At 36.4% G+C, this 115,343-nt stretch carries 121 protein-coding genes, 1 tRNA gene and 3 other annotated features (1 of these 125 cut by a window edge); of the genes, 48 read left to right on the forward strand and 74 right to left on the reverse strand.

Annotated elements, in window-relative coordinates; all coding sequences use genetic code 11:
- The 6 genes from calY to ACUN28_RS23005 form a co-directional block, all read right to left on the reverse strand.
- A protein-coding gene (gene calY / locus ACUN28_RS22980; protein ID WP_016088817.1) for a biofilm matrix protein CalY crosses the window boundary here: on the reverse strand, window positions 1–396 show its 5' portion. It extends 198 nt beyond the left edge of the window; 396 of the gene's 594 nt are visible here — the first part of the coding sequence; the start codon lies at window positions 394–396; its stop codon lies off the left edge, out of view.
- Window positions 397–691: 295 nt separating this feature from the next.
- Window positions 692–1,492, reverse strand: coding sequence for a DUF4047 domain-containing protein (locus ACUN28_RS22985; RefSeq protein ID WP_016088818.1), 801 nt, complete (start codon window positions 1,490–1,492; stop codon window positions 692–694).
- A 134-nt stretch (window positions 1,493–1,626) separates the two neighbouring features.
- Complete coding sequence (locus ACUN28_RS22990) at window positions 1,627–2,214, reverse strand: CalY family protein (protein WP_016088819.1); 588 nt, start codon at window positions 2,212–2,214, stop codon at window positions 1,627–1,629.
- Between the two features lie 62 nt (window positions 2,215–2,276).
- Entirely contained in the window at window positions 2,277–2,846 is a 570-nt protein-coding gene (gene sipW, locus ACUN28_RS22995; protein WP_033659645.1) for a signal peptidase I SipW, read from the reverse strand.
- Window positions 2,847–3,048: 202 nt separating this feature from the next.
- Window positions 3,049–4,335, reverse strand: coding sequence for a D-alanyl-D-alanine carboxypeptidase family protein (locus tag ACUN28_RS23000; RefSeq protein ID WP_016088821.1), 1,287 nt, complete (start codon window positions 4,333–4,335; stop codon window positions 3,049–3,051).
- 155 nt (window positions 4,336–4,490) lie between these two features.
- On the reverse strand, window positions 4,491–4,718 hold the full coding sequence (locus tag ACUN28_RS23005; protein WP_000251865.1) for a hypothetical protein: 228 nt from the start codon (window positions 4,716–4,718) through the stop codon (window positions 4,491–4,493).
- A gap of 285 nt (window positions 4,719–5,003) precedes the next feature.
- On the opposite strand from ACUN28_RS23005, the gene ACUN28_RS23010 reads away from it, so the two are divergent.
- The 3 genes from ACUN28_RS23010 (at window position 5,004) to ACUN28_RS23020 (ending at window position 6,704) form a co-directional block, all read left to right on the forward strand.
- Window positions 5,004–5,228, forward strand: a complete 225-nt coding sequence (locus ACUN28_RS23010; protein ID WP_016088822.1) for a hypothetical protein — start codon at window positions 5,004–5,006, stop codon at window positions 5,226–5,228.
- Window positions 5,229–5,416: 188 nt separating this feature from the next.
- Window positions 5,417–5,489 (forward strand) — tRNA-Val (locus ACUN28_RS23015).
- A gap of 159 nt (window positions 5,490–5,648) precedes the next feature.
- Window positions 5,649–6,704 carry a tyrosine-type recombinase/integrase gene (locus ACUN28_RS23020; protein ID WP_016133930.1) on the forward strand — a complete coding sequence of 352 codons (1,056 nt, stop codon included), beginning with the start codon at window positions 5,649–5,651 and terminating at the stop codon, window positions 6,702–6,704.
- Here the strand turns inward: ACUN28_RS23020 and ACUN28_RS23025 are convergent.
- The gene (locus ACUN28_RS23025) at window positions 6,666–6,896 is read right to left on the reverse strand and encodes a hypothetical protein (protein WP_016088824.1); all 231 of its coding nucleotides are present in this window, start codon (window positions 6,894–6,896) and stop codon (window positions 6,666–6,668) included. The genes ACUN28_RS23020 and ACUN28_RS23025 overlap by 39 nt on opposite strands.
- Before the next feature lie 480 nt (window positions 6,897–7,376).
- Here ACUN28_RS23025 and ACUN28_RS23030 point away from each other — a divergent pair, with 480 nt between their 5' ends.
- Both ACUN28_RS23030 and ACUN28_RS23035 read left to right on the forward strand, forming a co-directional pair.
- Window positions 7,377–7,652 carry a TIGR04197 family type VII secretion effector gene (locus tag ACUN28_RS23030; protein ID WP_016088825.1) on the forward strand — a complete coding sequence of 92 codons (276 nt, stop codon included), beginning with the start codon at window positions 7,377–7,379 and terminating at the stop codon, window positions 7,650–7,652.
- 166 nt (window positions 7,653–7,818) lie between these two features.
- The gene (locus tag ACUN28_RS23035; protein WP_016079286.1) at window positions 7,819–8,121 is read left to right on the forward strand and encodes a contact-dependent growth inhibition system immunity protein; all 303 of its coding nucleotides are present in this window, start codon (window positions 7,819–7,821) and stop codon (window positions 8,119–8,121) included.
- A 353-nt stretch (window positions 8,122–8,474) separates the two neighbouring features.
- Here ACUN28_RS23035 and ACUN28_RS23040 read toward each other — a convergent pair whose 3' ends face one another.
- From ACUN28_RS23040 to ACUN28_RS23065, 6 genes are all read right to left on the reverse strand, one after another.
- Window positions 8,475–9,023, reverse strand: coding sequence for a tyrosine-type recombinase/integrase (locus ACUN28_RS23040; protein ID WP_033659644.1), 549 nt, complete (start codon window positions 9,021–9,023; stop codon window positions 8,475–8,477).
- A 338-nt stretch (window positions 9,024–9,361) separates the two neighbouring features.
- Window positions 9,362–9,631 (reverse strand): hypothetical protein, encoded by a 270-nt coding sequence (locus tag ACUN28_RS23045; RefSeq protein WP_001195374.1) that lies wholly within the window; start codon window positions 9,629–9,631, stop codon window positions 9,362–9,364.
- Between the two features lie 18 nt (window positions 9,632–9,649).
- Window positions 9,650–10,009 (reverse strand): hypothetical protein, encoded by a 360-nt coding sequence (locus ACUN28_RS23050; protein ID WP_016088827.1) that lies wholly within the window; start codon window positions 10,007–10,009, stop codon window positions 9,650–9,652.
- A 134-nt stretch (window positions 10,010–10,143) separates the two neighbouring features.
- Window positions 10,144–10,326 carry a DUF3976 domain-containing protein gene (locus ACUN28_RS23055; RefSeq protein ID WP_016088828.1) on the reverse strand — a complete coding sequence of 61 codons (183 nt, stop codon included), beginning with the start codon at window positions 10,324–10,326 and terminating at the stop codon, window positions 10,144–10,146.
- A gap of 28 nt (window positions 10,327–10,354) precedes the next feature.
- On the reverse strand, window positions 10,355–10,732 hold the full coding sequence (locus ACUN28_RS23060; RefSeq protein WP_016088829.1) for a hypothetical protein: 378 nt from the start codon (window positions 10,730–10,732) through the stop codon (window positions 10,355–10,357).
- A 2-nt stretch (window positions 10,733–10,734) separates the two neighbouring features.
- Window positions 10,735–10,944, reverse strand: a complete 210-nt coding sequence (locus tag ACUN28_RS23065; RefSeq protein ID WP_000428506.1) for a helix-turn-helix transcriptional regulator — start codon at window positions 10,942–10,944, stop codon at window positions 10,735–10,737.
- Window positions 10,945–11,766: 822 nt separating this feature from the next.
- Here ACUN28_RS23065 and odhA point away from each other — a divergent pair.
- The 6 genes from odhA (at window position 11,767) to ACUN28_RS23095 (ending at window position 22,259) form a co-directional block, all read left to right on the forward strand.
- The gene (gene odhA, locus ACUN28_RS23070) at window positions 11,767–14,634 is read left to right on the forward strand and encodes a 2-oxoglutarate dehydrogenase E1 component (RefSeq protein WP_016088830.1); all 2,868 of its coding nucleotides are present in this window, start codon (window positions 11,767–11,769) and stop codon (window positions 14,632–14,634) included.
- A 131-nt stretch (window positions 14,635–14,765) separates the two neighbouring features.
- Complete coding sequence (odhB, locus tag ACUN28_RS23075; protein WP_016088831.1) at window positions 14,766–16,028, forward strand: 2-oxoglutarate dehydrogenase complex dihydrolipoyllysine-residue succinyltransferase; 1,263 nt, start codon at window positions 14,766–14,768, stop codon at window positions 16,026–16,028.
- Between the two features lie 125 nt (window positions 16,029–16,153).
- Window positions 16,154–18,073 carry a putative thiazole-containing bacteriocin maturation protein gene (locus tag ACUN28_RS23080; RefSeq protein ID WP_016088832.1) on the forward strand — a complete coding sequence of 640 codons (1,920 nt, stop codon included), beginning with the start codon at window positions 16,154–16,156 and terminating at the stop codon, window positions 18,071–18,073.
- The gene (locus ACUN28_RS23085) at window positions 18,070–20,019 is read left to right on the forward strand and encodes a TOMM precursor leader peptide-binding protein (RefSeq protein ID WP_016088833.1); all 1,950 of its coding nucleotides are present in this window, start codon (window positions 18,070–18,072) and stop codon (window positions 20,017–20,019) included. The genes ACUN28_RS23080 and ACUN28_RS23085 overlap by 4 nt, the downstream gene beginning before the upstream one ends.
- Before the next feature lie 16 nt (window positions 20,020–20,035).
- On the forward strand, window positions 20,036–21,577 hold the full coding sequence (locus ACUN28_RS23090; protein ID WP_016088834.1) for a SagB family peptide dehydrogenase: 1,542 nt from the start codon (window positions 20,036–20,038) through the stop codon (window positions 21,575–21,577).
- A gap of 91 nt (window positions 21,578–21,668) precedes the next feature.
- Window positions 21,669–22,259: a class I SAM-dependent methyltransferase gene (locus tag ACUN28_RS23095; RefSeq protein WP_016088835.1), complete on the forward strand. Its 591-nt coding sequence runs from the start codon at window positions 21,669–21,671 to the stop codon at window positions 22,257–22,259.
- Window positions 22,260–22,291: 32 nt separating this feature from the next.
- On the opposite strand, the gene ACUN28_RS23100 is transcribed toward ACUN28_RS23095, so the two are convergent.
- The 3 genes from ACUN28_RS23100 to ACUN28_RS23110 form a co-directional block, all read right to left on the reverse strand.
- Window positions 22,292–22,702, reverse strand: a complete 411-nt coding sequence (locus ACUN28_RS23100) for a DUF3908 family protein (protein ID WP_016088836.1) — start codon at window positions 22,700–22,702, stop codon at window positions 22,292–22,294.
- Between the two features lie 238 nt (window positions 22,703–22,940).
- On the reverse strand, window positions 22,941–23,429 hold the full coding sequence (locus ACUN28_RS23105; RefSeq protein WP_016088837.1) for a GNAT family N-acetyltransferase: 489 nt from the start codon (window positions 23,427–23,429) through the stop codon (window positions 22,941–22,943).
- Window positions 23,430–23,531: 102 nt separating this feature from the next.
- Window positions 23,532–24,866 (reverse strand): FAD-dependent oxidoreductase, encoded by a 1,335-nt coding sequence (locus ACUN28_RS23110; protein WP_016088838.1) that lies wholly within the window; start codon window positions 24,864–24,866, stop codon window positions 23,532–23,534.
- 200 nt (window positions 24,867–25,066) lie between these two features.
- Here ACUN28_RS23110 and ACUN28_RS23115 point away from each other — a divergent pair, with 200 nt between their 5' ends.
- On the forward strand, window positions 25,067–25,495 hold the full coding sequence (locus ACUN28_RS23115; protein ID WP_016088839.1) for a hypothetical protein: 429 nt from the start codon (window positions 25,067–25,069) through the stop codon (window positions 25,493–25,495).
- A 37-nt stretch (window positions 25,496–25,532) separates the two neighbouring features.
- On the opposite strand, the gene ACUN28_RS23120 is transcribed toward ACUN28_RS23115, so the two are convergent.
- Together ACUN28_RS23120 and ACUN28_RS23125 are read right to left on the reverse strand one after the other, a co-directional pair.
- Complete coding sequence (locus tag ACUN28_RS23120) at window positions 25,533–26,768, reverse strand: TcaA 3rd/4th domain-containing protein (RefSeq protein ID WP_016088840.1); 1,236 nt, start codon at window positions 26,766–26,768, stop codon at window positions 25,533–25,535.
- A 19-nt stretch (window positions 26,769–26,787) separates the two neighbouring features.
- Entirely contained in the window at window positions 26,788–27,573 is a 786-nt protein-coding gene (locus ACUN28_RS23125) for a zinc ribbon domain-containing protein (RefSeq protein WP_016088841.1), read from the reverse strand.
- Window positions 27,574–27,769: 196 nt separating this feature from the next.
- Between ACUN28_RS23125 and ACUN28_RS23130 the strand changes: the two genes are divergently transcribed.
- Window positions 27,770–28,603: a hypothetical protein gene (locus ACUN28_RS23130; protein ID WP_016088842.1), complete on the forward strand. Its 834-nt coding sequence runs from the start codon at window positions 27,770–27,772 to the stop codon at window positions 28,601–28,603.
- Window positions 28,604–28,617: 14 nt separating this feature from the next.
- On the opposite strand, the gene ACUN28_RS23135 is transcribed toward ACUN28_RS23130, so the two are convergent.
- Window positions 28,618–29,301, reverse strand: coding sequence for a DUF2278 family protein (locus ACUN28_RS23135; RefSeq protein ID WP_016088843.1), 684 nt, complete (start codon window positions 29,299–29,301; stop codon window positions 28,618–28,620).
- Window positions 29,302–29,549: 248 nt separating this feature from the next.
- Here ACUN28_RS23135 and ACUN28_RS23140 point away from each other — a divergent pair, with 248 nt between their 5' ends.
- Window positions 29,550–30,665 (forward strand): RNA-guided endonuclease InsQ/TnpB family protein, encoded by a 1,116-nt coding sequence (locus tag ACUN28_RS23140; RefSeq protein WP_016088844.1) that lies wholly within the window; start codon window positions 29,550–29,552, stop codon window positions 30,663–30,665.
- 263 nt (window positions 30,666–30,928) lie between these two features.
- Here the strand turns inward: ACUN28_RS23140 and ACUN28_RS23145 are convergent, their stop codons facing one another.
- From ACUN28_RS23145 to trpE, 9 genes are all read right to left on the reverse strand, one after another.
- Window positions 30,929–32,428, reverse strand: coding sequence for an L-lactate permease (locus ACUN28_RS23145; RefSeq protein WP_016088845.1), 1,500 nt, complete (start codon window positions 32,426–32,428; stop codon window positions 30,929–30,931).
- Window positions 32,429–32,537: 109 nt separating this feature from the next.
- Window positions 32,538–32,897: a DUF4029 domain-containing protein gene (locus ACUN28_RS23150; protein ID WP_016088846.1), complete on the reverse strand. Its 360-nt coding sequence runs from the start codon at window positions 32,895–32,897 to the stop codon at window positions 32,538–32,540.
- A gap of 74 nt (window positions 32,898–32,971) precedes the next feature.
- The gene (gene trpA, locus ACUN28_RS23155; RefSeq protein ID WP_016088847.1) at window positions 32,972–33,748 is read right to left on the reverse strand and encodes a tryptophan synthase subunit alpha; all 777 of its coding nucleotides are present in this window, start codon (window positions 33,746–33,748) and stop codon (window positions 32,972–32,974) included.
- 3 nt (window positions 33,749–33,751) lie between these two features.
- Window positions 33,752–34,945 carry a tryptophan synthase subunit beta gene (gene trpB / locus ACUN28_RS23160; RefSeq protein ID WP_016088848.1) on the reverse strand — a complete coding sequence of 398 codons (1,194 nt, stop codon included), beginning with the start codon at window positions 34,943–34,945 and terminating at the stop codon, window positions 33,752–33,754.
- Window positions 34,942–35,556 carry a phosphoribosylanthranilate isomerase gene (locus ACUN28_RS23165; RefSeq protein WP_016088849.1) on the reverse strand — a complete coding sequence of 205 codons (615 nt, stop codon included), beginning with the start codon at window positions 35,554–35,556 and terminating at the stop codon, window positions 34,942–34,944. Before ACUN28_RS23165 ends, trpB begins: the two co-directional genes overlap by 4 nt.
- Window positions 35,553–36,314: an indole-3-glycerol phosphate synthase TrpC gene (gene trpC, locus ACUN28_RS23170; protein WP_016088850.1), complete on the reverse strand. Its 762-nt coding sequence runs from the start codon at window positions 36,312–36,314 to the stop codon at window positions 35,553–35,555. The genes ACUN28_RS23165 and trpC overlap by 4 nt, the downstream gene beginning before the upstream one ends.
- Before the next feature lies 1 nt (window position 36,315).
- Window positions 36,316–37,341: an anthranilate phosphoribosyltransferase gene (trpD, locus tag ACUN28_RS23175; RefSeq protein ID WP_016088851.1), complete on the reverse strand. Its 1,026-nt coding sequence runs from the start codon at window positions 37,339–37,341 to the stop codon at window positions 36,316–36,318.
- Window positions 37,338–37,925 (reverse strand): aminodeoxychorismate/anthranilate synthase component II, encoded by a 588-nt coding sequence (locus ACUN28_RS23180; protein WP_016088852.1) that lies wholly within the window; start codon window positions 37,923–37,925, stop codon window positions 37,338–37,340. The genes trpD and ACUN28_RS23180 overlap by 4 nt, the downstream gene beginning before the upstream one ends.
- Complete coding sequence (gene trpE, locus ACUN28_RS23185; protein ID WP_016088853.1) at window positions 37,922–39,340, reverse strand: anthranilate synthase component I; 1,419 nt, start codon at window positions 39,338–39,340, stop codon at window positions 37,922–37,924. Before trpE ends, ACUN28_RS23180 begins: the two co-directional genes overlap by 4 nt.
- A gap of 52 nt (window positions 39,341–39,392) precedes the next feature.
- Window positions 39,393–39,637, reverse strand: a binding site (T-box leader).
- Window positions 39,638–39,679: 42 nt separating this feature from the next.
- Window positions 39,680–39,917 (reverse strand) — a binding site (T-box leader).
- A gap of 307 nt (window positions 39,918–40,224) precedes the next feature.
- Here trpE and putP point away from each other — a divergent pair.
- Window positions 40,225–41,697: a sodium/proline symporter PutP gene (gene putP / locus ACUN28_RS23190; RefSeq protein ID WP_016088854.1), complete on the forward strand. Its 1,473-nt coding sequence runs from the start codon at window positions 40,225–40,227 to the stop codon at window positions 41,695–41,697.
- 161 nt (window positions 41,698–41,858) lie between these two features.
- Window positions 41,859–42,257 carry an Ig-like domain-containing protein gene (locus ACUN28_RS23195; protein WP_016088855.1) on the forward strand — a complete coding sequence of 133 codons (399 nt, stop codon included), beginning with the start codon at window positions 41,859–41,861 and terminating at the stop codon, window positions 42,255–42,257.
- Between the two features lie 24 nt (window positions 42,258–42,281).
- On the opposite strand, the gene ACUN28_RS23200 is transcribed toward ACUN28_RS23195, so the two are convergent.
- Window positions 42,282–42,665, reverse strand: coding sequence for a PH domain-containing protein (locus tag ACUN28_RS23200; protein ID WP_016088856.1), 384 nt, complete (start codon window positions 42,663–42,665; stop codon window positions 42,282–42,284).
- 87 nt (window positions 42,666–42,752) lie between these two features.
- On the opposite strand from ACUN28_RS23200, the gene ACUN28_RS23205 reads away from it, so the two are divergent.
- Window positions 42,753–43,424, forward strand: a complete 672-nt coding sequence (locus ACUN28_RS23205; protein ID WP_016088857.1) for a DUF4386 domain-containing protein — start codon at window positions 42,753–42,755, stop codon at window positions 43,422–43,424.
- Here the strand turns inward: ACUN28_RS23205 and ACUN28_RS23210 are convergent.
- Together ACUN28_RS23210 and ACUN28_RS23215 are read right to left on the reverse strand one after the other, a co-directional pair.
- Entirely contained in the window at window positions 43,414–43,989 is a 576-nt protein-coding gene (locus ACUN28_RS23210) for a Crp/Fnr family transcriptional regulator (protein ID WP_016088858.1), read from the reverse strand. The two genes, ACUN28_RS23205 and ACUN28_RS23210, sit on opposite strands and share 11 nt — an antisense overlap.
- A 180-nt stretch (window positions 43,990–44,169) precedes the next feature.
- The gene (locus tag ACUN28_RS23215) at window positions 44,170–45,081 is read right to left on the reverse strand and encodes a DMT family transporter (protein WP_016088859.1); all 912 of its coding nucleotides are present in this window, start codon (window positions 45,079–45,081) and stop codon (window positions 44,170–44,172) included.
- Window positions 45,082–45,284: 203 nt separating this feature from the next.
- On the opposite strand from ACUN28_RS23215, the gene ACUN28_RS23220 reads away from it, so the two are divergent.
- The 6 genes from ACUN28_RS23220 (at window position 45,285) to exsF (ending at window position 50,500) form a co-directional block, all read left to right on the forward strand.
- A complete protein-coding gene (locus ACUN28_RS23220) occupies window positions 45,285–46,016 on the forward strand; it encodes an alpha/beta hydrolase (protein WP_016088860.1) in 732 nt (243 codons plus the stop codon).
- Between the two features lie 92 nt (window positions 46,017–46,108).
- Window positions 46,109–46,627, forward strand: coding sequence for a YjcG family protein (locus ACUN28_RS23225; RefSeq protein ID WP_016088861.1), 519 nt, complete (start codon window positions 46,109–46,111; stop codon window positions 46,625–46,627).
- 1 nt (window position 46,628) lies between these two features.
- Complete coding sequence (locus ACUN28_RS23230; RefSeq protein ID WP_016088862.1) at window positions 46,629–47,051, forward strand: GNAT family N-acetyltransferase; 423 nt, start codon at window positions 46,629–46,631, stop codon at window positions 47,049–47,051.
- 99 nt (window positions 47,052–47,150) lie between these two features.
- Entirely contained in the window at window positions 47,151–49,217 is a 2,067-nt protein-coding gene (locus ACUN28_RS23235; RefSeq protein ID WP_016088863.1) for an ATP-dependent helicase, read from the forward strand.
- A 144-nt stretch (window positions 49,218–49,361) separates the two neighbouring features.
- Window positions 49,362–49,835 carry a spore coat protein CotY gene (gene cotY, locus ACUN28_RS23240; RefSeq protein ID WP_016088864.1) on the forward strand — a complete coding sequence of 158 codons (474 nt, stop codon included), beginning with the start codon at window positions 49,362–49,364 and terminating at the stop codon, window positions 49,833–49,835.
- Between the two features lie 161 nt (window positions 49,836–49,996).
- Complete coding sequence (gene exsF, locus ACUN28_RS23245) at window positions 49,997–50,500, forward strand: exosporium protein ExsF (protein WP_000492933.1); 504 nt, start codon at window positions 49,997–49,999, stop codon at window positions 50,498–50,500.
- 77 nt (window positions 50,501–50,577) lie between these two features.
- On the opposite strand, the gene ACUN28_RS23250 is transcribed toward exsF, so the two are convergent.
- Together ACUN28_RS23250 and ACUN28_RS23255 are read right to left on the reverse strand one after the other, a co-directional pair.
- Window positions 50,578–50,763: a hypothetical protein gene (locus tag ACUN28_RS23250; protein ID WP_033659643.1), complete on the reverse strand. Its 186-nt coding sequence runs from the start codon at window positions 50,761–50,763 to the stop codon at window positions 50,578–50,580.
- A gap of 101 nt (window positions 50,764–50,864) precedes the next feature.
- Window positions 50,865–51,224 carry a DUF1360 domain-containing protein gene (locus ACUN28_RS23255; RefSeq protein ID WP_016088865.1) on the reverse strand — a complete coding sequence of 120 codons (360 nt, stop codon included), beginning with the start codon at window positions 51,222–51,224 and terminating at the stop codon, window positions 50,865–50,867.
- A gap of 125 nt (window positions 51,225–51,349) precedes the next feature.
- Here ACUN28_RS23255 and exsY point away from each other — a divergent pair, with 125 nt between their 5' ends.
- A complete protein-coding gene (gene exsY / locus ACUN28_RS23260; RefSeq protein ID WP_016088866.1) occupies window positions 51,350–51,808 on the forward strand; it encodes an exosporium assembly protein ExsY in 459 nt (152 codons plus the stop codon).
- Window positions 51,809–51,868: 60 nt separating this feature from the next.
- On the opposite strand, the gene ACUN28_RS23265 is transcribed toward exsY, so the two are convergent.
- From ACUN28_RS23265 to ACUN28_RS23310, 10 genes are all read right to left on the reverse strand, one after another.
- Window positions 51,869–52,402, reverse strand: a complete 534-nt coding sequence (locus ACUN28_RS23265) for a CotO family spore coat protein (protein WP_080118053.1) — start codon at window positions 52,400–52,402, stop codon at window positions 51,869–51,871.
- 141 nt (window positions 52,403–52,543) lie between these two features.
- Window positions 52,544–53,314, reverse strand: coding sequence for an enoyl-ACP reductase FabI (gene fabI, locus ACUN28_RS23270; RefSeq protein WP_000421885.1), 771 nt, complete (start codon window positions 53,312–53,314; stop codon window positions 52,544–52,546).
- A 108-nt stretch (window positions 53,315–53,422) separates the two neighbouring features.
- On the reverse strand, window positions 53,423–54,277 hold the full coding sequence (gene rfbD / locus ACUN28_RS23275; RefSeq protein ID WP_016088868.1) for a dTDP-4-dehydrorhamnose reductase: 855 nt from the start codon (window positions 54,275–54,277) through the stop codon (window positions 53,423–53,425).
- 11 nt (window positions 54,278–54,288) lie between these two features.
- The gene (gene rfbB, locus ACUN28_RS23280; RefSeq protein WP_016088869.1) at window positions 54,289–55,260 is read right to left on the reverse strand and encodes a dTDP-glucose 4,6-dehydratase; all 972 of its coding nucleotides are present in this window, start codon (window positions 55,258–55,260) and stop codon (window positions 54,289–54,291) included.
- A gap of 15 nt (window positions 55,261–55,275) precedes the next feature.
- Window positions 55,276–55,821, reverse strand: a complete 546-nt coding sequence (gene rfbC, locus ACUN28_RS23285; RefSeq protein ID WP_016088870.1) for a dTDP-4-dehydrorhamnose 3,5-epimerase — start codon at window positions 55,819–55,821, stop codon at window positions 55,276–55,278.
- Window positions 55,822–55,829: 8 nt separating this feature from the next.
- The gene (locus ACUN28_RS23290) at window positions 55,830–56,567 is read right to left on the reverse strand and encodes a sugar phosphate nucleotidyltransferase (RefSeq protein WP_016088871.1); all 738 of its coding nucleotides are present in this window, start codon (window positions 56,565–56,567) and stop codon (window positions 55,830–55,832) included.
- Window positions 56,568–56,581: 14 nt separating this feature from the next.
- A complete protein-coding gene (locus tag ACUN28_RS23295; RefSeq protein WP_016088872.1) occupies window positions 56,582–57,262 on the reverse strand; it encodes a glycosyltransferase family protein in 681 nt (226 codons plus the stop codon).
- A 12-nt stretch (window positions 57,263–57,274) separates the two neighbouring features.
- Window positions 57,275–57,961 carry a glycosyltransferase family protein gene (locus tag ACUN28_RS23300; protein WP_016088873.1) on the reverse strand — a complete coding sequence of 229 codons (687 nt, stop codon included), beginning with the start codon at window positions 57,959–57,961 and terminating at the stop codon, window positions 57,275–57,277.
- Complete coding sequence (locus ACUN28_RS23305; RefSeq protein WP_016088874.1) at window positions 57,958–58,647, reverse strand: class I SAM-dependent methyltransferase; 690 nt, start codon at window positions 58,645–58,647, stop codon at window positions 57,958–57,960. Before ACUN28_RS23305 ends, ACUN28_RS23300 begins: the two co-directional genes overlap by 4 nt.
- A 139-nt stretch (window positions 58,648–58,786) precedes the next feature.
- A complete protein-coding gene (locus ACUN28_RS23310; RefSeq protein WP_016088875.1) occupies window positions 58,787–59,887 on the reverse strand; it encodes a glycosyltransferase in 1,101 nt (366 codons plus the stop codon).
- 165 nt (window positions 59,888–60,052) lie between these two features.
- Between ACUN28_RS23310 and ACUN28_RS23315 the strand changes: the two genes are divergently transcribed.
- The 7 genes from ACUN28_RS23315 to ACUN28_RS23345 all read left to right on the forward strand — a co-directional run bounded on the left by ACUN28_RS23315 (window position 60,053) and on the right by ACUN28_RS23345 (window position 67,413).
- Window positions 60,053–60,940 (forward strand): BclA C-terminal domain-containing protein, encoded by an 888-nt coding sequence (locus tag ACUN28_RS23315; RefSeq protein ID WP_016088876.1) that lies wholly within the window; start codon window positions 60,053–60,055, stop codon window positions 60,938–60,940.
- 122 nt (window positions 60,941–61,062) lie between these two features.
- On the forward strand, window positions 61,063–61,908 hold the full coding sequence (locus tag ACUN28_RS23320) for a TylF/MycF family methyltransferase (RefSeq protein ID WP_016088877.1): 846 nt from the start codon (window positions 61,063–61,065) through the stop codon (window positions 61,906–61,908).
- 138 nt (window positions 61,909–62,046) lie between these two features.
- Window positions 62,047–62,805, forward strand: coding sequence for a class I SAM-dependent methyltransferase (locus tag ACUN28_RS23325; protein WP_016088878.1), 759 nt, complete (start codon window positions 62,047–62,049; stop codon window positions 62,803–62,805).
- 6 nt (window positions 62,806–62,811) lie between these two features.
- Window positions 62,812–63,747 carry a glycosyltransferase family 2 protein gene (locus ACUN28_RS23330; RefSeq protein ID WP_016088879.1) on the forward strand — a complete coding sequence of 312 codons (936 nt, stop codon included), beginning with the start codon at window positions 62,812–62,814 and terminating at the stop codon, window positions 63,745–63,747.
- Window positions 63,748–63,893: 146 nt separating this feature from the next.
- Window positions 63,894–65,054 (forward strand): FtsW/RodA/SpoVE family cell cycle protein, encoded by a 1,161-nt coding sequence (locus ACUN28_RS23335; protein ID WP_016088880.1) that lies wholly within the window; start codon window positions 63,894–63,896, stop codon window positions 65,052–65,054.
- A 74-nt stretch (window positions 65,055–65,128) separates the two neighbouring features.
- On the forward strand, window positions 65,129–65,869 hold the full coding sequence (prpE, locus tag ACUN28_RS23340) for a bis(5'-nucleosyl)-tetraphosphatase PrpE (RefSeq protein WP_016088881.1): 741 nt from the start codon (window positions 65,129–65,131) through the stop codon (window positions 65,867–65,869).
- 155 nt (window positions 65,870–66,024) lie between these two features.
- A complete protein-coding gene (locus tag ACUN28_RS23345) occupies window positions 66,025–67,413 on the forward strand; it encodes a peptidase G2 autoproteolytic cleavage domain-containing protein (protein ID WP_016088882.1) in 1,389 nt (462 codons plus the stop codon).
- Between the two features lie 49 nt (window positions 67,414–67,462).
- Here ACUN28_RS23345 and ACUN28_RS23350 read toward each other — a convergent pair whose 3' ends face one another.
- The 4 genes from ACUN28_RS23350 to ACUN28_RS23365 are packed head-to-tail and all read right to left on the reverse strand — an operon-like array spanning window position 67,463 to window position 70,228.
- The gene (locus ACUN28_RS23350) at window positions 67,463–68,356 is read right to left on the reverse strand and encodes an RluA family pseudouridine synthase (RefSeq protein WP_016088883.1); all 894 of its coding nucleotides are present in this window, start codon (window positions 68,354–68,356) and stop codon (window positions 67,463–67,465) included.
- Window positions 68,357–68,371: 15 nt separating this feature from the next.
- Complete coding sequence (locus tag ACUN28_RS23355) at window positions 68,372–69,169, reverse strand: NAD kinase (RefSeq protein ID WP_016088884.1); 798 nt, start codon at window positions 69,167–69,169, stop codon at window positions 68,372–68,374.
- 18 nt (window positions 69,170–69,187) lie between these two features.
- Window positions 69,188–69,826, reverse strand: a complete 639-nt coding sequence (locus ACUN28_RS23360; protein WP_001081482.1) for a GTP pyrophosphokinase — start codon at window positions 69,824–69,826, stop codon at window positions 69,188–69,190.
- Between the two features lie 30 nt (window positions 69,827–69,856).
- Window positions 69,857–70,228: a UPF0738 family protein gene (locus ACUN28_RS23365; protein ID WP_016088885.1), complete on the reverse strand. Its 372-nt coding sequence runs from the start codon at window positions 70,226–70,228 to the stop codon at window positions 69,857–69,859.
- Between the two features lie 146 nt (window positions 70,229–70,374).
- Here ACUN28_RS23365 and ACUN28_RS23370 point away from each other — a divergent pair, with 146 nt between their 5' ends.
- The 4 genes from ACUN28_RS23370 (at window position 70,375) to ACUN28_RS23385 (ending at window position 72,829) form a co-directional block, all read left to right on the forward strand.
- A complete protein-coding gene (locus ACUN28_RS23370) occupies window positions 70,375–70,953 on the forward strand; it encodes a CYTH domain-containing protein (RefSeq protein ID WP_016088886.1) in 579 nt (192 codons plus the stop codon).
- A gap of 181 nt (window positions 70,954–71,134) precedes the next feature.
- Window positions 71,135–71,533 (forward strand): globin domain-containing protein, encoded by a 399-nt coding sequence (locus ACUN28_RS23375; RefSeq protein WP_000043382.1) that lies wholly within the window; start codon window positions 71,135–71,137, stop codon window positions 71,531–71,533.
- Window positions 71,533–72,426, forward strand: coding sequence for a ClpXP adapter SpxH family protein (locus ACUN28_RS23380; protein WP_016088887.1), 894 nt, complete (start codon window positions 71,533–71,535; stop codon window positions 72,424–72,426). Before ACUN28_RS23375 ends, ACUN28_RS23380 begins: the two co-directional genes overlap by 1 nt.
- A gap of 229 nt (window positions 72,427–72,655) precedes the next feature.
- On the forward strand, window positions 72,656–72,829 hold the full coding sequence (locus ACUN28_RS23385) for a hypothetical protein (protein WP_016088888.1): 174 nt from the start codon (window positions 72,656–72,658) through the stop codon (window positions 72,827–72,829).
- Between the two features lie 119 nt (window positions 72,830–72,948).
- Here the strand turns inward: ACUN28_RS23385 and pepF are convergent, their stop codons facing one another.
- The 4 genes from pepF to mecA all read right to left on the reverse strand — a co-directional run bounded on the left by pepF (window position 72,949) and on the right by mecA (window position 78,449).
- The gene (gene pepF / locus ACUN28_RS23390) at window positions 72,949–74,772 is read right to left on the reverse strand and encodes an oligoendopeptidase F (RefSeq protein ID WP_016088889.1); all 1,824 of its coding nucleotides are present in this window, start codon (window positions 74,770–74,772) and stop codon (window positions 72,949–72,951) included.
- A 50-nt stretch (window positions 74,773–74,822) separates the two neighbouring features.
- Window positions 74,823–76,067 (reverse strand): competence protein CoiA, encoded by a 1,245-nt coding sequence (locus tag ACUN28_RS23395; RefSeq protein ID WP_016088890.1) that lies wholly within the window; start codon window positions 76,065–76,067, stop codon window positions 74,823–74,825.
- 81 nt (window positions 76,068–76,148) lie between these two features.
- The gene (locus tag ACUN28_RS23400; protein ID WP_016088891.1) at window positions 76,149–77,693 is read right to left on the reverse strand and encodes a cardiolipin synthase; all 1,545 of its coding nucleotides are present in this window, start codon (window positions 77,691–77,693) and stop codon (window positions 76,149–76,151) included.
- A 72-nt stretch (window positions 77,694–77,765) separates the two neighbouring features.
- Entirely contained in the window at window positions 77,766–78,449 is a 684-nt protein-coding gene (mecA, locus tag ACUN28_RS23405; protein ID WP_000350711.1) for an adaptor protein MecA, read from the reverse strand.
- Between the two features lie 342 nt (window positions 78,450–78,791).
- Here mecA and ACUN28_RS23410 point away from each other — a divergent pair, with 342 nt between their 5' ends.
- Window positions 78,792–79,466 carry a TerC family protein gene (locus tag ACUN28_RS23410; RefSeq protein WP_016088892.1) on the forward strand — a complete coding sequence of 225 codons (675 nt, stop codon included), beginning with the start codon at window positions 78,792–78,794 and terminating at the stop codon, window positions 79,464–79,466.
- 49 nt (window positions 79,467–79,515) lie between these two features.
- On the opposite strand, the gene spx is transcribed toward ACUN28_RS23410, so the two are convergent.
- Complete coding sequence (gene spx, locus ACUN28_RS23415; protein WP_000258267.1) at window positions 79,516–79,911, reverse strand: transcriptional regulator Spx; 396 nt, start codon at window positions 79,909–79,911, stop codon at window positions 79,516–79,518.
- Window positions 79,912–80,504: 593 nt separating this feature from the next.
- Here spx and ACUN28_RS23420 point away from each other — a divergent pair.
- Complete coding sequence (locus ACUN28_RS23420; protein WP_000559978.1) at window positions 80,505–80,708, forward strand: hypothetical protein; 204 nt, start codon at window positions 80,505–80,507, stop codon at window positions 80,706–80,708.
- 27 nt (window positions 80,709–80,735) lie between these two features.
- Here ACUN28_RS23420 and ACUN28_RS23425 read toward each other — a convergent pair whose 3' ends face one another.
- The gene (locus ACUN28_RS23425) at window positions 80,736–82,382 is read right to left on the reverse strand and encodes a peptide ABC transporter substrate-binding protein (protein WP_000727246.1); all 1,647 of its coding nucleotides are present in this window, start codon (window positions 82,380–82,382) and stop codon (window positions 80,736–80,738) included.
- Window positions 82,383–82,733: 351 nt separating this feature from the next.
- Between ACUN28_RS23425 and ACUN28_RS23430 the strand changes: the two genes are divergently transcribed.
- Complete coding sequence (locus ACUN28_RS23430; RefSeq protein WP_002108704.1) at window positions 82,734–84,179, forward strand: MATE family efflux transporter; 1,446 nt, start codon at window positions 82,734–82,736, stop codon at window positions 84,177–84,179.
- Between the two features lie 145 nt (window positions 84,180–84,324).
- Here ACUN28_RS23430 and ACUN28_RS23435 read toward each other — a convergent pair whose 3' ends face one another.
- The 5 genes from ACUN28_RS23435 to ACUN28_RS23455 all read right to left on the reverse strand — a co-directional run bounded on the left by ACUN28_RS23435 (window position 84,325) and on the right by ACUN28_RS23455 (window position 90,016).
- Complete coding sequence (locus tag ACUN28_RS23435; protein WP_016088893.1) at window positions 84,325–85,260, reverse strand: ABC transporter ATP-binding protein; 936 nt, start codon at window positions 85,258–85,260, stop codon at window positions 84,325–84,327.
- Entirely contained in the window at window positions 85,253–86,296 is a 1,044-nt protein-coding gene (locus ACUN28_RS23440; protein ID WP_016136596.1) for an ABC transporter ATP-binding protein, read from the reverse strand. Before ACUN28_RS23440 ends, ACUN28_RS23435 begins: the two co-directional genes overlap by 8 nt.
- An 18-nt stretch (window positions 86,297–86,314) precedes the next feature.
- The gene (opp3C, locus tag ACUN28_RS23445; RefSeq protein WP_016088894.1) at window positions 86,315–87,331 is read right to left on the reverse strand and encodes an oligopeptide ABC transporter permease; all 1,017 of its coding nucleotides are present in this window, start codon (window positions 87,329–87,331) and stop codon (window positions 86,315–86,317) included.
- Complete coding sequence (opp3b, locus tag ACUN28_RS23450) at window positions 87,328–88,257, reverse strand: oligopeptide ABC transporter permease (RefSeq protein WP_000534165.1); 930 nt, start codon at window positions 88,255–88,257, stop codon at window positions 87,328–87,330. Before opp3b ends, opp3C begins: the two co-directional genes overlap by 4 nt.
- Before the next feature lie 127 nt (window positions 88,258–88,384).
- A complete protein-coding gene (locus ACUN28_RS23455; RefSeq protein WP_016088895.1) occupies window positions 88,385–90,016 on the reverse strand; it encodes a peptide ABC transporter substrate-binding protein in 1,632 nt (543 codons plus the stop codon).
- Between the two features lie 319 nt (window positions 90,017–90,335).
- Here ACUN28_RS23455 and ACUN28_RS23460 point away from each other — a divergent pair, with 319 nt between their 5' ends.
- Window positions 90,336–90,716: a DUF3899 domain-containing protein gene (locus ACUN28_RS23460; RefSeq protein ID WP_016088896.1), complete on the forward strand. Its 381-nt coding sequence runs from the start codon at window positions 90,336–90,338 to the stop codon at window positions 90,714–90,716.
- A gap of 105 nt (window positions 90,717–90,821) precedes the next feature.
- Window positions 90,822–91,038, forward strand: a binding site (T-box leader).
- Window positions 91,039–91,113: 75 nt separating this feature from the next.
- Window positions 91,114–92,103, forward strand: coding sequence for a tryptophan--tRNA ligase (gene trpS / locus ACUN28_RS23465; protein WP_016088897.1), 990 nt, complete (start codon window positions 91,114–91,116; stop codon window positions 92,101–92,103).
- A 279-nt stretch (window positions 92,104–92,382) separates the two neighbouring features.
- Here the strand turns inward: trpS and ACUN28_RS23470 are convergent, their stop codons facing one another.
- The 7 genes from ACUN28_RS23470 to ACUN28_RS23500 all read right to left on the reverse strand — a co-directional run bounded on the left by ACUN28_RS23470 (window position 92,383) and on the right by ACUN28_RS23500 (window position 98,471).
- On the reverse strand, window positions 92,383–93,129 hold the full coding sequence (locus ACUN28_RS23470) for a YjbA family protein (protein WP_016088898.1): 747 nt from the start codon (window positions 93,127–93,129) through the stop codon (window positions 92,383–92,385).
- Window positions 93,130–93,272: 143 nt separating this feature from the next.
- A complete protein-coding gene (locus tag ACUN28_RS23475; RefSeq protein WP_016088899.1) occupies window positions 93,273–94,061 on the reverse strand; it encodes a DUF2268 domain-containing protein in 789 nt (262 codons plus the stop codon).
- A gap of 106 nt (window positions 94,062–94,167) precedes the next feature.
- Entirely contained in the window at window positions 94,168–95,406 is a 1,239-nt protein-coding gene (gene fabF / locus ACUN28_RS23480) for a beta-ketoacyl-ACP synthase II (protein ID WP_016088900.1), read from the reverse strand.
- A gap of 31 nt (window positions 95,407–95,437) precedes the next feature.
- Window positions 95,438–96,370 carry a beta-ketoacyl-ACP synthase III gene (gene fabH / locus ACUN28_RS23485; RefSeq protein WP_001100533.1) on the reverse strand — a complete coding sequence of 311 codons (933 nt, stop codon included), beginning with the start codon at window positions 96,368–96,370 and terminating at the stop codon, window positions 95,438–95,440.
- A gap of 232 nt (window positions 96,371–96,602) precedes the next feature.
- The gene (locus tag ACUN28_RS23490) at window positions 96,603–96,779 is read right to left on the reverse strand and encodes a ComZ family protein (RefSeq protein WP_001986215.1); all 177 of its coding nucleotides are present in this window, start codon (window positions 96,777–96,779) and stop codon (window positions 96,603–96,605) included.
- A 55-nt stretch (window positions 96,780–96,834) separates the two neighbouring features.
- Entirely contained in the window at window positions 96,835–97,719 is an 885-nt protein-coding gene (locus ACUN28_RS23495; protein WP_116329241.1) for an NAD-dependent epimerase/dehydratase family protein, read from the reverse strand.
- A 17-nt stretch (window positions 97,720–97,736) separates the two neighbouring features.
- Window positions 97,737–98,471 (reverse strand): hydrolase, encoded by a 735-nt coding sequence (locus ACUN28_RS23500; RefSeq protein WP_016088902.1) that lies wholly within the window; start codon window positions 98,469–98,471, stop codon window positions 97,737–97,739.
- A 156-nt stretch (window positions 98,472–98,627) separates the two neighbouring features.
- Between ACUN28_RS23500 and ACUN28_RS23505 the strand changes: the two genes are divergently transcribed.
- Window positions 98,628–98,810 (forward strand): YjzD family protein, encoded by a 183-nt coding sequence (locus ACUN28_RS23505; protein ID WP_001211112.1) that lies wholly within the window; start codon window positions 98,628–98,630, stop codon window positions 98,808–98,810.
- A 33-nt stretch (window positions 98,811–98,843) separates the two neighbouring features.
- On the opposite strand, the gene clpB is transcribed toward ACUN28_RS23505, so the two are convergent.
- Window positions 98,844–101,444: an ATP-dependent chaperone ClpB gene (clpB, locus tag ACUN28_RS23510; RefSeq protein ID WP_016088903.1), complete on the reverse strand. Its 2,601-nt coding sequence runs from the start codon at window positions 101,442–101,444 to the stop codon at window positions 98,844–98,846.
- A gap of 211 nt (window positions 101,445–101,655) precedes the next feature.
- Window positions 101,656–101,835, reverse strand: a complete 180-nt coding sequence (locus tag ACUN28_RS23515) for a YjzC family protein (protein ID WP_002095847.1) — start codon at window positions 101,833–101,835, stop codon at window positions 101,656–101,658.
- Between the two features lie 492 nt (window positions 101,836–102,327).
- On the opposite strand from ACUN28_RS23515, the gene ACUN28_RS23520 reads away from it, so the two are divergent.
- The 3 genes from ACUN28_RS23520 (at window position 102,328) to ACUN28_RS23530 (ending at window position 103,581) form a co-directional block, all read left to right on the forward strand.
- A complete protein-coding gene (locus tag ACUN28_RS23520) occupies window positions 102,328–103,137 on the forward strand; it encodes a Cof-type HAD-IIB family hydrolase (RefSeq protein WP_016088904.1) in 810 nt (269 codons plus the stop codon).
- A gap of 105 nt (window positions 103,138–103,242) precedes the next feature.
- A complete protein-coding gene (locus tag ACUN28_RS23525; protein WP_016088905.1) occupies window positions 103,243–103,383 on the forward strand; it encodes a hypothetical protein in 141 nt (46 codons plus the stop codon).
- Window positions 103,384–103,581, forward strand: a complete 198-nt coding sequence (locus tag ACUN28_RS23530; protein ID WP_016088906.1) for a DUF3813 domain-containing protein — start codon at window positions 103,384–103,386, stop codon at window positions 103,579–103,581. It abuts the gene before it with no gap.
- Window positions 103,582–103,606: 25 nt separating this feature from the next.
- Here the strand turns inward: ACUN28_RS23530 and ACUN28_RS23535 are convergent, their stop codons facing one another.
- Window positions 103,607–104,464 (reverse strand): YitT family protein, encoded by an 858-nt coding sequence (locus tag ACUN28_RS23535; RefSeq protein ID WP_016088907.1) that lies wholly within the window; start codon window positions 104,462–104,464, stop codon window positions 103,607–103,609.
- A gap of 100 nt (window positions 104,465–104,564) precedes the next feature.
- On the opposite strand from ACUN28_RS23535, the gene ACUN28_RS23540 reads away from it, so the two are divergent.
- Both ACUN28_RS23540 and prsA read left to right on the forward strand, forming a co-directional pair.
- Entirely contained in the window at window positions 104,565–104,696 is a 132-nt protein-coding gene (locus tag ACUN28_RS23540; RefSeq protein ID WP_001120850.1) for a DUF3941 domain-containing protein, read from the forward strand.
- A 130-nt stretch (window positions 104,697–104,826) separates the two neighbouring features.
- A complete protein-coding gene (gene prsA / locus ACUN28_RS23545; protein WP_016088908.1) occupies window positions 104,827–105,684 on the forward strand; it encodes a peptidylprolyl isomerase PrsA in 858 nt (285 codons plus the stop codon).
- Window positions 105,685–105,735: 51 nt separating this feature from the next.
- Here prsA and ACUN28_RS23550 read toward each other — a convergent pair whose 3' ends face one another.
- A complete protein-coding gene (locus tag ACUN28_RS23550; RefSeq protein WP_016088909.1) occupies window positions 105,736–106,590 on the reverse strand; it encodes a CvfB family protein in 855 nt (284 codons plus the stop codon).
- A gap of 231 nt (window positions 106,591–106,821) precedes the next feature.
- On the opposite strand from ACUN28_RS23550, the gene ACUN28_RS23555 reads away from it, so the two are divergent.
- The gene (locus ACUN28_RS23555) at window positions 106,822–107,313 is read left to right on the forward strand and encodes a YajQ family cyclic di-GMP-binding protein (RefSeq protein WP_001040146.1); all 492 of its coding nucleotides are present in this window, start codon (window positions 106,822–106,824) and stop codon (window positions 107,311–107,313) included.
- 860 nt (window positions 107,314–108,173) lie between these two features.
- Here ACUN28_RS23555 and ACUN28_RS23560 read toward each other — a convergent pair.
- Together ACUN28_RS23560 and ACUN28_RS23565 are read right to left on the reverse strand one after the other, a co-directional pair.
- Window positions 108,174–109,058 (reverse strand): helix-turn-helix domain-containing protein, encoded by an 885-nt coding sequence (locus ACUN28_RS23560; RefSeq protein WP_016088910.1) that lies wholly within the window; start codon window positions 109,056–109,058, stop codon window positions 108,174–108,176.
- Window positions 109,059–109,492: 434 nt separating this feature from the next.
- Window positions 109,493–110,794, reverse strand: a complete 1,302-nt coding sequence (locus tag ACUN28_RS23565; protein ID WP_048894634.1) for an alpha-amylase family glycosyl hydrolase — start codon at window positions 110,792–110,794, stop codon at window positions 109,493–109,495.
- A 213-nt stretch (window positions 110,795–111,007) separates the two neighbouring features.
- Between ACUN28_RS23565 and ACUN28_RS23570 the strand changes: the two genes are divergently transcribed.
- Window positions 111,008–112,240, forward strand: a complete 1,233-nt coding sequence (locus ACUN28_RS23570; protein ID WP_016088912.1) for an ammonium transporter — start codon at window positions 111,008–111,010, stop codon at window positions 112,238–112,240.
- A 162-nt stretch (window positions 112,241–112,402) separates the two neighbouring features.
- On the opposite strand, the gene ACUN28_RS23575 is transcribed toward ACUN28_RS23570, so the two are convergent.
- The 3 genes from ACUN28_RS23575 to hemH form a co-directional block, all read right to left on the reverse strand.
- Window positions 112,403–112,708: a hypothetical protein gene (locus tag ACUN28_RS23575; protein WP_016088913.1), complete on the reverse strand. Its 306-nt coding sequence runs from the start codon at window positions 112,706–112,708 to the stop codon at window positions 112,403–112,405.
- A gap of 115 nt (window positions 112,709–112,823) precedes the next feature.
- Window positions 112,824–114,290, reverse strand: coding sequence for a catalase KatB (gene katB / locus ACUN28_RS23580; RefSeq protein WP_016088914.1), 1,467 nt, complete (start codon window positions 114,288–114,290; stop codon window positions 112,824–112,826).
- Between the two features lie 59 nt (window positions 114,291–114,349).
- Window positions 114,350–115,309, reverse strand: coding sequence for a ferrochelatase (gene hemH, locus ACUN28_RS23585; RefSeq protein WP_016133897.1), 960 nt, complete (start codon window positions 115,307–115,309; stop codon window positions 114,350–114,352).
- Window positions 115,310–115,343 lie beyond the last annotated feature (34 nt).

Below are 115,343 nucleotides of genomic sequence, written 5' to 3' on the forward strand. Positions count from 1 at the left end.
AGCATTTTGTAAATCAGCTAAAGTTGTTTCATATACAGGCTCACTTTGTTTATCCCAGTTCCAAAGGAATTTCACTTTAACGTGCTTACCAAAGTCTTCACCAGCATTATCGCCTTTTGCATCTTTCACAGTATACTTTGTCGCTAGTTTAACGTCTTTAATTGTTAATGAACCGCTATTCTTTAATAAGAACTCTTTCTTAATAGAATCCCCTGGTTTTAAATCTTTAATATCTACAAGCGTTTTAGGGTCTAATGTAAGATCTAACGTCCCAGCTGCAAATGTATTGTTTGATACTTCTTTATCGCTAAAGAATGCAAATGTTCCTCCACCAATTAAAGATAACCCCAATGCCGCTGATGCAACTCCCATACCTAATTTCTTTTTCAGACTCACAATCAATTCCCCCTAGCTGTTTTTTATATTTATTTTTCAATAAGAGACATAAAGAAAACTATATTAGCTTAGCTAATGTTCGTTCTCTTTTAAAAACCTTAAGTTCATTATAACGAACAAGCTTGTGTAAATACAACAAATATTTATTAGTATTTTCAATTATTTTTATTTCTCAATATTATTTAGATTTTTCTGAATTTAGATGTTTTTATTTTAAGAACAGCAATAAGTGCGAGGGCAAATACTCCCTCACACTCGTTTACATCATTCTTTTTCATAACGATTAATCGTCAGTTTATTCTGATGCCTTCTCTAACTCTACAAGATTATGATTATTGGCAGTAGCATTTTCATGAGTTCCTTGCTCAGGTTTTTTAGCTGTCTCTACTTGTTTCTGATTTTCTACTTTCTTCTGATCTTCTACCTTTTTCTGATCTTCTACCTTTTTCTGATCTTCTACTTTCTTCTGATCTTCTACCTTTTTCTGATCTTCTACTTTCTTCTGATCTTCTACTTTTTTCTCCTCCTCTGCCTTCATTTGAACTTCCGCCTCTATCGCATCATTTAATTGTTGGTGAAGAATCTGAATTTGTTCATCAATCGCTTGCAAACTAACTTCTTTCGCAATATAATCGTGCTTCTCTTTTATACTATGAAAACCTTCATTCACATATAGAGCTACTTGTTGAATCGATTCACTTTTATTCACTTTTAATTCTTCTTGTATTTGATTATAAGGAGCTTCGATTGTAGTATATACATTTTGCAGCGCTTCCTCCTCAGAAGCAATTTTCTCACGTCCTTGTTGCCACACTACAATTGCCTGTTCAATTTCTTCTATAGAAGTTACTGCTAATTTCTCCTTCATCGCCCCATACTCATGTTCAATAAACTGTTTATGTTGCTCAGCCTGCTCTTTAAACGTATTTACTGTTTTCGGAAATATAATCGCTGTAGAAAGAGCGGCTTCCACTTTCGTTTCATGAATAAATGCAGCTTCTGTATACGTCATTATTTGAGAGCCTAAATAAAACGTAATGGAGCACATACAAGGCAATATAAGCATCTTTTTTAATTTGCGAGGTGTTTTCAGCATCTTAATCTCTCCCATCGAACAATATGTTCTCTATACAGAACGTTAACTTTATTATAATAAAGAACGATACAAAATGATAGCTGTATACTAGAAAAATAGAAAAAGGGCTATCCATATGATAGCCCTTTTTAATATTATCTTGCTTCACCTTCTGTTTGTTGTGCATCAAACGTCCAAGTTAAATTTAGTTTATCGCCTTGGAATTCATTTTGGTCTTTTTTATTATCAACAAACTCGAATTTCACTGTGAATTTATCAGACTTACCTGCAGAAATACCTTTTTCATCCCAGAACCAAGCAGCTAAATCATTATCTACCGCTGTAAGTGTGTCACCCTTCAATTTATCTAGCGTTGTTTCTTTTACGATTGTTTCATGCTTGTCTACATTTTTTAAGAATGTTACTTTAATATGTTTACCAAAATCATCTTTATTGTCGCCCTTCGCATCTTCTACCTTATAATCTGTTTTTAATAGAACCTTTTTAATATCTAAAGATCCTTTATTTTCTAGTTTAAAATCTCTTTTAATTGTATCGCCAGGTTTTAAATTCGATACATTAACAACTGTTGATGGATTTAATGCTAAATCCAGTGTACCAGCCGCAAATGTATTGTTTGACACTTCTTTATCACTGAAAAATGCAAATGTTCCTCCGCCAACTAATGCAGCTCCTAATACAGCTGATGCGATACCCATTCCTAATTTTTTCTTTAAAGTCATGTCCATATCCCCTTAATCTATATATTTGTTAACTTCCTAAACGGAAAGTATAACCAAACGAACTAGACGGATTGTTCTACTTTTTTCTCTTTCTTTTCTCCGTCAATGCTGCGAATCGCACCAAAAATAGAAATCGCAGAATAGCCTAATAAAAAGACTCCTGGAATAATAAGAAGCAATGCAGCTCCAGCCTTTGAACTAGCATAATTTAATGCATATCCTGCATAAGGAACTGTAATATCTGCATATTTTCCAATTACATTCTCCGCGCGTACTGGTTCTAAATCAGGACCGTTGTTGTTATCACCTTTTGTTTCATACATTACTTTTCCATTTGTATCTTTCACACCGATAATACGGTGAGTGATAATTTTTTCATCTTTCTCTTTAAAGGTAATCACATCACCTTTTTGATATTTAGAACCATCTTTCGTCGGTTCTATCGCAATGATTGATCCTGTTAAAAACGTCGGTTCCATTGATCCTGATAGCACTGATTTAAATTGATATCCCATCACTGTTGGATCTCCGCCACTCGCTTTTGACGAAATAACTACAAAAGCTAAAAAAACCATTAATGCAAATAAAACAAATGAGATAACGTTGCTAATAATCTTCCAAACGAATTTCATCATCTCTCTCCCTCTCCGTTGTTTTATATTATTTGAAGTATATAATACCCACTTCGTTCTTTAACAAGAACACAACTAAATAATATAACGAACAAAAAATAAATGCAATAATAAAATTTACAATTATTAGTTATTTATCAGCGAATAGATGAAAACAAAAAAGACTGTGACAAAATCTATTCACAGTCTTTATACTAATAATTTATTTTTCTTCTGATTTCATTCCTTGTGTATTTCGGCGTATCACTACATATAAAATGAAGCCAAATAATACAATGGCACCTATCCCAATACTTATCATTTTCACATTTGATTCTTTTACTTCTGGCTCAACCGTATCTTTTTTAGGCATCGCAAAAGTAACATCTTCTTTAGAAAGAACATTTACCGTCGCAATTGTTTGATTATTTTTTGTAATATCAACTGCACCAACTACCTCACCACGATGAATTCCTTTATGATACAAAGAATTTTTATCTAATGAAGCCGCACGGAAAATCGTCCTCACATTTTTCCCTTCATCTTTCTTAAGCATAAGTTCTGCACTTTGTTCCAGTTCGCTATCAATATCTTTATTTAAATATGTTGTCTTTTGGTGCCAACTATGTTTATCTAGTACAGTTTGCTTCACAAATTGACCAAAAGAATATTCCGCCATCTGCTTCAAATCTTCATAAATTTCAGGTCTTTGAGAAGCCATTACTACATTTATAATACGATTTCCATCCTTCTCATTTAATAAAACGAGTGTATTGCGGGCTTCATTTGTAAAACCCGTCTTACCACCAATGCTATATGGATTTTCAAAATAAGTAGACTTATTAAAAATAGAAACCGTCTGGCTAGATGTCGTAACCGTCGTCCTTTTCGTATTCATCGCTTGTAAAATCTCAGGATACTTTTGTACACCTCTCGTAATCATAGCCATATCATACGGCGTCGTATAATGGTTTGGATCATGCAATCCGTTTGGCGTTACAAAGTGGCTATCTGTAGCCCCTAATTGCTTTGCTTTCTCATTCATCATATGAGCGAACTTCTCAACATTTCCGCCAATACGCTCCGCAATCGCATACGACACATCATTCGCACTCAGCACCATTAGAATCATAAGCGCAGTATTTCTATTAATCGTCTCACCAGGTTGAAACTCAATTTGATAATTACTCTTCTCCTGATCTAATGCTAATTGTGAAAACGTAAATTGATCCTCTGGCTTCGTATGCTCCATAAGTAAAATCGCTGTTAATACTTTCGTCATACTAGCCGGAAATGCACGATGATGTGCGTTTTTGTCATACAAAACATCACCAGTTTTCCCATCAATCGTAGCTGCAAACTGACTAAAAACATTTGGTCCTTCCGCAGGTGGTGGTGCCACTTGTTCTGGATTCACTCCAATATTCGTCTCAGCACGTAACGTCATAGGTGTCAAAAAAAATAAACAAATAACGGTAATAAAAGCCAAAATTTTCTTAAAATTTACCATATGACTCTCCCTTTTCACTATACTCTCACAGTTAAAAAACTGAATCTACCAATCTATATGTAATTTGTATTAAATTGGAAGAATATTCACTGTTTTTTACTATATCATACTTTTACGATGAAGAACATAAATATACAATAAAAAATAAGAAGGAATTACTCTTTCTTATCCTTCTCATCAATCAATGAATCTATTAAATTTTGACTAGCTTCTTCAGGCGTGATCTCATCTGTCATCCCCATAAACGACCAACCTTTAGAATCGACCCACTCAACAAACTCTTGTAAAAACTCATCATGCGTAACATCCACATCAAGAATTGAGCCATTAATCGAAATCGTTCTATTTCTAGATACGCGCATCTTGAACGTTTTTCTTACCATTACAATTATTCTCCCTCTACTTCTGAATATTTATGAAATAATCTTGTATCTCTGTTATACATGATTTTAAGTAAATTGTAAAAAGGATATATTGGCCAATTTGCATATTAAAACTGAAAACCTATCACCCTGCAAAAAAATCAAACGATATGTAAATGATCATAAATGCCCTAATAGATCCACATAAAAATAAAACAAATTACATTTTATCACACAAAATACAAATGACTTTCGTACAATGAAATGGAATATACTAGAAGAAACCTTAAAATGAGGAGGAACCCCATGGCGCGTTGTACATATTGTAAAACGAAGTGGACAATAAAAGATGTATGGTCGATACTCGTGACATTCGAAAAAGATTGCCCGTATTGTCTCAGAAGAAAATATCTATCAAAGAAAACATTGAACGCTATGCCAGAACTTATAAGCTTACCTTTACATTTCTTATTTTCTTTTCTAGTTGATTTGAGTGATGAGGGGCCTTTGGATTGGTATCGGAAGTCATAACACCTCAGTATCTTCTATTTATTACATATAAAAACATACATACTAATACACCTCTAAAATAAAAACTATTTTCTATTACACTACCTCTTTAAAAACTTACTACACAAAAATATTGTAAATTTTCAGTTAATTATGTATAATTGCTTTAACATAATGATTAAAATTGCAAATACATAATTATTTTTGAAGATCCCGTAGCTCAGCAGGGAGAGCGCCACCTTGACAGGGTGGAGGTCGTGAGTTCGAGCCTCTCCGGGGTCATAAAATACGATGAAATGACGTTCTATCAACGGATAGAGCGTTATTTTTATGCGATGATTTACTCATTGATTTAGCCGACAGGGTTACGGTACACCGCCAAACTGTATGTCGGTATGGAAACCTCCTATTTCGTTATAAAACGGAAAGGGGTTTTTTTGTTTGTCTTCTAATCGTTTGAAAGGTAAACGTATAAAACAAACGCGTACTACTCGTCGTACCTTAGACGATTTACACGTTCTATTTACAACATTCACTCACGTAAAAGAAGCCGAAGGACAAGCGCCTGGTACCTTACGTCAATACCGTGAAAACTTTCATTATTTTATCGAGTATTTAAACGAAAAAGATATAGCGCATAATTTAGTCGCTCTTGATACAGATATAATCCGAAACTATGTCCTTTATATGCGAAATGAAAAAGTTAAATTCGAGGGGCATCGTTTTAAGAAAGAGAAATATATGACGGTTGGTTTGTCGGAATCTACCGTTAATACTAGACTAAAAACTTTACGAGCATTTAGCCGGTATTTATATGAAGAACGAATAATAGACGTAAATCCTTTGCTAAAAGTTAAAAATCTTTACGAACCTTTGGAGGAAACCGAAACGTTATCTTTAGTTGAAGTAAAACAACTACTAAACGCACCTGACAAAAGAAAATTTAGCGATTTTAGGGACTTCGTATTAATGAACGTTTTACTAGATGGAATGCTACGGATTAGCGAGGCTTTAACGTTAACTATTAACGATATCGATTTTGAGAATAACGTTATACATGTAAGAGGACGGAATGCAAAGAGTAGAAAATATCGGATAGTCCCAATACAGAAACAGACGAGCAAACTTATTATCGAGTTGATAACGGAGAATAAAGTTGATTTCGATAGTGAGTATATATTCTTAACCAACTACGGCGAACCAATCGATAAGGACCACTTTAATAAGCGTTTAAAGTCATTCGCTAAGAGAGCGGGAATAAAGAAAAACGTACACCCGCACTTATTCAGACATACGAGTGCTACCGCTGCATTAGAGTCAGGCATGGATTTACGCCATTTACAACTCATATTAGGTCACAGTGATTTACGGATGGTTATGCGATACACTCATCTATCAAAACAATCGCTAGTAGATCAGCAGAATCAACATTGGATAATTAAACAGGTCGTTGCACCTTTAAATAGAAATCGGAAAACTAATAGAACTCATTTTTAAGACAAAAAAATAGAGCATCCGCCAAGACCGCATATAAGCATACAAACCCACAACATCGGAATTAAATTCAGGTAATAACGTGTATAGTCTCACCAGCGAATTCGATACACGTGAAAAACCGGTAGGATCGCCGAAATGTTTTTTAAGTGTATCTTCCGCTAGGATATCTGCATCTTCAGTTTCTTTTTCCATACAAACGTCCTCCTTCGTAATTTTTACCGCCTATACTTATTAGGACGCGGGCGGGTCCTTCGTCGCGCATTTTCCGATTAAATAAACGTAAAAAAGAACGTGTGTAGGCCGCACGCTCTTTACTCGTTCTATATATAAAATTGCCGTCATCGTTTTCGTCTTACCTTGCCCGAGTTTGTTTTCCGACCAGTTGCCGCTGGTTTAATTCTGTCTCTCTAGTACCTCTTCAATAAATTCTGCGGCGCTCATTTCGTGTATATTTACGATTGTCGCTCTGCAATAAATTTTGACTGTTCTATAACTATCCGTATCATAAATCGTTAAATCTTTTTTACCGCGTTCGCACAAAGGTATTTCTCGGAATTATTGCCTTTTAGACTCTAAAAAAAATTCCCCAACAAAGGTTCTCTATCAATACGGAATTTTATACTAATATGGTATAATTTTCATTGTTTATTAAGTATAGAAAGGATTCAAGTAATGGGAAAATTCCAAAGTAATTTACAAACAGCAACACAAATTGCTACGAAAATGGGATTAGCCTCTGACAGGCTTCAAAGTGCAACAAGTCGTTCTATAACAAAGGCGACGCGTACAACACTATCTGTTAATTCCAAAGCACAAGAAGCGAATCAACAGGTTTTAGATTTAACGAAACAATTTTCTGCTGCTTTTCAACAAGCGATTGATAATATTCATTCGGTAGCTAACGATTTTGAGAGAATGGATAACGAACTTCAAAATATTTTTCGCTAATGTAATAACCTACGTAAAGTAAAACGGTAATAGTATACTTGGACGATATGTCGAAAGAGGATCAAATGGTGCTTTAGATGTGGAAAATGCTGTGATTGTTTTGAAAAAAGATAACCAAGGAAGTTTTATTATTACAGGATATCCAGAAAAGTAGAGGAGAATTTGTATGGAAAATAAATATAGCCATTATGAAGAATTAGGTGATTTCTTAGCAGGAACATTTCACCAAGATATTGAATCACCTGAGGAAGCTCTTAATGAATTTATAATGGAAGTTACTAAAATATGTATCGAAAATACTAAAAATGATATACTTTTGTTTTTAAACAGTAATCTAACTGATAGTGAAAAAGAGGAATTTATTAAATATAATGCTTACATTTATTTCCCTGCATTAAACTTAACAGCTATAGAATGGTTACAGCAGACCCTTGAAATACTAAAAGAAGCTATAAAAAGTAAAGAATAAAAACTAAACAAAGCCGACTCAGCTTGATATGAGTCGGCTTTACTATTACTTCACACTCACATACGCATCACTAGCCGTAATGTAGTACGTAGTTCCTTTCAAATTACTAATTAGAGTCGGTATTTTACGTTTTAAAGCCGTTTTCCCTAGAGAATTGTCTAGGAATTTAGCGGTATGTATTCGGAATAGTAGTAATACATAAGAAAGGTTTATAGTCCGTAAAACGTAGAGTATTATCTAGTGATTTAGACCCGAAGTTTTAAATTCTGCACGGATTTTGCGGGCACCTGGCAAAACTTTTTTATTTTTGATAGCCCCGGGGGGTAAAAAAGAAGCCGGTATTATTTTACCGACTATAATTTAAACGTTTTTAATTTGCCTTCAATTTGTTCTTCCGTAATTCCAATGTAATGTAACGTTATCGAAGGATGACTATGATTTAATATCTTTTGCAACTCCGCTACATCTTTGTGTTGTTTATAGTACCAATATCCGAATGATTTCCTTAGCGAATGATTGCCTACGCTTTCTACTCCTGCAAAATCTGCCGCTTTATTTAACTGACGATATGCTTGTGTCGGTGAGATTGCTTTGTCTCCTTTGCGTGATGGAAACAACCACTCACTATCTAACGTGGCTATGTACTCTTGTACCTCATCGTATACTGAATCTAGGTAGATAGTACGTTTCTTTTGCGTCTTACCTTCTTTAACGATAGCTTTTCGTTTCTCCTTTACGTCCAATACCTTTAGCTTTAGTAGATCACCTACACGTAATCCCGTATTAATACCGATCAAGAATAGTATGTAATCTCTTTCGCTACAGTGCCTACGTAATGCCCACTTCATGTTATCGATTTGTTCTAAATCTCGAATCGGTTGTACGTCCTTCAATTGATTCATACCAAGTACCCCTTTCACGAAGACAGTAATATCAGCATTTTGAATGTACGATTTTTTAGATGAATCTATTTTACCGATGATATCTCGAAACGTCAATAGAATAAATGAAATGAATGTACGTTTTTATCTAGAATATCTCCCTCTTCACACAGTTGTAAAATTTGATTGTATACTTTGTCATCTAGTTCCAATTCTCTTTACCTCCAATTATTTTTTAGTTGGTGGCAAATATCTCTCACCTAATTTAGCACCTGCTGATCTATTTAAACTAAAATGAGATAATTCTCTATCTCCATATAAATAGCAAAAGAAAAACCAGCAACTTTAAAATTACTGGCTTATCTCTTATTCATATTCGAAAAAACAATTACAATTGCTCCAAGTACATAATGCCCCGCTACCATCCACATACTCCGATCAAAGATCATAAGCGATAACCAAAGCGATATATTAATAGCAGCAAATAATACATATAAAATGAAGTCTCTTTTTTGTAGCGCCTCTCTATTCATCAAAATATAAATTGCACCGATAGGAGGCAGGATGAAGCAAAGGAAAAAAACAAACATTTTTCTTAACGACCATGGATATGAAGTTACTGTCTGCATATGAGTCTCCTTTTCACTTTATAGTACATGTAACATCGGTCTTACTATTCTATATTCGTCACTATAAGGCTCCTTTATGATTAAAGGGGAGTGAGGACCTTTTTCTTCTTCTATCACTGTGAATAGTTCTGTTTTTTCTTGTAATATATTGGATTCACTATTTTTAGTAGGTTTTTTACTTGTTTCAAGTTTCTTTGTTACTTCTCCGAGCCTTTGCCCAACTTCTTCTGCTTTGGCAGGTTCATTCGTTACGTAGTATTTCTGGCCCTCCCATACTAACATAGGTGGCACTTGTTCTCGTTTGTTACATATTATATAAGTAATACTAGCTATAAGTAGTAGGCATGTTAATAAAAAGAAGATAGTTTTTTTATTCATATACTATTCTCCCTATCTATCATTTTATTAAATTATATAATATCGATTATATGTAGTAAATGGATTATATGGGAAATTTCGGATTTTAAACCAAAAAGAAAAACCTTACTACAGTAAGGTTCCATTTTTAAATTCTATAGTGACTGATTTATTAAAACGATCATTACGATAATCGCTATAAACATAACAACTAAACAGCCGATCATTTTATAAAAGCCTCTTTTCGTTAACGTCCCACCTTGAACGTCTTTACGAATAAATAAGAATACGGCTAAAAATAATACAAGCCCCATTCCAAAAGCATACAACATTTGCATATGTTAATCTTCCTTTCTCTCTTCCATCTTAATATCTTTTCGCTAAAACAACAAATGAGATAAAAACTGTACTCATCGTAAGTGCCATTAGTATATTCAATAATTCAGTAGCAGATAGTGTAAGTATTTTTAAGTTTAGACCGATAGAGAAAAGAAGATAATATGCTGTTAATGCAAAAAAGGTCACGAACATTCCTTTATAACGAATGAGCTTCATTCGCTCGTCTTTTTCTTTAAATTGTGGGTGCAAGTAACTTAGACAGAAACTCATAATCATCATCCCAATCAATGGATACGTTATAGCTGGCGGTGCAGAATGCGTCATTATGCCTGTTAATATCATAAATCCACCCATAAACAGAAAAATAATTCCCATAATAACGAAATACTTTTGTGAATAGTTCATTTTTACTCCCCCTCTTCTTTTCCTTCATAAATAAATACATGTTCTATCGTTGTCTGAAATGTTTTCGCTATTTCAAATGCTAACGGAAGTGATGGATCGTATTTTCCTTTTTCAATTGAAATGATAGTTTGTCTGGAAACTCCAAGTTTCTCAGCCAATTTTTCTTGAGATAGTCCAAATTTTTTTCGGTATTCGACCATTTTATTTTCCAAGGAAATTTCCCCCTCCTCCCATATACTGAGTATATATGTAAAGGAAACTTTACGTCAAGTTTCCTTTACGTATGTTTTAGTTTGTTCCACTCCATTTATATAGAAGAAACTTTTTCAATTTCAGCACGTCTATTTTGTAATGAAACATGGGACAATGTATATATCCGTTACTATATCTCTTCCCCGTTTCTGTGAAAATTTAATATCCCCCTATTTGTTTTATCCTTTTAAAATATTTCATTTTCATCTTTATTCAGCAAAATCCATTGTTTGTTTTGCGGTGTTTTTCGGCATATTTATAGAAACTAACTGTTTATGAAGCATTTTTTATGTTTAACCACTTTTTTTGTAGAAATCCTTCACTTTCCTTTCAATATTTAACACTATCTAAATAAAGTTTACGATAAATTCATAATTTTTTATTTTTTATACTATATTCCGTTATATTGTTGTATAATATCAATGAAAGCGCTTATTATTTCAATATACATAATTCGAACTTATTTTTATCGAAACATTCTTACTATTATACTTATATTTACATGCAACAATTTTAGTTATTCGTATAGGTATACCAAATATATCCACCCCATTTTTCTGTAAAATTACTTTATAACATGAAAGATTAACTTGGGTGATAAGTTATTGTGAATGTTTTTTTACAAAACAGATAAGTAATAGTGTTTGGTATTATGTAAATTATTGTAATAACATAAGAGTAAAGAAAACATTTACATTGATTATTGATTCATCAATTATTGAAAAGAGCAAAATGCACCTTTTGTAAGGAAAAGGATTATATGCATTGGGAGGTTTAAACAAATGACGAGGAAGAATACAACGACAAACCCTTGGGCCAAGTTCCACGGTCCGAACCTTGGTTATGTGATTGAACAGTATGATCTTTACGTAACTGGAGCAGGTTCTGTTGATCCGGAATTACAAGAGCTTTTTGAAATTTTTGGAGCTCCTTCGTTTCAAGATGATGTCGTAACAGGGGACAACACAGCAACACATTTTTCTCCTCAAAACACAGGGAACATTGAAAAAATTCTTAAAGTCGTTCAACTTGTGGAACAGATTCGTTCTTTCGGGCATACGTTGGCTCACATCAACCCGATGGAAGATGCTGCAAATGGACAATCTCTTCTTGAGAAAGCAATGAACGAACTGAGCGATGCTGATTTGAAAGCAATTCCAGCTAAAACAGTATGGCAAGATGCACCAGAAGGTATTCACACTGCACTTGATGTAATTCATAGATTAAAAGACGTTTATACAAAATCTTTAGCTTATGAATTTTCTCATATACAAGATAGTGAAGAACGCGCGTGGTTGCATCAAATGGTGGAATCAAATTCATTGCGTCAACCACTATCAAATAAAAAACGAACTGCTCTTTTAAAACGTTTAACAGCTGTTGAAGGTTTCGAGCAATTCTTGCATAAAACATTCGTTGGGCAAAAGCGTTTCTCTATCGAGGGCGTTGATATGCTTGTACCCGTTCTAGATGAAATTGTTCTAGAAGGTGCCAAGGGCGGCGTTGAAGATGTCATGATTGGTATGGCTCACCGCGGTCGTCTAAGCGTACTTGCACACGTATTAGAAAAACCATATAGTCACATGTTTGCTGAGTTCAAACATGCAAAAATAGAAGGCGCAGTGGCAAACTCTGGCTGGACTGGCGACGTAAAATACCACTTAGGTAGAGAACAAGTCGTTAGTAACGAAGAAGTTAGCACTCGCGTTACATTAGCAAATAACCCGAGTCACCTTGAGTTCGTTAACCCTGTTGTGGAAGGTTTCGCACGTGCGGCTCAAGAGAATCGTAAAAAATCTGGTCTTCCAGAACAAGATACTTCAAAATCATTCGTAATTTTAGTTCATGGTGATGCTGCATTCCCTGGTCAAGGTATTGTATCTGAAACATTGAACTTAAGCAGATTGAACGCGTACCAAACAGGCGGAACAATCCATGTTATCGCTAACAATGCAGTTGGTTTTACGACTGATAGCTATGATTCTCGTTCTACAAAATATTCAAGTGACCTTGCAAAAGGTTTCGATATTCCGATCGTTCACGTGAACGCTGATGATCCGGAAGCTTGTCTTGCTGCTGCTAACTTGGCTATCCAATATCGCATGTTGTTCAAAAAAGATTTCTTAATCGATTTAATTGGTTACCGCCGCTACGGTCATAATGAAATGGATGACCCAGCAGTTACACAACCACAAGTATACAAAAAGATTAAAAATCACCCAACTGTAAGAGCAATTTATGCAGATCAATTACAAGCTGCTGGCGTTCTAAATGCAGATGAGGTTGAAACAATTACACAGTTTATACAAGAGCAATTAAAATCTGACTATGCACAAGTACCGCCAGCTGATACGAGCGATGCAACAATTCACGTTAAAGTGCCAGATGTTGTTGCAAAAGGCATTCAACCAATTGATACTGGTGTTGAGATTGACTCACTTCGTGCAATTAATGAAGGTTTACTATCTTGGCCAGAAGGCTTTAACGTATATCCGAAAGTGAAGAAAATTCTTGAACGCCGTAAAGATGCTCTTGAAGAGAACGGTAAAATTGAATGGGCACTTGCTGAGTCATTAGCATTCGCTTCTATTTTACAAGAAGGTACGCCAATTCGTTTAACTGGTCAAGATTCACAGCGTGGTACATTCGCACACCGTCATATCGTATTACACGATACTGATACAAATGAAACATATTCACCATTACATCGCTTACCGAACATTAATGCTTCATTCTCTGTTCATAACAGTCCGTTATCAGAAGCTGCTGTTGTTGGTTACGAGTATGGTTATAACGTATTCGCTCCAGAAACTCTTGTTATGTGGGAAGCGCAATATGGTGACTTCTCAAATACTGCGCAAGCATTATTTGATCAATATGTTTCAGCAGGAAGAGCAAAATGGGGTCAAAAATCTGGTTTAGTTCTTCTATTACCACACGGTTATGAAGGTCAAGGACCAGAGCACTCTAGTGCACGTCCAGAGCGTTTCTTACAGTTAGCTGCTGAGAATAACTGGACAGTTGCAAACTTAACGAGTGCGGCACAATACTTCCATATTTTACGTCGTCAAGCATCTATCTTAGGAACAGAAGCTGTTCGACCATTAGTATTGATGACGCCGAAGAGTTTATTACGTCACCCACTTACGCTTTCAACTGCTAGTCAGTTAAGCGAAGGACGTTTCCAACCTGCTCTAGAACAAGAAAACCTTGGTACAAAACCAACTAAAGTAAAACGTCTTGTTTTAAGCACAGGTAAAATGGCGATTGACTTAGCAGCAGAAATTGAGTCTGGTAAACATGAGTACAACTTAGATGAAGTTCATGTCGTTCGTATTGAACAGCTGTACCCATTCCCTGCTGAGAAAGTTCAATCTATTATTAAACGCTTTAAAAACTTAGAAGAAATTATTTGGGTTCAAGAGGAACCTCGTAATATGGGCGCATGGCATTATATGGCTCCAATTCTGTTTGAACTTGCTGGAGATAAAGTGAAGACAGGTTACATTGGACGCCCAGATCGCTCTAGTCCATCTGGCGGCGATCCATTCGCTCACAAAGCTGAGCAAGAACTAATTGTTGCACACGCTTTAGATGTGAAGTATAACTTCCGTCAAGATAAACAAGAAATTGAAGTTTTCAGCAACTGAAAATAACAATGAATGTTTCTAGCTTGTTCTTGGGCAGATATTCTGCCCAAGGTCAGGCTAACAAATGGAGATTACCGAAGACAAAAGAAGAAAAAACACACCGTTAGGCAAATAAGGGGAGGACATTTAAAATGATCGAAATTAAAGTACCTGAGCTTGCAGAATCTATTACTGAAGGAACTATCTCACAATGGCTTATCAACGTAGGCGACAAAGTTGAGAAAGGCGGCAGCGTTGTTGAGCTTGAAACTGATAAAGTCAATGTAGAAATCATTGCAGAAGATTCAGGTATTGTATCGAAGTTACTAGGCGAACCTGGGGATACAGTTGAAGTTGGCGCAACTATCGCAATTTTAGATGCAAACGGAGCACCAGTTGCAGTAAGTACACCTGCACCACCTGCTGAGCAACCAAAACAAGAAACGGCTGCTGAAGCACCGAAAGCTGCGGCACCAAATGCTGAGCAAACTGCAACTTTACAAGGTTTACCAAATACGAACCGTCCTATCGCATCACCAGCTGCTAGAAAAATGGCTCGTGAATTAGGAATCGACTTAAACGACGTACGTAGCACAGATCCACTTGGACGTGTGAGACCACACGATGTACAAGCTCATGCTGCAGCACCAAAAGAAGCACCAGCTGCTCCAAAAAGTCCAGCTCCTGCTCCAGTTGCAAAAACGGAATTCGAAAAACCAGTTGAGCGTGTGAAAATGTCCCGCCGCCGTCAAACAATTGCAAAACGTCTTGTAGAAGTTCAACAAACATCTGCAATGTTAACAACATTTAACGAAGTTGATATGACTGCAATCATGGAATTACGTAAAGAGCGTAAAGATGCTTTCGAGAAAAAACATGATGTACGTCTTGGCTTTATGTCATTCTTCACAAAAGCAGTTGTTGCAGCATTAAAACAATTCCCATTATTAAATGCTGAAATTCAAGGCGATGAGCTTATCATTAAAAAATTCTATGATATCGGTATTGCAGTAGCAGCTCCAGATGGATTAGTTGTTCCAGTTGTACGCGATGCTAACCAATTAAACTTCGCTGAAATCGAAAGTGAAATTCGTAATTTAGGTATGAAAGCACGCGATAACAAACTTTCATTAAAAGAACTACAAGGTGGTACATTTACAATTACAAACGGTGGGGTATTCGGTTCTCTAATGTCAACACCAATCCTAAACAGCCCACAAGTTGGTATTTTAGGAATGCATAAAATCCAAGTACGTCCAGTTGCAATTGATGCAGAACGTATGGAAAACCGCCCGATGATGTACCTTGCACTATCTTACGATCACCGTATTGTTGATGGTAAAGAAGCAGTTAGCTTCCTTGTTGCTGTTAAAGATATGCTTGAAGATCCAAAATCATTATTATTAGAAGGTTGATAGATTAATAATCTATTACAGGCTGTAGAATGAATCATTCTACAGCCTTTTTTTATTGCGTTCATACGGGACAAATTGCATGACATAAGCTAATAATGTATGCCTAAAACGTAAGGAGGATTAAAATGAGTAACCTTCCAATTCATGCAAAACTGAAAGCAAATAAGGATACTTTCTTTCTTCCCGACTCAAACGGTGGTGTCTATTTTCGAAATAACGCCAGTTCATTCCGCATGGACGGTGATGGAATTTATAACTGGATTGAAAAACTAATGCCGATGTTTAACGGTAATTATTCTTTAGCAGAAATAACAGATGGTCTCCCTCTCCCCTATCAAAATCGTGTATTTGAAATTGGAGAGCTTTTATATGAAAATGGTTTCGTTCGTGATATAAGTCAAGATGCCCCTCATGAATTGAATAGCGCATTACTTGATAGATACGCTTCACAAATTGAATTTTTAGAAGCTGATTCTCATTCAGGCGCTCTAAAATTTGAAACATATCGTGCGACAAACGTCCTTATAATTGGTTCTGGAGATATGCTTACTTCCTTAGCTTCTTCTTTATTAGAATCCGGATTACCTACCTTTCATTACCTTGTCACAGATTATACGGAAACAAATTACGACCGCATTCATGAGCTGGTAGAACTTGCATATGAAGTTGATGATCATGTTCTTGTTCAAGAAATAAATACGACAATTGATCGTCCCCTGCATGAAGTGTTCGAGCCTTTCGACTGGATTTTGTACGTTTCCCAAAATGGAGATATTGAAGGCCTAAGAGCAGTTCACACGATTTGCAAGGAAGCAGGAAAGAACTTCATACCAGCCGTCTGTTTATCAACAATTGGTATAGCTGGCCCTGTCGTAATGACAAATCGTGAAGAATGCTGGGAATCCGCATGGCATCGGCTACATGAAACGACTTTACAAAATGAACATTCATCAGCATCATTTTCAGCAGTTACATCAGCAATGTTAGCAAATATAATCGTATTTGAATTATTTAAGCATGTCGCTGATGATTCTTACCGAGAAAAAGAACCGCAATTCTTTTTATTAAATTATGAAACACTCGAAGGAACATGGCATCCTTTTATAAAACACCCTCTTGCAACTGATGAAAGTTTTACAATTGATACGATAGAAAATCTTTCTGAACAACTTGAGCATCGGTCCAACCAACATACCTCAACTGATTTATTCCGTTTTTTCGATTCATTAACTTCTAAAGAAGCCGGTATATTCCATCTATGGGATGAACAAGATTTATATCAATTACCGTTATCACAATGCAATATTCAAGTGGCTACTCCACTAACAGATGGTCCTGCTTCCCTCCTGCCTCTTATGACTTGCGCTGGTTTGACTCATAATGAAGCGCGCCGAGAAGCTGGTTTAGCAGGAATTGAAACATATGTAGCGGAAATTATGCACCGCCTTATTCCTGAACATAACGATATCGGTATCGGTGCTGGAGAAACGATGACAGAAGGTGTATACCGGGCGCTACAACAACATTTAAATAACAAATTGTATGAACGGCATTCACATATGTTAGAAGAAATTACAACAATCGACTTAACCGAAATTCATGATAAGCATTGTAGATTTTATTACGATGCCCTCTCTACAATTCATGAAACACCTAAAATTGCGATGAGTGAAGAAATTCTCAGCTTTCCAGTCGTTTGGGTCGGTATAAATGATCGATGGTACGGTGCATCTAATATTAATATGACGTTAGCACTACGAAACGCATTACAACTATCACTTCTTCATATTCAAAACGAAGAGACTCCTTATAGAGCTAATATCTTGCCTGAATCATCAATTATTTTATATGACACTGATTCTTTTAGAGTTGAAATACAAGAGGAAAAAGAAATTCCAGGCGTGCAATCTTTACAGCTTGCCTTGCAACATTTAGAAGAACATAATTTTTATCCATTCGTGTTTGATTTAGCAATTGAATCATTTTTGAAAGAAAACTTAGATGGTGTGTACGGGGTATTAATTGCAAAGGAGGACGGTCTATGACTCAAAATATTTTGCTTATAGGAGATGGCCTTCTTGCCGACTATGTAAACGATCAATTATGCAAACAATATTCCATCATTCGCCAACATACAATTACAGACGGACTCCCTGAAAATATCGACCTCGCTCTCGTATTACATGATGGTTCTCCTTCTGCCATTCATCATGATGCCGAGCTAATGTTTCGGTCAAATCATATTCCATGGCTACGTGCATTCACTTCATTTGGTGAAGGTATTATCGGTCCTTACATTCATCCTCTTACAACTGGCTGTTCCAACTGCTCTGATGGACGCCGCTTTATCGCCGGCTTTGATCAACAAGAAATGTGGGAACTACAGCGGAAATATACGTTAAAGGCAGATAATGTAACAAGGCGTGATGTACGTGCCACCCAAAATGGTATGTTACAAATGTGCCATCTTATTCGTGCAGAAACAGAGAAGATCTTAACTCATAACCATTCTTCTTTAGAAAATGAACTCATTTTACTAAACTTACAAACACTGCAATGTACGCGGCATTCTTTTCTTCCAGATCCCCTCTGCCCTGTATGTAGCAATTTGCCTGATGATACGGCAGATGCAGCATCGATTTCATTACAACCGAGCTTAAAAACAAGTGATGCAACGTATCGTTGTCGTTCGATTCATGAGCTAAATACATTTTTAACGAGAGATTATTTAGATTATCGGGTCGGTATGTTGAACGGAAAAATGCAGCATTCTTTATTACCGTTTGCTGACGTTATTATAAACATGCCGTTAATGTTTGGAAATGAAGGGGTTGCAGGTCGAACTCATTCATTTGCAATGAGTGAAGCAACTGCTATTTTAGAAGGTTTAGAACGATATTGTGGTATGTCACCTCGAGGGAAAAAGACAAATGTACACGGCAGTTTTCGTGAGTTAGAGGATCATGCACTGAATCCCCTCTCACTCGGTGTGCATACAAATGAACATTATAATCGTAATAGTTTTCCGTTTAAGCCGTTTGATCCTGACTACGAACAAAACTGGGTATGGGGATATTCTTTATCACAAAACCGGCCACTTTTAGTTCCTGAATCTGTTGCCTATTATAGCCTTGGTCATCGAGATGCCTTCGTATATGAAACATCAAATGGATGTGCAATTGGTGGTAGTTTAGAAGAAGCAATTTTTCACGGCATTTTAGAAATTGTAGAGCGTGACGCCTTTTTGCTCACTTGGTATGCGGAATTACCTCTTCCTCGCCTTGACCTGAGTTCAGCAAATGATACGGAATTACAATTAATGATTCAGCGGCTGTACACGATTACTGGTTATGAGTTACATGCTTTTAATGCAACGATGGAACACGGCATCCCAAGCCTATGGGTAATTGCGAAAAATACGCGTGCAAATGGAATGAACGTTGTTTGTGCAGGAGGCTCTCATTTAGACCCAGTCCGCGCTTTAAAGAGTGCCATTCATGAAATAGCAGGCATGTTACTTATAACAGACGATGAACTCGAGCAAAAAAGAGAGCACTACGAAAATTGCTTACAAGATCCGTATCTCGTAAATAAAATGGAAGACCATAGTATGCTGTACGGATTGAAAGAAGCAGAAGAACGGCTTCACTTTCTTTTACGTGACGATGCACCTGTGCAAACGTTCCAAGAAATGAACGGGTTGCAATCATTTAATCCTGATTTGACCTCCGATCTTCATCAACTTTTAAACCGGCTGCAGCAATCTGGACTTGAAGTAGTCGTTGTAGATCAAACCGTCTCTCTTATAGATAAGAACGGATTGCATTGTGTAAAGGTCATTATTCCAGGCATGCTACCGATGACGTTCGGTCACCATCTCACTCGTGTTACAGGACTAGATAGAGTGTATACCGTACCGATGACGCTTGGATATAGCGCTGAGCCTTTAACGAATGAACAATTAAATCCACATCCGCACCCGTTTCCATAGTAAAGGAGGGGATTCTATGCAGCTGGATACTTTTTTACATCATCTTCATTTTTCGATCGATGAAATTATGCCGAATCATGAAGTGGACTGGGCAGATGCACCGCTTCCTTATAAATTATATCGAAATGTACCTGCAATTCCTCTCTCTTTAGAAATACCATTATCTTTACCTAACTCTTCTACTACACCTACTTTAAAGGAGATTGGTCATTACCTTTGGCACTCATTTGGTTTAACCCAATTATGTCAGCTCAATAGCGAGAAAATTTTATTCCGAAGATCTATCCCGTCAGGCGGTGCTTTATATCCGAATGAATTGTATATATATTTAAAGATTGACGATTACCCAGACGGTATTTACCATTACGATGCCGCGCATCACCGGCTTGTTTTACTTCGTGAAGGAAATTTCGATTCTTATCTTTCGGAAGCACTTGGCAATCGTTGTAACATACAGTCTTGTTTTGGTGCTGCATTTGTATCCACTATGTTTTGGAAAAACTTCTTTAAATACAATAACTTTTCGTATCGCCTTCAAGGATTGGATAGCGGTGTTCTCATCGGACAATTACTTGAATGTGCCAAGCAATTCGGCTACACAAATGGCGTATATTTTCAATTTCTAGACCGTGCAATCAATCATTTACTCGGACTTTCAGAAGACGAAGAAAGCGTGTATGCTGTTGTTCCTTTAAGTACGGAACCGCAAACTGTTTGGTTTCACAATGATTACCGTGGAAATAAAACAATTACTTCTCATGAATTGTTGCAGCAAATTCCGCCGTTAGCACATGAACATTTCGTTCGCTCAAAACATGTAGAGAAATATCCGATGATAACAAAAATAAATGAAGCTTCTATGATCGAATCGACGGCACATTTCCAAACACTACATCATGAAGAGCACTATCAACATAACACGCACGCTGTACAACTGCCGAAAGTAGAGCGGTTATCTTATGATTTCTTACAACTTTGTAAACAACGGTATTCCCCTGACGCTGACTTTACTTTAACGAAATGGGATGCAGCCGAGCTCGCTACTTTACTACAAGAAGCGAGCCTCTCCTTCCCTTATTACAACGATCTTGACGGGAAGTATATAAATGAAAATGCACGCGTCTCATTATATGGATGTATTTATAACGTAAAAGATATAGAAAACGGTGCTTACGCTTATAACAGTAAAACTCATTCCATACAGCCACTTCGATACGGAGACCTTCGTTATCCCCTTCAATCTAGTATGACGATGGATAACGTAAATCTTTTTCAAGTACCGCTCTGCCTACATGCAGTCGGAAAGAAAGATTACTATACACATGCATTAGGCTATAGAGGATACCGTATTCACCAAATGGAAGCTGGCATACTCGTTCATAAACTCGTTTTCGCCGCAACCACGATGGGGATGGGCGGGCATCCATTACTAAGTTTTGATACAAATTCATGCGACCAATTGTATGGGATAGATGCTGGAAATGAAACGTCTCTCATTCAAATTCCTGTTGGAGCGTATCGGGCGCGGAATTGGTTACAAGGAGCTTTGCGGAATTAGAAGCACGCCGGTGAACGGCGTGCTTTTTTAAAGGACTAAATTTATAAAGAGCGAAATGAGTATATATTCTTACATAAAAGGAGAGTTTAACTTGAGCATTTTACAACGATTAATTCAGCAAGCAAAAAATCCTCGCGGGACAATTGGTTCTTCCATGCTTTGTATTATGAACACTGCACATACGAGACTAACAAATTGGGGATTGCAAAAAATACATATAAAGACAGATGCAGTCATATTAGATATCGGCTGTGGTGGAGGTAAAACGATACACACTCTTTCAAAACGAACTCCACTTGGGAAAATATATGGGATTGATTACTCCGATCAAGCTGTAAAAAATTCTATACAGACTAATATAAAAGATGTTCAAAACCAAAAAGTAATTGTTCAACAAGCAAGCGTTTCTTCTATTCCCTATCATACGAACTTCTTTGATCTCATTACCGCTTTTCAAACACACTACTTTTGGCCTGATGTGGAACAAGATATAAAAGAAGTATTTCGCGTCCTACAACCGAACGGATCCTTTTTATTAGTGGCTGAAACTTTCAAAATTCAATATCATATGGAGAAATGTAAAACGAATGAAGAATTAATAAACCTATTTTATAAAACAGGATTTACAAACGTGAAATGTTATGAAGAAAGAGGATGCCTTTGTGTAATAGGAGTTAAGTAAAAAGCAGACCCTTTGCGGTCTGCTTTTTTGTACTAGATTAATTTAAAAATACTCTTAATTTGTCTTGCAAATAACCAGTTTTTCGTACCGTAGTTATCATTTAAACTATCTAAATCGATAGATTGTCCGTTAGCAAACTTTAATTCTAGTGTTGTATTTTTATCATTTGTTTTTAAATTACTATGTGTAATAGCATCATACTTTAATTTTTCAATTTCAATATATTCGTCTCTTTCTTGTCCAATTACGACATGGTCTTGGAAAAAGAACAATACTTCTACCTTCTTACCGAAACAAAATACATTTTTCGTATAAATTAATGTCGCATTATCAAGTCCAACGCATACTTCTTTCATCTCTTCAACAACATTTCCAAAGTTTTCTTCCTGTCTTGCGTTTGATTCAGCAATCCATTCTTCGATTGTTTTCATGTTAATTGCCATACTGTGCCCCCTGGTTCGTTCATTGCTTTATTTAAAAATAAATACTATATGAAAATATAAGCGATAAGTACTATGTTTTCAAGGGTGAAAGATATATTCAAAATAAAGTGAAACTTTAATCAGTGGGGGTTTTCTTCATCACCAACTGATTATCAGCCCTCACCAATCGGGCTTTTACGGGCCGTTAATTTGGGATAAAGCTACATTTCAAAGTAATATAGTAAGAGCACCTATTTCATTATATTTTAAACGTTTGAACAAGGCACTCTTCATCATCAATTATTTGTTTTCGTTCATCAAATTCAATGTTTAGCTCTCTATATACTTTCTTCCAAAACGTAACAGCTGGTACGTTTTTTATAAGTTCAATAACGAAATATTGTCCTCTTTTCTCTTCTAATACATTTTTAATAACCTTCTTTCCGATTCCTCTTCCCTTATATTGATTCAATATGAAAATATCATTAATACCAAAGTCATTTTCCTTTTTTAAAAATGGACGTTCCAGTAGCAATAAAAACCCTACAATATCATTATCACATTTAATAAAATACGGAGTTATTCCATCATTTACCCAAAACATACGCAAATCTTCGTATTCAAAAAATCCATTTGCCCCCATCGTTATATGAGGAGTAAATGTAGAGAGGTCATGAAGATATAGTGCATACAAATTACGTAATATTTCTTTTTCTGATTCCTGAACTATTTGAAGTGTTACAAACATTTTTAATGATCCCCTTCCCTATATGTAACTATTTCCCAACCCTCTTCATTCGACAAAAATGATTATTCCCCTTTAACGAAAAAAATAGCACTTTAAAAAGTGCTATTCCGCTCTCCTTGCCGCTTGCTGAATCGGATCCCAAACGCTGTTATATGGTGGTGCGTAACTTAAGTCGACATCTTCTAAATCGTGAATACTCATTTTATTGAAGAGTGCCATTGCAATTACATCTATTCGCTTATCTACACCTTCTTCTCCAATTACTTGTCCGCCTAATAATTGTTTCGTATCAGAACGATATAGTAATTTTAAGTAAAGTGGTTTTGCATTTGGATAATAGCCCGCCATATTTGTCGAGTCTACTTTGACTGTTTTATACGGGATATGTAGCTCTTTTGCTTCTTTTTCATTTAAGCCTGTTCTTGCGAGCGTCAAATCCATAAATTTAATAATGCCTGTACCTAGCGTACCTTTAAACGCTCTTCGTTTATCCAGCATATTCAGTCCAGCAAGTCGCCCTTGTTTATTGGCAGTCGTTCCGAGCGGGATATGATCATGAATTTCCTTTATAACGTGGTAATGTGTTGCGCAATCACCAGCTGCATATACGTCTTGCACATTCGTTTGCATGTATGCATTTACTTCGATTGCTCCTTTATAATTTGTACGTATATTCGTTCCTTCAAGGAAATCACTATTTGGCTTCACTCCAACCGATACTAAAACAAGATCCGCTTTATACGTTCCTTTATCCGTTTCAATTTGTTCCACTCTTTCATTTCCTTTAAACGCTTTTACATTTTCATTCGTTAAAATTTCAATATTATGTTTATCTGCTTCTTTATGTATATACTCTGCCATATCAGCATCATAAATCGTACCGATATGATTATTTCGCTCAATCATTCTTACTTTTTTTCCTAGTTCTACAAATGTTTCCGCCATCTCTAGACCAATTGCACCGCCGCCAATGATGGTTACATCCTCTACTTTATTCGTTTCTAGCGTTTTTAATATACGCTCAGCATCAGGAATTGTTTTCAAAAGATGAACGCCTTGTAACTCGCGTCCTTCCCATTCCGGCATAACAGGGCGTACGCCAGTCGCAATTAATAAACGGTCATACGGAAATTTAAAAACATCTTTCGTCTCCGTATGTTCTGCGTACACCATTTTCTTTTCCGTATCTACTTTCGTTACTTCATGTCGTACTTTCGCATCAATTCCGTATTTATCACGAAACGTCTTTACATTACGCGCGATTAATTTTTCCGTTGAAGCGATAGCACCACTAATGGCATATGGTAACCCACACTGAGCGTACGAATAAATTTCACCTTTTTCTAACGTCACAACATTTGCATTTTCATCGTTTCTAACAATTTGCATAGCTGCACTCATACCAGCTGCATCTCCGCCAATAATGACATAGTTCACTTTACCACTCCTTCTTTTTTACATACTTCTTTACGATTTCCATATTTTATAAAAACAACACCTACCTCCATTGTAAAGAAAGAGAATTTCATCTACAAATTTGCTGCACAAAACTATGTGTAAATAGGTATCCGTCGTGTCTTATAAACAAGATATTTAATATGCTATAACAGTAATAATTGAAAGTAGGTGAAATATACATGTGCGCTGGCCTTCTCGCTCAAACTCCAGAGGAACCGCAAGAACCGAAAGCCGCCATGCCACTTGACCAAGAATTTTCCATTAACGCAACCATATACAGCGCTCGTGCTTGGTCATCTGACAATGATACTTACGCACAAGATATTTGGAAAGGCACTCGCTTCGCTTCAGCCTCACATGCTGGTAAGTCCATATTTCCAAGTGGTACTATTAAAGTTATTAACTTATCTCAAGATACAATAACGGTTACTACATCAGGAGAGTCAGATCATACTCTCAAAACAATCGTAGCACCCTATTCTGAAGTAGCTTTATCACCTAGTTCTTTATCCGCCGTACAGGCTAGTACATCGGGAAAAGCAAGTAAAGTCACATTCCTCTTTCATATCTTTTTTTCAAGGGATCCTGGTTCAGCTAAAAAACCATAGAAAAGGTACAGCTATGCACTGTACCTTTTTCACATGTTTATTCTCTTGCTTTAATCAGTTCCACATTATAGGATTCAATATTGGTTAACGTTCCTGAAAAATACGGATTTTCTCTATACCAAGACTGTTTTGAAAAGTACGCTTGCATATCTTTCGTTTGAAAAATATGTCCATGTCTTGCGTATATTTCATTTCTAGCAATTTTCAACTGTTCTTTCGATAAATATGTTAATTCTGCACTCGTTAGTTTTCGAATATCACTATCCGGGAAGATGAAACCATTATATACATACCGAGTCGTAGGCGGCGGAGTAACATTGTAAACAACTGTTTTTTCCGCACTTTTCTTTTGGAATGGAAGATTATAAGACGAAAGTGCCGTTACCGTTTCTACCTTTGTCGTTTCCCTTCCACTTTCTCCATTTCGTTCTAAATAAATCGTCGCACTTCCATCAGTTGCTACCGGTCCCCACTTAATTTCTTCTCCAGCTAGCGCTGTAACTGGTTTTTGGTTCACGTATAATGTTGCACCAGGCGCGTTCGTTTGAACTGTAATATATTGCCCTTGCAACGTTAAATCTATCGTTACGTTATTTTGACCTTGTTTCATAAGTACAACCTTTTCTCCACGTGATAGTTTTACATAGTCATTTTTATATTCTGATTGAAACACTTGAATTCCTGGGAGAAAAGGTCCATATTGCTTCTCAAACTTTTTATCATCTGACTTATCAATTTCTTTTCCGTTCATTTTTAACGCTACGCCTTTTTCATTTGTAAGCAAAGTTGTATAGTACGTCTTCGCTTTCAATTTATACCGATCAAATAAAAAGAAATACTTTCCGTCTTTTGTTAACGAAAAATCTGTTCTTTCGATTCCACTCCCTTGTTTTTCACCTTTTCTCAAATATTCTTTCAATTCACTCACGTAAGATGGATTTTCTTTTATATATGAAAATAGAGGAGTTAAACTCTCTCTCGTTACAATAACTGATGGATCATCTGTCGTGACGATTTTAGCTAACTTCTCCCCGTCCCTCTCTTGTAAAATCGTAATCATTCGGTCTACTTGTGCCGCCTGCTTATAATACGATGATCCGTACAAATACAATCCAACAATCACTACAACAAGTAACGTTAAGAGTGTAATGCCAACTTTTGTACCGCTGCTCATTTTCTTCTTTACTACAAGACTTTCCCTCTGCTGACCGCAGTTTTGACAAAATTGCACACCGTCTTCAAACTGAGTCCCACACTTTGTACATACATTCATCCATTCAACCACCTTTTCTTTAGAGGCCAGTTAATCCCTGAGTAATGGTTTGAATTATCGTGTTTATGTAAGACCAAAACACGATAAACGTTGCAATTCCGATGAAAACATTTGCGATAAAAAGAGTATAAACAAGATCTAATCCACCGTTATCTAGTTTTACTGTAGCTACAATTATACTAATTCCCATATACGTTGTAGCTAGCCCTAATAAGATTGGTAAGAAGAAGATTAATAAAAAACTAAATAGAAAAGAAAGCACTAATATAGCAATTGCCGGAGTTGCTATCGTTCCCCATATTCCAAATACTTCAAGAAACGAAAACGATGATTTCATCATCTTCCCACTTACAAAAATAATAAATCCGACAAATAAAGTTAAAATTAGTAAAAATAAAAAGACCGTTACAGAGTCCAAAAAGAATGTAGGAGTAGGTATATCTGGTGCAAATGTTTTCGTAACAGCTGCAGCAGCACTCATCATTCTATAAAAAATACATGCTCCTAAAAAACAAATAAGAACAAGACTTACAATTCCATTTCGTACTTCAACCTTGCCGCTTTTCATAATCGCTGTCGGTGCTTTGAAAGCATGTTTAAAAAACTGAAAATACCCACTCGCAAATCGCTTCGCTTGCTCTACCGTTTCATTTGGTCGAGTTTCCTTCGCTTGTACCGTGCGCGCTAGTTCCGTCCCTTCTTCTTGACCACTACTTGCCACTACTTCTTCCATTAACGAGTGTCCACAATTTCCGCAAAACTTTGCCTCTGCTACATTTTCTGTATGACATGACGGACATTTCATTCTCTCATCCCTCCTTAAGCATATACCATATAGGGTGTTACAAATTCAATATATGACTTTGGACATAAAACATGACTACAAGAAAAAGATTCTGAAATCCTTCTTTCAAAAGAAAATATATATGCTAGCATTCTTGAAAAATAATGCTATTATGAAACAGAACAAATAACATTTTTAACAGATTGGATGAAAGACAATGGAAGTGGTAAACTCAATTTTTCAAATACTCCTTACAAGCATAATCCAATTATTTTCCTTAATTGGCGTTATCATTGTAATTGGATTTCTATTAGGTTATTTAGAATCTCTCACACGCTTGTATTGGTCGAGAGCTTTCGGAAGAAAAGGATTCCTTTTAACGGCGTGGATTGGTGTTCCTATTCACGAACTTGGACATGCCATTATGTGTGTACTATTTCGTCATAAAATTGTAGCAACGCAGTTTTTCCCAACAGATACAAGTCAAGGTGCTTTAGGCTACGTACAACATCAATACAATCAAAAAAGTGTATATCAACGAATTGGGAACTTCTTCATTGGAATCGGTCCTATTATTTCCGGTATTACTGCGTTAATCCTTTTAATGCGCTATTTCGTACCAAATTCATATTTCTTATTTAATACAGCTCTCGAAAAAACAATCGCTTCTACTTCTATTAATGTAGAAATGGTTCAAAACATGCTCTTGTCGACGTTTGTATTATTGAAAAGCTTATTTACAATAAGTAATTTATTGAATCCTTCCTTTTGGCTATTTTTATTTATCGCCATTTGTATTTCTGCACATATCGCTTTAAGTAAACCAGATATTAAAGGATCGATAGACGGTGTTATCGTCATGTTTATCGTTTTATTTTTATTCAACATAATAGCAGGACTATTTCAGTACGACAGTAACCAGCTCATTGGAAAAGTGATGAAGTATAATATGTACCTCATTGCGTTTTCTAGTGTGGCTCTGCTGTTCTCTTGTCTTTCTACACTTGTTAGTCTTGGATTTTATAAAATAAGAGGAGGGCGTTCGTTTTGAACGCCCTCTTCTTATCAATTATTCCTCTTATAATCACAATGCTCAACCGGAACGCGAGCATGCCCCTCTTCATCGGTACACCATGACTGTGATTGGAAGGCAAGAAAGATACCGATCCATTCTTCTTCCTTTTCAAAATGAATGAGTATTCCTCCGTCTTGCCATATACCATTATCACCTTTCCATTTCTCTACATTCCCTTGATTCATATGAATATCGTGTATACCGTTTCCTGGTTCGAAATGAAAGTAAGAATCAGGTGTATTTTCTTCTGGTCCCCATCTTTCACCAAACGCGTAAATAGTTGCTTTTTCTTCTATCGCTCGTTTTATATAACGCTCTATTTTTTCATTTAAATCATTATCCACTCCTGCTTTTTCAGCTGGTAAAGGAATCATTTGCTGCGAATCAAATACATTACCTCTTACGTAGTCTAAAGCTACTTTCGGTTCATTGTTTTTTATTTCTGTAAAACCGAATGGTAATGTCGGTAAAATATGAATCGCCTCTGACCTGATATTATCACTCGCAAAATATAAAACTTCTGACGGATAACTTTGCGATTTCACGTTAATTGCAATACGATAGTCTACTTCTGCTTCACCTTGTAAATGAACTTGATAATGAGGTGTTTTCCCTTTTCCAATCTTTGATTGTATAACTGTACCTTTTAACACGCCGTAGTTTTTTAGGGGCATACATTTCATCTCCTATTCATCTAAAATCGGCAAGGATACCCCCTACTTCAATCGTGTGAAGGGCGATAGCCCAACGATAAGTGGGGGAGGAATTGCCGGCAGATACGGTATGGTACGTTAAAAATCGTAAGATTCTGTACCATATCAAGTATCTGAAACTTCCACCTTGCCTCCTACTTTCTCTACTTAAGTTGTTTGCTTTCACTAAAAATCTGTTACAATTTAATTAGTGAAAGGCGGTGAAAATAATGCCTACAATTACTGCAAAAATACAAATCCATGTTTCCGATAATCAAGCTGAAAGTCTAAAGATAACAACGAACGCTTACCGCAAGGCTTGTAATTGGTTATCAAAACACATATTTGAAACAAAGAACCTTAATCAAGTAAATCTCAATAACTTATATTATTCTGATTTACGAAATCAATTTAGGTTAAAAAGTCAAATGGCTCAATCTGTGATGAAAACTGTAATTGCTCGTTACAAGTCGGCTAAATCAAATGGACATGAATGGTCTTTGATTGACTTCAAACTTGCAGAATATGATTTAGTCTGGAATCGAGATTATTCACTAACCAAAAACCAATTTAGTGTAAACACGCTTGAAGGTCGCCTAAAACTAAATTATGAGCGTAAGGCTATGAAGAAATACTTCAACAGCACTTGGAAATTTGGTACTGCTAAATTAGTGCATAAGTACAAAAAGTGGTTCTTACATATCCCGATGACAAAAGAGTACCAAACATTAGATTTCGCAGATGTAAACAACATCGTTGGTGTTGATTTAGGAATCAACTTCCTTGCAACCACTTATGATAGTCAGGGCAAAACAACCTTCTACAACGGAAATATTGTTAAACATAAGCGTGGTAAATTTAAAGCTACTCGTAAGCAATTACAAACACGACAAACACCATCTTCTCGTAAGAAAATAAAACAAATTGGCTCAAGAGAAAACCGTTATGTAACTGATGTAAACCATCAAATTACAAAGGCACTCGTTGAGGCATACCCTAGAGGTACTATGTTTGTTTTAGAAGACTTAACAGGGGTTCGTTCTGCGACAGAGAAAGTACGAGTGAAAAACCGCTATGTTTCTGTATCTTGGGCTTTCTATCAGTTCCGTCAAATGCTTGAGTATAAAGCTGAATTGAATGGACAAAAGGTAATTGTGGTAGACCCCCAATATACTTCCCAAACTTGCCCTAAGTGCGGAAACATTGAAAAAGCGAATCGTAATAAAAAGCTACACACTTTTAAGTGTAAAAATTGCCAATACCAATCAAATGATGACCGTATTGGTGCGATGAATCTACACCGTAAGGGAATTAAGCATATCAGTGTAGTTACCACAGGAGTATAGCTCTTGTGGTAGGGGCGAAGTCAACCGTCCTTATGCTCCACCATACTAAGGTAGGAGAGCATTGCTCGTTCGTACTACTGGGTAGGAATAAGCGTAGTTGCTCTCTATGAGGGTAGAAGCACTGTCGAACTCCGACAGACGCAAGCCCCCACTTCAAACGACCCGTAAGGGTGTTAAGTGGCGGGTTGTTGACTTAGTAGAAGCTTTTCATATTTAAAACATTATCCAATCGTACAAAAAATCCTCCTATGCTAGGAGGATTTTTAATTTCTCAACATATACCAAAAAATAACCTCTACCACTACAAGCAACACCGCGCCAAAGATCATTAACGTCGTCTTCTTTAATAGTTCATTTTCACGATACGGGATGTTACATAAATACGCACCTAGTGTAATACGTGACGGGCAAGCGATAGTCGCTACTGACGATGCAGTGTTTTGCAGTGTTGTGACGTATTGCCACGGGAGGGCTACGTTTTGCGCCGTTTGCATTTGTAGTTTTATAAACATCGCATTTGATCCTGCGTTACTACCTGTTAAAAAGCCACCGATTCCACCGATGAACGGAGCAACGAAAACGAAAAACGTTCCAAATGTTTCACCAGCTGCTTTTGCAAGTAATGAATGCATACCAGATGCACCCATTAGTTCTGAAATGGCGATAAACATCGTCGTTGTAATCGCAAATGGAATCCATTGTTTTATCGTTTGCGAGAGTGATTGTTTAATAATATGAGATGGAATGCGGAAGAAAATAATAGTAAATAAGCATGTCATACCGAGCCAAAATCCTGGTGAATACAGCATTTCTAATTTGTAAGAGTATGATTTTAGATCAAGGACGGCATATGATCTAAATACATCATGCAATGCTGGAACGAGGCGAGAAAGTAAAATACAAACTGTTAGAAATATATAAGGGCTAATAATTTTTATAATAGACACTTCTCTCTCCGTTGCAGCCGCATGCTCTGTCATTAGATTTTGCGCATTTTTTCCTTTTAATTTAATGATAAGAAAGCCAAATGTAATGGTAACGATAGAACTTAATATCCCGGCTAGTTCCACACTTACGTATGCGTTAGAAAGATAGATTCCGAGAGAAAATAATAGAAAGAAACCGAATCCTTCTTTCCACTTTTCAATAACAGCCTGCCAACCACCAACAACGTGTAAAGAAAGAATGACGAAATAAGCAAACATTGGAACGCTTAGTAGTGCGGTATTTGTTCCAAGTATTGTAAGCGGCATATTTATAAGCTGCGAACCGATAATTGTACCTGTTGCCATTGCGCCCCATGAGCTAGCTAGTAAGCCGATAAATGAAAGTAATACAGCTTGAAACGGTTTATAGCCTAATGAAAGAAAAATAGGTGCCGCAACCATGAAGCCAATTCCGAATCCACTTACTGATTCAATCAGCGGACAAATACCAAAACACATAAGAAGCATTTGTAATAAGCGATCCTGCGTAACTTCTTCTAGAAAACGTGCTACTTGATCGATGTACCCCATTTTGTTCATGAGGTGAAATAAAAAAATACCAAAAAACAAAACATACCCGACAATAAAACAAATTAACCATCCTTTAATCGTTGCGTGCACAGTTTCACTTATCCCTAATTGAAACGTTGGCGAGAGTAAAACGATTCCAACAGATACCACATAAGAAATTAATGAGGACTTTAATGACGTTTGTTTAAATAAAAATAAACAAATGAAAATCATCATAATTGGGATAAGTGCCAACAATATGGCCATGTTATCATCTCATTTCGTTTAAAATACAATTTTTAACTATTATATAACAGATGTTATAATTTTCAATTGTTTTTACAACAGTTGTAAAAAGAAGCCAAACGGCTCCTTTTCACTCCCATTTTCTATTATCCTGAAAAACGCTCTGCTGTCCGACTATTTTGTCTAACACAACAAACACAAGATAAGCACATATTACTTGCAATACAACATTTCCAAATTTCATTAATTCAAATAAATGGATCCATCTGAATAATTCATTTAATAATACAATCGAAACGATACTAAATAATTCTATACTAATCGAAAATATACATATTTCTAAAATAGACTGTTCTTGAATGCGATTTAAGTTAGAAAAGATAAATACATATCCTAAAAATAGAGCCATCAACTCTATTTTCGTCATGCTAATGAGCCAAGCGTATAGTGGTACGGTTAAAAGAAGATATAGTAGTTTTCGTCTTAGCATGCTTTCTCACCCTCTAAGTTATATGTATTTTCTGTATATTTTAACATTTATTACGTAAAACAAAAAGAAGAGACTTATGCCTCTTCTTTTTGTTTTGTTACCTGTATTAACTCACATATTTCTTCGCGTTTTTCATTTTCTAACAGCTCAATGACCTTACTTCCAACGACAACTCCGTCACATATTGTAATCATTTCTTCTACATGTTCCTTTGTTGAAATACCGAACCCTGCTACTACCGGTAAATGCGTATGTGATTTTACTTTTTCTAAGTAACTATGAATCTCACCTTTAAAGTTTTGACGTACTCCTGTTACGCCCGCTACTGTAACAGCGTAGACGAATCCTTCTGATTCACTCGTAATTTTTTCGATTCGCTCAATTGGACTTGTTACAGTTACAAGTGGAATTAAAGCAATATTTGCCTCTCGGAAAAACGGCGCAATAATGTCTTGTTCTTCATACGGTAAGTCTGGAACGATGATGCCATCTACACCTGCTTCTATACAGTTTTCGATGAATCGTTCTTTTCCGAATGCGAGTACTGGATTTAAATATGTCATGAGTACAAACGGAATTTGTACTTCTTTCCTTACCTCTATTAATGCTTGAAAAATACCTTTTACTGTTACACCGCTGTCTAGCGCTCGTTTCCCTGCTCTTTGAATCGTTGGACCGTCTGCGACTGGATCTGAAAACGGAATGCCGATTTCAACGATGCTCGCTCCTGCTTCATCTAGAAAACAAATTCTTTCTTTTAATTTTTCAAGGCCACCATCTCCGCCCATTACGTACGGAATAAATGCTTTCTTACCATTTTCAAACGCTGCTTTAATTTTTTCTACTCCCATTTTTTACACCTCTTCCATATAACGTTTTATACTTTCTACATCTTTATCACCACGGCCGGATAAACAAATGACAAGCCCTTCGTCTTTCTTCATTTGCGGTGCTAATTTTAATGCGTATGCGACAGCATGTGAACTTTCTAATGCTGGAATAATCCCTTCTTTTTTCGTTAATAATTGAAATGCTTCTAACGCTTCATCATCTGTAATCGAATGATAAGAAACGCGGCCAATATCTTTTAGCAAGCTATGTTCTGGCCCAACACCCGGGTAATCGAGTCCTGCTGAAATAGAGTGAGCTTCTTGAATTTGTCCTTCTTCATTTTGCAGAAGATACATCATCGATCCGTGTAAAACGCCAACGCTTCCTTTCGTTAAAGTAGCTGCATGCTTTTCTGTATGAACGCCTTTTCCAGCTGCTTCTACGCCGTAAAGAGCGACTTCTTCATCGTGTACGAACGGATAAAACATCCCCATCGCATTACTCCCACCACCAATACAAGCAACGACTGCTTCTGGTAACTTTCCTTCTAACGCTTCATACTGTTTTTTCGTTTCTTTCCCAATTACACTTTGAAAATCACGAACAATTTGCGGAAATGGATGCGGTCCAAGAACGGATCCCATAATGTAGTGCGTATCATGCACATGTGAAACCCAGTAACGAAGCGCCTCGTTCACCGCATCTTTTAACGTACCGCTACCTGCCGCTACACTTTCTACTTTCGCTCCGAGTAATTCCATTCGGAACACGTTTAATTTTTGACGTCTCACATCTTCTTCTCCCATAAAGATGACGCATTCTAATCCGAGAAGAGCACATACAGTAGCTGTTGCAACACCGTGTTGTCCAGCCCCTGTTTCAGCGACAACTTTCTTCTTGCCCATTCGTACTGCAAGAAGTGCCTGACCGATTGTATTGTTAATTTTATGAGCTCCTGTATGATTCAAATCTTCACGTTTTAAATAAATCTTTGCACCGCCGCAATACTTCGTCATATTTTCAGCGAAATAAAGCGGTGTTTCTCTTCCTACGTACGTTTTTAAATAATGATGTAATTCCTTTTGAAACGCTTCATCTTGCATCGCTTCTTTATATGCTTCTTCTAGTTCTAATACAGATTGCATTAACGTTTCTGGAACGTATCGTCCTCCGTATATACCGTAGTGACCTTTTTCATCCGGATATGCGTAATTCATTTGGAACACTCCTTCGCTTTTATAATAAATTGTTTTATTTTCTTTAGATCTTTCTTTCCTTCTGTCTCTACTCCGCTACTTACATCGACCATGTACGGCTGAATAGTTCGAATCGCTTCTTCTATATTAAGAGCGTTTAATCCACCAGCTAATATCGTTTTCTCTCGCAACTCTTTTGGCATATGCACAAGTAGTTCCCATGAAAATTTCTTTCCATTTCCTCCGTGAAACTTTTCTTTCGGGCTATCAAACAATATATAATCCGTTTCATATGTTTGAGCATTTTTCATATCGTCCTCCGAAGTCACTCCGAGAGCCTTTATAGACAGAATATTCAATCTTCTAATTTGATGATTGTCTTCATCCCCATGTAGTTGCACATGCGTTAACCCGCACTCATCTGCAATTTTCTGTATCTCTTCTACTGATTCATTTACGAAAACACCGATTTTTAATACATTTGCTGGAAGCTCCTGAATGATGTCTTTCGCTAGCCCTGGAGTGATTTTCCGCTTACTTTCTGCAAAAACAAATCCGAGTGCATCTGCTCCGTATTCGCAAGCACATTTTGCTGTTTCCATATTAGTAATCCCGCAAATTTTCACTTTCATATGTTCACCTTACAATCTTCAAAAAAGGTACGAATAGAAGATGATGTCATAAGTGCTTCTCCAACTAATACACCTTTTGCTCCGGCTCGTTTGACGCGAATAATATCTTCCTTTGAATGAATCCCGCTCTCACTAATCCAAAGTAATTTCTCCTCATTTAATCGTTTTCCAAGCTTTTCTGTTTGGCTTAAATCGACTTCGAATGTTTTTAAATTACGGTTGTTAATACCGATAACGTGCGGATTTAATTGGATTGCAATTTCTAATTCCTGTTCATCATGAACTTCAACAATTGCTTCTAATCCTTTTTCTAGTACGTAGCTATACAGCTCTTTTAACTTCTCTTTCGTTAACGCCGCTACGATTAGTAAAATGATATCTGCTCCTGCTTCATATGCGCTATCAATTTGAATCTTATCAATTATGAAATCTTTGCATAAAAGCGGAATGCTACTTTCTTCTCTTGCCGTTTGTAAATCATGAAAAGATCCTTTAAAAAATTGACCATCTGTTAAAACAGAAATTGCTCCTGCGCCACAATCTTCGTATGTTTTCACTTGTTTTCGTACATCAACGTGTAAATTGATATCTCCTTTTGATGGTGATGCTCGCTTTACTTCGGCAATAACAGTAAACTGCTGTAATGCTTCTACGAGTGAATGTGTCTTTCTACTTTCTTTTATTGGTGTATAGGTTTCATATAATGCCTCAACTTCCTTTTTCTTTTGGTCTACAATTTTGTCTAAAATCGTCCCCACTTTAATTCACCCTTTCTAATTTTTCATTACTTGCTGCAATTAATAAGTTTAGTTTGGCTAATGCTTTTCCAGAGTCAATACTATGCGCTGCAAGTTTAATTCCTTCTTCAATCGTTTCTGCTTTTCCATTTGCGAAAAGGGCCAGACCTGCATTTAATAAAACAGTATCGCGATAGACGCTCTTTTCTCCGCTTAATACTCCAAGCGTAATCTTTGCATTTTCTTTCGAATTCCCGCCTCTTATCTCTTCGTTTTTCACTATTACGAAACCATATTTCTCAGGTTCAATACTCGTTTCTACTATTTCATTATCTTTTAAAATGACAACATGATTTTCTCCTTGCAATGATGCTTCATCTAAAAAACCACTTCCGTTTACGACAAGCGCTTGTTTTCTCCCTAGTTTCTGTAATACTTGTGCAACTGGTAGTAACATATCTCGTTTATAAATGCCGACAAATTGTGTTTCTAAATTCACCGGATTTGTTAACGGTCCAATTAAATTAAAGATCGTCGGAACGTTTAATTCTTTTCTTATTTTCATAATGCGCCTTAATGCTGGATGCATCGCTGGTGCGAATAAAAATGCGATCCCGACATGCTCTAGTAAATAATCAATTTCGTTTGGCGTACTGCTAATATTTACACCGAGTTCTTCTAATAAATCTGCACTTCCTGTTTTACTAGAAACAGCACGGTTACCATGTTTTGCAACCTTTACGCCAGCTCCTGCCAGTACAAATGCCGATGTTGTACTAATATTAAACGTTTGGGCACCGTCACCACCCGTCCCGCAATTGTCCATCGCTCCTTGTATATGGTTCGAAAACGGTAATGCCTTTTCACGAAGAGCTCGAACAAGGCCGTATATTTCTTCTGCTGTTTCACCTTTCGCTTTCAGTAGGACTAAGAAAGCTGCAATTTCACTTTCCAATATGTTTTCATTTAATAAAAGAAGCCCTGCTCTATACATCTCCTCTTCTGTTAAATGTTTCCCCTCCACTAATTTACGAAGATAGTTATTCATACTCTTTCCTCCTCTTTCACTTCGCCTAAAAAGGCACGTATTAACTTTCCGCCTTCTTCTGTCGCGATTGATTCCGGATGAAACTGTAATCCGAAGAGCGGATAATAATTGTGACGAACTGCCATAATTTCTCCATCGTCCATCGCTGTCGCTAGTATGTCAAAACATTGTGGCAAACTCGTTTGTGCTGCAACCAGCGAATGGTAGCGCATCGCTGTTAGCGGCTGTGTCACGTATGAAAAGATTGACGTTCCGTTATGTTTCACGCGTGATGTTTTTCCATGTTTAATGCGCTCTGCTCTAACAATGTCTCCTCCAAATGCTGATATAATTGCTTGATGTCCAAGGCAAATACCTAATATGGGAACGTTCTTATAAAAATGACGGATGACATCGATACAAACGCCAGCATCCTCTGGTTTTCCTGGTCCTGGTGAAAGCACAATTCCTGTTGGATTCATCCCTTCTAGCTGTTCTATCGTTATTTGATCATTTCTTACGACTACAATATCTTCTTCGTATTCCCCTAACAGTTGATACAAGTTATATGTGAATGAATCGTAATTATCAATTAGTACAATCATTTCATTACCTCCAAGAGCGCTCTCGCTTTATTTAACGTTTCTTCATATTCAGCTACTGGGTCTGAATCATAAACAATTCCCGCTCCTGCCTGAACGTATGCTTTTTCATCTTTTACGACCATCGTTCGAATGGCGAGTGCCATGTCAAGATTCCCTGAAAAACTAACGTATCCAACTGCACCCGCGTATACATTCCTTTTTTCATTCTCTAGCTCATTTATAATTTCCATCGCTCTAATTTTCGGAGCGCCTGACACTGTTCCTGCTGGTAGACAATACGCTAATGCATCAAATCCGCTCATCTGTTTTCGCAATGTTCCGTAAACTTCAGATACAATGTGCATAACGTGAGAATATTTTTCTACTTTCATATATTTATCTATCGTCACAGATCCAATTTCACTTACTCTGCCAATATCATTCCGCCCAAGATCCACAAGCATCATGTGCTCCGCTCGTTCTTTCTCATTTTCTAACAGTTCTTTCTCAATTTCCGCATCTTCCTGCTTCGTTTTCCCTCTCGGCCTCGTACCGGCAATTGGGTTCGTCATCACTTTATCGTCTCTTACTGATAACAAACTTTCTGGCGAGGAACCGAGTACAACATAGTCTTGAAAATCGATATAGAACATATATGGTGATGGATTGGCGATCCGAAGTTTTCGGTATAACGCGAATGGATCACCAATACATTCACTTTGCAAACGCTGGGATAATACGACTTGGAATATGTCCCCGGCGCGAATGTATTCTTTCGCTGTTTCTACCATCACGCAAAATTCTTTTTCCGTTATAGAGGAAGTGAATGATAATGTTGATTTTATTTCAGTTACTTCAACTTCTTCTCCCTGTAGCAATTCCTCTTTGTATACTCGCAGCCTTTCGTATACTTCTTCATAAGAAGCTACATCATCTTCCCTGCATACATATACAAATGATAACTTTTGGCGTAAGTGGTCATACACGATAAACTCACGATATAGTAAAAGGTGTACTTCTGGAATATTCAATGGATCGTGTAAATCCGCTCCAATGTTTTCATATTGCCGAATGACGTCATAGCCAATATAACCAACTGCTCCTCCGCAAAATGGAAATGGGCTGTCTACTTGAGCTGACGCGATTTCTTTTTCTAACACTTGTAGTACGTTACCTTGTAGCTTTTCTGTTTGACCATAAATCGTTCGTTCCACTTCTGTACCAATACTTTTCACTTCACCATACGGATTACATCCTAAGTAAGAATAGCGTCCTTTATCTTGATGAAGCTGGGAGCTTTCTAATAAAAACTTTTTCTTTCCCTTCATACGTCTATATAAAGAAATTGGCGTAATGCTATCTCCTTCTTCTTCAGCGATTACTAAAAATGCTTTTCCTTGTTCGTTTTGCTTCATAAATTCGTCTTTTGTCATCATGCCTTTCACCTCACTCCGAAAAATAAAAAAAGTCCCCTACATATCGAAATATGTAGAGGACGATAAATTTACCGTGGTACCACCTCATGTTGGACGCAAAAGCATCCCGCTTTATTCAGGTACAAAATATATACCTTATCCTTGTAACGGCGGAACCCGGGTTGCCTACTGAAAATAATTGTTCAGCATACCTCTCGTAAGCCCATTCCGTATATGGCACCGCACCGGGCTCCCACCTATCCCCAGCTCTCTGTAACGTCTCCAATATACGTACTCTTCTTACTTCAACGATTTCATTTATTTAATTTTTTGTACACAAAAAGGGAGTACTCATCCTATAGAAAGGACGGGTACTCCCGTGGTGCCACCTTAATTCGTTACAAATGTAACGCACTTTACCGTATCAAAAACAATACGTGTCTCTTGTATCGATGAGATCATGTCGCCAAAGCCTACTTCTTTCGTTTCGGTTTGGAAGCTCCGAAGCCCATTCCACATCAATCCCATACTGATTCGCACCAACCATCAGCTCTCTGACATGTTCATCATGTGTACTCTTCTTCATCAACGCTTGCATTTTTTTTAAGTTGCACTCATTATAGACCTGACTTTTTTCACAAGTCAATACTTTTTAAAAAAATTTATTTTTCTTTCCTTTCAATATTATATTGACAAAACAACCTCTTTTTATGTAAATATAATAAATACTCTATTAAAAATAAGGTTTTTTGTATGAATATTATATATTAAAAAAGTAAAATGATGTCAAAAAACGCTTACATTTCTGAAAATTCATATTTCCGTATGGATTTTTCAGAATAATCATGATAGATTATAAATATGCATAACGCATCAAAAGACATGACAAAAGGAAGGGGAACTACATGAGTACGCAGATGTTAACTTTAACTTCTATCTCTATTTACATGCTCGGGATGTTAGTAATTGGCTATTTCGCCTATAAACGAACGTCCAACTTAACAGATTATATGCTTGGCGGGCGTACATTAGGCCCCGCAGTAACAGCATTAAGCGCTGGAGCATCCGATATGAGTGGTTGGCTTTTAATGGGCTTACCCGGTGCAATGTTTAGCGTTGGATTAAGTAGTAGTTGGATTGCGATCGGCCTGACACTAGGCGCATACGCAAACTGGCTATATGTCGCTCCTCGCTTACGTACCTACTCTGAAATTGCAAATAACTCTATTACTATCCCAGAATTTTTGGAACACCGTTTCCACGACAAATCTCACATGCTACGTTTAGTATCCGGACTTGTTATTATGATTTTCTTTACTTTCTATGTAGCTTCAGGATTAGTTTCAGGCGCTGTATTATTTGAAAATTCATTTGGCATGAACTATCATGTTGGATTATTCATTGTTGCAGGCGTTGTTGTAGCTTACACATTATTTGGTGGTTTCTTAGCAGTAAGTTGGACAGACTTCGTGCAAGGAATCATTATGGTAGTCGCTCTTATTCTTGTTCCTATCGTAACAATTATGAATTCGAACGGACTTGGACCTGCATTTGATACCATCCGCTCTGTAGATCCAACACGTTTAGATATTTTTAAAGGTGCCTCTACTTTAGGGATGATTTCTTTATTCGCATGGGGCCTTGGTTATGTTGGACAACCTCATATTATCGTACGCTTTATGGCAATTTCGTCTGTAAAAGAAATTAAAAGCGCACGAAGAATTGGTATGAGCTGGATGATTTTCTCTGTTGTCGGAGCTATGTTTACTGGTCTTATCGGTATTGCTTACTACTCACAACAAGATTTAACATTATCTAACCCAGAAACAATTTTCCTTGAACTTGGAAAAATTTTATTCCATCCACTTATTACTGGATTTTTATTAGCAGCCATTTTAGCAGCTATTATGAGTACAATCTCATCTCAGTTACTCGTTACTTCTAGTGCTATAACTGAAGATTTATATCGTACATTCTTTAAACGTTCTGCTTCTGATAAAGAGCTTGTATTTGTCGGTCGTATGGCTGTACTTGTTATTGCATTAGTCGGATGCGCTTTAGCGTTTAAACAAAATGATACGATTTTAGCTCTTGTTGGATACGCTTGGGCTGGATTTGGTTCCTCATTCGGACCTGCTATTTTATTAAGTCTATATTGGAAACGTATGACAAAATGGGGCGCACTTGCTGGTATGATTTCTGGTGCTGCGACTGTTATTATATGGACACAATTTAAATTCTTAAAAAACTTCTTATATGAAATGATTCCTGGTTTCGCTATTAGTTTACTAGTGATCATAATTGTTAGTTTACTAACGCAAACTTCAAAAGAAGTTGAAGAACAATTTGAGGATTTCGAAAAACAACATAGTCTATAAGGTGAAAGCTCTGCTGATATCGTAACAGCAGAGCTTTTTTAATCAAAGTTCGACAATCTTCTACTCGAATTTAACAAATTCTTTATGTTTCGTTAAATTTAGCATAACACTACTCCTTTATAGTGTTAGTATCAGCACTTATACAGAAAGGGGACTCCAACATGTTAGCAGCTTTCCAGCAACAACAAACACGAAAATTTTCACCTATCACCAATACTTCTGCGTCTTGTTTGAACATACAACCTAATCCACCTAAAATTTCAATTGCTCCTTCTGTTGTTTCAGTCATCGGTGTTCATATGGAAAAAAACAAGTTAAAAGTAAGAACGGGACAAAGCACTGAGTTATCCGCTTCTGTTTTGCCAGTACAAGCCACCAATAACGAACTTATTTGGACAAATACGAATGCTGATGTTATCACACTGTATCCAAAAGGTGATACAGTAACCATTACTGGAAAAAGTGCAGGAAGAGCAGTCGTAATTGTCACAACTGCTGAAGGAAAGTTCCGTGACCTATGTATTATTCATGTACAACCTTATATGACAAATCCAAAGTAAAAGAGTGGCTATGAAGCCACTCTTTTACTTTGGATTTTTATTTTTCACATGACTAATAAATTGCTCTTTATCTTTAGGAGAAATAATTTCTGTTTTATGTGCGCCGTAAACAATTTCAATTCGATCAAATGATAAGGCATGAGCTGCTATTGGATTTTTCGTATTTGAAATTTGTTTTATATTTCGTATAAATATACGTTTTTTAACGAGACCCGATTTAATAATAATTGCTTCTTCTCCAACAATATATTTTGTTGAAAACCAACTCCAAATAAATAATATGGCTAATGGGATTGTGAAAAACAAAAGAAAATGTTCTCTTCCTACAAATATGGGAGCAAAACACGCTCCAATGACAACAAAAAAAATCGGATATAACCATATATCTTTTTTTGATGGAAATTCCACTAAACTTCCCCTCTCTTGATTTAAGTCAATGAATCTCCTCCTCTTCCCTATTACAATGAAAACAACATTAGAATAGGAGGACGTATTATGACTGAGCGAAAATTTTCCTTATTTGCAGGCACTTCTCTTCTTATCATGGCATTCACTGCATTTTTTTCTTACGGTTTTGTTCATGGAAATCTCGTTGTACCAAGTAATGCGAGCACGACACTCCATAATATTCAAACTTCAAGTTTACTTTTCAAAGCAGAAATCTTCGGATGGATTATCATTTTCATTACGGATATTATCGCCTCGTGGGCTCTTTATTTCTTTCTAAAACCTATCCATGCTAGCCTCTCATTACTAGCTACCTGTCTTCGTCTTATGTATACAGCTATACTTGGGATTGCTATATTCAATTTAACATTTGTATTACTTCTTTCAAAAAGTACAGTTGCTAATTCAGAAGCATATACAATGTTATTTCTAGAAGCTTTTAAATACATTTGGTCTGTAGGGTTAATCATTTTCGGCTTACATCTTTTCACTTTAGGATATGTAACTTTTCTATCTAAACAAATACCGAAATTGATTAGTGTATTACTATTCATCGCTGCTATCGGTTATATCGTAATTCACGTCATGAATACAATGTTTTCACAATATGATGCGATGATTTCCATTCTTAATGTTGTCTTTCAACTACCGATGATCGCAGGTGAACTAGGATTTAGTATATGGCTATTGATTAGAGGTGGAAAAGACTCTACTGTTTGAGTCGTTTCTTAATTCTACTTAATGATTCTGGCGTAATACCTAGATAACTTGCCAATTGATATTGAGGAACACGATTGATTAAATGAGGTCGTTTTTGTAATAATGATTTGTAGCGCTCTTCTGGTGTCGATGCAATAAATAATGTAAGTTCTTCTTGTACCTCACCAAAATTGTATTCAATCATTTGACGTGTCATTTCTTCTAACTGTGAATATTTCTTATACATGTCCTTTTCACAATACAGGTCGCCAACTACAACTAGGCAGTCTTCTAGACACGTTAATGTATGTGAGGATGATTTATCTTGTTTATGATGATTGAAATTTGCAATTGCTTGTTCTTCTGTATAAAAATTTGATGTAACTTCTTTCCCGGCTTCATCTATACAATGTTGCCTCACGCATCCTTTTAATACAAAGTAACATTTAGACGGAACATCTCCTTGTCTTAGGAGTACTGTTCCTTTTTTATATTCTTCAATTTGTAATTCTTCCACGATTATACGCTGCTGCTCTTCACTTAATGTTGTAAGCTTTGTCATGTATTTCATTAAAATATCTTTCATTTGGTCTCTCCCTCCCCTTCTATATTTGTATGAGAAACGTATGATGTAACTCCACTATATATTATCTTTTTTCATGCTATATGGCTGGAATTCCCCCTATTGATCTGTTTTATTTTCTGCATAGAACAAAAAAAGAGAAGTTACCAATAACTTCTCTTTTCGTATATTAGAATAGGCTCGTTATAATTCCTGTGTATAAGCCGGTTCGTTCACTACATTTTTTGCTGTTCGTTTTTGTTGCTGTAGTAAGAAAACAGATACACCAAACAATACGAGCATGCTACCGATAATTTGCATTGCGTTTAATTTTTCCCCAAGTAAGAAGAACGCTAGTATAGTTGCTCCAACTGGTTCTCCTAAAATACTCATTGAAATTGTTGTTGCATTTACGTAGTTTAATAACCAGTTATTAATGACATGTGACACTGTGGGTACAATCGCAAGTAAAAGAAAAACGGTCCAGTCCCACTTCGTATAACCTGTAAAAGGCACTTGCAATACTATATTATAAATCCCCATAAAAATACCTGCGAATGCAAAAACTGTAAAGCTGTAAATCCAGTGTGATACTTTCTTTACTGTCGTTTGCCCGATAAATAAATAACCGACAACTGCTATCACACTTAAAAAGGATAATATATCCCCATAAATCGCTTGTTCACTTAGCCCTAAATCTCCCCAGCCAATACACATTACACCTAGTATCGCAATTCCCATTGTCGCAATAGCTGAGTATGTTGTTCTTTCTTTAAATAAGAAAAACCCTCCAACTAAAGATACGATTGGTTGAAGTGCTAAAATAATCGTCGAACTAGCAACTGTCGTATGCTTTAAAGATTCAAACCATAAAAGAAAATGAAGCGCTAAAAAGAAACCAGATCCAATTAAAAATCCCCAATCTTTTCTTTGAATCCTACTAAACTCTTCCCGCTTTTTCCAAACGATTGGCAGCATAATAAGCACGATAATCCATAATCGATACATACTTAAAATAGAAGATGGTGCTGAGGACATCTTTACAAAAACTGCTGCGAATGAAATTGCTATAATTGAAATTGCTAATGGTAGTGCGATTGATTTTTCTTGTTTCAAACCTTGTCTCCCCTCTCACCTGTCAAAAATCCCACTTCATTATATCCGTTTTCTTTCCTAACTTAAATACTAATTTTTTAGATTCTTCGTACCATTATGGTAAAATAGAAACGAAAGCACCTATTAGTGAATATTGCTTTCTTTTTCACTACAAGCGTCGCTCTTACAATCATTACAGTAAATTTTTATTTAGGGGGATCCATATGAATCAAACAATAGGGAGAATTGAAGAAATTTCATTTTATAGTGCATCACTTCAAGAAGATGTTACACTGCTCGTTTACTTACCAGTAAATTACACACCACTGCACAAACATACAGTTGTAATTGCACAAGATGGTAGAGATTATTTTCAGCTTGGGAAAGCACACCGTGTAATTGAGCGCCTTCGTGAAACTGAAGAAATTGACCGTACAATTATTGTCGGTATTCCATATAAAAATGTACACGATCGTAAGGAAAAATATTTCCCGAGCGATGTAAAGAATGCTGCTTACATTCGTTTCCTTGCTCATGAGCTTGCACCATATATCGATGAAAATTATCCAACGTACCAAATGGGAAAAGGTCGTGTGTTAATTGGTGATTCTCTTGGCGGAACAGTTTCCTTTATGACCGCACTTATGTATCCGCATACATTTGGTAAAGTCGTTATGCAATCACCATTTGTGGACGAAACAGTGATGAACTTAGCAAAAGACTTCAAAACTCCGGAAGCGCTAGAGCTTTATCACGTCATTGGGACAGAAGAAACAGCTGTAAAGCGCACTGATGGGCAAGTATCTGATTTCGTACAACCGAACCGTGAGCTCAATACACTTCTGACAGATAGAAATTTCACCACGCATTACGAGGAGTTCGAAGGTAATCATACGTGGAAATATTGGCAAACTGATTTACCGAAAGCTTTCTCTCATATGCTATCAATGAAATAATAGAGAGCAGTATTCAGAATAATTTGATATAATAGATTAAGAGAGTTATTTTCTCAAAATCTAACTAGACTTACAAAGGGAGGAATTGGAACATGAAATTAGGCATTGTAATTTTTCCATCTAAAATGATTCAAGATAAAGCGAACGGATTGCGTAAACGTTATGATCCGCACTACGCATTAGTTCCGCCACATATTACATTGAAAACACCCTTTGAGACGCAAGATGATCAACTAGAATCGATTGTAAACGAGTTACATACAATCGCAAGTAAAACGAACCCTTTCACCCTTCATGTCGGAAAAGTTGGTTCATTCGCACCGGTTAATAATGTTCTTTATTTTAAAGTAGAAAAAACACCTGAACTTACTTTCTTAAATGAGGAAATGCATAGCGAATTCTTCACACAAGAACGCGAATACGCTTTCGTACCTCATTTAACAATCGGACAAGGCTTATCAGATGCAGAGCATGCTGATGTATTAGGTCGATTACGTATGAAAGATTTCTATTATGAACAACCAATTGATCGCTTCCATCTTCTATATCAATTAGAAAACGGAACGTGGACTGTATACGAAACATTCCACCTTGGAAAGGGGAACAACTAATTTGCATGCACAGATCGTACAAACAGACGAACAACTAAGAGATGCATTCTCTGTACGTAAGCAAGTATTTGTGAATGAGCAACAAGTTTCTGCTGACGAAGAGTATGATGAGTTTGAAGAAACTTCGACACACGTTGTTATATATGATAATGATGTTCCAGTTGGTGCTGGTCGTTTTCGCATACTGGATGGAATAGGAAAAATGGAACGCATTTGCGTACTAGCTTCCCATCGTAAAAAAGGCATTGGAAAAATTGTTATGGATGCACTTGAAGCATATGCGAAGGAACACTCGCTACCAAAATTAAAGTTACATGCCCAAACACATGCTGAAGATTTCTATAAGAAACTTGGATATGTAACGAATTCTGATGTATTTATGGAAGCAAATATTCCTCACATCGTTATGATAAAAGAATTGTAATTTGAAAACAGGAGGTATCCCCTCCTGTTTTTTACATTGCTATTTTCTTTTTCTTCCGCTAAAGTTAAATGTTGATGCTATAGTTTTGAAGGTGAATATATGACACAAGAAAAATTTTCACAAAAATCATTAACGCACGCTGATATTCCACGTGCAACATATCATATTCCGAAAACATCTACCCATTTAATTATGGAAGAAGATGCAGATGCAGCGTATTTCCGCGCTCTCGAACAGCAAAATGTATTTTTAAACGAGAAACAATTAGAAGCCGTCCGAACGACAGAAGGTCCAGTCCTTACATTAGCTGGTGCCGGAAGCGGAAAAACATCTGTTTTAACAACTCGAGTAGGTTATTTAGTAAATGTAAAACAAGTTCATCCACGAAATATTTTATTGCTTACATTTACACAAAAAGCGGCTGAAGAAATCCGAAATCGTGTAGCGAATTTACCAGGTATGAATCATGCAGCAAGTAGCTACGTTGTTGCTGGTACGTTCCACTCTGTCTTTTTAAAATTGCTTCGTAGTCAAGGATATAATCAGCAAATTTTAGCAAACGAAAAACATAAACAAATTATGATAAAGAAAATTTTAAAAGAGTTACGTTTAAAAGATGCTTATGATGCTGAAACGATGCTCGCGATGATTTCACTTGAGAAAAACAAATTGAATCGTCCGAAAGATGTAAAAGCAAAAACACCCGTTGAACAAGAATTTAAAGAAGTATATGAACGTTTTGAAGAAGTGAAACAACGATATAATTATATCGATTTCGATGACATCTTATTAGAAACATATTATATGTTAGAAAATAATGCTCCTTTACTTACCCAATTACAACAACGGTTCCACTATATTGAAGTAGATGAGTTCCAAGATACATCGTATGCACAATATGAAATTGTAAAATTGTTAGCTTCGCCAAGAAATAATTTATTTATCGCAGGTGATGACGACCAGGCGATATATGGCTGGCGAGGAGCAAGTCACCAAATTATTTTATCTTTTCCAAAAGAATTTGATAACACTACGATTATCGCACTTAATACGAATTACCGATCCAATCCATTTATCGTCGGACTTGGAAATGAAGTTATCAAACTAAATCAAGAGCGTTTTGATAAGGAGCTATATTCTGTGCGCGAAGAAGGTGTACAACCTTTTTATGCACGACCGGCTACGACTCTTGATGAAGCAAATCAAATTTTGCAGCTCATTCAAGAAAAGGTAGATAGCGGCGAACGAAACTATAAAGATTTTTGTTTACTGTATCGCACACATTCTGTAAGCCGTTCGTTACTTGACCAGCTTACAATTCACAAAATCCCGTTTATCAAACACGGTGCGAGTCAGTCATTTTATGAACATTCTTTAATTAAGCCTGTATTAGATCATTTACGGCTAGTAATTGAACCGTTTCGACTAGAATCACTTTCAAATATATTGCCAACGATGTATATCGGGCGTGATGATTGTATTTCATTTATTGAACGTGAACAATGGAAATATGGTGAGGGCCGTTTCCCTTCTCTTCTTCATTTCTTACTATTAAATCCGAGCTTGAAACCTTTTCAAGTGAAAAAGGTAAATGAGCGCATCGATTTTATTAAATTTATAAAAGAATTAGAACCGAAAAAAGCATTAAAAGAAATTATTCATGGTAAGGGGAAATATTTAGAGTACTTACAAAGTAACGATCGTTCTTCCTTTACGATGCATAAAGATATACAAGAAGAAATGTTAGAAGAATTAATGGAATCAGCAAATCGTTTCACCGATATTCCAGCTTATTTACAATTTATTGCTGAAGCAATTCAAGGTCAAAAAGAAATGGAAGCATTAAAAACAATGCCGCAAAAAGATGCTGTTTCTCTTATGTCTATTCATAACGCAAAAGGCCTTGAATTTCCATGCGTCTTTTTACTTGGAGCAAGCGATGGTATTTTGCCCCATACTTCTTCTTTAAAAGATGCAAATGATCGCGTTACAGAGACTTCTGAAGCTTTAGAAGAAGAACGCCGACTACTTTATGTCGCAATTACACGTGCGAAAGAAGAACTTTACATTTCCTCCCCACAATTTTTCAGAGGAAAGAAATTAGATATATCCCGCTTTTTATATACAGTACGCAAAGATTTCCCTGAAAAGACATCCACCAAATAAGGATGTCTTTTTTTTTATATTGCATTATGTACATCCCTCTCATATAAATTCCTTGTTTTCATCATGAGAATTAACGTAATATCAGCCATATCCCGTTCATATTGTAATAGTGTATGTCAGAACTCACGATAAGGAGTGAACATAATGAGCTGCAATTGTAACGAAGACCATCATGACCATGATTTTGATTTCAATTGTGTATCCAATGTCGTCCGTTTTATACATGAACTACAAGAATGTGCAACGACAACATGTGGATCTGGTTGCGAAGTTCCGTTTTTAGGCGCACATAATAGTGCATCCGTAGCGAATACACGTCCTTTTATTTTATACACAAAAGCCGGAATACCTTTTGAAGCCTTTGCACCATCTGCAAGCCTTACTAGCTGCCAATCTCCCATTTTCCGCGTAGAAAGTATAGATGATGATGACTGCGCTGTATTACGTGTATTAACTGTAGTATTAGGTGATGGTTCTCCTGTACCACCTGGTGACAACCCAATCTGTACGTTTTTAGCTGTACCAAATGCAAGACTAATATCGACCAACACTTGTCTTACTGTTGATTTAAGTTGCTTCTGCGCTATTCAATGCTTACGCGATGTTTCTATAAACTAAATACTAATTTAAGCATGGATTGGGTGGCAGAGTTTTCTGCCACCCAATCCATGCTTAAAAGGTATTATTATGTATTTTTTATAAAATTGGGAACTTGTCTAGAACATAGAACCTGTCCTTTTCATTAACTGAAAGTAGAAACAGATAAAGGAGTGAAAAACATGTTCTCTTCTGATTGCGAATTTACTAAAATCGATTGTGAGGCGAAACCAGCTAGTACACTACCTGCCTTCGGTTTTGCTTTCAACGCTTCTGCCCCTCAGTTCGCTTCATTATTTACACCACTACTATTACCTAGCGTAAGTCCAAACCCAAATATTACTGTTCCTGTAATAAATGATACAGTAAGTGTCGGAGATGGCATTCGAATTCTACGAGCTGGTATTTATCAAATCAGTTATACATTAACAATTAGTCTTGATAACGCACCTGTTGCACCAGAAGCTGGTCGTTTCTTCTTATCATTAGGTACGCCAGCTAACATTATTCCTGGATCAGGTACAGCAGTTCGTTCTAACGTTATTGGTACTGGTGAAGTAGACGTATCCAGTGGTGTTATTCTGATTAACTTAAACCCTGGCGATTTAATTCAAATTGTACCAGTTGAGTTAATTGGAACTGTAGACATCCGTGCGGCAGCATTAACAGTTGCACAAATTAGCTAGTAAAAAGCGGTATTTCTTCCTTAGAAATACCGCTTTTTATATTTATAATAAAAAACACTCACAGTAATATGAGTGTTTCATTCTTCATAATGTTTTATTGTGTTTTTCTTTTTCCCACAATTACATCCCTTTTTCTTCACAAATCCTTGTTGCTGTAATTGTTCTTGATATGCCTGTTGTTGTGCTTGGTGTTGTTGCTGCATATTATACCATTGCTGCAGGTCATATGAATTTTGCCTTGGATTATTGCTCACAGCAAACATCTCCTCTACTGTCAATTCTGTCTATTTACTATATGAACAACTCTTTATTTCCGTTCCCTCATTCTTTTGAACTCCGCTTTCTCTCGTATTATGAAAATATATTATTCTCCCATAAAATATCCTGTAATCGTTTCAATAATTGCTGCTGCTCCTGCAATAGCTAATAATGCAAGTAACGGCTCTGCAACGATAGGAATCCAATTATATAAAACTAATAAAAAAGCACTAACCCATACACCTGTACACCAATAACAGCTTAATAATTCTCCAATCCACTTTCTTAATCCTTTACCTTTTACTTTTGTAAAAGTTGATACACTTCCATCCGGCTCTGTAATCTCTACTTCATCAATAAACGGTCTTCGCAAAAAAACTGTAATTTTATCATAAACAATTAAACGGGTGAGCCTAAAAGCAGCTAACGCGAAAATGAAAAATAAAAGCCAACTTGTAAACAGCATGATTCCACCTTCCCTTATCTTCTTTCGCCTATTTAAAAAAAAAGCTCTTGAGATTGTGACCAAATCTCCTCGACTCCAATATCTTATTAATGTAAATACAAACAAGAAGATAAGGAGTGACATTAATGAGTTGTAACGAAAATAAACACCATAGCTCTTCTCATTGTGTAGTTGACGTTGTAAAATTCATCAATGAATTACAAGATTGTTCTACAACAACATGTGGATCTGGTTGTGAAATTCCATTTTTAGGCGCACACAACACTGCATCGGTAGCGAATACACGCCCTTTTATTTTATACACAAAAGCGGGAACGCCATTTGAAGCATTTGCACCATCTGCAAGCCTTGTTAGCTGCCAGTCTCCCATTTTCCGTGTGGAAAGTGTAGATGATGATAGCTGTGCTGTGCTACGTGTGTTAACTGTTGTATTAGGTGACGGTTCTCCGGTACCACCTGGTGATAATCCAATTTGTACGTTTTTAGCTGTACCAAATGCAAGATTAGTATCGACATCTACTTGTATTACTGTTGATTTAAACTGTTTCTGTGCGATTCAGTGCTTACGCGACGTTTCTATCTAATAAGTAAAGTGAACTAAAAAACTATTGGGGTGGTAGAAGATTTCTACCACCTTTACATATTTAAAAACCGGCCATATCAATTGATTTTATCTCTTCTATAGATAACCTAATATCTCTCATACTATTTGGCGGCATAATAGCTACAATTCCATTACGATACGATATGATCGATCCAATATAAGAAACTGTGGTCGTTTTTATTCTGCACCTTACTTTAGGAATGTAATGAGGACGGTTTAATAAAAAATGAATTTTCTCTTCATTGTTCATATCCTTAAATGATTTATTATACGGAACAGTTCTCACTGGCTCTTGCTGCTCTTGTACTTGTTCCTCTTCTTCTATTTTTTCTTCTACCTGCTGTTCTTCTTGTTGTTCTATCACCTCTTCCACAGCACTACTTACAGCATTTTCATTTTCATTTTCATTTCTATTACTTTCCTCTTTCTGATCCTCATTCCTAAAATTTGTTAAGATAATCCTTTTTATTTTCGGTGCAGCAAGTTCTAAACTTACTTGTGCAATATATAACAACGGTTTTCCAACTGTTGAACTTTTATTTTTATTCTTCACACTCGTCCCTCCCACTTCCATACGTAGCTGAATAAATCGTGTACTATTATAGTTATATTCATAACGTGGTAAGAACTTTCGTTAAAAATCGTTCTTTCTAAGAACAAATAAAAAGGACAATCTCAACATTTAGAGATTGTCCTTTAAAAATGAATATTATATTTATCCTAGGATATGATACCCTGAATCAACGTGAATGTTTTCTCCTGTTACGCCGCGTGCTAAATCACTGAATAAGAATACCGCTGTATCCCCAACTTCTTCTGGCGTTGTTGTACGACGAAGTGGTGCGCGCTCCTCAATTTCTCTTAAGATTGAGTTAAAGTCGCCTACACCTTTTGCAGATAGCGTACGAATTGGACCTGCAGAAATAGCGTTAACGCGAATGCCATGTTGACCTAAATCGTTAGCTAAATATTTCACGCTCGCTTCTAATGAAGCTTTCGCAACACCCATAACGTTATAGTTTTTCACAACGCGCTCGCCGCCAAGATATGTTAACGTTAAAATATTTCCGCCTTCTGTCATTACTTTCTTCGCTTCTCTTGCTACAGCTGTTAAAGAGAATGCACTAATATTTTGTGCAAGTAAAAATCCATCGCGAGAAGTATCTACAAATTCACCTTTTAAATCATCACGATTTGCAAAAGCAATACAATGTGCAACACCGTGAATTGTACCAACTTCTTGCTTGATTGTTTCAAAACAAGCTGTAAGTTCTTCATCATTTGTTACATCACAAGGTAATACAAGTGATTCTTGTCCTTCTAATGTATCCGCTAATTCACGAACATTTCTCTCTAAACGTTCTCCTGCATATGTGAAGATTAATTTTGCACCTGCATTATGCAAAGAGCGAGCAATTCCCCATGCAATACTTCTTTGGTTCGCAACGCCCATAACAACAAATGTTTTCCCTTGTAATAGTTCCATGATATATCCTCCCAGAAATACTTATACTTGTTATTAGTACCTGATACTATAATTATAGTAACATAAAACCTCTTAAAGGCAAACAAAAAAGTCATTAACTTAAAATTGTTAATGACTTTTTGTTTCTATAAAAAAACGCTCTAATCCTTCTTCCCAAGAAGGCATTTGTAAAAAACCATTTAATCGTAGCATGTTATGTTGGAAAATAGAATATTTTGGTCTCGCTGCCGCCGATCCAAATTCTTCAGTTGAAACCGGTAATACATCCACTTTCATATTTGCATACGAAAATATTTTCTTTGCAAAATCAAACCAAGAACATGATCCTCTATTGGATACATGATACGTACCGTATAAAGAAGTATGAATGAGCTTATTAATCATTACATTTAAATCCGCCACATACGTAGGAGAACCGATTTGATCCGCTACAACAGATACTTCTTCTCTTTCTTTCCCTAATCGTATCATCGTTTTCACAAAATTATTTCCATACTTACCATATAACCACGATGTACGAACGATAAAGTATTTATTATGTAACTCTTTGATGAACTGCTCTCCCGCATATTTAGAAGCTCCGTATATATTTATCGGCGCCGGATTATGAAATTCATCGTACCCCTCCGGTCTGTCGCCTTGAAATACATAATCCGTACTAATATAAACTAACTTCGCCCCAACTAATTGTGAAGCAACCGCTACATTTCGAGCCCCTATTGCATTTATTACATAAGCAAGATCTCGTTCTTTCTCAGCTTGATCAACCTTCGTATACGCTGCACAATGAATAATGATATGTGGCCTTATTTCTTGTACCACTTGCTGCATTCGAGATATATTCGTTATATCTAGTAACTTTTTATCAAATGGATATATGTCATATTCTTCAGGATTTAACTCTTCTTGTAGTTGCTTTCCCAATTGACCATTTGCTCCTGTTATGATAATCCGTTCTTTCATTGATATGCCCCTTACTTTTCTTTTAGTGGTTTCCACCATTCTATATGATGTTCATACCATTCCACCGTTTCTTCTAGCCCTTTTTCAAACGTATACTGCGGTTCCCACCCAAGCTCATTCTTCATCTTTTGTGCATCAATCGCATAACGACGATCATGACCTAAACGGTCTACCACATATTCAATATCTTTTTCTGTTTTTCCTAAGAGAGTAATGATTTGTTCCACAACATCTATATTTGTTTTTTCATTATTTCCACCTATATTATATACCTCTCCTATACGCCCCTTATGCAGAACAACGTCAATCGCACTACAATGATCCGTAACATGTAACCAATCTCTTACATTTAATCCATCACCATATAACGGTAATCTTTTTCCTTCCAGCACATTCGTAACCATTAACGGAATTAATTTTTCAGGATATTGATATGGCCCATAGTTATTGGAGCAACGCGTTACTATAACTGGTAATTGATATGTTTTATAATAAGATATAGCTATCATATCGGCGCTCGCTTTACTTGAAGAATATGGACTATTTGGAGCCAACGGGGTTTCCTCGGTAAATCGCCCTGTTTTTCCTAAAGAGCCGTACACCTCATCTGTTGATACTTGGACGAATTTAATATGTGGATATTTTTTTACTAATTCTAATAAGGTGACTGTCCCAATTACATTTGTATCATAAAAAGGGATTGGATTTTCAATACTGCGGTCCACATGTGATTCCGCTGCAAAATTGACAATTACTTGCACGTCACGTTCCTGAATAACATATTCTAGCAGCGCTCCATTTTGAATTTCCCCTTTTACAAAATAGTAATTCGGATGATCTTGAATAGACTTTACATTATTTAGGTTTCCACTATATGTTAATGCATCGAAATTAATAATTTTATATGTTTCATAGCTTTGTAACATGTAATGCACAAAATTACTTCCAATAAATCCCGCCCCACCTGTTACTAATATATTCATAAACAACTCTCCTACTCAAAAACTATCTTCACATTCCTGAAGTGATGGTAATATTCGATCCTTGTCAGACAAAATAGGACTTGTTACCGGCCATGGAATTGTTAAGTCTTTATCGTCCCATAGTACCCCTGAGTCATGATCAGCACTATAATACTCATCTACTTTATACATAACAATAGTATGCGGGACAAGTGTACAAAAACCATGTGCAAATCCTTTTGGCACTAATAATTGCCGATGATTATCCGCACTTAAAATATATCCTCTCCACTGTTTAAACGTTGGTGAATTTTTTCGCAAATCAACGATAACGTCATAAATTGCTCCTTGCATAACTTGAATAAGTTTCGTTTGTGCTTTCGGTTTTTTTTGAAAGTGTAATCCCCGAATCGTTCCCGCTTCTGCCGAATACGAAACATTATCCTGTACAAATGAATACGTAACCCCTAATGTTTCCAGCACCTTCTTATTATAACTTTCAGTAAAAAAGCCACGCTCATCTCCAAATAATCTCGGTTCTAACAATTTTGCGTCGGTAAAGTTTGTTTCTATAACTTTCATATTCTCACCTATTCTCCGTTAAACTGTTTACCAAGGTTTATATCCTGCGCTAACGTATTCGCCCTTTGAAGAGAAACGTGAGTTCCTGCATCAGTCCACCAACCGCTCATTTCATTATAAGTAAGTACCCCTCGTTTTAAATACCAATTATTGATATCTGTAATTTCAAGTTCTCCCCTTGCGGAAGGTTTTAATTCTTTTATATAAGAAAAGACTTTCGAATCATACAAATAAATTCCTGTGACTGCATAGGAACTTTTCGGCTCTTTCGGCTTTTCTTCAATTTCAATTATTTTGCGGTTTTGAATATTTGCTACGCCGAATCTCTCCGGATCATCTACAGATTGCAGCAGTACTTTCGCACCTTCTTTTTGACTCGCAAACTCCTCAACATACGGACGAATATCATCAGAAAAGATATTATCTCCTAATATAACTACCATACGATCTTTCCCGACGAAATCCTCACAAAGCCCTAATGCTTGCGCAATTCCGCCAGCCTTATCTTGCACACGATACGTAAAGGACACACCAAACTCTTGACCGCTTCCTAAAAAACTAACAACATCTCCCATATGCTCTTTACCTGTAATAATCATAATATCTGTAATTTCGCATTGTTTTAGCTTATACACCGCATGATATATCATTGGATAACGTCCAACAGGAAGCAAATGTTTATTCGTTACTTTCGTTATTGGATATAATCTCGATCCAGTTCCACCTGCTAAAATAATTCCTTTCACCCTGCATCTCTCCCTTATGATGGAGATAATATATCTTTGTAATGTTCTACAAACACTTTCCGATACTTCTCATATGTATCCGCATCAAACTCATCCCCGTTGTAGTGAATACACCATAAATTCGCTTGATTAGGGACACCAATTAAATAACCCGCCTTTTGAAACTCTAAAGACTGCGACACATCATAAAAGTGGAATCCTTGAAACAAGTCTTCTCGCCACGGAATATCATATTGTGTGGCCATTAATAATCCATCAATTGCCTGAACTGACATAAATGATTGATTCCCATAAAACAGCTGATCTAAATTTAATAATTGATAATTCTGTCTTCTGTACTCAATCACTTTCCCTACTAAATTTTTCCCTTCCCACCATATCCCGTTGCTCGGTAAAAACTGAGCACCAGCTACGCCAATTAAACCAAGTTTTTCGTTATCTTTAAAAAGAGAAATGAGTGTATAAAACATCTCTCGATTAACAAGATAAGTGTCTTGATGTATATAAACCTTATACTTCGCGGGATATGAAAGTGCTCGGTTATATGCACTTGCCATACTTTTCGCATCTCGTATCGGAAAAATTTGTACGACATAACCAGGGGGAACAAAAAGGTTTCTTATTTGTCTCTCGCATTGTTCAAATAGCTCTTCATTATTTATACAAACAACGACTAGTATTGTATGATCTTTCATTTTGTAGCCCCTCTATTCGTCTTGATTTACATCTGACATATAGTGCTCCACAAATATCTTTCTATACTTTTCATAGTTGGTCATATTCACATCAATATGATAGTGAATGCACCACGCATCACGCTGTACAGGAACCCCAACTGTATATCCAGCTTTTCTAAATTCAAACGATTGAGATACATCATAAAAGTCAAATCCATCAAACAAGTCTTCTCGCCACGGAATATCGTATTGCGTTGCCATTAATAAACCGTCAATACATTCAACTGGCATAAATGTTTTTGACTCATGGTACGGCTTTTCTTGACTGGCCATATAAAATAAATCATTCATATAACCAATTACTTTTCCAACAACTCCTCTGCCTACATTCCATGTTCCATTTGGAGGAACATATTGGGCTCCAACCATACCAATCATTCCAAGATGTTCATGTTCCTGAAACAATTGAAGTAATCCATATAAAAATCCTACATTTACAATGAAAACATCTTGATGTATATACACTTTATATTTTGCTGGATGCGAAATTGCTTGATTATATCCGCTCGTCATACTTTTCGCATTCCGAATCGGCATAAACTGTATAGTGTATCCTGGAGGAACTGGCAATTGTAATATATGCCTTGCACATTGTGCATACATTTTTCGATCATTTATACACGTAACAAATAATATTGTTTTATCTGCCGTACTCATAATTGTGATTTTTCTGCTTCAATAATATATTGAAATACAACCGTCTCAGCCATGAAGCCACTTCCAAGACGATATTTTTTACAAATTCCATATAACTCCTCAATAAGCGGTTCATATATTTTATGATCAACATATACACGATCTACTTTACTAATCGAATAACCTGCTTTTAAAAACATTCGTAGCATTTCATTAAATGTAAAGAAGCGAATATGCGTTTTATCTAATAATCCATATTCTGTATACGTCCAATTTCCAGCGAGTAAGGGCGCTAATATTGAAATGTGAGAAACGTTCGGTATACTAGCCAAAATTACACCATTTTGCTTTATATATGGCTTTACTTTTTCTATTACAGCCCACGGATCAAATAAATGCTCTAATACATCACCAAATATAACGCAATCAAATTGCTCCTCCTCATACGGCATATCCATTGTTTCTATATCTCCTAAGACAACATGATCTAGTTTTTCTTTTGCTTGTTCTGCCGCCTCTGGGAATGCCTCGATTCCTGATACACGTGTGCCATTTTCTTTTATGGCAGCTCCCAGTGCACCACTCGAGCAACCGATATCAAGAACTTCTTTCCATTCCTTTTTTATATGCTTTAATAAATTCGGATTCACTGCATTATAATAATGCCCAGACTTTTCTTCGTATAAAGAATTTTTTTGGGAATTCATTTCACACACTCCTTATGCAAATTGAATTAGAATTAGAAATATAAATCTCATCTAAAGTCTATAGATGTAACCAATACTTTACTATATAGCCAATCTATTAGAGTTAGAATCCCAATAAGCCATTTCTAAAAAAAGCAACCTATAACGATTTATATTGCTTATCAAAAACACTCCGAAAATATTTGCGGTTATATTCAATTGCAGCATTATTTGGAACATATGAAGCTGCTAATTCATTGTAATAATAAGCTTTATCTTGCTCGCCTAACTTGCTATAACAAATACACATTTGTAAATAAGGAATCCACGTGTAGCTAGCTGGACTGTGAAAAGGACTATCTGTTGCCATTTGCACTTCTGTTGCAAGTTTAAACCAAAAAATTGCTTCATTGTATTTTTGTTGATCCATATATATATATCCTATTCTTGTACAATTCTCTCCTCTAGGGACATCATACCGAAATGACTTTACACAAGATTCAACTGCCTTCTCCCACATTCCAAGCTTTGCATAGCAATCTCCTAATTTACCACATGCATAAATTTTCTCTTCATACCAACCTTCGTCTTGATTAAGAAATGTTTCATATAGTAGAACTGCATCATCATATTTTTGATTATCCATAGATTCATTCGCGTAATAAAACAAATCTCTCGGACTCAATTCTTCTCCAGCTGCTACAGCATCTTGAAAAATTTTTAAATTACGGTTCGTTACTTTCTTTTCTTTTTTATGCGTAATCGCAACATTACTATTAAAAATCTCACCAAAAATAGCTAAATACTCATGCACCTTTCCAAACCATTGAAATTGTTTTTCACGCTTTACAAGTCGATATCTTTTTGTACAATATAAAGGTTTCCCGTTAGAATCCATTACAAGATGATAAGGCATCGAAACAGCATCCACATTAGGATCTAATTCTCTTTTTAATAGGCTCAATGCCTCTTGAGCATCTTCTAATAACACATCATCAGCATCTAGCCATAATATATATTCTTGCGTTGCTTTCGAAAAAGAAAAATTTCTAGCTGCCGCAAAATCATTAATCCATGGAAAGTCATATATGTTAGAGGTATATTGAGTTACAATTTCTTTCGTACGATCAATGGAACCTGTATCAACTACAATAATTTCATCAACAATTTTTTCTACTGCATCTAAACATCGACCTATTGTATCTTCCTCATCTCGAACAATCATACATAAACTAATTGTAATTCCTTGCTTGTTCAACATAATCACCCTCTTCCAAATCAATCATATGTTATACATACAATAAACTTTCCACTTTTTTAACTTGCACAAGCAGTTTAAGATTTCTTTTCAATAATTCAAATGTCCGTGTCATTTTCTTCCGGTTTTGCATCTACTATATAATGAACGCTTTATGGAGGTGAATTTATGTCAAATAATAATTATTCAGATGGATTAAATCCCGATGAATCTTTATCAGCTAGTGCATTTGACCCTAATCTTGTAGGACCAACATTACCACCAATACCACCGTTTACTCTTCCAACCGGGCCGACTGGACCGACTGGACCAACTGGGCCGACTGGACCAACTGTACCAACTGGGCCAACTGGACCGACTGGGCCAACTGGACCTACTGGACCGACTGGACCAACTGTACCAACTGGGCCGACTGGGCCAACTGGACCGACTGGGCTGACTGGGCTGACTGGACCGACTGGGCCGACTGGACCTACTGGACCGACTGGGCCGACTGGGCCGACTGGACCTACTGGGCCGACTGGACCGACTGGACCGACTGGACCGACTGGACCGACTGGAGCTACCGGACCAACTGGAGCTACCGGACCAACTGGACCTACTGGACCGACTGGGCCGACTGGACCTACTGGACCGACTGGACCTTCTGGATTAGGACTTCCAGCAGGATTGTATGCCTTTAACTCAGCTACAGTTTCTTTAGCTCTTGGAATTAATGATCCCGTACCATTTAATACTGTTGGATCTCAGTTTGGTACAGCAATTTCTCAAATGGACCCTGATACTTTCGTAATTAGTGAAACTGGCTTCTATAAAATTACTGTTATTGCGTATACAGCGTCAGTAAGTTTATTGGGAAGTCTTGGAATTCAAGTTAATGGAGTTAATGTACCGGGTGCGGGCACAAGCTTAATTTCACTTGGAGCTCCTATCGTTATCCAAGCCATTACACAAATTACTACAACACCATCACTCGTTGAAGCAGTTGTTACAGGAATTGGATTATCACTAGCTCTTGGTACCAGTGCATCAATTATTATTGAGAAAATCGCTTAATTTTGTACCTAGCAGTAAGACTGAAATCAGTTTTACTGCTTTTTTATTGGTCAATTCAATCATTAAATCTTTCTTTTCTACATAGTCATAATGTTGTATGACATTCCGCAGGAGGCTCTTATATGGAAAATAAATCTGCTGTCCAGCTTTATCTTGAGTTATTAAAGAAAACAATTTTATTTGAAATATGGTTAGAATACGAACCATACTTACCTGCTTCGTTACATATATCTAAAGAGCTATCATATGAACCAGTTACAGTTCCGCTTCCTTTATTTCTTAAGCAATACGTAGAAAATCACAATTTAAAAATCGTTGATCCTAACGTTTCAAAAAATGAGCGGCAAGGCGGCAAGGATTGGCCAAGAGCAGCACACAGCATGGTTGGTCGAAAACGTATGAATCAATTACATGAGGCTATGGAAACTGTCGTCCGTGAAAATATAGAAGGTGATTTTATTGAAACTGGTGTATGGCGCGGAGGATCATGCATTTTTATGAATGGTTTTTTACAAGCAAACAACATTACGGATCGTACTGTGTGGGTTGCCGATTCGTTTGAAGGTCTGCCAGCACCTAACTTAGAACAATATCCGAAAGATTACGGTGATTATTTACACACATTTGATTACTTACGAGTTTCTTTAGAAACAGTGCAAGAAAATTTTAGAAAATACGATTTATTAAATGATCAGGTGAAATTTTTAAAGGGTTGGTTTAAAGATACATTGCCTTCAGCACCGGTAGAAAAAATTGCAATTGCTCGCCTTGATGGTGATATGTATGAATCAACGATGGATAGTCTTGTAAACTTATACGATAAAGTTTCAACAGGTGGCTATATGATTATTGATGATTATGGATTGGTAACATGCGCAGAGGCTGTAACAGATTTCAGAAATGAAAGAAACTTAAAAGCTCCTATTACTAAAATTGATGATTTCGGTATTTATTGGCGAAAAGAATAGCATACAATTTTATTTTTTGAGGGGTTCTATCACACTACTTATTCATAAGAACCAATCGTGTAAAGTTCCCCTCACTATAAATGATTAACTTATATACAATAGAAATCCCCGACTTTACTACAAGGACGGAGTGAATGTATGAACGAAAATGAGAAAAAAATCACATTAATTCCACCCCCAGAACTCGTTCAATATGTAGGTGGTGACTTTGAAGAGGTTGGAAAAGAATTTATGCAGTATTTTATTGAAATTGGCAACTTAAAATCAAATGAGACAGTGTTAGATATAGGCTGCGGTATCGGCCGAATGGCGGTTCCATTAATGAATTATTTAAACGATGATGGTACTTATTATGGATTTGACTTATTCAATGTGGGAATTACATGGTGCAAAAATAACATTTCAACACGCCGTAACAATTTCCATTTTGAACATGTCGATATATATAACCAATTCTACAATCCCGATGGAAAAGAAGATGCCTCCCAATACAAGTTTCCATATGAAGATGAATCATTCGATTTTATTTTTTTAACGTCTGTATTTACCCATCTCCTTCCGAAAGAATTAGAACATTACGTATGCGAGATTGCACGAGTTCTGAAAAAAGATGGGAGATGTTTTATTACTCTCTTTTTAATTAATCATGAATCTTCCTATTACTTAAATGCAGGACTAAGTACGTTAGGTTTTTATCATCAAATTGACAATTGTTATGTACTAAATAAAGATATCCCGAATTTCGCAGTTGCCTATCCTGAGGAAGATATTCGCACCCTATTAAATAAATATGGGTTAAAAGTACAGACTCCCCCCCATTATGGTTCATGGTGTAGCAGAACTGAACATACAAGCTATCAAGATATTATTCTTACACAAAAAATTGCTGAAAGGTAGTTGTATATGAATATTAAAAATGGTCCGCCTCTCGTTTCCATCCTTATTCCCACCTATAATCGACCACATTATTTTAAAATCGCTCTAGAAAGTGCATTAGCACAAACGTATTCAAATATTGAAATTATCGTAGGAGACGATAGCACAAATAATGAAACAGAAAAATTAATATACAGACATTATTTACATAAGCATAAACATATAACGTACATTCGAAATGCCTCTACTCTAGGACAATTTCATAACGCCCTTATGCTCTTAGAACAGTCAAATGGAGAGTACATAAATTTCTTAATGGACGATGATATATTTTATAATAATAAAATCGAAAAAATGATGTTTTATTTCCAGCAAGACTTAAATAAAAATCTCGCACTTATCACATCCTATCGTACTTGGATTGATGATAATGGCGATACAATTGAACAACATCCCTCCATGAAAAAATTATATGACGAAGATACTCTACTAAGTGGGAAAGATTTTGGAAACCGTATGCTTTTAGCTGGACAAAATATTATCGGCGAACCTACAATCGTACTCTTTAGAAAAAATCTATTAACAGAACCTTTCGGCACTTTAAATGGCAGAAAATATGGTTGTAGTGTTGATATGGCCTCTTGGATAAGTTTACTTTCAAAAGGTGATGCGATGTATATCACTGAGCCTTTAAGTTCATTCCGCCTTCATACTGGACAGCAAGTACGTCACAAATTCCTTGAAGGCTGTGAAGATTTTTCCCAGCTCGTTTTAACCTCAAAAAAGTATGGTTTCTTACAAGACACCAAATATTATAAAAAAGGGTTGATAAGAGCTTACGGATGGTATAAAAATGCGGTCAAATTTTACAATCTATTTCCAAACCTCATTCCAGATATAAATACACATGCACGTCTTTCCTATTGTTTAAATATAATTACAAAAGAACTCCGTGCAATATAGTCCATCACAAGGAAGGAACTATTCCTTCCTCGTGATGTATGACTTCCCACAAATAGTGGAATAAATGTATGCATAGTCTGCTTGTATATTATTTTTATCATGACATGATCCATATACTTACTAGGCGATAGAAAGGAATACATACATTGAAAGATCCAAATTCTCAATATCAAATAGACTACGTATTACTATTCATCTTATTTGCCATTGGGACTGTTAGTTGCTTTGCAATTGCAAGTGCACAAGCCTCTTTACCACCATTTTTGCAAAATGTAAATTTTGTATTAAAGCAAATCCAATGGTACTTCATTGGATTTATAGCCATTGGCATGATTATGATTATTGATTTCGATCGTTATCAAAAAATTGCTTGGTATTTATATAGCTTTGCATTGGTACTACTTATTGGACTAGAACTTCAAGTACCAGGTGCCGTTACAATAAAAGGTGCTACCGCTTGGTACAGGCTTCCAGGCATCGGAAATTTCCAACCTTCTGAAATTATGAAATTGTTTTTAATTATCGTCACCGGACGAATTATAGCAAATCACAATGAGAAATATTTTTTCCGAACAATACACGACGATTTTTTATTACTCGGAAAAATATTCGCAACAAGTTTGCCACCACTACTACTTATTGCAAAGGAACCTGATTTAGGAAACACAATGGTAATTTCAGCTATGCTCGCAGCAATGATACTAGTTTCTGGTATACGTTGGCGCTTTATTTTCGGATTAGTTTCCGGTATTTTTGCAGTTGGCGTTACATTAACTTATATTTTTTTCACGCATGCAAAATTCTTTAAAGCACACATTTTACAAGAATATCAACTAAATCGCTTCTACGGCTGGTTAGCGCCATACAAGTATGATGCGCAAGGCTATCAATTAAGACAAGCTTTCTTAGCTACTGGATCAGGGGAAATGCAAGGAAAAGGTTGGGAAAATGGACAAATATACTTTCCAGAACCACATACAGATTTTATTTTCACCAATGTCGCTGAGCAATTTGGCTTTTTAGGCGCAAGTGTCATCATTTCACTTTTTTTCCTACTTATTTTCCGCATGATTCATATCGCTTTAGAAAGTAATGACCCTTTCGGTAGTTACATCTGCGCTGGTACAATCGGAATGTTTACTTTTCAAGTATTTCAAAATATCGGGATGACCATCGGATTACTACCTATTACAGGAATCACATTACCCCTTATGAGCTACGGAGGAAGTTCCTTACTCACATACATGATAGCAATTGGATTTGTTTTAAACGTTCGCTCCAGAACGAAAATCTTTATGTTCAAATGAAGCATAAAAACGGTATATTTTTATCTCTATCCTTTTTTAGATATACTAATGAAAAATATGATGGAGGTTTAAATATGAAATATGACATTATAGGGGATATTCATGGATGCTTCCAAGAATTTCAAAATTTAACGACGAAACTCGGATATAACTGGAATAGCGGTCTACCGATTCATCCCAATCGACGTAAGCTTGCATTTGTTGGTGATATTACAGACCGTGGCCCTCATTCACTACGTATGATTGAAATTGTATGGGAACTTGTTATAAATAAAAAATTAGCTTATTACGCTCCGGGAAATCACTGTAATAAACTATACCGATTTTTCCTTGGGCGTAATGTGACAATCGCTCATGGACTCGAAACAACTGTTGCCGAATATGAAGCATTACCTTCTCATAAACAAAACATGATAAAAGAAAAATTCATCACACTTTACGAGCAATCCCCTTTATATCACGTACTCGATGAGAAAAGGTTACTTGTATGTCATGCCGGAATTCGGCAAGATTACATAGGAAGACAAGATAAAAAAGTACAAACCTTTGTATTATATGGCGATATTACAGGAGAAAAACATGCTGACGGCTCACCTGTCCGTCATGACTGGGCAAAGGACTATGCAGGAACAGCTTGGATTGTATATGGACATACACCCGTAAAAGAACCTCGCTTTGTAAAGCATACAGTCAACATTGACACTGGCGCTGTATTTGGTGGCAGTTTAACTGGATTACGTTATCCTGAAATGGAGACTGTTTCCGTCCCTTCCTCCCTGCCTTTTGTCCCTGAGAAATTTCGCCCAATTTCATAACTCTCCTTATTTAGGTACCATTCATAAATTACGAGGGATTACCGCATCATTTAGGCGGATCTCATATAAAAACTGGGTGAAGTAATTAAAAAAAGATGCAATAAAGTGCATCTTTTTTTAATTACACCGCATATACTGTCGCAGGAGGTGACAGAATGAAGAAAAAATCTTCTAAACAAAAAAGAAAATGCCCGCCTTTTTATCTGCCCATGTACGGAATTAACAACTGGTGCAGCATTCGAGCTGCAGCTTTAGAAGAACTGGAAGGACAAGAGGCATCCCCCAAAAACAAAACTAGACCAAAATATGTCTCTTTAGAAAATGCTGTAATGAGCCGCATAATCGATAATAGAAAAACAAAGATGCAGCAAAAAAACAAACCTCTCTCTACTCACACAGAACATATAATGCTTTCCGAGCAAACAGAGAAAAATGAGGAAGAAAACATTCCTGTAGCAATAAATAAAAAAGCGGAACCAGAAATTCCAGCTACTATAATAAATCAAGTAAAAAAAATAAAAGAAGCATTAGCTTCATCGAATGATATACAGATAGAAAAACCACTCATAATTGAGACTCCTACATCTGAAAATACAAAAGTAAAAAAGGGCAGTCGATATGCATATGCAGAGGGGCTTCACTCTCATGCTGAAGGCATAGCAACACATGCAGAAGGCTTCTTGACACACGCAAAAGCTTCTTTCTCTCATGCAGAAGGATCAAAAACAAAAGCCACTGGACATAGTTCCCATAGTGAAGGAAGTGAAACGACAGCAGGCGGCTCTTATTCTCATGCGGAAGGTAAACATACGATCGCTTTAGGCGAAGCAGCACATGCAGAAGGAACCGCGACTATCGCTAACGGATTCTCTTCTCATGCGGAAGGTAATCATACATCAACAGCTCATTTTGCAGGTAGCCATATTATGGGACGCTTCGGCACAGCAGAAGAATCTTATTCTTGGTTTATTGCAAACGGCACAAATGAAACCGATCATAATATCGGTGCAAAGTGGCTTGCTCATAATGGAGAAATGTACATTGATGGCGCTTCTTACAATGCAAGCGGAACTGATTTTGCACAAATGTTTGAAACAGTAGACAATAAACTTATTGATGTAGGTTATTTCGTTACATTTAGTAGCGAAGAAAAAATTCGAATCGCTACTTCAAACGATTCATTCATCTTAGGTATATCTAGTGCAACCCCCGCTCTTATAGGAAATAGCGGTGCTTTAAGTTGGCAAAAGCGCTACAAAACAGATAGCTTTGGAAAACGCCAATATGTAAGTACGGAATCGCAAGACATACAACCTCTTTTAAATACCGAATGGGATCCAACTTGCAAATATATAGCAAGAAAAGATCGTACCGAGTGGCTTCCTGTAGGATTAATTGGACAAATGTTAGTACGTGATGACGGCACTTGCGAAACGCATGGATATTGTCGTCCAAATAACGATGGCATTGCTACAAAATCCGAAAGTGGATTTTTCGTTATAAAGCGCACAGGTGAAAACCAAATTTTAATATTATTCCGCTAAGAAAAAAAGGGAACAAAATTCTTCATTACAGAAGAATTTTGTTCCCTTTTTAAGTATGTCTTAATACCTCTTGCATATCGCTTGGAATGATTGTAGTGAAAGACATTTCCTTCTCTAAAATAGGATGATAAAACGTCAAAGATATACTGTGAAGTGCTTGTCGTTTCATTTCATCCCTTTTTCCACCATACAAGTTATCGCCAAGCAACGGATGTCCTATATGCGCCATATGTACACGGATTTGATGCGTTCTGCCTGTCTCAAGCTCAAGTGATACATGCGTCTTATGATAGGCACTATCAATCACTCTAAAATGAGTAACTGCTCTCTGCCCATCCTCACAAACGGTTCGCTCAATAATGCTATCCGATTTTCGTCCAATCGGTGCGTCAATCGTTCCTTCTCGTTCTATCATCTCGCCATGAACGATTGCTTCATATGTCCTTTTCACAGCTTTTTGTTGATGCTGTTTCGATAAAAGATGATGCACGAAACGATTTTTTGCAATAAGCATAAGCCCTGAAGTATCACGATCTAACCTTGTTACAATGTGCACCGTACTTGCAAGATGCTGCTTATCATAATGAGATAAGAGTGCATTAGCAACACTCCCTGCCGGATGTTCTCTAGACGGAATCGTTGACATGTTCGCCTCTTTGTTTATGACAAGAACCGCATCATCTTCATAGACAATACACAAAGGGATATCTTCTGCAATCATCCCTTCACTTCTTTCCTCCACTGGAAAAAAGACACGCAATTCTTCACCAGCTTGCAACTGATGACGAACGCTCGCATGTTGACCATTTACTTCAATAGCTCCGCCGTGAAACTTTATATCCGTTAATGCGGCTTTAGAAATCCCTTTTGTTTTTAAAAATTCTCTAACTAAAGTTCCCTCTTCAGCCAATTTTATATCCCATTTCAATGTAAATCTGTTCAAATATATAAACCCTTTCTATTTATCTGCAACAAACGAGTCACGAACTCGTTTCCAGAACGGGAATGGACGGAAACGAACAAATCGTACTTTCTCATTTGCAACGCGATACTGAATTGATTTCACATCTTGATGAACCATTGTTAAATGGTCCACCGTAATTTGCAAGTTCATTCCTGCAGTCGGCTTCAACACACATGTATGATGTTTCGGCAGTACGAGTGGCGAACCTACAGTACGAAACACACGGTTATTAATGGATGCCATTTCTGCAATTTGAATCGCTTCAATAGAAGGGTGAATAATCGCTCCGCCAAGCGCCTTATTATACGCAGTACTTCCTGAAGGAGTAGAAATACATAGACCATCCCCGCGGAACGTTTCAAAGTACTCTCCGCGTATTTCCACTTCTGTTACTAATGTACCTTCTGCGCTTTTTACAGTTGCTTCATTCATCGCCAAATACTGTGACTCTTTACTCCCATTCACATAGCGAATAATCACTTCTAAAAGCGGATATTCCACCACTTGGAATGGTGTTTTAGCAATTGCAATTACTAATTTCTCTACTTCTGTCGGTAACCAATCTGCATAGAAACCTAAATGCCCTGTATGTACACCAACAAATGCTGTTTCATCCAATCGATTGTAATAACGATGAAACGCATATAAAAGCGTTCCATCTCCCCCAACAGAAATTACAATATCGGGTTCCTGTTCATCCATTATAAATCCAAAATCTAGCAAGTATTCTTTCATCGTGCTTGCCAGTGTATCTGATGATTGATCTCCCTTTGACATAATTGTAAATTTCATCGCCCAACACCCTTTAGTTTATGATTCGGAATCTTTCGTTTCTTGCTTTCTTGAAAAAGCCTTCTGCGCTTCTTGAATTTCAAGACGGATAGAAGACATTTCTTCATCTAATAAAAATGCCGCTTCCGCTGCACGTTGCAAGCGTATTTTAATATCTTCAGGAAAACGTCCACTATATTTATAATTTAAAGAATGCTCAATTGTTGCCCAAAAGTTCATTGCTAGTGTGCGTATTTGGATTTCTACTAATACTTTTTGTTCTCCCTGAATCGTTTGAACAGGGTAACTAATGACAACGTGATAAGAGCGATAGCCACTGTCTTTCTTTTGCGTGACATAATCACGCTCTTCCACGATTTCAAAGTCATTTCGTTTTCGAAGATATTCTACCACAGGCTTAATCTCATCAACAAATTGACACATCATTCGAAGGCCCGCGATATCCTGCATATCTTCTCTGAGCCGGTCTAGCGGTACATTTCTCTTCTCCGCTTTATCAATAATACTGGCAACCGACTTTACCCTTCCTGTTACAAACTCAATTGGAGAATGCTCTGTTAACATTGCAAATTGAGTGCGCATTCCTTTTAGTTTCACTTTCAGCTCTGCCACCGCTTGATGGTAAGGTGCTAAAAATTCTTCCCAATTTCGATTCATTTCAACCACCACCAAAATCAATCCATTTGCTTATAGAAATACTTTTTCTACAGCAGTTACTAGTTCTTCTCCGTAATTTGCATTACCTTCAATATTTTCAACTAAATATTCTACTTCTTCTTTTAAACTTTCTAATTCCATTTCAACGTCATTCACGCGAACGAACATTGCCATATCTTTATTCATCGCTTCATGCATTGCTTCCCAGCATGTGTGCGGAATACTTACATAAATGAAAGACGATTCGTTTTCTAAGATATATAAAAATGATAAATTGTCTGAGTCTACAAGTACATGATTACGCGCACTTAACTCCTTTACCTCTATCTCATTATTTTCCGCACAAAAAATAAGAGCATTCTCTCTCTTTTCTACGCTCTTAACTTGAATTTTATTTTGCATGCTCTAACTCCTCCATCTCAACTTCCTGTCTTACTTAACAGTATTATTGTATCATAACATGGACGCAAACAAATAAAACATTGAACCAAATTTGCGAAAAAGCGATAATGTGTAAAGAATTATTTTTCAAAAGGAGCGCGCATACAATGACACAAGAAATTGAAATTGAATTTAAAAATATTGTTACAGAAGAAGAATTCAATACATTATGTAAATCATTCTCTATTGAGGTATTTACGAAGCAAGTGAATCACTACTTTGAAACACCGGATTTCTCTTTAAAAGAAGCTGGCTCTGCACTTCGTATTCGTCATAAAGGGGAAACTTATACATTAACATTGAAACAACCTGCAGAAGTCGGCTTGTTAGAGACGCATCAAGTCATAACAGAAGACGAAGCAAGAAAGATGATGGAAACAAACGTAATCATTCAAGGGGCCGTACTAGATCAACTACACAAATTACAAATTCCTGTTTCCACTTTAACTTATATGGGTAGTTTAACAACAGAAAGAGCTGAAACATTATTTGAAGGCGGAACGCTTGTCTTTGATCATAGTTTCTATTACAATCACGATGATTATGAAATTGAATTTGAAGTGCAAGATGAAGAAACAGGAAAAGCTGCATTTATTCATTTATTAACGCAGCATAACATACCAATCCGTCATACAAATAACAAAGTAAAACGCTTTTTCCTTGCCAAACAAAACAAAGCACGCTAAAGTGAAAATTCCACTAGTGAATACGTTCTACTAGTGGATACATCTCACTTTTAAAAAAGTGAAAGATTCATTTACACTTATAGAATAAGCAAAGAATGTTATGAAGGCTGTTTATTTGCCCTCCCTAACATTCCATTGCTACAATAGATATACATTTCATGGAAAAAGGAGTTTATAAAGGATGAGCAAGCAACCGATGACACCATTTGAAGCAATTGGCGGTGAACAATGCATTGCAATATTAGTAGACACATTTTATTCCTATGTCAGTAAACACCCTGACCTATCTCCCATCTTCCCGGATGATTTAACAGAAACCGCTAGGAAGCAGAAACAATTTTTAACACAATATTTAGGTGGTCCTAATTTGTACACTGAAGAACATGGTCATCCCATGTTAAGAGCACGCCATCTTCCGTTTGAGATTACCCCAAAACGAGCAGAGGCTTGGCTATCATGTATGGAGCAAGCAATGGATGACACAGGAGTGCACGGTCATATAAGAGAGTTCGTTTTTGAACGTTTAGCATTAACTGCTCAGCATATGGTTAATACTCCAAACGAAACAGGTGAAGTGTAATGGATAAGCAGGAAGCAAAGCATATCAATATGCCATCTCCTTCCGCATGTGAGCATAAGTCTGTAGAAGCATATTTATTTATTGATCCACTTTGTAAAGATTGCTGGGAAATTGAGCCCTTTATTATTAAACTATGGCTTGAATACGGGAAATACTTCTCTATTCGTCATATCGTAACAGGAAAAGTGGACGGAACGAACGCTTCCTCACACAAATGGAATAAACCTGCTAATATTCGATTTGTGTGGGAAAAGACAACAAGTTTACAAGGTTTTTCATGTGATGGAAAGATACATATGCAAGAGGCATCGTCAACACCATATTTAGTTTCTATGGCAATTAAGGCAGCGGAGTTACAGGGCCGAAAAGCAGGTTCGAAGTTTTTGCGAAAACTCCAAGAATACATTTTCCTTGAAAATGTATCAAACCCTGACTGCGAATTATTACTTGCATGTGCAAGAGATAGCGACATTGATGTAGAAGAATTTAAAAAAGACCTACATTCCGCTAGCGCAAAAAAAGCTTTCCAATGTGACTTAAAATTCACAAATGAGATGCATATTACAGAAATACCTTCTCTCGTATTTTTTCATGTGAATTCAGATGAAGAAGGTATTAAAATCGCTGGAACTTATTCCTACGACGTATACGTACAATTATTGAAAGAACTTGTAAAATGTGAAATCGAGCCAGAACCATTACCACCTTTAGAAGTGTTACTAGAAGCAACGCAATTTATATCTTCAAAAGAAGTAGCATTTATATATGACTGCTCGCAGCAAGAGATCGAGCGTGAACTAAAAAAATTACAACTGAAACGAAAAGTACAAATGATTGACGTAAAATGTGAGCGTTATTGGAAATGGATAGCAAAAGAAAAAGACCTGGTGTAAACACCAGGTCTTCTTCTTTACGGCTTATAAAAATATTAAAGGGGATGGGAGAAATTTTCACGTTCAAACAAAGGGGTATATGTTTGTATGTGAATTCGTTCACGCTTATTATATTACAAGATTCGACGTCAGATGACAACCCCTTTTGTCGAATTTCACACTTTTGTCACATTCTAAACGTTTTCATTTCTGAATAAGCTATAAAAAAGCTATTTTGGAGGTGTTCTGTATGAAAAAAACGTATATTTCACTTATCTTTCTAGCTGTCATCGTTTCTTTTTTCTTGTATATCCTCTCTCTACTACAAGCTTTTCCTAAAATTATTGCCTTTCCTCTTTTATTTGGAGTCATTGTCATCGCTCTCTCTTATTTCAACCATAAAAAACGATTTAAAGGATTTTAATTAACTACAAAACTGCCTTCTAATTTAGAAAAAAGAAGGAAACCCACTTTGTTTTTTCGACAAATATCGACAAAATAACATGTAAACAAAAAGACGAGGTAAATCCCTCGTCTTTTCTATTACTTCTCTTCAAATAATAATGCTTCTAATTCATTTAATTTCTCTTCAAATACCTGTAGCGCTTCTTTTACCGGTTCTGGAGATGCCATATCTACTCCAGCTTTTTTCAGCACTTCAATTGGATAATCTGAGCTTCCCGCTTTTAAGAACTCATTAATGTAACGTTCTACTGCTGGTTGCCCTTCTTCTAAAATTTGTTTAGATAGAGCCGTTGCTGCACTAAATCCTGTTGCATATTGGTATACGTAATAGTTGTAGTAGAAGTGCGGAATACGAGACCACTCTAAGCCAATTTCTTCATCGATTACTAAAGCATCACCGAAATATTTCTTATTTAAATCATAGTAGATCTCCGTTAACATGTCTGGCGTAACCGCATGTCCCTCTTGTACTTTCTTATGAATAATATGCTCAAACTCTGCGAACATCGTTTGACGGAACACAGTACCACGGAATCCTTCTAAATAATGATTTAATAAGTATAGACGCTCTTTCTTATCTTCTGTCGTTTTTAATAAATAATCGTTTAGAAGCGCTTCATTACAAGTTGATGCTACTTCCGCAACGAAGATTGAATAATCACCGTATACGTGCGGCTGCGTCTTTCTTGTATAGTAACTATGCACGGAATGACCGAACTCATGAGCCAGTGTAAATAGATTATTTACATTATCATGCCAGTTCATTAAAATATACGGATTTGTTCCATATGCACCAGATGAATATGCTCCGCTTCGTTTTCCTTTATTCTCATACACATCTACCCAGCGATTTTCATATGCTTCTTTTAAAATGTCAACATACTCATCACCAAGTACGTTTAAAGACTTTAATAACATGTCTTGTGCTTCTTCATACTTCACGTTCATTTTCACTTCTGGTACAAGTGGTGTATATAAATCATACATATGAAGCTCCTCAAGTCCTAGTGCACGCTTACGAATATCAATGTAACGATGTAGCAAGTGTAAATTATCATTTACAGATTCAACAAGTTGATCATACACCGCTTCAGGAATATTATTATTACTCAATGCCGCTTGACGTGCAGAATCATATTTACGAACACGCGCATTGAAATTATTACGCTTCACAGCTCCGCTTAACGTACTTGCAAATGTGTTCTTATACTTTCCGTACGTTTCATATACAGCTTTGAATGCATCTTCGCGCACACGACGATCATCACTTTCTAAAAACTGAGTGTAACGACCATGTGTAATTTCTACTTCTTCTCCATCCTCATCTTTAATAGATGGAAATTTCAAATCCGCATTATTCAACATACCAAATGTATTACTTGACGCACTCATTACTTCAGATGCTTCTGCTAATAGAGCCTCTTCCGCTTCAGATAATACGTGAGGGCGTTGACGCGTAATTTCTTCTAATGCATGTTCATATACACTTAAGTCTCTATTTTCTTTCAAGAATGTTTGCAGTGTATCTTCTGAAATCGATAAAATTTCAGGCACAATATATGCTGTGCTACTAGATACTTGTGAATATAAATTTGTCGCGCGGTCATTTAACGCTTGATACACAGAGTTTGTTGTATCTTGATCGTAACGCATATGTGCATATGTATATAACTTACCTAATCGCATTGAAATTTCATCCTCATATTGCAATGCTTCAAGTAAATTGTTCGCAGAATCACCAAGTTTCCCTTTAAATTCAGTTAACTTCGGTAATAGCTCTTTAATAGCTTGGAATTCCTTTTCCCATTCTGCATCTGTTTGGAAAATATCCTCTAGTCGCCATGTGTTTGCTTCTTCAATCTCACTGCGATTTGGTAATGTTTTTGTGTTTTGTTCAGACATCCTTTAAGCCCTCCTTTAAATATCTCTACTTACATACAATTCGATTTTTCTTATGTAATTCCTTCACGATCAGTCTTTATTATATCCCTTTTTCCTTCTCTCATGTTGTACTTTGCCTCAAATAAAGATAAGGCATACGCTAAGCAAATTTCATCATATTTCATGATTTCCTCCTCTGTTTTTAACATAACTATCCCCCTTTTTTTGCGGTACTTATAAGTCCCTACTTTCTGCAATACACCTGCATAACATAAAAATGTCATATATTCAGTAACTGCTACTTTCCATATATGCTGTGAAAAGTACGGGAGCATGCGCCTTTTCGTATACGTTTTCACATAACTACACACATATTGAAGGGAAATATAATCCCCTACCACAAACTTACCTATACACTTCATATATAGAAAAGCTTGCCATACAAACGGATTTGTTTGAAAAGCAAATGAGGACGGGAGCGGCACACCGATTTCAGAAGGAAAATTCGCTGGGGTACATTTACATTGATATAAGAGGCGTAATAGTGACTTATGATTATAACTCCAAATAGGCAAAGCATTTTGCCGAAAGTAGCTCTTTCGCTTTTTCCATTCCTCACCTAATGTTTCTTTTCGGAAAGAGATGGGGGAAAATAGCATTTCAAAAGTAGTCGTTTCAGTTGATAAATATATAGTATGTGAAAAAGAGACATTTGTAGAAAATGGAGTAACAAATGCGCATTTCATAAATGATTTTTGTTTCGAACAGAAGAAAATAAGAAGTGGCTGAGGATAAGACTGTAAGGAGAAAGCCAGAAGTGAGGAGAATTTCATCCAGTATGCAGAGTGCTTTTTCAATTGATTTCCACCAATGATCCAAATAACCTGTATACCAGCTCGCCAATACGAATAGGTTCGCTTGTACAGCTGCTCTATGGAGAGATTTGCGCATTGGTATTCAATCGCAATTTTTTTGCCCATTCTCTCTAAGAAAATATCTGGTCTTTGTTGAATCTCCGGAAGATAATGCTCTATATCTACATGAAAGTTTTGACGTTTGAACCACCTATATAGCAATTCTTTACCATGCATATGATACATAGATTCCGCTTCATAAAAGGCTAAACATGAATCCACTTTCTTATGAGCAAAATGCCAACTTTTTTGTTTCCCTAATTTCATTTGCACTTCCTTCCCGCAAGCTATACAAAAGAAGCTTTCCGTTTTACGCATACGGTGTAAAAGTTCTTCATCATGATGATAGAGTAGATGAATTTTTTCTCCGTTTTCTCTTTCGGCGATAAACATCGTAATCACACCCTTTCAGCTCCTTATATTCTACAATTTATTACAAATTCCTTTTAAAAAAAGAGATGTCCCAATTTCGGACATCTCTTTTTATAATAAAGGTGATAATAACCGATACGTTGATTCAACAATTCGTCTATGAAGACGCCTTTTATGAAAACGATCGACATGAATTTCACTTGATTCTTCTATATCCTCTTTAAAATCTTGAACAAGTTTTCTAATGCTATCTGTATCATATAAAAAGGCATTTACTTCAAAGTTCAAATGAAAACTTCTCATATCCATATTAGCGGTCCCAATTGACGCTAAATCAGAATCAACAATGACAACTTTACTATGAAGAAAACCTTTTTCGTATTCATATATCTTTACCCCTGCATCTAAAAGCTCTGGGAAGTACGATCTTGATGCGTAAAAGACAGTGCGCTTATCAGGCTTACTCGGCATTAGCAAACGAACATCAATACCAGCAAGTGCCGCTACCTTTAATGCGGATAAAATATCATCATCCGGAATGAAATACGGCGTCGCAATCCAAATGGATTTCCGCGCAGAAGCAATCATGGCAAAATATAAATGTTTAATTGTTTCCCATTTATTATCCGGTCCACCTGCAACGAGCTGCACGCCTCCCCAATGATCACCCTCAACTGCTTTCGCTTGTAAATATTCAGGGGCCAGCACAGCCTCACCAGTCATATAAAACCAATCTTGAAGGAAAATAAGCTGTAAACTTTGTACAGCTTCACCACGCAAATATAAATGCGTGTCTCGCCAAAAACCGAAGTACTTATCTTTCCCTAAATATTCATCACCAATATTTAATCCACCTACAAATCCTTCATTTCCATCAATAATAACGATTTTTCGGTGGTTTCGATAATTAATCTTATCGTTTAAAATCGGAAAGCGCACAGGGAAAAATGGAACCATTTCTACTCCTGCATCATTCAATTCTTCAATATACGAATTCGATAATTTAAAACTTCCAACCGCATCATATAAAAAACGAACGACTACGCCTTCTTTTGATTTTTGTATTAAAATATCTTTAATTTCTGTTCCAAGCTTATCATCACGTACAATGTAATATTCCATATGAATGTGATGTTTCGCTCGTTTTAATCCATCTAAAATGGCTTGAAATGTTTCATCTCCATTTGTTAATGTTCTCGTTTCAGTTTGAAATGAAATATTTAAAGCGCCTAAGCGGTCCGCTAAACGAAATAACAGCTCTTGATGTTTATGATTGCGCAAAATCCGTTCTTCGTAATCTTCATGCCCCTTATATTGTAAAAATGCTTGTTCATCGAGCAACGCCTTCTTTTGGAACATTCTCTTCCTCCGAAAATTCTGTCCAAATAATAAATAAGCGAAAAATCCAAATACCGGAAAAATACCTAACACAATGAGCCATGTAAGTGTTTTAGACGGATGACGGTTCTCTAAGAAAATAACGCAGCCAATTAAAAATGCAGATACTGTAAATAAAATACTAATAATACCTAAAATCGAAACATCTTTTATCCCAATTACATCCGAATAAAATGCTACATCAATAAACATACGTAACGAAACAAATAATGCGAACAATAGTAGAACAAAGAAAATCAACTTTAACGTATTTTTCATCTCTTACCTCCTTACTAAGAAAGCTTTCCTATTCTTCATATAAAAAGCCGATTTCATACTACAGAAATCGGCCTACGTTTTAGCAGGAAAATTATTGCGAATTGTTTCAAGCGCATGCTCTTTCACAATTTGTTTCCCATACTCACTTACACGATGAATTGTTAAAGTTGATTCTTCTCCGTATTCTAAAACAATACTTAAAATACGATCAATTTCTTCTTCATCATGTAGCACTTCATCGAATTCCACATATACATAATAGCGGTTCTCAAATGAATATAGCTCATCTTTTATATCTTCAAAGATCAGACGGTGGCTTAATGAAATGACATCTTCAAAATCATTAAATTTAATTAAAAAGCCAAACGTACCATCTTCGTTAAAGTTTGTTCCTGCTTGTTCTTCTACCTCTTCCACTAATTCTTGCTGGAATAATGATTCAATGCCTTCATCTAGAGGAATGTCTATAATTTTATCTACACCTATTGGTAGTTCTAGCTTTTGTCCATCCTTTGAAAGCTCTGCTTTCGTTACAAGTACTTCAATCCCTTTATCGACTGCTTGCACTTGAATCCATAACGGTCCATCAATAAAGAAGTCATCATGATCACGAGCTTCGTCCATCATCTCCCAAAAGAGCTCTTCACTTCGTTCGCGGTCATACCAAATTTCCTCACGATTAAACCCTCTGTCCTCTATATCAATGTACGTAATAAAAAATTTCATCGTATGGTCATTAATTCTTTCAATATCCAAAATACAACTCTCCCTTCCTGCTTAGAATTGTTATGAAGGGATTCCCCACTCATATGACAAATCAATAGATTCTTGTACTCTCATTTTATGATAAGATTCTCCAGAATGGAAATAAAATCGATTTATTTTACAAAAATAGTTATATACCTATCTTTATTCGACCATCTACACAAATATATCATTATAGCGATTTCTCACTCACAAAAAATTTGGACATACATTTCCCCCTTCCCCCGTACACTGTAATAAAGTGAAACTTTTATTAGAGAAGATTACTTAGTCTCTTTCTTCACCACATACATATAGTTCGCTTATTAAAACATCATAAATGGAGGCAGACGAATGGACTTAGAGTTTTTAACATCTGTACTAATGATTGTCGGTATCGATGTTGTACTAGGTGGTGACAACGCAATCGTCATCGCACTAGCTAGCCGAAATTTACCTGAATCGAAACGAAATAAAGCTATTTTAATTGGTACTCTTTTAGCAATCGTACTAAGAATTATCCTCACTATACTAGCTGTCTATTTACTCGATATTCCATTTCTGCAACTTATCGGGGGCGTTTTACTTACATTAATTGCAGTAAATTTACTAACTGATAATAGCAACGATCTTTCTTCTATTCAAGGAAAAACAACTTTATTTCAAGCTGTGCGTACAATTGTATTCGCGGATCTCGTTATGGGATTTGACAATGTTATTGCCATTGCAGGGGCAGCTCACGGAAGATTTTTACTCGTAATAATCGGCTTACTCATTTCGATCCCGATTATTATTTGGGGCAGCAAACTCATTTTAATACTGATGGAACGCTTTCCATTCCTCATTTATTGCGGGGCAGCGATTCTCTCCTATACAGCAGGAAAAATGGTCACACATGAAGACAGACTTGCAACCTTTTTTCATAACAACCCAAGTTTCACTGCAAGCATTCCATACTTGTTTATTTTCACCATTTTATGTATCGGCTTTATCGTTCAACAAGTTCGATTACGAAATGTGAAACATTAAAAAAAACCTTCTACTATATAATAGGTAGAAGGTTTTCATATTATTATAATTAATTTACAAGACGCTGTGCTTCACGTAATTGGAACGTTCTTACTGTACGTGGTAAGAAACGGCGGATTTCGTCTTCATTGTAACCTACTTGAAGGCGTTTCTCGTCAATCATAATTGGACGACGTAAAATCCCTGGATAGTCACGAATCATCTTATATAAATCTTGAAGTGGTAAAGACTCTAAGTTTACATTTAATTCTTGGAAAACTTTTGAACGAGTAGAAATAATCTCATCCGTTCCGCTTTCTGTCATACGTAAAATCTCTTTAATTTCCTCAATCGTTAATGGATCTGAGAAAATATTACGTTCTGTATAAGGAATATGATTTTCCTCTAGCCATAATTTCGCCTTTCTACAAGACGTACAGCTTGGAGAACTATATAATGTTACCATACAAAGCTCACTCTCCTTAAAGAGTACAAATTCTGTACTAATTACAGTTTAAATTTCTAAATTCAGCAATTTTTCGCGATACCTTGTCTTAAAACAAAGTGCAAAAATCGCATTTCATGTAAGCAACAACTTTAAGCAAACAACAATTACTTTTAATAAGTAACTTCTATAATCATTATACAATAGATTTTGCAAGAAATATACAGTAAATTTCCTTCTAATTGAGAAAACTCTTCCGTGCATTCCACTGCTATGTAACAAGATTACACTCACATTACCTGTTCTTTAACAATAACCTTTAACCCTTTTAACACTCAGTTTTCATAGATTCCTCATATGATATATAGTTATTTTCTCATAATCTTTCCTATGAAAAAGAGAACGTTTTCTTACCTTTTCCTGATAAATCAATTAAGAAATGTAAGACTGTACAAGTGAGAATTGAAAGGAACATTTGTTCTTATTTTAACAAATATTCTCATTCATGTCTATACGATTTCTAAAATAAATCCATTATTTTTCTGACAGTTCTTTCTTTTTTATCTTTTATCTCATACAATAAAAATACAGACAGGCAAAGGGGGAATTTGCAAATGATTGCTTTTTTTATTGATTTTGTCACTGTTGCTGCCCTCATCATCGGAATAACAGCATTGATTGGTGTCATTACAAATAGCATTGGTGAAAAACTCTTTGGCGGAAAAGAAAAGATGAAGTTTGTTAATAAAAGCTTGGATGTACAATCCGGCTGGAACCAAGTTGGCGGAAAAGGTATTTATAAGAAACGTACGTATTAAAAAAAGCAGGCGGTCAGCCTACTTTTTTTATTTTTCTACAGATGCCCACTTAAAGCTTAATTCGCCGCCATATTTGTGGATATATACATCTTTAATTGTTTCTCTTTCTAATATAGATCTACCGCGTTGGAATACTGGTGCAATTGCTGCATCCTCAAATAAGATTTTTTCCGCTTTTAACAGGTCATTCCAACGTCCTTTTACATCTGAACCTTCTTGCTTTGCCTTTTTAATAAGGCCATCATACTGGGCATTAGAATAACTCATTTTATTTTGTGAACCATCTGTTATAAACATATCAAGGAATGTGATTGCATCAGGGAAATCAGGCCCCCATCCAGTAAATGAAATATCAAACTGTCCACTATCTTCAAGTTTTAATTTTTGTGCAAATGGTTGCATCTTAATCGTTACTGTTAGACCTGGTAAATTCTTTTCTAATTCTCCCTTTACATACTCACCAATTTTCTTAGATTCTTCATTATCAAAGTTTAAAAATTCTAGTTCTATTTTATCCTTACCTAATTCTTTCTTTCCTGCTTCCCAGAATTTTTTAGCTTCCTTCACATCTACTTTTGAAAGTTTTCCATTTTCTTTTCTGAAATCCTGCTTATCTGGTCCCTTAACAAAATCAGATGGTACTAAACCATAAGCTCCCTTAGAACCATTGTTTAAAATAACCTCACCAATACCATCTCGATCGTATGCACTAGAAATAGCCTTACGAATATTTTTGTTAGCTAACGCTGGATTTTTTTGATTAAAACGCAAGAAGAACACAGTTGGATCATTAATTGTTTTAAAATCTTTTTGCCCTTTATACTTATCAACTAATTCCGCTGATAAACCAACTCTGTCAATCGCATTCGTATTATATAAATTAACAGCTGCTCCTGTATCTTTTACAACATTAAAATTAACTTCTTCTAATTTCACTTCTTTTTGATCCCAATAACCTGGATTTTTCTTTAGTTGGAAACTTTGTTCATGCTTCCATTCATTTAATACAAATGGACCGTTATACAACGTTGTATTTGCTTCCAAACCAAATTTTTCTCCCTGTTCTTTCATATACTTCTCATTTAATGGGAAAAATAGTGGATACACCGTTAAATCAAGAAAATATGGAACTGGATTATCCAATTCAACTTCTAATGTATAATCATCTATCGCTTTTACACCTAATTGATCCGGTGATAGCTCTCTTTTATTAATTTTCTCTGCATTTTTCACATCTAACATAATATATCCTGATTTCGCTGCCGTATCCGGGTTAACAGCTCTTTGCCATGCATATACAAAATCTTTTGCTGTTACAGGATCACCATTCGACCATTTAGCGTCTTCACGCAATTTAAATGTATATTTTTTACCATCTTCAGATTTCGTATGGGATTTCGCTACACCTGGAACTAACTTATCGCCTTTCCCAAGTCGATATAGCCCTTCCATTGTATTATTCATAACTTTTGAAGAAGCAGCATCCGAGGCAAGTGTTGTATCCATTGTCGGAATTTCAGACACTTCTGTTAGATTAATAACTTGCTTCGCACCGCTTTTCCCGCTATCCCCTTTTGCGTTCGCTTGCGGTTCATCTTTTTGATAGCTACATGCCCCTAACATCATGCTCATTGCTACTGTTGACGCTACAAAAACTGGTATCTTTTTTTTCATACTTCCACCCTCCAAAAAATGTTAGCCCTTTCATTTTCAAACAGAAAGAAATATATATATGTTCTAATAATTCATATTATACACACAAATATATTTTTTGTATATTTATATTTCTATTTCATTAAAATTTTCTGTTAAAAAATGTATCCATGTAAACGTTTCATATTACTATTTTTCCTCGCTAAAGTGTCGATAATAACTATTTTTATATTTTTCTAAATTATCAGAGAAAAATAAATTTTATATTTCATAATACTTTGTGCATAATTATCCTTCTCTTTTTAACATAAAATTGCAGGCCCTTCATATTAAAAATATGTAGGCTCAAATGGGTGCAAAGGATAAGAAAGTATGTTACGATACACTTTGCTAAAAATAGATATCGGTAAAGAGGGGACGGACATGACAGCAATTCAGGCAAAAAACGGGCCAACAGAGAAATTAAGTTTATTCTTATTAACATGGCCTATTTTTCTAGAAGTTTTTCTATTTATGTTAATGGGTATCGCTGATACTTTCATGTTAAGTGCATTATCAGACGATGCTGTATCTGGGGTTGGTGCAGCGAATCAATATCTCCATATCGCTATTTTGGTACTAGAAGTCATCGGGAACGGCGCAGCTATCGTCGTATCTCAATACCTCGGTTCCAAACGTTTTATGGAAGCATCTAAAATATCAGCTTTAGCCGTCACATTAAATTTAGTGGTCGGACTCGTTATAAGCGCTGGTTTTCTTTTATTTTCAAAACATATGATGATGGCAATGAACTTACAAGGCGATGTACTCATGTATGCACAAAACTATTTATCCATCGTCGGGGGAGCTATTTTCCTTCAAGCTATTATTAATTCATTAGCCGCAATTATCCGCGTACACGGCTTCACAAAGCAAGCGATGTTTATTTCACTTGGAATGAATATTATTCATATCGCTGGAAACTATGTACTCATTTTCGGGAAATTTGGTTTCCCAGAACTCGGTGTACAAGGGGCTGCCATTTCTTCTGCTGTCAGCAGATTAATCGCTCTTATCGTTTTCTTCTGGTTACTGTACCGCGTTATGGAATACCGTGTGAAAATACAATATTACTTCACCTTATCAAAAGAATACATCGGGAAAATTTTAAAAATCGGGATTCCCTCTGCATTTGAGCAAGTTATGTATCAAGCTTGCCAAATTGTCTTTCTGTATTATGCAACGTACTTAGGAACGGAATCATTAGCGGCTAGACAATACGCTACGAATATTTCTATGTTCACTTATTTATTCGCTATTGCAATCGGTATGGGAACAGCAATTATTATCGGGCGCCTCGTTGGCGGTGGTGAAAAAGATGAAGCATATGAACGCGTATGGAAAAGTGTGAAATGGGCAATTGGCGTCACTTTATGTATGGTCGCTCTCGTTATTACATTCCGCACACAATTAATGGGACTATTTACAGATAATCCGCACATTATTACATTAGGTGCATCAGTTCTTTTACTAAGTATACTACTTGAAACGGGACGCACGATGAACATCGTTATTATCAATTCACTTCGTGCAGCTGGTGATGCAAAATATCCTGTTTTAATCGGCGCATTCTCTATGGTGTTAATGAGTTTACCACTCGGTTATTTTTTCGCCTTCCATTTAGATATGGGGCTCGTTGGTATTTGGCTAGCCATTGCTATCGATGAATGGACACGTGCCATTATTATGTTCTTCCGCTGGAAAAGTAGAGCGTGGGAGCGTTATGCACTTGTTAAACCTGAAGAAAAAGAAGAGATTGTTTCTGTTCAGGCGCAATAATACTCGTTTGATTAAGGTGTAGTCTTTAGTAAATGAAACTTATATGAGCGATTCTTTAAATAAATCGACTTACCGAGAAATGTTGACAACTCTTTTATATAGTAGAAAAAAGCCAATCTTCCATAACGGAAGATTGGCTTTTTTATTATTGATAAATCTCTTTATATTTCTTATACTCTGCTTCAGAACATAATACGAAATGTCCTGGGCGAATTTCACGCATTGTTGGTGCTTCACTAGCATAATCATGCTGAGATGGATCGTATACGATACGTTTACGATTGCGCTCATAATCTGGATCCGGAAGCGGAATTGCTGATAATAGTGATTTCGTATATGGATGAATTGGATTCGCATATAACTCTTCACTTGTTGTTAGCTCAACGATTTGACCACGGTACATTACGCCAATGCGGTCACTAATGTATTTTACCATTGATAAATCATGGGCAATGAATAAGTATGTTAAACCTTTTTCTTTTTGTAACTTTTTCAGTAAGTTTACAACTTGCGCCTGGATTGATACGTCAAGTGCTGAGATTGGCTCATCAGCAATGATAAATTCAGGTTCTACAGCAAGTGCGCGAGCGATACCGATACGTTGACGTTGTCCACCTGAGAATTCATGAGGGAAACGGTTTGCGTGCTCTTTATTTAAACCAACTGTGTTTAATAATTCATGCACACGGTCCATACGCTCTTTTTTGCCTTTTGCTAGTCCGTGAATATCAATACCTTCTGCGATAATATCCCCTACTGTCATACGAGGATTTAATGATGCATATGGATCCTGGAAAATCATTTGCATTTTACGGTTGAACTTCTTCAGTTGTGCGCGTGATTTTTTACCATGTACATTTTCACCATCAAACAACACTTCACCAGCAGTTGCATCATATAAACGAATAATCGTTCTTCCAGTTGTCGATTTACCACAACCTGATTCTCCTACAAGACCAAATGTTTCTCCGCGGAAAATATCAAATGAAATATCATTAACCGCTTTGACAACACCACCACTCACGTCGAAGTGCTGCTTTACATTTTTTACTTCAATTAATTTCTCACGTTGTTTAGTCATGTTGTTCACCTGCTTTCATTTGAAGAATACGTTTTTCAACAACTGCCGGCGGTTTTACTTCTGGAGCTTGCTCGTGAAGTAACCAAGTTGCCGCAAAGTGTGTATCACTTACTTTAAATAAAGGTGGGTCCATTTCAAAATCAATTTTCAATGCCTGTGGGTTACGTGGTGCAAAAGCATCTCCCTTTGGCGGCTTCAATAAATCTGGAGGCGTTCCAGGGATTGCATATAATTCTTCTTCTGAACCATCTAAACTTGGCATAGATGCGATTAAGCCCCAAGTATACGGATGTTTTGGATTGTAGAAAATTTCATCTACAGTTCCGATTTCAACAACTTTACCAGCGTACATAACTGCCACGCGGTCCGCAACGTTTGCCACTACACCTAAGTCATGCGTAATGAAAATGATTGCCGCTTCTGTTTTTTGCTGAATGTCTTTCATAAGCTCTAAAATTTGCGCCTGAATTGTAACGTCTAGCGCTGTTGTCGGCTCATCGGCAATTAATAATTTTGGGTTGCAAGCTAACGCCATCGCAATAACTACACGCTGTCTCATACCACCTGAGAATTGGTGAGGGTATTGTTTTAAGCGCGCTTCTGGATTTGGAATACCTACAAGGTCGATTAATTCTAACGCAACTTTACGTGCATCAGCTTTACTCATCCCTTGGTGTTTAATAAGGCCTTCCATAATTTGATTTCCAATTGTCATCGTTGGGTTTAATGATGTCATTGGATCTTGGAAAATCATCGCGATATCTTTACCGCGCACTTGTTGCATTTCTTTTTCTGTTAGTTTCGTTAAGTCACGACCTTCAAATACGATCTCACCGTTTTTAATACGTCCTGGAGGATTCGGAATTAATCCCATTAACGCTTTAGAAGTAACTGATTTACCAGAACCAGATTCTCCTACAATCGCTAATGTTTCTCCTTTTTTCAAATCAAAAGTAACACCGCGTACAGCTTGTACTTCACCTGCATGTGTATCAAAGGAGACTTGCAAATCTTTTACCTCTAGCAATGTTTTCATTTTTACTTCTCCCCTCTTTTACTTACGCATTTTTGGATCTAACGCGTCGCGTAATCCGTCTGCCATTAAGTTGAATGCTAAGATTAACATACTGATGACAACCGCTGGGATGAACATCATATGTGGATACGTTTGAATTGATTTATAACCATCGTTTACAAGAGAACCAAGTGATGCGAATGGTGGCTGAATACCTAAACCGATGAAGCTTAAGAACGCCTCACCAAACACTGCTGTTGGAATTGTAAACATTGTCATTACGATAATTGGTCCCATTACGTTCGGGATTAAGTGTTTTACAATTAACTGTGTATTTGTTGCACCTAATGTACGAGATGCTAATACGTATTCTTGATTTTTTAATTTCAGGATTTGTCCACGAACGATACGCGACATCCCTATCCAACCTGTAATCGCCATTGCGAGTGTAATTGACCATATACCAGATCCCATAATGATTACCATTAAAATAACGATGATTAAGTATGGAATACCGTTAATAATCTCCATAATACGTTGCATAATATTATCTACTCTACCGCCATAGAACGCTGAAATACCTCCATATGCAACCCCAATTACTAAGTCAATTGCTGCTGCTAAAAGAGCGATATATAATGATACGCGTGTACCTTCCCATGTTCTTGTCCATAAATCGCGTCCAAGATCATCTGTACCAAACCAGAAATACTCTTTAATATCACGTTTTTCATATTGGTCAACACCATATTGATCTGTACCGTCAAATGGTAGCCAATGAACATTTTCAATAACAGGAATTTTCGGTGGTAATTTCGAACGACCTAAATCTTGCTCTTTATAAGAATGCTTACTTACCATCGGTCCTAAAATTGCTAGTAAGATAATAAGCGCTAATAAAACGAAACCGAACATTGCCCCTTTATGTTGGAACAAACGTCTTCTTACATCTTGCCAAAACGTTAAGCTTGGACGGGCAATGACTTCATTATCAACATTATTTTGATTGGCTTGTTGAAATAAATCTGGAGATAATTTTTGTACATCTTTCATCATTTTTTCCCTCCCGCTAAACGAATACGAGGATCAATAATTCCGTATAAAATATCAACAATGAAAATAACTAAGATGAAAATCGCACTATAGAAAATTGTAGTTCCCATAATAACTGTATAGTCGTTCACTGTAATCGATTTAACGAATTGTTCCCCAAGTCCTGGTACAGCATAAATTTGCTCAATAACTAATGTACCTGTAATTAAACCTGCAACCATTGGTCCTAAAATTGTTACAACTGGAATTAACGCGTTACGAAGTGCGTGTTTGATAATGATAACGCCTTGGCTAATTCCTTTTGCCTTCGCTGTTAAAATGTAGTCAGCTTGCATAACTTCAATTAACTCTGCACGAGCGAAACGTGCGATTGTTGCGATAACTGCCATCGATAAAGCGATTGTAGGCATTACTGTAAACTCTGGTCCTTTCCAGAATGCTACTGGGAACCATCCAAGTTTTACCCCTACGAAATATTGTAGTAATGCGGCGAATACGAACGATGGTACCGACATCCCGAGTACGGAAATAATTGTCGCCCCATAATCGACCCACGTATTGTTGCGAAGTGCCGCAACGATTCCTAAAATTAAACCGATAAATGTTCCTAATATAATCGCTTGTAAACCAAGTTGTGCTGATGGTCCAATGCGATCCACAATCATATCTGTTACCGGACGGTTATCATATTGGAATGATACCCCTAAATCACCTTTTGCTAAGTTACCTAAGTAACGTGCATATTGAACTGGTACTGGATCATTTAAGCCATATTTTTCAAGAATGATTTCTTTTTGTGCCGGTGATAGCTTCTCCTGGTTTTTAAGCGGAGAACCCGGAAGTAATTTCATCAAAAAGAAAGTCAGTGTAGTAATTAAAAATAATGTCAAAGCCATGTACACGAAACGTTTTAATACATAACGTCCCATAGTCAAGCACCTCCCCGTTTTTCTCAAAAGCAATAAGATAGTTTAAAATATTCTTACTTTTATTTTTTTAAAATAAGAGCATATGCCCATCATAGGCATATACCCTTATTCATGATGGAAACCATTTTTAGTTTTTAAGTTCAACCCACTTATAGCTAAATTCTCCGCCATATTTATGTTCTAATAGGCCAGTAATTGAGCCACGTTGTAAATATGCTTTACCAGGTTGATATACTGGAGCAATCGCTGCATCTTCAAGCAATTGTTTTTCTGCTTTTAATAGAGCATCCCAGCGAGCTTGTACATCAACTTCTGTTTTCGCTTTTTTAATTAAATCATCATACGCTGCATTTGCGTAATTCACTTTATTTTGTGCATTACCTGTTGTATACATTTCAAGGAATGACATTGGATCCATATAATCTGGACTCCATCCCGCATATGACATTGCATAATCTCCACTTGCTTCAAGTTTTAGTTTTTGTGCAAATGGCTGCATTTTTGTTGAAACTGTTAAACCTGGTAAGTTCTTTTCAAATTGGCCTTTTAAATACTCTCCGATTTTTTTCGCATCATCAGTATCAAAGTTTAATAGCTCTAACTCTACTTTGTCTACACCAAGTTCTTTTTTACCAGCTTCCCAGTATTTTTGTGCTTCTTTCATATCCTCTTTTATAAGCTTTCCGTTTTCTTCACGGAAGTCTTTTCCATTCGGACCTTTTGCTAAGCCTTTCGGAACAAAACCATATATTCCTTCTGAACCATCGTTTAAGATCACTTTTCCGATGTTTTCACGTTCAAAGGACATTGCAATTGCTTTTCGGATATTTTTATTTGCTAAAAATTTATTCTTTTCATTTAAGCGAATAAATTGTGTAGATGGTCTCTTAATCGTTTTAAAGTCAGCATCTGATTTGTATTTATCTACAAATTCTGATGTTAACACTACACGATCAATTGCTTTCGTTTCATATAAATTTATAGCAGTTGAACGATCCTTAACAATATTGAAGTTTATTTCCTCAAGTTTTACTTCTTTATTTTCCCAATACGTTGGATTTTTCTTAAGTTGGAAACTTTGTTCATGCTTCCATTCATTTAATACGAATGGACCATTATAAAGTGTCGTATTGGATTCTAATCCAAATTTTGCTCCTTGTTCTGTTACAAACTTCTCATTCAAAGGATACAAGGTTGGATAGACTGTTAAACTTACAAAATAAGGAACAGGGTTATCTAATTCCACTTCAAGTGTATGATCATCAATTGCCTTTACACCAAGTTCTTCAACTGGTAATTCTTTTTTGTTAACTTTCTCCGCATTTTTAACATCAAATAGTATGTAAGCAAACTTAGCACCCGTATTTGAATCTACAGCTCTTCTCCAAGAATAAACGAAGTCTTTCGCTGTTACAGGTTCACCATTAGACCATTTCGCATCTTCACGTAATTTAAATACATACTTTTTTCCATCCTCTGATTTCTCATAAGATTTAGCGACACCTGGAACAAGTTTATCGTCTTTCCCCAGACGATATAATCCCTCCATTGTGTTATTCATGATGTTAGAAGATGCTGCATCTGTTGATAACGTCGTATCCATAGTTGGAATTTCAGCTGTCTCGGTTAGATTTAACACTTGCTTGTTTGAGGATTTTTCTTTTGCGCCTGCTTTATTATCCTCTTTTTGGTAACTACAAGCTCCTAACATACTGACCGTCAACGTCGATGCAAGTAATAACGGTATCTTTTTCTTCATGTTGTGTTGCCTCCCCTAATTGCACTTCCTGTACCCTCACTTGTAAAAAAGTAGAATTGAAAGAATAATCTCCAAGTTTCTACAATTTTCATTATACATATAATATAACAATTGTGAATATAGTTTTTTGTTTTTTTGTTAAAATTTTTAATAAAATGTTTATTTTTTTATTTTTTTGTAAAGGGATACGTTAACATTGCTACCATCATCTTGAAATCAGACCTTTAATTGCGTATAATTTTCAAAAAATTAATTCTAGTACATATTATAGCTTTTATAGTATAATAATTCTAGTAATATTTTGACGGAGGGGAACATTTTGAATAAAGTTTTTTTTCATACTTGTATACTAATTTTCATAGCCATAGTCGCTTCTAGTATTGGCGCATTCCTCGTTTCATCGCAATTTTTGTTGAATTTTGTCAATATCTCGTTTTATATTGCGCTATTTTTTATTCTTATAGGCGGTTTTTTATTCATATTTCAAAATGGATTTTTTAACGTAACAATTTACGCCTTCCAAAGAGTATTTGGTACGAACAAAAAAATTGACTCATTAATTGAAGAAGTAGAGGAACCTGTCGATAAGAAAGAACGTATTTATAAAACATATTCATTCAAATGGACGTATCCAATTTGCATTACAGGTCTCGTTCTTGGGTTGTTCTCGACCATCATTAGCTTTACTATTTTGATGTAGTTTGCAAACACTATCCCATATGATATAATAATCAGCAAAACATTTTGTTATAAAACTTTAGTTCTTTCATATTAAAAGAGCTCAGGTAACAATAAATAAATTTATATGTATGCGATGATAAAGAAGAGTACATATTGAGGCAATTTCAGAGAGCTTGTGGCTGGTGTGAACAAGTAATTGTACAGTATGGAATGGGCTTTTGAGCACCAAACCGAACCGAAAGTAGTAGGCTTTGGCGTTATATCCAAACGTTATTATGGATTAGAGAGATTTCACAGTAGTGAAATAATTAGGGTGGTACCGCGGTCCATTCGTCCCTATAGTTTTTGGGATGAATGGGCTTTTTTGTTTGCCTTCTCTTCCCCCATCACGCATTCAAATTTAGGAGGAATTACTTATGTCAGTTATCTTTTCTGGTATTCAGCCAAGTGGAACGATTACACTTGGAAACTATTTAGGAGCTATGAAGCAATTTACAGAGCTTCAAAATGAACACGACTGTTATTTCTGTATTGTAAACCAACATGCAATTACAGTACCTCAAGATCCCGTACAACTTCGTAAAAACATCCGCAGTCTTGCTGCACTTTATGTAGCATGCGGCATCGATCCTGAAAAAGCTACTTTATTTGTACAGTCAGAAGTACCAGCACACGCTCAACTAGGATGGATTATGCAATCAGTTGCTTACGTTGGAGAATTAGAGCGTATGACGCAATATAAAGATAAATCATCGGGCAGAGATTCAGTTCCAGCTGGATTACTAACGTACCCACCATTAATGGCTGCTGATATTTTACTTTACAACACTGAAATCGTACCTGTTGGTGATGACCAAAAACAACATATGGAATTAACACGTGATCTAGCAGAGCGTTTCAACAAACGCTTCCGTGAAGTGTTCACTGTTCCTGAAATTCGCATTCCAAAAGTAGGAGCTCGCGTTATGTCATTAACAGAGCCTACGAAAAAAATGAGTAAATCTGATCCAAATCCAAAATCAATGATCAGCATGCTTGATGAACCAAAAACAATTGAAAAGAAAATTAAGAGTGCTGTAACTGATTCTGAAGGTATCGTGAAATTTGATAAAGAAAACAAACCTGGTATCTCTAACTTATTAACAATCTACTCTTCATTCTCTGGAAAAACAGTTGAAGAAATCGAAGCAATGTACGAAGGAAAAGGATACGGCGACTTCAAAGGCGACCTAGCACAAGTAGTCGTAGAAGCAATTCGTCCAATCCAAGACAAATATAACGAACTAATCAACTCACCAGAACTAGACGAAATTCTAGACAAAGGTGCCGAAAAAGCAAACCGCGTTGCATTCAAACAACTACGCAAAGTAGAAAACGCAATGGGACTAAGTAGAAAACGTAGGTAATTTATAAAGCGGAGGCGACTGCTTAGCCCTGACGGCTAAGGTTCTTTCCCACAGAAGGTGCTTTTTACCTTCTCGTGGGGAAGGTTCTTAGACGCGAAGGGCTAGGAGCCGGAGCTGGATTACATAAAAAGCGGAGGCGGCTCGCTTAGAATATGAGGGGGATGGAGCTCCTGACGTAGAGGTGCTTTTTGCCTCGCAGGAAGGCGCGAAGCCACCGAATATTCTTGCCGCCGGAGCTAGACTACACAAAATTAAAAAAACCGCCAATTGGCGGTTTCTTTAATTTACCTTTTGCTCGTTTTCCATTTCCCATAACTTTTCAAAAAATGGCTGTCCTTTTACAAGACGCTCGCATAATTGTTCGTGCTTCTCAGACCAGCCTGCTTTCGCTTCATCATACAATCTAGCCCAAATATCTTCAAATTCCATATGTTGAACCATTCCGTATGCTGATGGATCCCACTCTGTGAACCAATAGCGAATTTCTGCTGTGTTTTTCGTTGTATGTAATTGATCTAACGCCATAAATAATAATTGTTTTAGCTGTCTTTCTTTACGAGTTAAGCCATTCATAATGAAAGGTGATGGTGATAAAATATGATGTTCTTTTTCCATTTCTTCTACTTGGAACTCATACTTTTCTGCTTGTACGCTTTCTACCATCTCATATACCATCTGCTCTTGGCGTGGTATAAGTCTACTTTTTCGAATTGGTACATTGTAACCAATTGTGTCGATCGCAATAATTCCTTTTCCATCTGTAACAACAAAGCAATACTCTTGCTGCAAACGTTCATGATTTTTACGAATATAAGCCTTATGATGTACGTCTTCCAACAATTTTTGCGGAAGCTCTAACAATTCGTCCTCGATGTAATGATATAATGTGGAATCTACTTTTAATAATGGCACTTGATCTAATAGCTCAATCGTATCATCTTTCCGCCATTCGTAAAAATGACAAACGTTATACCCATTTTCTTCACCTTCAAACCAATTTACCCATACATCATGTAGATATAACATTCACTACCCCTCACTTCACTACTGTTTGTATCAATCATTATGTTCAATTTTTCTTAACTTTATTCCACCTAAGGAAATATATTCTAATTATTATTTTTTCTTCTATTAATACTAAAAAAAACAGGAAATAGAGCTCCTGTTTTTTATATATGAAATGTATTTGCTTTATTCAATATTTCTTTTGCATCTATAGATAATAAAGAAAGTGTATCTATAGATGCGGAAGCTACACAGTCTTTGACAATATGAAATCCAAGTGCATAGCCAAGCATCTTCGGATAAGAATGAAGTCCACTTAATAAGATGTCGTGCTCCCTTGTTCCTCGTTTTATACTTATTCTTTCATGTACAACGTTTTTCCAATAGTATATAGCCTCTTCTTTTGAAAGATACGTCGTCCATGGTGCATTGTTTTTTTCTGAATATCTTTCCGTTACTGCTTGCTCAGCTAACCCTTCCATAATCATCGTATCAAGTAATGTATATTCTGTTTCTTTCGTCTCAATTTGATGTAACCTGCATATGTGGTGATATTCATGCGCCAATAACACTTTTAATTCTTCCACCGAATTCCGTCCACATACGAATAAGAAAATAACGTGACGCATAGATAATCCAGCCCTGCCGTTATATTCTTCTTGTACAGTCCGATTATAAGAATCTGATAATAAAATAAAGACAGGGACATCCGGACCTTTTAACCAACTTTTCAGTTTCTCATACTCCATACGTAACTCTTTCCAAATTTCCTTTTTCTCTAACTCTTTAATTTCTTGTTCTCCCCGCATAACTGGACGATACATACCTTTAGAAATTAAAAAGCGATACAACCTTTCTTTTGGCAGCGGGATATACTTCGTAAATTTCTCACACAGCTTTTCTGGCCGCCCGTAATATAGATGTAACCACTCGGCTGTTTCAATAACCCCCATCTTTATCCCTCCTTTTTCTTATGTATATGCAAAAGGAGAAAAAGGCGTAAAAATAAATAAGGAGTTTTTTCGTAATATATTACGAAAAAACTCCTTATTTCATCTATTATTTATACGATTTAAATACTAACACCGCGTTATGACCACCGAATCCAAGTGAGTTACTTAATACTGCATTTACTTCTTGTTGTCTCGCTTTATTCGGTACGTAATCTAAGTCACATTCTGGATCTGGTGTTTCATAGTTAATTGTTGGAGGGATTACTCCGTCTGTAATTGATTTAATTGAGAAGATCGCTTCAACAGCACCAGCTGCTCCTAATAAGTGACCTGTCATTGATTTCGTTGAGCTAATTGCTACTTTATACGCGTGCTCACCGAACGTTTCCTTAATTGCCATCGTTTCATACTTTTCATTCGCATCCGTACTTGTACCGTGTGCATTAATGTAATCAATATCTTCTGGCTGTAGACCTGCATCTGCTAAAGCTTGACGCATTGCGCGCACGCCGCCTTCACCACCAGGAGCCGGCATTGTAATATGGAATGCATCACCAGTTGCACCGTAACCAGCGATTTCCGCATAAATGTGAGCACCACGAGCTAATGCGTGCTCTAATTCTTCAAGAATTAGAATACCTGAACCTTCACCCATTACGAAACCACTACGGTTTTTATCAAATGGACGGCAAGCTGTTGCTGGATCTTCATTAAATGTTAATGCTTTCGCTGAACTAAATCCTGCGAATGCCATACTTGTTAACGGTGCTTCAGCTCCGCCTGTAATCATTGCATCAGCATCACCGCGCTGAATTGCTTTAAATGCATCACCAATTGAGTTTGCACCAGATGCACAAGCCGTTACAGAACAAGTGTTAATCCCTTTTGCTCCTGTCGCGATTGATACTTGACCTGCTGCCATATCTGGAATCATCATCGGTACGAAGAATGGGCTCACGCGGCGCGGGCCTTTCTCAGTAAAAATCTTAAATTGTTCTTCGTATGTTTCCATACCGCCAATACCAGAACCAATCCATACACCAATTCGAGGTCCGTTTTCTTCTGTAATTTCAAGTTTTGCATCCTCAACTGCCATTTTCGCTGCTGCTACTGCATATTGTGTAAAGCGATCCATACGGCGCGCTTCTTTTTTATCAATATATTTCTCGACTTCAAAGTCGTTAATTTCTGCTGCTACTTTTGCTGGAAATAGTTCCGGATCAATTCTTGTAAGTCGTCCGATTCCAGATACACCCTTTTTAATGTTTTCCCACGCTGTTTCAACATCTGTTCCGATCGGTGTAACAGCTCCTAGTCCTGTAATTACGACCCTCTTTTTTTCCATACAAAATACACTCCTTTTTTTCTCTCAGTCCTTATTTACCCCAACGAAGAGCGACCGCTCCCCATGTTAATCCGCCTCCGAAACCAACAAGTATAATTAAATCCCCATCTTGAATACGTCCATTTTGCAATTCCTCTACCATTGCAATTGGAATTGAAGAAGCTGATGTATTACCAAACTTTTCAATTGTCATACTCATTTTTTCTTGTGGTAAATTTAATCTCTCTCTTGCAGATTCCATAATACGAATATTCGCTTGATGTGGTACTAAGAAATCCACATCCTCTTTCGTAAGACCAGCTTTATCCAGCACGCGAAGACAAGATTCACCAAGTTGACGAACGGCAAATTTAAAGACTTCTCTGCCATTCATCATAACATACTCGTCTTGATAAAGATGCTTACCGCCACTTCCGTCTGCTCCTAATTCGAAAGATAGAACGCCTCTTCCTTCTGAAACGGCTCCCATTACGATCGCACCGGCTCCGTCTCCAAATAATACTGCTGTATTGCGATCATTCCAGTCTACAATTTTAGATAGTTTATCACTACCAACTACTAATACATTTTTATAAGTTCCCGTTTGAATAAATTGCTGCGCTGTAATCATTCCGTACATAAAACCAGCACATGCTGCACCTACATCCATTGCAGCTGCATGTTTCGCTCCAATCGCTTCTTGAATGACACAAGCTACTGCTGGAAACGCACGATCTGGTGTTACTGTCGCCACCAAAATAAGATCGATATCTTCTCCGCTAACCCCTGCATCTTCAAGTGCTTTTTTAGCAGCCTCTACGGCCATATATGAAGTATCTATTGTATCATCGGCAATGCGTCTTTCTGCAATTCCCGTTCTCGTACGAATCCATTCATCGGATGTATCCATTATTTTCTCTAAATCGTGATTTGTGACTACTTTTTCTGGCACATATCTTCCGATCCCTAAAATGCCCACGTTCACATCGCAGCCCTCCGTTTTATATCAATTATTATGACTTGGTACTAATTTTAAAACATAAATGTATTTTTGTCTAGAATATATTTCAGCTAAAGCATAAAGCTAGGCATTATTCACTTTATTGTTTATAAAAAGAAACAGAAACATACCTTTCCTAGTTTCTTTCGAAATATAAAAAGACCCGAACCGCTTCTACTTACGGTTCGAGCCTCTCTCCCTTCAAAAAAGAAGGGTCTTACTCTTTATCTGCTTTCCCAAGCTCATATGCTTCATTCATAACTTTCATCAATAACTCTAATACTGGTTGTGCTTTCTCCATATCAAGTGCAATTCCATTATCATCTAAAATTGCTTTTGCTTCTGGTAAATGCTTCATTGCGATTTGTAAAAATTGCATGCTTTTTTCGTTCATAGTATGTTCTTCCTCTCTCCAATAAACTTTCACATACAATAGTGTAACACGTGCTCTACCCTTCGTATAACTCTTTATATTTTTTCATATGTGCCAATTGTTTATTTAAACCGTATTCTAACGGGGTATTTCTTTTTATCGAAATAACCTCTACAGCTTCATCTCTTTCTTCCTCATTCTTTTTATTCACTTTATCCTCTGCACGTAAAAGATTCATACCTTTTTTCCATAATGACTTTTTACCACTAAGTAAATTGTATATACCGAGATACTCCTCGTTCATTCCATTTTCCCATAAGCATTCACATACATCTTCAACATACAGTAGATCACTTCCGTTTTCCTCGCTCGCATAACGGCACTCTTTCTCATCCAGTTCTGATAAGATGAGCTGATGATACATCATAAAAGATGGTTGCCATGGTCCATATAATGTAGGAACTCGAAATACACTATATTGTACCTCTCCTTTTTTCAATCCTTCTTCCACTTTCGAAAATAGACGTTTATTTTCAGATTCATCTGCACTTCCTACTTCAATAGAAGAAATTAAATTTAACTTTACTTTATGTTCTTCACACATTTTTATAATTCGCTTTAAATATTGCAATATAAGCCTTTCATTCCGAAACCCACTATGCTGATTTGGCTCATACAAGCAAAAGTAAACCGTATCGAACTTCTCTCCTTCCACTGATTTCCATCCATCTTCACCTCTTATCGAATAATACGTAAATAACGCATTTCGCCCAATTAACAATAACTTCTCTTCATTGATTTTTGTCATACTATCGAATTCATCAAAATCAAGACCATACACTTCTACTTCTTCTGCGATCATTTTATTCACAAGGTGATAACCTACAAACGTAAGTGCACCTATAATTAGCACGCGTTCCATACCACCAACCCTTTCCCCTTGAAACCAATAGCTCCTCATTTATGTATATGGGAGCTTCACAATTCTTCTTCATATTTTTTAAAGAAATCAGTCGCTTGCCTAACCATTTTATATTTCACATCTTGCAGATGGAATAAGACAGAAGTATCACATTGATTAAATTGCCTCATTTTCTCATATTTACGTAACAACTGTTTTCTTCCTCTTTTTTCTTGTGTTGACACGAAAATTTTAACAGGTACACAAGACGGAAGAAGCGTAAATGATTTCTTATTTATTTTTGATGCTAATTCTTCTTCTTTGGAATCATACGCCAAACTTAATTCCTTCACTAACCTTTTGTAAAAAAACTTATGCTCTTTCTCAAACTCCACATATTCTGGTAAATCTAAACACGGATTTAACATAATGACAGAGCGTATAGATTCAGGGTATTTGTTCATCATTTCAAGTGCTACAAGTGCACCCATACCATCTGCCATAATGTGCATTTTCGCATTCAATGTCTCTTTTCTCAAAACAACATCATATAAACGTTTTGCTAGCCGAACAGATTGGTCGTTTCCCCAATGTCTTCCGTATAAATTAGAAGAAAAGACCGTGTAGCCTTCCTCAATAAGGCCATGTAAAAAATAAGATCTTCCCGCATGCTGTGTCCATAAACTTGTACCATTCTCAATAAAGTAGTTGTAATCACCAAGAAGCATTACAGAAAATCCATTTGGCTTCTCTGGTAAATAAATGACACATGGTTCTTTTTCTAAGTAAAAAAAACGTTCCGTAATACTCATTTTTCCCCCGCCTTATTTTCTAAACATATAAAAGTACTCTTTTATAATGTATGAACAGAATGCAAATTTGCGTTGAAAAATCTACAAATATTTTTCTATATTCTTTTTTCAATTGTGTTACAATAAGGACAGATTGAACGAATAGAGGTGTAAAATATGCGTTTCATTTGGGCATTAATTTGGTCGTTCGCGCTTGTACATATGATGAGCTATGTAATTGGTTCTATGACTGGCGGTACATACGATTTTAACCAAGCGTCTATTTTCTCAGTTGTTCTTGCGGTATTAGTACTTGCGATTTCAGCTGCAATTCCAAACGAGCCAGTAGAACAACACTAAAAAAAGAGTCCGGATTTTATCCGAACTCTTTTTTCATTTCACACGAACGACTAATTCGTTATTTTCTACATCTACAACTACGTGACTGTTATCAGTAATCGTTCCTGCAATTAATTCTCTCGCTAATTTCGTCTCAACTTGACGTTGTACGTATCGTTTTAATGGACGAGCTCCGTACATCGGATCAAAGCCAGCTTCTACAACGAATTCTTTTGCAGAATTCGTTAATTCCACTGTAATGTGACGATCAGCTAAACGGCCTTGTAATTCTTTTACAATTTTATCAACAATACCTTTAATTTCATTCGTTGTAAGAGGCTTGAATAAAATAATTTCATCGACACGGTTTAAAAACTCTGGTCGGAAATGTCCTCTTAATTGTCCCATTACAAGTTCTCTTGATTCTTCTTTAATGGAACCATCTTCTTCTAATCCATCTAACAAATGAGCGGATCCAATATTTGAAGTCATAATAATGACCGTGTTTTTAAAGTCTACTGTACGACCTTGTGAATCTGTAATGCGTCCATCATCTAACATTTGTAATAAAATGTTAAATACTTCTGGATGTGCTTTTTCGATTTCGTCTAATAAAATAACAGAATATGGTTTACGTCTTACTGCTTCTGTTAATTGACCGCCCTCTTCATATCCAACATATCCAGGAGGCGCACCAATTAAGCGTGACACAGCATGTTTCTCCATATACTCAGACATATCGATACGAATCATTTGCTCTTCACTATCGAATAAAGACTGTGCTAACGTTTTTGCAAGTTCTGTTTTACCAACACCAGTCGGTCCTAAGAAGATGAAGGAACCAATCGGACGGTTCGGGTCTTTAATACCGGCGCGTGCACGAAGAACTGCGTCTGATACTAAGCTTACCGCTTCCTCTTGTCCGATTACACGCTCTGATAAAATTTGCTCTAAGCGTAGTAATTTCTCGCGTTCACCTTCAACGAGTTTTGCGACAGGAATACCAGTCCAGCGTGAAACAATATCAGCAATCTCTTCTTCACTTACTTCCTCACGTAATAAACGATTTTCTTGTTTATTATGCGCGCCCATTTCTTCTGCTTCTTTTAACTCTTTTTCAATTGCAGGAATTTTCCCGTGACGAAGTTCCGCTGCTTTATTTAAATCGTAATTACCTTCTGCTTCTTCTAATTCACGGCGCAGTCGCTCTAAATGTTCACGTAAGTCACGAACTTTGTGAATATCTTCTTTTTCTTTCTCCCATTTCGCTCTCATACCACTTGCAACTTCTTTTAAATCCGATAATTCACGTTGCAATGTTTTGAGACGTTCTTGGCTACCAAAGTCCTTCTCTTTTCCAAGAGCCGCTTCTTCAATTTCCAGCTGCATAATGCGGCGCGTTACTTCATCTAATTCTGTCGGCATAGAATCAATTTCTGTACGAATTGTTGCGCACGCTTCGTCAACAAGATCGATCGCTTTATCAGGTAAGAAGCGATCTGAAATATATCGATCTGATAAAACAGATGCTGCTACAATCGCGCGGTCATGAATATTTACACCGTGATAAATTTCAAAACGCTCTTTTAATCCACGTAAAATGGAAATTGTATCTTCAACAGTTGGTTCTTCTGCTAATACTTGTTGGAAACGTCTTTCTAGCGCTGGATCTTTCTCAATATATTTACGATATTCATCTAACGTTGTCGCCCCGATACAATGCAATTCACCACGCGCAAGCATCGGTTTTAACATATTTCCTGCGTCCATCGCACCTTCTGTTTTACCAGCGCCGACGATTGTATGAAGTTCATCAATGAATAATAAAATGCGGCCTTCACTCTTTTTAATTTCATTTAATACCGCTTGCAGACGCTCTTCAAATTCACCGCGGAATTTTGCTCCAGCTACAAGCGCACTCATATCTAACGCAAAGATTGTTCTATCTTTTAATCCTTCAGGTACATCCTTCTTTACAATACGCTGTGCTAATCCTTCAACGATTGCTGTTTTACCAACACCTGGCTCACCAATTAAAACCGGGTTGTTTTTCGTTTTACGTGAAAGGATACGAATGACGCGGCGAATTTCACTATCACGGCCGATTACAGGGTCAATTTTCCCCGCTCTTACTTCCGCCACTAGATCACGGCCATATTTTTCTAACGCTTCATAAGTTGCTTCTGGATTTTGACTAGTCACTCTTTGATTCCCCCGAACTGTCATTAAAGACTGTAATAAGTTGTCTTTCGTAATATGAAATCTTGTAAGTAATTGATTTATATCGCCTTTTTCTTCAGCAAAAGCAAGCAATACATGTTCAACTGAAATGTAGTCATCTTGCAATTTCTCTGCTTCTTTTCCTGCTCTTACAAGTAGTTGTTGCAGAGCACCTGTTATATATAATTTGCCCGCTTCTGCTCCGCTTCCCGTTACAGAAGGCTTTTTCTTAATTAAACTTTCGGCGCCTTGCTTTAACGCTTCTATATCGACATTCATTTTTTGAAAAATACGTACTGCTAACCCATCTTGCTCTTCTAATAATGTAAACAAGAGATGAACAGTATCTACTTCTTGATGATGATGAGACACCGCTAAAGATTGGGCACTCATAATCGCCTCTTGTGTTTTTGTTGTCATTTGATTTAAGTCCATCTTTACAGCCCTCCAAATGTTTGACTTTCTTTGACCTTTGATTTGATTATACGCCAACTGACTTTTTTATACAATAATTTTGCTTATGTATTTTCAAACTTATTATTGGAAAAAAGAAAAGTGCGCATGCATGATACAATTGAAAAATATACGGTAAATGAAATTATAACGTGTAATGACAAAAAAGCCGCAATGATGATTGCGGCTCCTTTTACGGTTTTCTTTTATATGTCCACTGACGGTTATGATTCGTGTTCTCTGGAAACTTTTCACCGGCAGTTAATTGTACCATTTGGGGATTTTTCACCATACTTCCCGTTTCACCAATTTCTACGTAAATGCCATCATTTGGCGCTTTTTGTCCAGAACGAAACCTGCGATTTTGTCCCATCTTCATTCTCCTTCCATGACGTCTTGCCTCATTAGTATATCCATTTTAAAAGAAAGCTTTTCTGTCATGTTTAGGAAACAAGTACTACATCTCGTTCTTGTACATATATATGAATGACACAAGTGTAAGCAGGGATTTCTTCCCTATTTGTAGAAAAAAAAGAAACCAACCTACTCTAGGCTAGTTTCAAAGGAGAGTCAAACATATACGAGAAGATTACATGTTCATTATAAGCCTCCTCATACGAGCAATGTAACCCTTTTCACAATTTGTACATAATGAAAGAAACATTGTTTGAACTTTCTAAAAAGATGTTGACTTTTCCTAATTTCCAGCGAGAAATAGTAGACACCACAGCACTTCGAGACGTAAGATGGATATATAGTGAAATTCCCATCTATGGTGGTATCACCCAGTTTAACCTCTTATTTCTGCATATTAAAAAACGGAAATACAGATAAAAACAAAAAAATTATTATAAGAGGTGAAATTATGAAAAAACAGCATTTAATCGCATTAGACTTAGACGGCACTTTATTAACAGACAACAAAATAATTTCTACTCGAACGAAACATACAATTGCAAAAGCAAAGGAACAAGGACATATTGTCGTTATTTCAACAGGACGTCCATTCCGCGCTAGTTTTGATTACTATAAAGAACTTGGTCTTAACACACCAATCGTAAACTTTAATGGCGCTTACGTACATCACCCTCTTGATTCAAAGTGGGGTACACATCACTCACCTCTCGAGCTAGCAACAGCTCAAGAAATTGTCCGAGCTTGCTTTGATTTTGGCGTGAAAAATATATACGCTGAAGTAATGGACGATGTGTATGTTCGTGAAATTGATGAAGATAAAAAACATATTTTCGAATTCGGTTCTCCAAAGATTTTTACAGGAGACTTATTAAATATTTTAAACGATCATCCAACTTGCTTATTAATCGACGCACATGACGAGCATTCCAGTGCAATTCGTCAACACTTAACTGATATGCATGCTGAAGTAATCGATCATAGAAAATGGGGCGCACCTTGGCCAATTATTGAAATTGTAAAAAGCGGGTTAAATAAAGCTGTCGGATTACAAAAAATTTCTAGTCATTACAACATTCCACAAGAACGAATTATCGCTTTCGGTGATGAAGATAACGACTTTGAAATGATTGAATTTGCTGGTCACGGCATCGCAATGGGAAATGCCATCCCTGAATTAAAATCACTTGCAAACCATACAACGTTAACGAATGAAGAAGATGGTATCGCTCTATATTTAGAAGAGGTTCTTGGGTTATAATCTAAAAATTCCCTGCTTATAGTTTCTCGCCAAACGCTCATACTATAATTAGACGCAAAAGTCAGCGCGTCGATTGTTTTCAGCTAAATAAAGGGGGTTTTTCGAATGGGTAAAAAGAACAAATCAAAACGTTTTATCCAACAAGGAGCCGATGCTGTTATGAAGCATGATGCAAGATTCCCGTACAGAGGTACATTAGCTGAGGCAGAAAAAGCGAGAAACAACTCTTCTTTTGGAGGGGTTTAAATGGGGAACTTACTATTCCAACAAGCTAGAGATGCTGTCACAAATGCCGTATCTTGTTCAAGCGGCGCTGAGCAACAAGATCTCGTATATAGAGCAAAAAACGCTTTGCACTCTGCTTATGCAAACTCTTCAACAGCTGAAAAAGTTCAGCTACGCGAAATGCAGGAGCAGTTGCAAAACATTACGAATTTACATTAAAAAAGAGGACCAGCTTTGGTCCTCTTTAATCTTTTCGAAACAATCCAAACACCCCAACCGTTTGCAGTACGTTTGTAAATGCACCTGGGTCCACTTGTTTAATAACCCTCTCTAATTCATACAATTCGTAACGAGTAATCACAATCATTAACATTTCCTTATTTTCATTTGTATAAGCACCTGTTGCCGGTATAGTTGTAATCCCCCTCACTAAGCGTGAATGAATCGCCTTGCGTACCTCTGCCCCATTCTTCGTAACGATTAATGCTGTAATCTTCACGTGACGGGTATGAATCGCATCAATAATTCTCGTTGAAACATACAACGTCAACAAAGTATATAACGCTTTTTCCCATCCATATACATAACCTGCAGCGATAATGATAATTGCATTAAAAAAGAAAAAGTATGTGCCAACAGGTTTATCTTTTATCTTAGATAAAATCATCGCGATGATATCTAAACCACCTGTAGAAGCCCCCCACTTTAAAGCAATCCCTACCCCAATTGCTGAAATTATCCCGCCAAAAATCGCATTCAATATGATGTCGTTCGAAACTGCTTTAACTGGGATAATTTCTAGAAACAAAGTCATAAATATAACGCAAAGAAAACTAAAAAAAGTAAAAGCCTTCCCAACCTTTTTCCACGCTAAAATAACGACAGGAATATTAAATAAGCTAAACAATACCCCCGTTGATATATGAATAGATAAAAAGTCGTTTAATATTTGTGATAATAATTGAGACAATCCAGCAAAACCACTCGCGTACACTTTCGCTGGCGTTAAAAATAAATTCATTCCAATCGCGTTTAACAAACCTGCGACGATTACAACGATTAACTTCTTTATAAGTTCGGTATAATTCAACTTCAAATCCATTTCTAATCCACCCTTATTATTCATGAATGCACTGCTATACATAGTCTTTACGAAAAAGGAAATGATAAACGTACAACGTTTAGAAATGGAGTTGATACATATGCCACATACAAGTGATAACGACAAAAAAGCACGCGATAATAATGCAAAGCGTACGCAAAAAAATGAACAAGAACAAAAGAATATAGAGCAAGGTAAGCGTGCCTATTCCAAAAAGACCGATCACCTTTGATTCCATCGTACACCAACAGTATTGTTGGTGTACTTTTTTTACAGTTTACGGGGAAAAAACATTAAAAATTCACTTCATGTTCACTTCTATATTCTACAATAGCGATAACATATTCGGATGAGGTGTTAGCATGAGAGGGAAACATATTTTCATTATTACTGCACTACTAAGTATATTAATGCTATCTGCTTGTGGACAAAAAAACGGCTCAACTACAGTCGCTACGGCAACAGACTCAACCATTACGAAGAGTGACTTCGAAAAGCAGTTGAAAGATCGTTATGGAAAAGACATGCTATACGAAATGATGGCACAAGACGTTATCACAAAAAAATATAAAGTATCTGACGATGATGTAGATAAAGAAGTACAAAAAGCGAAAAATCAATACGGAGATCAATTCACAGCAGTACTAGAAAACAATCGTTTAAAAGATGAAGCCGATTTCAAAAATCAAATTAAGTTCAAACTTGCTATGAATGAAGCAATTAAGAAGAGTGTTACAGAAAAAGATGTGAAAGACCACTATAAACCAGAAATTAAAGCGAGTCACATTTTAGTAAGTGACGAAAATGAAGCGAAAGAAATAAAGAAAAAATTAGATGCTGGTGCTTCATTTGAAGAATTAGCAAAGCAAGAATCACAAGATCTACTATCAAAAGATAAAGGCGGAGACCTCGGATACTTCCATTCCGGTGCAATGACACCAGAATTCGAAACAACTGCCTACAAACTAAAAATCGGCCAAGTTAGTGATCCAGTCAAATCACCAAATGGCTATCACATTATTAAACTAACTGGTAAAAAAGATTTACAACCTTACGATGAAGTAAAAGACTCCATCCGCAAAAACTTAGAAGCAGAACGTATTGCTGATCCTACATTCAGTCAAAAGTTGTTACAAAGAGAATTAAAAAAGGCAAATATTAAAATAAGTGATAATGACTTGAAAGATACATTTACTTTTGCGCATGAGCGAGGAAATTAAGAAAGCATCCCCTTATATTTCACAAAATATAAGGGGATGCTTTTATTTGCTTTATTTTTTAAAGTAAGTCCAGCCTTCTTCTTGATAAACCTTTTCTTCTTTCATCAACTTACCAAGCGCGCGCTTAAATGCAGCTTTACTCATGTTGAAACGTTCTTTAATATCTTCTGGGTGACTCTTATCCCAAAACGGCATTGCTCCGCCACGTTCTTCCATATATGCATAAATCACTGCAGCGTCATCTTCCATTCCTTCTTCTTTACGAGGAAGAAGTGAAATGTTAATTGTACCGTCATCTTTTACGTCAATAATACGGCCCGTTACACGTTCACCGATGCGGACTTGTTCTTTTCTTTCAGTATGGTGTAAGAAAGCACGGAAATGCTCATCAGTTAGTATGAATGAACCAACTTGAAGTGAACGATACACACGTCCATTTACGTTTTTATTACGCATAGATGGCGTCGCATCTACGATAATTTCTTGCATATCACTGTCTCTTGCCGGAAGAGCGATAAGGCGATCACGATTCGTTAATTTTAACGTACAATATAATTCGTCTCCAACTTCTGGCCATACTGGCATATAAATCGGGAACTCATCAGCTGGGATTAGTATATCTTTTGATACACCAATATCAACAAACACACCTAAACTAGGAATAACTTCTACAACCTTTACCCAGTTCCAATCAAAAGTTGTAATAAGTGGCTCCTTCATTGTTGCTGAAATACGATTTTGGTGATCAAGGTATAAGAATACATCAATCTTAGCGCCTTCTTCAATTTCTCCAACTAATTCGTTTTTATGTAGGAAAATTTCTTCTTCTTCATTCCCAACCATATATCCGATTTCCGTTTCGCGTAAAACAGTTACCTGTTCAATCGATCCTAATTGCAAATACATATTTTTTTAATTCCCTTCTATATATATAAAATTATCTTTTTTATCATTCCAAACAAAAGTTAATTATAACACGATTTTTCCTTTATTTGTCCAACTGCCCAAAATTCACTATAATAAAATGAGGTTACATGAATATAAGTATGAAAACACTTAAGTCTAAGCTCGTTTTCAGCTATACTTTAGTATGTACAGTACATAAAAAGATTAGAAATTTATTTGGAGGTGCTAACTATGGCAAAAGATAGTTCTTTTGACATCGTTTCGAAAGTAGAATTACCTGAAGTAACAAACGCAATTAACATCGCATTAAAGGAAATCCAAAACCGATATGACTTTAAAGGAAGTAAAAGTGATATTAAATTAGAAAAAGAAGTACTAGTTTTAACTTCTGACGATGAGTTCAAATTAGACCAAGTAAAGGACGTTCTAATTTCTAAACTTGTAAAACGTAACGTTCCAATTAAGAACTTAGATTACGGAAAAGTTGAAGCTGCAACTGGTAACACTGTTCGCCAACGCGCAACACTTCAACAAGGTATCGATAAAGATAACGCGAAAAAAATTAACAACATCATTAAAGAAATGAAATTAAAAGTAAAAACACAAGTACAAGATGACCAAGTACGTGTTACAGCGAAAAGCCGTGATGACTTACAAGCAGTTATCGCAGCTGTTCGCAGCGCTGACTTACCGATTGACGTACAATTTATTAACTACCGCTAAAAAGAAAACTCCTCTTAATTAGAGGAGTTTTTCTTTTTATCATGTAGGGACAATACGACAAGGACATGAGAGGGTATTTGCGGTGAAAATTGCTGAGCGAACAGAGTCTATTCATACGAATATCTTACCGGTGACCGCGTGGTTAGACTAGGTCTCATTGTAGAATTTTTTTATACATGGAATTGAGCATGTCCTTTTAAAAATAAGGAAAAGACACCTTAGGACGTTTCCCTTCAACTTGAATCACTTTCCTTATCAATTGAATCCCAAGCCAAAGTCACCACAACTACCTCCATAAACCAAAATCTCTCTCCCTACTCAAGCGTAACAATTTATGAGTATAAGAATATTTTCCACCCTTCAATGTAATGTAGAATTAATAAGGAATCTTATTTTGTGAAAAAAAGTTAATTATAAAAGGGTTAGAAGTGGTTATTTGAAGAAGTTAATATTATGTTTTTTATTGGCTATATTCTTTCTAAATATTAAAGGATGTTCTAATAATATGACTACACTAAAGGATAAATCTAATTGCATTAACAAAGCTTGGTACAAAAAAACTATGTTATGTAATAATTTAAAGAAACATTAAATAGTTGATGATAAAGGTCATAAAAAAGACACTCTAAGGTGCCTTCCTCTTACTTGAACCATCTTAATTTTAATATGGAAGTGAAAAGAAGTATAAAGTGTTAATAGGGATGCAGATTTCAAAATAGAAAGTACGTTAAGTAAACTTTCATTCAACATATTAAGTAATAATATTTTAGAATCAAGTTTATAAAAAATATTAAGAGGTTTATAAGTGTAAAACCTACGGGAACTTTTCCTGTGGGTTTTATTGTACTATAAGTAGTTATTTAACAATTATGTTTTTCGAAATATTCTTCTTTAATTATTTGTAATTTTTTTTCGTTTTTTGTTAATTCAAATATAAATAACGCTTTTTTCATGTTATTAGCAACATTTTCTTTATTAGATTGTTTAAGCTTTAATAAATTCGAACCTTTTTCATAGTATAGTTCACCCAATAAGTATAAAGTATTTAGATTAATAGCTAATTTGATACCCTTATCAATGTATTTTTTTGCTTCTTCGTATTGATATGTGTAACTTAAACATTTTGCTAAATTATAAATGATTTTTAATTTAATTTCTTTATCTCTAGGAAAATCTAACTTATTAAAATTATTTAAACATCTTTTTAATATGTTAATACTCTCTTTATATTCTTTATTTTCTGCATGAAATATAGCCATTGTCTGCATAATATCTATTTCTCTCTCTGTTAAAAAATCAATATTCGTTACAGTTATTTTTAATGCATTATTTAAAAGAGCTAAAGCCGTTTTTATTGAGTTATTCACACGATATATAGCAATTGCTTCATGCCATATTAGAAATTGTTTATCTTCTTTTATTCGAAAATTATTTAAGTTTTTTTCTTTTGTTACTATTTCATAAAGCTCTTTATATTGATGTTGTCTTATGCAATCCTTCATTACACATTTCACATTTTCTATATATTTAAATTTTTTGTTTTTAGTTAGTGCAAATATATTATTTGGATCAATACCAAGTCTTTCTGATAATTGATATAACAATATGCTAGATGGATAAATCACACCTTTTTCGATCTTGCTAATTTGACTTTGTGAGCATATTCCATGACATAATTCGGATTGCGATATATTTTTTTTAATTCTAAGTTCTTTAATGGTAATACCCAAATCGTAAAATTCCATTTTTCCTCCTACTATTTAGTACTTTAGTATAAGAGTATTCTCTAACTTTTAATGTAATGTAAAATTAATATAGTTGCAATGATTGTTTATTTCAAAGGTCTTTTCCTCCCACTATAAGAAACCTTCCCCTTCCCTTTTTCTATCGGTGTTGACAAAAAAACTGGCTAGGAAGAAAAATTTCTCCCTAACCTGGAAAACTCCTCTCATTCGAGGAGTTTTTATATTTATTAAGAGCAACACCATATCGCTTTATCAAATGATTTTTTAGGAATGTACACTTTATCATTTTCGATTTTGTATTATTTCCCTTCAGAATTGCTGTATCAACAGAATGAACACTATCGCCCCACCGAACAAATTCCCCATCATCATGGTTGTCCCAAACATCTCACCCCACCACGCACTTTCAATTCAACACAAAAGAGAATGTCCCCTTATCTACGCTTCTTTTTAACGGCAATTAAAAACGCAATAAATAATACGTTCACACCGACGATTAAGGAGATAAATAACCAATTCACACCTGTTTCTCTGTTAACTTTATACACATTTGATTCTTCCCGCTTTAAAACGAGATAAAACTTTCCGTTTTCTTCTCTTATAATTTCATCTTCTAACAATCCTCTTAACTCTTGTTTTTCACCAATTGCACTTACAGGTAAAGCAACTTTTTGTGTTTCTTTCGTATTATTAATCGCTACTACTGTCACTTCATCTTTATACTTTCGCTTTAATATACTCATTCCATCTTTATCGTATAAAAGCTCAAACGTACCATGTCGTAGAGATGGTCTCGTTTGTCTAAGCTCACCAAGTTTCGTTATATGTTGCATAAATTTTTCATCTGATTTGAAATCCATTAATCGTCTATTATCCGGAGTATCCCCTCCATCTAATGCAATTTCAGTCCCGTAATAAAAATTCGGAATACCGGGTGATGTTAATAAATATGTAAGAGCTAGTTTCAAACGAGATGGTGGATAATTCATATTCTCTTTTGCAATCCGGGCAAATCTTTTTGTATCTTGATTATCTAAAAATGTAATGGATTCCCCTTCTTTTTTACTCACATCATATAAGGGTTTCACCGATACATCCGCTTCGGAAAACGATTCTACTATTTTTTCGTTATATTCACTATCTTCTTTTGTTGTAACACGAAAATCTTTCTTTATCACTTGCATATCTTTTTGCACGTCATCCCAGAAAGAACGCGGCTTTTTTTCACTATGTATTACATAACTTCCATCTAAATCGACTTCTTTGATCCACCATTTCATCGAGTCGATGACTTGTTGTTCGTTTTCTCCAAGCGGAAATTGAAGTACAACTTTCATTCCTTTTGCATGCGCTTCTTGTACAAGTTCTTTCACATCATTTTCTGTTCCGAAATGTTCATTTACCTTTTGAAAATCGCGCACGTCTAATCCGTCGTACTTTCCACTTTCAAAAAGCGGAGAAAGCATAACAGCGGTAAAGCCCATTTCTTTTATGTAATTCAGTCTTTTTATAATCCCTCTTATATCTCCGCCCTGATATCCTTCTAAATTACCAACTTCTAACTGTTTGTCATTTTTCGGTTCTCCATTATTGAAGCGATCAATCATAATGGAGTATATAACTTCGTCTCGCCACTCTCTTGTTTCATCTGCAAAAGCATGTATTGGTACAAACAAAACGACAGCTAAACAAAAACAAATGAATAGTTTCCTAGTCTGTATTTTTCCCACACGCATCCCCCATGTTTTTTAATTGTAAGAATATTATACCAATTATCCGAATGAATCGCATACGTTGATTTCTTTCTCCCTAAAATAATTCATGTCAGATTTCCTAACATGAATTATAAAGTTTTCTGAATTTTTAGTTGATTTTTCATTTTATTTCGAATATGATATGAAACATAACAAGTTCATGTTATTTTTTCTAACATTACAGGAGGAGAGAGAATGAATACAAGCGATACGGTTTTTATGTTTGTAACGACAGCAATGGTCATGTTGATGACACCAGGATTGGCACTTTTTTATGGGGGTATGGTTCGCAGTAAAAATGTACTCAGTACGACAATGCATAGTTATAGCGCAATGGCTATCGTTTCGATTCAGTGGATCGTAATTGGTTATTCTTTATCATTCGGACCAGATTGGCACGGGCTTATCGGCAATCTCGATTGGTTCGGTTTAAACGGAGTTACCTACGCACCAAATCCAGACTATTCATCCACTATTCCTCACAATTTATTTATGATGTTCCAACTCATGTTCGCTATTTTAACTCCCGCTTTAATTTCAGGTGCATTCGCCGAAAGAATGCGATTTTCAGCTTTCCTTATTTTCATCCTTCTATGGACAACAATTGTTTACAATCCTGTCGCTCATTGGGTATGGGGCGTTGGCGGGTGGCTAAGAGAACTTGGCGCGTTAGACTTCGCTGGTGGTAATGTCGTTCATATTACATCCGGCGTTGCTGGTCTTGTATTAGCTATTTTCCTTGGAAAACGAAAAAACATAAACGGTTCTTCCCCTCATCATTTACCATTTACGATGTTAGGCGCAGGCTTACTATGGTTCGGCTGGTTCGGTTTTAACGTCGGTAGCGCATTATCTTTAAATGATGTAGCACTAACCGCATTTATTAATACAAATATAGCCGCCGCTGCCTCAGCATTAACTTGGATGCTTTCAGAGTGGTTCTTCCAATCAAAACCGACTGCGATGGGGGCCGCTTGTGGTGTAGTTTCTGGTCTAGTCGCTATTACACCAGCTTGCGGGTTCGTTACACCTTTCTCCGCTCTTCTTATCGGAGCAATTGGCGGCGTATTATGCTTCGGAGCGGTCTTCTTCTTAAAAACGAAATTCGGATATGATGATACACTTGATGCATTCGGATGCCACGGCATCGGCGGAACTTGGGGTGGGATTGCGACAGGACTATTTGCAACTACTACTGTAAACGGTGATGGCGCTAACGGATTATTGTACGGAAACGCCGCTTTACTGTTTAAGCAACTGGTAGCAATCGGTGCAACATATGCATTCACAATTATCATGACATACGCCATCATTAAAGCGATTAACTTCTTCCTCCCCGTTCGGGTAGATGAGCATGAGGAACATATGGGACTTGATATTTCGATGCATGGAGAGAAAGCTTATGAGTATACGGAGCGAGTGAACTAAAAAAGAGATGCAATCTATTGGTAGTAGATTGCATCTCTTTTTATTGTACTTGTTGGTGGCATACCCCATTCAGTATTTCTATGAATATATCAGCGCTCATTTCGATATATCGATTTACCAACAAATTCCGACCTGATTTAAACGTAAAATACCCCTTGTAACTTACGAATCACCGTACTTTCTTTTATTGGCACTTAAGATAATAAGAAATGCCACAGCTATGACAGCTAAAAAGCGAACTGGATTAAACGGTGTTCCTACCGTTTCATTAAAACGATGATAAATAAAAGGGATCATCTCAAGCACCATTAGCCCCATCGCAATTTGAAACGTCTCAGCCATCGCTTTGTTTTTTATAAATGCAGCGCGTTCATCACCTTGTTTTCCAATCGCTATAAACATTTTTATAATAGCAAACACTACAAATAAAAAGACACTGAGCGCAATAATAAAAATAGCAACATCCATTCAATACACCTCTTGTATGTAAAATTTATTTGACAAAAATATAACATCTTTTACACCTTATGTAAAACATGTTTTACATAAAAAAGACGACCGAAATCCGGTCGTCTTTTTCTATTTATTTCGGAGCGTTTCCAACGTACTGCGTGATATCAACATTTAACGCTTGTGCTAAACGCATACCGTACTCTTGATCTGCACGGAAGAAGTTACACACAGCTAATAATTTCGTGCGTTCATTTACATCTTTTAAGTCATTTGTTAAGTTTGCAATTAAGTTCGCTTGCTCCTCTTTAGAGAATGAACGGTAACGCTCACCTGCTTGTTTGAAGTCATTTGGTTTCTCGATTTTTTCACGAGATACATAGCCTTCTACTTTCATAGTTGAATCGCGGTAAGTCGGGTCTTCAACTGGATTTTCAGTATGACGACTAGGTTCATAGTTAATTGTAGATGGGTTTTGATTCACTTGCATCGCACCATCACGTTGTTGGTTATGGACAGCTGCATATGGGCAGTTTACAGGAATTTGTAAGTAGTTTGCACCAAGGCGGTAACGCTGTGTATCTGGGTAAGAGAATAAACGACCTTGTAATAATTTATCTTCAGATGGTTCAATACCATTTACAGTTGCACTCGGAGAGAACGCCACCTGTTCTACTTCTGCGAAGAAGTTTTTCGGGTTACGATTTAACGTCATTGTCCCTACTTCAATTAACGGGAAGCGATCTTCTGGCCATACTTTCGTTGGATCTAGCGGATCAAAGTCTAAAGAATCCGTTTCATCTAGTTGCATCACTTGTACGTGTAAATCCCACTTCGGATAATTTCCTTTTTCAATTGCATCGAACAAGTCACGAGTTGCATGGTTGAAATCTTTCCCTTGTACTTCTTGCACTTCTTTTGCACTTAAGTTCCGTACACTTTGCTGTGGTTTCCAGTGATATTTAATGTAAACGATTTTACCTTCTGCATTAATCCATTTAAATGAATGGACACCGAAACCTTCCATTTCACGATAGCTCGCTGGTGTACCATAATCAGAAAATACCCATGTCATCATATGTGTTGATTCTGGAGTTAACGTCATGAAATCCCAGTAACGATCTGGAGTTTGAATATTTGTATCAGGTGCTGGTTTTAAAGAATGCACCATGTCTGGGAATTTAATTGCATCACGAATGAAGAAAACTGGTAAATGATTACCTACGATATCGTAGTTTCCTTCTTCTGTATAAAATTTAACAGCGAACCCACGTGGGTCACGCGCTGTTTCCGGAGAACCTTGACCATGAATAACCGTTGAGAAACGAACAAATACTGGCGTTTCAGTTCCTTCATTTTGTAAAAATGCCGCTTTCGTATATTGCTTCATGCTGTTTTTCGTTACGAATACACCGTGAGCACCTGCACCACGTGCATGCACAACACGCTCTGGAATACGTTCACGATCAAAGTGTGCCAGTTTTTCTACTAAATGATAGTCTTCTAATAATACCGGTCCACGGCGACCAGCTGTACGAGAATTTTGGTTGTCTCCAACTGGAGCACCTTGGTTTGTTGTTAAGCGATTATTTGGATTCATCTAGGGGGATCCTCCTCTTTCTTTCATAGTAATTATTATTTATTTAAAATTATTATAAACTAATTATTATTCAAAACTAAATCTTTGTCAACTATTTCCTTCATTTTTTTGGAAACAATTGCAGCTAAGCAATCGATAAATACAGATTTTGAATTTGGCATATTTGGTCTAAAATATGCCAAATTTAATTCATCAGTTACCACTTTACACTCGTAATCGTTGTCATATAAAACTTCTAAATGCTCTGCCACAAAGCCAACTGGGCAATATACGAAAGATTCATATCCATGCTCTTCAAATAAATCTCTCGTTAAATCTTGCACATCCGGTCCAATCCATGGATCTGGAGTATTCCCAGCACTTTGCCAACCAATTGTATAGTTTTGAATATTCGCAGCTGTAGCGATTAAATCCGCTGTATGTTGTAATTGCTCTACGTACGGGTCCCCTGCTGCAATAATTTTTTCTGGTAAGCTATGTGCAGAAAAAATTACGACGGCTTTCTCTTTATCTATAATTTTAGTAAACGTTTCTTGTATTTGATCTGCCCAATAGGAAATAAATTTCGGTTCATCGTACCATTGTTCAATTGGTTCAATAACAGGACCACCGATTTCTTTTGAAAGACGAATCGCACGGTCATTATACGCTTTAATGCTAAAAGTAGAATAATGCGGCGCTAATACGATACTAATTGCCTGCTCAATTCCATCGCGCTTCATCTCTTCTACTGCATCTTCTATAAATGGTGCAACATGTTTTAAGCCTAAGTAACAAGTAAATTCATACTCTGTAAATATATTATTCATTGAATCTGTTAATTTATGCGCCTGCTCTTTCGTAATTTTTGCAAGTGGTGAAATTCCGCCAATCGCTTTATAGCGCCCGATTAAGTCTTGGAGTGCTTCTTCGGAAGGTTTACGCCCGTGGCGAATATGTGTGTAGTACGCTTCTACATCATCTAATGATTCTGGCGTCCCATACGCCATTACGAGTAAACCTATCTTTTTCTTTGTCATCTATATCACACCTCAATTTTATAAATGAGAATCT

Source organism: Bacillus sp. WC2507 (assembly GCF_052656125.1).

What these genes read in the sequence shown, in the direction of transcription:
- ACUN28_RS23365 (WP_016088885.1), bottom strand. Translation starts at nt 70,228, where the DNA reads ATGCAAAATAAAATTCAAGTTAAGAGCGTAGAAAAGAGAGAGAATGCT.
- ACUN28_RS23150 (WP_016088846.1), bottom strand. Translation starts at nt 32,897, where the DNA reads ATGCTAAGACGAAAACTACTATATCTTCTTTTAACCGTACCACTATAC.
- ACUN28_RS23455 (WP_016088895.1), bottom strand. Translation starts at nt 90,016, where the DNA reads ATGAAGAAAAAGATACCGTTATTACTTGCATCGACGTTGACGGTCAGT.
- ACUN28_RS23345 (WP_016088882.1), top strand. Translation starts at nt 66,025, where the DNA reads ATGAAGAAAAAATCTTCTAAACAAAAAAGAAAATGCCCGCCTTTTTAT.
- ACUN28_RS23165 (WP_016088849.1), bottom strand. Translation starts at nt 35,556, where the DNA reads ATGAAAGTGAAAATTTGCGGGATTACTAATATGGAAACAGCAAAATGT.
- ACUN28_RS23430 (WP_002108704.1), top strand. Translation starts at nt 82,734, where the DNA reads ATGTTACGATACACTTTGCTAAAAATAGATATCGGTAAAGAGGGGACG.
- rfbD (WP_016088868.1), bottom strand. Translation starts at nt 54,277, where the DNA reads ATGAAAGAACGGATTATCATAACAGGAGCAAATGGTCAATTGGGAAAG.
- ACUN28_RS23310 (WP_016088875.1), bottom strand. Translation starts at nt 59,887, where the DNA reads ATGTTGAACAAGCAAGGAATTACAATTAGTTTATGTATGATTGTTCGA.
- ACUN28_RS23025 (WP_016088824.1), bottom strand. Translation starts at nt 6,896, where the DNA reads ATGGAAAAAGAAACTGAAGATGCAGATATCCTAGCGGAAGATACACTT.
- putP (WP_016088854.1), top strand. Translation starts at nt 40,225, where the DNA reads ATGAGTACGCAGATGTTAACTTTAACTTCTATCTCTATTTACATGCTC.
- ACUN28_RS23100 (WP_016088836.1), bottom strand. Translation starts at nt 22,702, where the DNA reads ATGGCAATTAACATGAAAACAATCGAAGAATGGATTGCTGAATCAAAC.
- ACUN28_RS23530 (WP_016088906.1), top strand. Translation starts at nt 103,384, where the DNA reads ATGGGGAACTTACTATTCCAACAAGCTAGAGATGCTGTCACAAATGCC.
- clpB (WP_016088903.1), bottom strand. Translation starts at nt 101,444, where the DNA reads ATGGACTTAAATCAAATGACAACAAAAACACAAGAGGCGATTATGAGT.
- ACUN28_RS23360 (WP_001081482.1), bottom strand. Translation starts at nt 69,826, where the DNA reads ATGAATCGAAATTGGGAAGAATTTTTAGCACCTTACCATCAAGCGGTG.
- exsF (WP_000492933.1), top strand. Translation starts at nt 49,997, where the DNA reads ATGTTCTCTTCTGATTGCGAATTTACTAAAATCGATTGTGAGGCGAAA.
- trpB (WP_016088848.1), bottom strand. Translation starts at nt 34,945, where the DNA reads ATGAATTACGCATATCCGGATGAAAAAGGTCACTACGGTATATACGGA.
- ACUN28_RS23330 (WP_016088879.1), top strand. Translation starts at nt 62,812, where the DNA reads ATGAATATTAAAAATGGTCCGCCTCTCGTTTCCATCCTTATTCCCACC.
- exsY (WP_016088866.1), top strand. Translation starts at nt 51,350, where the DNA reads ATGAGTTGTAACGAAAATAAACACCATAGCTCTTCTCATTGTGTAGTT.
- ACUN28_RS23440 (WP_016136596.1), bottom strand. Translation starts at nt 86,296, where the DNA reads ATGAAAACATTGCTAGAGGTAAAAGATTTGCAAGTCTCCTTTGATACA.
- ACUN28_RS23570 (WP_016088912.1), top strand. Translation starts at nt 111,008, where the DNA reads ATGAATACAAGCGATACGGTTTTTATGTTTGTAACGACAGCAATGGTC.
- ACUN28_RS23005 (WP_000251865.1), bottom strand. Translation starts at nt 4,718, where the DNA reads ATGGTAAGAAAAACGTTCAAGATGCGCGTATCTAGAAATAGAACGATT.
- ACUN28_RS23315 (WP_016088876.1), top strand. Translation starts at nt 60,053, where the DNA reads ATGTCAAATAATAATTATTCAGATGGATTAAATCCCGATGAATCTTTA.
- ACUN28_RS22985 (WP_016088818.1), bottom strand. Translation starts at nt 1,492, where the DNA reads ATGCTGAAAACACCTCGCAAATTAAAAAAGATGCTTATATTGCCTTGT.
- ACUN28_RS23410 (WP_016088892.1), top strand. Translation starts at nt 78,792, where the DNA reads ATGGACTTAGAGTTTTTAACATCTGTACTAATGATTGTCGGTATCGAT.
- ACUN28_RS23055 (WP_016088828.1), bottom strand. Translation starts at nt 10,326, where the DNA reads ATGCAAATGTTGTATGCTTTTGGAATGGGGCTTGTATTATTTTTAGCC.
- ACUN28_RS23560 (WP_016088910.1), bottom strand. Translation starts at nt 109,058, where the DNA reads ATGGAATTTTACGATTTGGGTATTACCATTAAAGAACTTAGAATTAAA.
- ACUN28_RS23060 (WP_016088829.1), bottom strand. Translation starts at nt 10,732, where the DNA reads ATGAACTATTCACAAAAGTATTTCGTTATTATGGGAATTATTTTTCTG.
- ACUN28_RS23180 (WP_016088852.1), bottom strand. Translation starts at nt 37,925, where the DNA reads ATGATTGTACTAATTGATAATTACGATTCATTCACATATAACTTGTAT.
- rfbC (WP_016088870.1), bottom strand. Translation starts at nt 55,821, where the DNA reads ATGAAAGTTATAGAAACAAACTTTACCGACGCAAAATTGTTAGAACCG.
- ACUN28_RS23035 (WP_016079286.1), top strand. Translation starts at nt 7,819, where the DNA reads ATGGAAAATAAATATAGCCATTATGAAGAATTAGGTGATTTCTTAGCA.
- ACUN28_RS23370 (WP_016088886.1), top strand. Translation starts at nt 70,375, where the DNA reads ATGACACAAGAAATTGAAATTGAATTTAAAAATATTGTTACAGAAGAA.
- ACUN28_RS23255 (WP_016088865.1), bottom strand. Translation starts at nt 51,224, where the DNA reads ATGCTGTTTACAAGTTGGCTTTTATTTTTCATTTTCGCGTTAGCTGCT.
- odhB (WP_016088831.1), top strand. Translation starts at nt 14,766, where the DNA reads ATGATCGAAATTAAAGTACCTGAGCTTGCAGAATCTATTACTGAAGGA.
- ACUN28_RS23125 (WP_016088841.1), bottom strand. Translation starts at nt 27,573, where the DNA reads ATGAAATGTCCGTCATGTCATACAGAAAATGTAGCAGAGGCAAAGTTT.
- ACUN28_RS23305 (WP_016088874.1), bottom strand. Translation starts at nt 58,647, where the DNA reads ATGAATTCCCAAAAAAATTCTTTATACGAAGAAAAGTCTGGGCATTAT.
- ACUN28_RS23090 (WP_016088834.1), top strand. Translation starts at nt 20,036, where the DNA reads ATGCAGCTGGATACTTTTTTACATCATCTTCATTTTTCGATCGATGAA.
- ACUN28_RS23115 (WP_016088839.1), top strand. Translation starts at nt 25,067, where the DNA reads ATGTGCGCTGGCCTTCTCGCTCAAACTCCAGAGGAACCGCAAGAACCG.
- ACUN28_RS23475 (WP_016088899.1), bottom strand. Translation starts at nt 94,061, where the DNA reads ATGGGGGTTATTGAAACAGCCGAGTGGTTACATCTATATTACGGGCGG.
- ACUN28_RS23265 (WP_080118053.1), bottom strand. Translation starts at nt 52,402, where the DNA reads ATGGAAGTGGGAGGGACGAGTGTGAAGAATAAAAATAAAAGTTCAACA.
- ACUN28_RS23000 (WP_016088821.1), bottom strand. Translation starts at nt 4,335, where the DNA reads ATGGTAAATTTTAAGAAAATTTTGGCTTTTATTACCGTTATTTGTTTA.
- katB (WP_016088914.1), bottom strand. Translation starts at nt 114,290, where the DNA reads ATGAATCCAAATAATCGCTTAACAACAAACCAAGGTGCTCCAGTTGGA.
- ACUN28_RS23420 (WP_000559978.1), top strand. Translation starts at nt 80,505, where the DNA reads ATGATTGCTTTTTTTATTGATTTTGTCACTGTTGCTGCCCTCATCATC.
- odhA (WP_016088830.1), top strand. Translation starts at nt 11,767, where the DNA reads ATGACGAGGAAGAATACAACGACAAACCCTTGGGCCAAGTTCCACGGT.
- ACUN28_RS23235 (WP_016088863.1), top strand. Translation starts at nt 47,151, where the DNA reads ATGACACAAGAAAAATTTTCACAAAAATCATTAACGCACGCTGATATT.
- ACUN28_RS23030 (WP_016088825.1), top strand. Translation starts at nt 7,377, where the DNA reads ATGGGAAAATTCCAAAGTAATTTACAAACAGCAACACAAATTGCTACG.
- ACUN28_RS23400 (WP_016088891.1), bottom strand. Translation starts at nt 77,693, where the DNA reads ATGAAAAATACGTTAAAGTTGATTTTCTTTGTTCTACTATTGTTCGCA.
- ACUN28_RS23220 (WP_016088860.1), top strand. Translation starts at nt 45,285, where the DNA reads ATGAATCAAACAATAGGGAGAATTGAAGAAATTTCATTTTATAGTGCA.
- ACUN28_RS23130 (WP_016088842.1), top strand. Translation starts at nt 27,770, where the DNA reads ATGGAAGTGGTAAACTCAATTTTTCAAATACTCCTTACAAGCATAATC.
- ACUN28_RS23540 (WP_001120850.1), top strand. Translation starts at nt 104,565, where the DNA reads ATGCCACATACAAGTGATAACGACAAAAAAGCACGCGATAATAATGCA.
- ACUN28_RS23320 (WP_016088877.1), top strand. Translation starts at nt 61,063, where the DNA reads ATGGAAAATAAATCTGCTGTCCAGCTTTATCTTGAGTTATTAAAGAAA.
- ACUN28_RS23120 (WP_016088840.1), bottom strand. Translation starts at nt 26,768, where the DNA reads ATGAATGTATGTACAAAGTGTGGGACTCAGTTTGAAGACGGTGTGCAA.
- trpA (WP_016088847.1), bottom strand. Translation starts at nt 33,748, where the DNA reads ATGGGAGTAGAAAAAATTAAAGCAGCGTTTGAAAATGGTAAGAAAGCA.
- ACUN28_RS23085 (WP_016088833.1), top strand. Translation starts at nt 18,070, where the DNA reads ATGACTCAAAATATTTTGCTTATAGGAGATGGCCTTCTTGCCGACTAT.
- ACUN28_RS23295 (WP_016088872.1), bottom strand. Translation starts at nt 57,262, where the DNA reads ATGAAAGATCATACAATACTAGTCGTTGTTTGTATAAATAATGAAGAG.
- ACUN28_RS23535 (WP_016088907.1), bottom strand. Translation starts at nt 104,464, where the DNA reads ATGGATTTGAAGTTGAATTATACCGAACTTATAAAGAAGTTAATCGTT.
- ACUN28_RS23135 (WP_016088843.1), bottom strand. Translation starts at nt 29,301, where the DNA reads ATGCCCCTAAAAAACTACGGCGTGTTAAAAGGTACAGTTATACAATCA.
- prpE (WP_016088881.1), top strand. Translation starts at nt 65,129, where the DNA reads ATGAAATATGACATTATAGGGGATATTCATGGATGCTTCCAAGAATTT.
- ACUN28_RS23435 (WP_016088893.1), bottom strand. Translation starts at nt 85,260, where the DNA reads ATGACTAAACAACGTGAGAAATTAATTGAAGTAAAAAATGTAAAGCAG.
- ACUN28_RS23500 (WP_016088902.1), bottom strand. Translation starts at nt 98,471, where the DNA reads ATGAGTATTACGGAACGTTTTTTTTACTTAGAAAAAGAACCATGTGTC.
- ACUN28_RS23380 (WP_016088887.1), top strand. Translation starts at nt 71,533, where the DNA reads ATGGATAAGCAGGAAGCAAAGCATATCAATATGCCATCTCCTTCCGCA.
- ACUN28_RS23300 (WP_016088873.1), bottom strand. Translation starts at nt 57,961, where the DNA reads ATGAGTACGGCAGATAAAACAATATTATTTGTTACGTGTATAAATGAT.
- ACUN28_RS23145 (WP_016088845.1), bottom strand. Translation starts at nt 32,428, where the DNA reads ATGGCCATATTGTTGGCACTTATCCCAATTATGATGATTTTCATTTGT.
- ACUN28_RS23050 (WP_016088827.1), bottom strand. Translation starts at nt 10,009, where the DNA reads ATGAATAAAAAAACTATCTTCTTTTTATTAACATGCCTACTACTTATA.
- cotY (WP_016088864.1), top strand. Translation starts at nt 49,362, where the DNA reads ATGAGCTGCAATTGTAACGAAGACCATCATGACCATGATTTTGATTTC.
- ACUN28_RS23575 (WP_016088913.1), bottom strand. Translation starts at nt 112,708, where the DNA reads ATGGATGTTGCTATTTTTATTATTGCGCTCAGTGTCTTTTTATTTGTA.
- opp3C (WP_016088894.1), bottom strand. Translation starts at nt 87,331, where the DNA reads ATGATGAAAGATGTACAAAAATTATCTCCAGATTTATTTCAACAAGCC.
- ACUN28_RS23355 (WP_016088884.1), bottom strand. Translation starts at nt 69,169, where the DNA reads ATGAAATTTACAATTATGTCAAAGGGAGATCAATCATCAGATACACTG.
- ACUN28_RS23515 (WP_002095847.1), bottom strand. Translation starts at nt 101,835, where the DNA reads ATGGGACAAAATCGCAGGTTTCGTTCTGGACAAAAAGCGCCAAATGAT.
- hemH (WP_016133897.1), bottom strand. Translation starts at nt 115,309, where the DNA reads ATGACAAAGAAAAAGATAGGTTTACTCGTAATGGCGTATGGGACGCCA.
- opp3b (WP_000534165.1), bottom strand. Translation starts at nt 88,257, where the DNA reads ATGGGACGTTATGTATTAAAACGTTTCGTGTACATGGCTTTGACATTA.
- trpS (WP_016088897.1), top strand. Translation starts at nt 91,114, where the DNA reads ATGTCAGTTATCTTTTCTGGTATTCAGCCAAGTGGAACGATTACACTT.
- ACUN28_RS23375 (WP_000043382.1), top strand. Translation starts at nt 71,135, where the DNA reads ATGAGCAAGCAACCGATGACACCATTTGAAGCAATTGGCGGTGAACAA.
- ACUN28_RS23250 (WP_033659643.1), bottom strand. Translation starts at nt 50,763, where the DNA reads ATGTTTGCTGTGAGCAATAATCCAAGGCAAAATTCATATGACCTGCAG.
- fabI (WP_000421885.1), bottom strand. Translation starts at nt 53,314, where the DNA reads ATGGAACTATTACAAGGGAAAACATTTGTTGTTATGGGCGTTGCGAAC.
- ACUN28_RS23140 (WP_016088844.1), top strand. Translation starts at nt 29,550, where the DNA reads ATGCCTACAATTACTGCAAAAATACAAATCCATGTTTCCGATAATCAA.
- ACUN28_RS23225 (WP_016088861.1), top strand. Translation starts at nt 46,109, where the DNA reads ATGAAATTAGGCATTGTAATTTTTCCATCTAAAATGATTCAAGATAAA.
- spx (WP_000258267.1), bottom strand. Translation starts at nt 79,911, where the DNA reads ATGGTAACATTATATAGTTCTCCAAGCTGTACGTCTTGTAGAAAGGCG.
- rfbB (WP_016088869.1), bottom strand. Translation starts at nt 55,260, where the DNA reads ATGAATATATTAGTAACAGGTGGGGCGGGATTTATTGGAAGTAATTTT.
- trpD (WP_016088851.1), bottom strand. Translation starts at nt 37,341, where the DNA reads ATGAATAACTATCTTCGTAAATTAGTGGAGGGGAAACATTTAACAGAA.
- ACUN28_RS23385 (WP_016088888.1), top strand. Translation starts at nt 72,656, where the DNA reads ATGAAAAAAACGTATATTTCACTTATCTTTCTAGCTGTCATCGTTTCT.
- ACUN28_RS23205 (WP_016088857.1), top strand. Translation starts at nt 42,753, where the DNA reads ATGACTGAGCGAAAATTTTCCTTATTTGCAGGCACTTCTCTTCTTATC.
- trpE (WP_016088853.1), bottom strand. Translation starts at nt 39,340, where the DNA reads ATGATGACAAAAGACGAATTTATGAAGCAAAACGAACAAGGAAAAGCA.
- ACUN28_RS23195 (WP_016088855.1), top strand. Translation starts at nt 41,859, where the DNA reads ATGTTAGCAGCTTTCCAGCAACAACAAACACGAAAATTTTCACCTATC.
- ACUN28_RS23210 (WP_016088858.1), bottom strand. Translation starts at nt 43,989, where the DNA reads ATGAAAGATATTTTAATGAAATACATGACAAAGCTTACAACATTAAGT.
- sipW (WP_033659645.1), bottom strand. Translation starts at nt 2,846, where the DNA reads ATGAAATTCGTTTGGAAGATTATTAGCAACGTTATCTCATTTGTTTTA.
- ACUN28_RS23470 (WP_016088898.1), bottom strand. Translation starts at nt 93,129, where the DNA reads ATGTTATATCTACATGATGTATGGGTAAATTGGTTTGAAGGTGAAGAA.
- ACUN28_RS23565 (WP_048894634.1), bottom strand. Translation starts at nt 110,794, where the DNA reads ATGCGTGTGGGAAAAATACAGACTAGGAAACTATTCATTTGTTTTTGT.
- ACUN28_RS23325 (WP_016088878.1), top strand. Translation starts at nt 62,047, where the DNA reads ATGAACGAAAATGAGAAAAAAATCACATTAATTCCACCCCCAGAACTC.
- ACUN28_RS23080 (WP_016088832.1), top strand. Translation starts at nt 16,154, where the DNA reads ATGAGTAACCTTCCAATTCATGCAAAACTGAAAGCAAATAAGGATACT.
- ACUN28_RS23105 (WP_016088837.1), bottom strand. Translation starts at nt 23,429, where the DNA reads ATGTTTGTAACACTTCAAATAGTTCAGGAATCAGAAAAAGAAATATTA.
- ACUN28_RS23505 (WP_001211112.1), top strand. Translation starts at nt 98,628, where the DNA reads ATGCGTTTCATTTGGGCATTAATTTGGTCGTTCGCGCTTGTACATATG.
- ACUN28_RS23045 (WP_001195374.1), bottom strand. Translation starts at nt 9,631, where the DNA reads ATGCAGACAGTAACTTCATATCCATGGTCGTTAAGAAAAATGTTTGTT.
- ACUN28_RS23525 (WP_016088905.1), top strand. Translation starts at nt 103,243, where the DNA reads ATGGGTAAAAAGAACAAATCAAAACGTTTTATCCAACAAGGAGCCGAT.
- ACUN28_RS23425 (WP_000727246.1), bottom strand. Translation starts at nt 82,382, where the DNA reads ATGAAAAAAAAGATACCAGTTTTTGTAGCGTCAACAGTAGCAATGAGC.
- fabF (WP_016088900.1), bottom strand. Translation starts at nt 95,406, where the DNA reads ATGGAAAAAAAGAGGGTCGTAATTACAGGACTAGGAGCTGTTACACCG.
- ACUN28_RS23520 (WP_016088904.1), top strand. Translation starts at nt 102,328, where the DNA reads ATGAAAAAACAGCATTTAATCGCATTAGACTTAGACGGCACTTTATTA.
- ACUN28_RS23550 (WP_016088909.1), bottom strand. Translation starts at nt 106,590, where the DNA reads ATGTATTTGCAATTAGGATCGATTGAACAGGTAACTGTTTTACGCGAA.
- prsA (WP_016088908.1), top strand. Translation starts at nt 104,827, where the DNA reads ATGAGAGGGAAACATATTTTCATTATTACTGCACTACTAAGTATATTA.
- ACUN28_RS23490 (WP_001986215.1), bottom strand. Translation starts at nt 96,779, where the DNA reads ATGAACGAAAAAAGCATGCAATTTTTACAAATCGCAATGAAGCATTTA.
- ACUN28_RS23040 (WP_033659644.1), bottom strand. Translation starts at nt 9,023, where the DNA reads ATGAATCAATTGAAGGACGTACAACCGATTCGAGATTTAGAACAAATC.
- pepF (WP_016088889.1), bottom strand. Translation starts at nt 74,772, where the DNA reads ATGTCTGAACAAAACACAAAAACATTACCAAATCGCAGTGAGATTGAA.
- ACUN28_RS23495 (WP_116329241.1), bottom strand. Translation starts at nt 97,719, where the DNA reads ATGAGGAGCTATTGGTTTCAAGGGGAAAGGGTTGGTGGTATGGAACGC.
- ACUN28_RS23555 (WP_001040146.1), top strand. Translation starts at nt 106,822, where the DNA reads ATGGCAAAAGATAGTTCTTTTGACATCGTTTCGAAAGTAGAATTACCT.
- ACUN28_RS22990 (WP_016088819.1), bottom strand. Translation starts at nt 2,214, where the DNA reads ATGACTTTAAAGAAAAAATTAGGAATGGGTATCGCATCAGCTGTATTA.
- ACUN28_RS23010 (WP_016088822.1), top strand. Translation starts at nt 5,004, where the DNA reads ATGGCGCGTTGTACATATTGTAAAACGAAGTGGACAATAAAAGATGTA.